Genomic DNA, 114,660 nt, shown 5'->3' with positions numbered 1-114,660 from the left:
CGGCGCAGGCCGAACAGCTGCGGGCGTTTGGCCCGGCCGCAGTGCTGGTCAAGGGCGGCCATCTCGATAGCGACGAAAGTCCTGACGTCCTTGCCACCGCCGCTGGCCTGCACTGGTTCGAAGCCATGCGCGTGCCGACCAAGAACACGCACGGCACCGGCTGCACGCTCTCCAGCGCGCTGGCCGCCGAACTTGCCAAGGGCGCCTCGGCGCGGGAGGCGGTCGCCATCGCAAAGCAATATCTCGCCGGCGCGGTCGCGGCAGCCGGAAGCCTCACCGTCGGCTCCGGCCACGGCCCGGTGCAGCATTTTCATGCGCTGTGGAAAGACGGCGAATAAGCGCTCGCTCGGCATAGATGCAGCCAATCGAAACGGCCCGGCCCTCCCGGCCGTTTTTTCGTTCGGCAGCTACTTTGCGTTGAAACCGCAGTTGCAGTGCGGGCAGTCCCTTTGACCTTCTGAAAAACCTTGTTGACAAGCCCGGTCAGATGGCCAAATCTATAACACTAAAAGGGGATACATTCCGCAATAACGGAATAACTGGAGGAGTGACAGGTGCCAGACCTGCTTGTGAGCTTGTATTCCGCTGAGCTCGCCGACCTGAAACGGAAAGCCGATGATGTCGGCATCTCCATCCGTCCGGCCCTCCCCCCGGAACTGCATCTCATCGCCACTTGGGTTCGCGAACAGTTCACCGAGAACTGGGCAAGCGAAGTCACCGTCGCCTTCTCCCGCCAGCCGGTTGCCTGCCTGATCGCCGTCGACGACGGCAAGCTGCTGGGCTTTGCCTGCTACGACACGACGGCGCGCGGCTTCTTCGGCCCGACCGGCGTCGACCCGGAAGCGCGCGGCAAAGGTATCGGGCTCGCCCTCTTCTCCGCCTGCCTGCAGACGATGAAGACGCTCGGCCACGCCTATGCCTTCATCGGCGATGCCGGGCCGGTCGATTTCTACGCCAAGACCGCAGGCGCAACCATCATCCCCGCCCCCGACAAGGGCATCTACGAAGGCATGCTGAGAAGCACGCCGAAATGACCATCTGATCCCGGAGCTACAGAATTGTCCTCGACCCCGCTCGCCCTTTTCGTCGGCCTTCCCACTCCCACGATTTCGGATGATGAATTCGCCCTTTTTCGCGACACCAATCCGCTCGGCCTGTTCGTCGGCCGGCGCAATCAGCGCGAGCCGGAGCAGACCAAGCGGCTGATCGCCCGCTTCCGCGAAGCCGTCGGCCGCGACGACGCACCTGTCTTCACCGACCAGGAAGGCGGCCGCGTTCAGCATCTCGATGCCGGCCCCTGGCCGCTCTTCCGCAGCTTCGGCCAGTTTGCCGAACTTGCGCGCCGCGATTTCGATCTCGGCAAAAAAGCACTGCGCCTTTCCTCCCAGGCCATGGGCGCGATGATGACGGAACTCGGCCTTTCCAGCGGCTGCTCGCCCGTTCTCGACCTCGTCTTCGAGACGACGAGCGCGGTCATCGGCGCCCGCTCCTTCGGCCCTGATCCCGATTTCATCGCTGCCCTCGGCCGCGAGGTGGTCGATGGCCTGCTCGAGACCGGCAACATGCCCGTCATCAAGCACATTCCCGGCCATGGCCGTGCGACACTCGACTCCCACAAGGAGCGTCCGGTGGTCGACGCCAGCCGCGAGACGCTCACCGCGACCGATTTCAAACCCTTCGTCGCGCTGAAGGATACGCCTTGGGCGATGGTCGCCCATGTCGTCTACTCGGCCTATGACGCGGAGCTGCCGGCGTCCGTCTCGCCCATCATGCACGACGTGATCCGCAAGGACATGGGCTATGAGGGCGTGCTGATATCAGACTGCATCTTCATGGAGTCGCTCTCCGGTACCTTGCCGGAACGCGTCAAACAGGTGCTCGACGCAGGCTTCGACATCGCGCTCCACAGCCACGGCGACATTCCGGAAAGCGAAGCTGCCGCCAAGGCCGCCCGTCCGCTGACGGAAGCCGCCCTCAAGCGGATCGTCGCCGGCAAGGCGCGCCTCGGCAATCTCAAAGTCGATGTCCGCGCCGCCCACGCAGAAGTCGAAGACATGTTTGCCAGCGCGCTGGTCTCCTGACCGGCCCGTCAACTCTCACCGCATAAGAAAAGGGGAATAAAACATGAAAAAATATCTTCTTGCCGCCGCCGCGCTGACGCTGCTTTCGGGATCGGCCATGGCGCAGACGATTCTGACGGCGAATATCGAACCTGCGACGACCTGGGTTCGCAACTTCAACCCGTTCAACCAGACCTCATCGCGCCAGTCGACGCTCGACTTCATCTACGAGCCGCTGGTTATTTTCAACCGCTTCGACAGCAACAAGCCGGTCTATCGTCTAGCCGAAAGCTTCAAGCTCTCCGACGATCTGAAGAGCATCGAGTTCAAGCTGCGCCCGAACCTGAAATGGTCTGACGGTAAGCCGCTGACCGCAGCCGACGTCAAGTTCACCTATGATTACCTGAAGAAGTTCCCGGCGCTCGACTTCGTCAGCATCTGGACCTTCATCACCGATGTGCAGGCGGTCGACGCCCAGACGGTGCGCTTCACGCTCGCCAATCCGAGCTCGCTCGCCGCCGAGCAGATCTCGCAATTGCCGATCGTCCCGGAACATGTCTGGAAGGATGTCGCCGATCCCGTCACCTTCGCCAACGAAACCCCGGTCGGCAGTGGCCCGCTGACGGAAGTGCCGCGCTTTACCGGCCAGACCTACGACCAGTGCCGCAACCCAAACTACTGGGACAACGAGCACCTGAAGGTCGATTGCATGCGCTTCCCGCAGCTTGCCGACAACAACCAGATGCTGACCGCGACAGCCGACGGCACGCTTGACTGGGGTGTCTCCTTCATTCCCGATATCGACAATGTCTATGTATCCAAGGATCCGGCGCATTTCCACTATTGGTATTCGCCGAGCAGCATGGTCGCCTTCCTCTTCAACTTGGAAACGGCGAACGAGAACAACAAGAAGGCCTTCAACGATCTGAAGTTCCGCCGGGCTGTCAGCATGGCGCTCGACCGCAAGACGATGATCGACGTCGCCGGCTACGGCTATCCGACGCTGAACGAAGATCCTGGCTTGATGGGCGAGCTTTACAAGAGCTGGGCGGACCCGTCCGTCAAGGCCGACTTCGGCAAGTTCGCAACCTATGATGCCGATGCCGCCAAGGCCCTGCTCGACGAGGCGGGCTACAAGGATAAGGACGGCGACGGTTTCCGCGACAATCCCGACGGCACGAAGATTTCCTTCTCGATCATCGTCCCCAGCGCCTGGACCGACTGGATCGACACCGTCAACCTCGCCGTCGAGGGCATGCAGGCGGTCGGCATCGACGCCAAGATCGAAACGCCTGAGGAAGCCGTCTGGACCGGCAACCTCATCAACGGCACCTTCGATGCGGCGATCAACAGCCTGCCGGCATCGGCCTCGCCCTACTATCCTTACAAGCGTGCCTTCAGCGCTTCGGACAAGGGCAAGACCCGCTTCACCGCGCAGCGCTGGTTCAATCCGGAGGTCGAGAAACTCGTCACCGAGTTCACCCAGACCGCCGACCTTGCCAAGCAGAAGGAAGCGATGAACAAGGCGCAGCGCATCGTCGCCGAAAACATGCCGATGATTCCGGTGTTCAACAATCCGAACTGGTATCAGTACAACACCAAGCGCTTCACCGGGTGGTCGACCAAGGAAAACCCCTTCGTCAATCCGTCGATCTCGCGGACCAATCCGGCACGCCTCTTGAACCTGCTCGCTCTCGAGCCGGTCAAGTAAGCATCATGATCTCCGGAAGCGGCGTAGAAAACGCCGCTTCCGCGACGACGGAGTTCCCATGGCTTTCCTGCTTCGCCGCCTCGTCTTCTACATGGCAGCCTTCATCGCGGCAGCGACGATCAATTTCTTCCTGCCCCGGCTGATGCCGGGCGATCCCGTGCAGATCATGTTCTCGAGCGCCGGTACCGAATTGCCGCCGGAAAGCCTGCAGGCGCTGAAGCTCACTTTCGGCTTCGTCGACGGTCCGCTCTGGCAGCAGTACCTCACCTATCTCGGCAGCATCTTCACCGGCGATCTCGGCCGTTCGATCAAATATTTCCCGCTGCCGGTGACGTCGGTGCTCGGCCATGCCCTCCTCTGGACCGTCGGCCTGATGGGAACGGCGACGATTTTCAGCTTCGCGCTCGGCACCTTGCTCGGCATCGTCGCCGCCTGGCGGCGCGGCAGCAGGTTCGATGTCGTCGTCTCGGTAGGCGCGATCTTCGCCACCTCGGTACCGGCCGTCGTCACCTCGCTGATCGTGCTCTTCATTTTCGGCTTCACGCTCGGCTGGTTTCCGAACGGTTATGCCGCCGATCCCTCGCTCGATCCGGCCTTCAGCTTGCAATATATCGGCAGCGTCGCCTATCACGGCATCCTGCCGATGGTGACGCTCTGCACCGTGCTGATCGGCGGCTTCACCGTCACCATGCGCAACAACATGATCAACCTGCTCGGTGAGGACTATATCGTCATGGCCCGCGCCAAGGGTCTTTCCGACCGGCATGTGATGCTCTGGTACGCGGCGCGCAACGCCCTGCTGCCGACCGTCTCCAGCCTTGCCATCGCGATCGGCACCATCCTCGGCGGCTCGCTGGTAACGGAGGTCGTCTACAACTATCCCGGCCTCGGCAACATTCTCTACCAGGCGATCCTCGCCCGCGATTATCCCGTCATCCAGGGCCAGCTTCTGATCATGACCGCGACCATGCTGATTGCCAATTTCATCGTCGACGTCAGCTATATCTTGCTCGACCCGCGGCTAAAGGGAGCGTGAGATGAAGACCCTGCTTCGAAACCGCAAGGCGCTGGTTGGCCTCGTCATCATCTCCCTCATCGTCATCGTCGCGATCGCCGCGCCCCTGCTCACGCAATACGATCCGGCCGCACGCACCGGCCGGCCGCATCAGCCGCCGTCGCTCGACCACATCCTCGGCACGACCCGCATCGGCCAGGATGTCTTCGCCCGGCTGATCTACGGCGCCCGCACCTCGCTTGCCGTCGGCTTCGGCGCCGGCCTGCTGATCACCCTCGTCGGCACCGCGCTCGGCATCATCTCCGGCTATCGCGGCGGCAGGACCGACGAGATCATCAGCTTCTTCACCAACATGGTGCTGGTCGTTCCCAACCTACCGCTGCTCTTGGTGCTCGCCGCCTTCATCGGCCAGGCAAGCCCCCTCGTCATCGCCCTCATCCTCGGCGCCACCTCCTGGGCCTGGGGAGCCCGCGTCACCCGCGCCGAAACGCTCTCCGTCAAGCAGAAGGATTTCGTCAAATCGGCCGAGATGATGGGTGAGCCGCAATGGCGCATCATGACATTCGAGATCTTCCCCAACGTGATTTCAATCGTCGGCATCAATTTCATCGGCAGCGTCATCTTCGCAATCATCACCGAGGCGACACTGGAGTTCCTCGGCCTCGGCGATCCCCGAGCCATCTCCTGGGGCACCATGCTCTATAATGCGCAGAAGGCTTCAGCCCTTTCGGTCGGCGCCTGGTGGGATATTCTCACCCCCTGCTTCGCGCTCGCCTTCCTTGGCATCGGCATGTCGCTGTTGAACTTCGCCGTCGACGAGATCGCCAATCCGCGACTACGCACCGGCAATCACCTGAAGCGCTGGTCCCTGCTCGTTCGTTCCGGGGAGGGCCGCCTGTGACGCAGCCGCTGCTTTCGGTGAGGAACCTCACCATCGACTATATCGGCGAGGAGAAGGATTTCCGCGCCGTCAATGATGTCAGCTTCGACGTCGCGCCCGGCGAGGTCTTCGGCCTTGCCGGCGAATCCGGCTGCGGCAAGAGCACCATCGCTTTTGCCATCAGCCGCCTGCACAAGCCGCCGGCGCTGATCCGCAAGGAAAGCCGCATCCTGCTTGACGGCCGCGATGTGCTCGGCCTCGACCGGCAGGCGCTCAGCGCCTTCCGCTGGCGCGATGTCGCCATGGTCTTCCAGAGCGCCATGAACTCGCTGAACCCGGTGCTGCGCATCGAGGCGCAGTTCTACGACATGCTGCGCACCCACAAAGGCATGAGCCGTGCAGCGGCCCGCGAGCGTACCGCCGAGATGCTGACGCTCGTCGACATCGCGCCGGACCGCATGCGCGACTATCCGCACCAATTCTCCGGCGGCATGCGCCAGCGCATCGTCATCGCCATCTGCATGGCGCTCGATCCGAAACTCGTCGTCATGGACGAGCCGACGACGGCGCTCGACGTCGTCGTCCAACGCGAAATCCTGCAGCGCATCAACGAACTGCGCCGTCGCTTCGGTTTTTCCGTGCTGTTCATCACCCACGATCTCGGGCTGATGGTGCAGTTCTGCGACCGCATCGGCATCATGCTGTCAGGCCGGCTGGTGGAGCAGAACACGGCCGAGGCGATCTACAGGACGCCCAGGCATGACTACACGAAAAAGCTCTGGGCCTCCTTCCCGTCGCTGCATGGAGGAGTGCTGCTATGACAGACGCCATTCTCGCACTCGATCAGGTGAGCAAGACCTTCGGCCATGGCTCCGGGGCCGTGCATGCGGCACGCGCCATCTCGTTTTCCCTGCATGCCGGCCGCGCATTGGCACTCGTCGGCGAATCCGGCAGCGGCAAGACCACCTGCGCCCGCATGGCGATGCGCGAATATCTGCCGACATCCGGCCGGATCCTCTACAAGGGCCGGCCGGTCGAGGCGGCGAAATCCGCCGAGATCGCCCGCTACCGCCGTTCGGTGCAGATGATCTTCCAGGACCCCTTCGCCTCGCTGAACCCAGCCCATACCATCGCGCATCATCTCCGGCGGCCGCTGAAGCTGCATCGTCCTGACATCAAGGGAACTGAGATCGACGCGACAGTCCGCGAGTTGCTGCAGCGCGTCAGGCTCGATCCCGATCTCGTCGCGCCGAAATATCCGCACGAGCTTTCCGGCGGCCAGCGCCAGCGGGTCAACATCGCCCGCGCGCTCGCCGTCAAGCCGGAGGTCATCGTCGCCGACGAGCCGACCTCGATGCTCGACGTCTCCGTGCGCCTCGGCGTGCTGAACCTGTTGAACGAGATGAAGCAGGAGATGAAACTCGGCCTGCTCTACATCACCCATGATATCGCCACCGCCCGTTATGTCGCCGAGGACATCGCCGTAATGTATGCCGGCCAGATCGTCGAATGGGGCAGCGTCGCCAAGGTGATCGACAATCCGCTGCATCCCTATACGCGGCTGCTGCTCTCGGCCGTGCCCGATCCCGACGTCCGCTTCGAGGACCCGAAAGCCCGGCTGAGGCCCGACGAAGTGGAGGATATCCGCCGCCGTTCGGCCGTGCCGCAGGACGAGACCGTCGAAGTGGAGCAGGGACATTTCATGCGGATGATCTAAGGCCAGCTTGCTGGCCTCACTCCTCGGCCTATGCTAGGGGGACGGTTCCTTTCATATGAGGCGAAGCCGTCATGCTGCCCTGGATCCAGCTCGATTCCGCGACCATTCCCGGCGAAGGCGGGGAACTCAGGCTGAAACAGCGCGGCAGCGAGTTCTCGATCATGCTCGGCGCCAACGAGCTGATGAACAGCCGCCTCAGCGGCTCGGAGGAAGCGCTGGCAACGCTTTCCTGGGAACGGATCAAGACGCACCCGAAGCCGAGGATTTTGATCGGCGGGCTCGGCATGGGTTTCACCCTGCGCGCCGCCCTCGCCGTCCTGCCTGAAGATGCCGGTGTCACCGTCGCCGAACTGGTACCGGCCGTCGTCGCCTGGGCACGCGGGCCGATGGCGGAGGTCTTCCAGGGCTGCCTCGACGATCCGCGCGTCGACATCCATCGGGGCGATGTCGGCGAGGCGATCCGCGCCGGCAAGGCTGCCTATGATGGGATCCTGCTCGATGTCGACAACGGCCCCGATGGCCTGACCCGCAAATCCAACGACCGGCTCTATGATTTCCCCGGCCTTCGCGCCGCCCGCGATGCGCTTCGCCCCGGCGGCGTGCTCGCCGTCTGGTCGTCCGGCCCCGACCCGGATTTCACGCGGCGTCTCAAGGACAGCGGTTTTTCCGTCGATGCGGTCAGCACCCGCGCCAACGGCAAACGCGGCGGCGCCCGCCACGTCATCTGGCTGGCCGTCAAGCCGGCAAAATGACGCTCAAGCAGAAGCAATCCGGCGGGCGGCATTGATGGCCCGGCGGGCGCCGGAGCGCAATTGCGTGGTCTCCGCACCGGCAATGACCAGATCGAAGCCGAATTTCAGGAGTTCGCCGGCTCGTTCGCCGTCGCCGGCATAGGCGCAGGCGAATTTGCCGTGAGCGCGGCAGCGCGAAACCGCATGCTGCATGGCGCTGTCGATCTCGGCGGCGTTCGGCGCCACCTGGTCGCCATTCGACAGTGCGATCGAAAGATCGGACGGACCGACGAAAATGCCGTCGATGCCGGCAACACCCAGGATACCGTCGATCGCGTCGAGCGCCGCCCGGGTCTCGACCATGGCGATGGCGACGGTGAGCGCGTTGGCGTTCTTCAGATAATCATCACCCGACAGGCCGGTATAATTCAGCGCCAGCGACGGTCCCCAGCTGCGTTCGCCGGCGGGCGGGTATTTCGTGGTCCGCACCAGGGCTTGCGCGTCTTCGACCGAATTGATCATCGGCGCGATGATGCCGGAGGCGCCGGCATCGAGCAGGCGCGAGGCGGAAGCAAAATCGCCGACCGGAATGCGCGCCAGCGCCGGCTTGCCGGCAAGCCGCACCTGACCGACGGCGTTCGCCGCCGATGGCATGTCCCACATGCCATGCTGCATATCCAGCACGACGGCATCGAAGGCCTCCTGCGCCAGATGATTGACGAGCGTGGCGTCGGGAATGCCGACCCAGGCGGAGATCATGCCGCCCCGGTGGCTCCTGATCCGCTCCGCAAAGCCGTCGATTTCAGCTGCGCTCATGCCATCCTCCTTACTTCGACAGGCCGTCAGCGGCCAGATATTTCACCTCGAGGAGCTCTTCGGTGTCGAATTTCCTCGAAGCCATGCATGTTCTGCCGGCTCATCCTCTCCGGCGCAGCCGTGAAACGATGATTGTCACGGCAAGCCCAGCTGCAGCCGTGATGCTTCCCCAGAGAATCCAGATGCTCTGGTTGATCATGAAGCTGGATGACGGATAGGGAAAATAGCCGCTTCCCTGGGCGACCCAGATCAGCCCCGAGAGGATCATCAGCAATCCCACGACATATCCGATTGTGCGCCACATGCTTCGGCAACCCTTCTTATGAATCAGTGTCACAATGTCGACCGGCATCGTTGATGACAAGGCTTCTCTCCCAAACGCGACGATATTCCCGAATGTCATGTCCTGCCGACTTCATCCACCAGCCAGGTGCTGAGCCTTTCGCTATGAATATTTGCCGATTGCGGCGGTATCAGCCAGTAACCGCGGTCGGGCGCCTCGAGCGGCGGCCCGGCTTCCACCAGCATATGCGCGGAGAGAAGCGTGTCGACCAGCCCCATCCAGCCGATCGCCACGCCCTGCTCGCTGAGAGCAGCCTGGACGACCAGCGAATAGGTGTTGAAGCTGATATCCCCGCGGCCGGCATGGAGATCGCGCGTGACGGAGAATTCGGCAAGATAGCTTCGCCAATCGAACCAGGGTGGCGGCATCGGCGAATCGAGGTGGATCAGGATCGTCCTGGCAAGCTGCTGCGGATCGTCGAACGGGCCGTTGCGATCGAGAAATCCTCGTGTGCAGACGGGCACGACCTTTTCCTGCAACAGCAGCGATCCGAAGGCGCCGAATTCCGCCCGCGTCCCGAAAACCACCACTACATCTGCGTCGTCACGAAAGCCGGGCTCGAGCCGCTGGGTCGCGACGATCTGTATATCCGTTTCCGGATGAAGCTGGCGAAAGCCATGCATGCGCGGGATCAGCCAAAGGGCTGAAAAAGCATAGTCTGTTCTCAGCCTGACGACCGGTCTTTGAGCCTCGGTGCGGAAGCTGCGCGCCAGCGCATCGATGTCACCGACGGTCTTGGCAGCGACCTGGAAAAGCCGCTCGCCCTCCGCGGTCAGCTCGACGCCGCGATGCTGGCGGCGCAACAGGCCGACCCTGAATTGCTCTTCCAGCCGCCGCATCTGATAGCTGACGGCCGGTTGCGTGAGCCCGAGACGTGCTGCCGCCGACGAAAAGCTCCCGAGTGTCGCGACCTCGACGAAGATGCGCATCCAGCCAAGCTCGGGCGGGCGGTCTGACATAAAAAATCCTTTAGTCACCCATCGAAAAAAGCTGTCTTTACAGCCGCAACAATAAGCGATTAAATAAATTTCTCAAATAGCAAAAGAGGAATTCCATGCCGCGTCCGAATATCCTCATCCTGATGGTGGACCAGCTGAACGGGACCTTCTTTCCGGATGGCCCCGCGGATTTCCTTCATGCGCCGCATCTGAGATCATTGGCAGAGCGCTCCGTGCGTTTCACCAACACCTATACGGCAAGCCCGCTCTGCGCGCCGGCGCGAGCCTCCTTCATGTCCGGACAATTGCCGAGCCGGACGCGCGTCTATGACAATGCGGCGGAATTCGCCTCCGACATCCCGACTTACGCGCATCATCTGCGCGCTGCCGGATACCAGACGGCGCTATCAGGCAAGATGCATTTCGTCGGCCCCGACCAGCTGCATGGCTTCGAGGAGCGCCTGACGACGGACATCTACCCGGCCGATTTCGGCTGGACACCCGACTATAGCAAGCCCGGCGAACGCATAGACTGGTGGTATCATAATCTCGGTTCGGTGACCGGCGCCGGTGTTGCCGAAATCACCAACCAGATGGAGTATGACGACGAGGTCGCCTACCATGCCGCCCGCAAGCTGTTCGATCTCTCGCGTGGCCACGACGGACGCCCCTGGTGCCTGACCGTCAGCTTCACCCATCCGCACGACCCGTACGTCGCGCGCCGCAAATTCTGGGACCTTTATGAGGATTGCCCGGCCCTTGATCCGGCAGTTGCGCCGATTGCCTTCGAGCGGCAAGACCCGCATTCGCAGCGCCTGATGAAAGCCTGTGACCACGATGCCTTCGACATCAGCGATGAGCAAATCAGGCGGGCAAGGCGGGGCTACTTCGCCAATGTCTCCTATGTCGATGACAAGATCGGCGAGATTCTCGGCGTCCTGGAACGGACGCGCATGGCGGAAAATACGATCATTCTCTTCGCCTCGGACCATGGCGACATGCTCGGCGATCGCGGCCTCTGGTTCAAGATGAACTTCTTCGAAGGATCGGCCCGCGTTCCGCTGATGATCGCAGTCCCCGGCTGGAAGCCCAAACGCATCGATCAGCCCGTCTCCACGCTCGACGTGACGCCGACGCTCGCCGGTCTCGCCGGGATCGATATCGCTTCGTTGAAACCATGGACCGAGGGCGAGGATCTGGCATTGCTTGCCGAAGGCACCGGCAATCGCAGCCCGGTGCCGATGGAATATGCCGCGGAGGGTTCCGAAGCACCGCTCGTCTGCATTCGGGACGGACGGTACAAGCTCTCGCTCTGCGAGAAGGACCCGCCGATGCTGTTTGACCTCGAGGCCGATCCCCAAGAACTCGACAATCTGGCGGCCGACCCGGCGCACGCCGACATCTTGGCAAGGCTTGCCGAACAGGCCGGGCGCCGATGGAATCTTGCCGCTTTCGACGCAGCCGTGCGCGAAAGCCAGGCGCGCCGCTGGGTGGTCTATGCAGCGCTGCGCAACGGCGCCTATTATCCATGGGACTACCAGCCGCTGCAGAAAGCCTCGGAGCGCTATATGCGCAACCACATGGATCTCAACGTGCTGGAGGAAAACCAGAGGTTCCCGCGCCAGGAATGAGCGAAACGCGTCTGATTAAGCCGTCCTGCGCGCCGGCACCTCGCGCAGGAAATCCTCGATGAACGCCTTTTGCAGCAGAATGCCGTCCCATTCATCGGGGAAGAAGGGCGAGTCGTAGATCAGCGTGAAGGGACCGTCATAGCCGGCCCGCTCGCACATCTCCAGGCACTTGCGATAATCGTCGGCATCGAGGCCGGTGACGCCATAATCGGCCTTGGCGTGGCAAATTTCCGCCCGGCCCATGATGTCGGCCAGGCCTTCATATTTCGCCGGCGCCGCCCAGTTGCCGAGGTCGCCGTTGAGGCCGACCTTGCCGTCCAGCCGGTCCAGCAGCCAGTTCATCTCGATGGGCGACGGCAGCAGGTCGAACCAATTCTCGACGACGACGCGCACGCCGCTGCCTTCTGCCTTTCCGCCCAGCCAGCTCAGATGACGGGCGGCGCGGGCAAGGTTTTCCTCCGTCGGTTTCTGCTTGCCGGCGATGACGCGCATCCTTTGCGCTCCAAGGGCAGCGGCGATATCGATCCACTCCGCCATCCATTTGACGTCGCGTTCGGCCGTCTCGGGATGGCTCGGATCGCCGTCCTCGACGAGCAGCGTCTGGAACAACACGTTCGAGACCGCCATCGCATCGCGCAACTCGCTTATATAGGCAGCATCGAGGCTCGGCAGATGGAAGGAGCAGATCTCCAGCCGGTTGATGCCGCGCGCCGAGAGTGCCGCCGGCACGTCGATCAGCGCTGCGGCGCCGGGGCCATAGGGTTCCTTCGGCGCGGCACTTTTATCAGGATCGGGGCTATAGGCATACACGGCGCCGAGCAGCCGATGCAGCGACCATGTCGAAACCGCGAAACGTCCGTTTTGCAAAACCTGCACGTGTCTTCCTCCAGGATCTCCCCCTGCCATCAATGGCAATAAAAGCCCGGCGGTTCAATTGCAATTCAGGCGAAATCGCCGCGGATGACCGCCTCGGCGGCAAGGGCAATCCCCAGCAGCGCCTCATCGCGATGGCCGGTCGCCGACAGCAGCAGGCCGACCGGCATACCGGCCTCTCCCGTGCCGCAGGGAACGGAAACGCCGCACCAGTCGAGGAAATTGCCGAGTGCGGTGTTGCGCAGCGTCTTGTTGTTCGTTGCGAAGAACAGCTCGTCGTCCTGCTCCAGCGGTCCGATCGGCGGCGCGACATGGGCAACGGTGGGAAAGGCGATCAGCCGGTCGCCGACAAGGCGCTCGACATCGGCGATCAGGCGGCTGCGCGCCTCGAGAATTCTGAGGTAATCGGGCAGCGTCGTCGTGCTTCCGAGCCGCGTTCGCATGACGACACGGTGATCCATCCTGTCCGCATCCGGCCCGGCCAAGCGTTCGCGGTGAAGTGCAAAAGCCTCCGCCGTCACCAGCGGACCGTATCTCGTCATCAGATCGAAGATCTCGTTGAAGGCGGGGATGACAGTGCGGGCGACATGGGCGCCGGCCTTTTGGAGACGTTCCAGAGCCGCCTCGAACGCAGCGACGACGCCGGGTTCGGCTCCGTCGAAGACGACGTTTTCGGGCACGATCAGTTCCAGCCCCTGCAAGGGGCGTTCAATGACCGCCGGCGCCGTCAATCCACGCATCGCCGCATCGATCCAGACCGCATCCCTGACGCTGCGGCAGAGCGGCCCCAGCGAATCCAGGCTCTTTGCCAGCGGATAGACGCCTGCCATCGCATGGCGGCCGCGTGTCGCCTTGTAGCCGACGATACCGTTGAAGGCGGCGGGGATGCGCACCGAGCCGCCGGTATCGGTGCCCATGGCGACCGGCACCAACCCGGCCGCGACGGCGACGCCGGCGCCGGAGGAGGAGCCGCCGGGAATGCGCGGGAGATCGGTGCCACGCGGATTAACCGGCGTGCCGTAATGCGGATTGATTCCGAGGCCGGAAAAGGCAAATTCGCTCATATTGGTGCGCCCAACGGCGACCATGCCCGCGTGCCTGAGCAAACCGACGACGGCCGCATCGCGCTTGGCGGGCGCGTCCGCCGCCAGGACGACGGAACCGGCTGTCGTCGGCAGTCCCTCCATGTCGAAAAGATCTTTCCAGGCGATCGGAATGCCGTCCAGCAATCCCAGCGAGCGCCCTTCCCGCAGACGCTTCGAGGCGGCGCGCGCCTCCTCCATCGCCCGGCTTTCGGTAAGTGCAGTGAAGACAGCCTTGTCGGCATAATGCGCGATGGAATCGAAGACCGTCTCGGCCACTTCAAGCGGATCGGCCGCACCGCCTTGAATGAGGAGAGAAAGCTGGGCGACCGACATCGCGCCGAAGGATTTGCTCATGAGACGATCCAGAAAAAAGATGATCCTCTGACCTACCCCGGATCATTCCGACGGGCCAGAGCTTCACGATATTTTGCGTTTATTAGTGCGATTTTTTGAACACTGAGTTTGCATATCGCCCCTTCAATTGCCACGATCGAAGACACACATGCTGCACGCATGCGAAGCCGCTTCGGCATGAGGGTGCGAGCTTACTCTTGAGAGGCCGGCTCCGCATGTGTTGCAGGAGTAATTAAAATGACAGATTGTGAAACTTTGAGCCGTCGCCAGGATATGGTGACCCTCCATGCGAAAGAGGATGAAACCACCGGCTTGGGCGAGCGCGACTATGTAGACCATGTCAGCGCCCAGAAACTTTCGCCCTTCGAGCGCATCGTCGTGGTCGGAGCCTTGGTTCTCTTGAGCTTTGCGGGCTTCGCCGCATATTCTTCCGGTGGTACGGACCCGATGACGACATCGGCCATTGCCGCCACATCAGATGATAACACGCCGCATCATCCGGCTTACGGCCATTGCCGTGACAGCAGCCCCTACGCTGAAAGGGTCTGCTAACAGGAAAGCTAGCTCGCCGGGCATGGAGACCTTGGCCCAGGCTGCGTTGACAGCAGGAAAAGGGACCATGGCCGGTGACATCGACTACGACTTCGACCGCTTCATCGATGCCCAGAACGGCGTCTATGAACAGGCGCTGTCGGAACTGAAGGCCGGGCGCAAGACCTCCCATTGGATGTGGTTTATTTTTCCGCAGATCGCCGGTCTTGGCACCTCTGCAATGGCCGAAAAATATGCGATCCGTTCGGCTGAGGAAGCCGCCGCCTATCTCGCCGATCCCATTCTCTCAAGCCGGCTGTTGCGCTGTGTCGAGGCGATCTTGTCGGTTGACGGCCGATCAGCGCATGAAATCCTGGGCTCGCCGGACGACCTCAAGCTCCGCTCCTCGATGACCTTGTTTGCCGCCATCAGCGACCATGGGTCGCCCTTCCACCGGGTGATCGAGCATTTCTATCAGGGAAAATTCGACGAGCGGACGACGGAGATCCTTGGCGCGGATTAGCCGCCCGGCCTGCTCTCCAGCGTCGCAATTTCCTCGGAGATCTCGCTCAACCGCTGACGCAGATCGCTGTCGGTGCCATCATCGACTTCTTCCTCGCCGAAACAATAGCGCGCATCATGAAGCTCCAGCTTGGCTTCGAGCTCGGCGCGTTTGGCATATAGGCGCTTGAGATAGACGTAGTTCATCTCCCTGCCTCCACATTGCCCTCCGGTGATGGAAAAACGACACGGAAGCGGTAAGGTTCCCCGACTGCATGGTTCAAAATGCTACGGTGCCCTTCGCGCGTCTGAAAAGACGCGCGGCGCTTTAGAGTGGCGGTCAGGCGAAAGAGGCAATCGCTGCGTTGCAGGCCTTGGCGAAATGACCGCAGCAGTTGGCAGTGCCCATGGCTTGGCGCGTGACGCGCGCACCCTCGAGCAGCAGTGTCAACGTATCGGCAAGAAGCTCGGGTTCGCGCGCACCGGCCGCCGAACAGAGCGCGGCCAGGCGATCACGCTGTTCGGCCTTGTGCCGCTCGATCATCTCGTGGGCGGGATGGCCCTCGCCCTTCAACTCGATGGCAGCATTGGCGAGATCGCAGCCGGCAGGCTCGCCGTTCAGACATTGCGCCCGCGTCTCCACCCAGGCGTAGAGCTGGGCGCGCGGATTGCCGGGATAGGCCACTTCCAGATCGTGCCAGATGGCGCCGGCCTTTTCGGAGGCGCGGCGCAGCGTTTCGCAGACGAGCTCGTCCTTTGAGCCGAAATGCCGGTAGAGCGTCATCTTGTTGGTGAGCGCCGCGTCGGCGATGGCATCGACGCCGATGCCGCGAATGCCGCGTTCGCGGAAAAGCTCCGAGGCGGTCGAGACGATTCGCTCCCGCGGCGGGATGCGATCTTCTGAAACGACTACGGAGATTTCATTCGAAGTTTCTGATTTTTTTGCGGACGTAGTCCTTGACATCAATGTGACCGATCGGTAACAAATGCATTGTTACTTACCGGTAACACCACGAACTGCGAAAGTCAATGCCGAGGGTATGGCAGCGGCAAGTGGAACACGGGCGACCGCCCACGAAAGGAGGACAACCATGAGAAAGACCAGAGACGACCTGACGATATCCGAAGCTCTTCGCGACCCCCTGATCGCCATGGTGTTGCGCGCCGACGGCGTGAAGCTTGAAGACTTCAAGCAGCTCCTGGAGACGGCCGCCGGCAAACGCGAACCGCGGCCGACCTCGGTGGGCAACGTGATCGGAGCGCTTGCAAGCCGCGCCAATCTGCCGGCAATGCCCTGCTTCGGCTGAACACGCCGCCTGAAATTTCGGGGGATCTCTCCCTGCCCCCGTCAAGGGCTGCCGTCAGAAAGAGGCGGCGGCCCTTGCCGCTTGATCGTAATGGCCCGACAGCGCCCGGAGCGTGGCGGCCACCGCCGATGTCGCTGCGGCATCGAGGCCGAGCCCCTTGACCGATTCCACCAGCAGCGCCTCCCGCACTGCCCGGTATTTCAGGCAGGTTTCAACGCCCTTTCCGGTAGCGGCAACCAGCTTCTCCTTGCCCGCCCGGGTGCTTGTCACCAGGCCGCGCTTTTCCAGCTTCTTGATTGCATAAATCACCAGATGCGTATCCTCGACACCGAGCACGCTGCAGAGATCGCCGAGCCGCTTCGGCCGTTGCCGGTGAGCCACCGAATGCAGCACCAGCACGTCGATCGCGGCGCATCCGGGCTCGCCCGCGGCCGTCATGCAGCGTACCATCCAGCGGTCGAAGGCGTTGCCGGCGAGGATAAGGCCGAACTCGAGCTCCGAAAGGGCCGGAAGCGCGCCATCGGCGAGATGGGCTGAGGAGACGATCGGTCCGATTTCCTGTCGTCCGCGTCCATCCGACATGCGCATCCCTCCATGATCCAAGAGGGAGAACGTTGACATTTTATCGATAAATCGTCAATAAAATTTCAGTTTAACAGGAGACCGGACGATGGGCAGGCAATGGGATTTCTGGGTCGATCGCGGCGGCACGTTCACCGATATCGTCGCACGCCGTCCGGACGGTTCGCTCATCGCCCACAAGCTGCTCTCAGAAAATCCGGAAGCCTATCGCGACCCGGCCGTGCACGGCATCCGTGAATTGCTTGGCCTTGAGCCGGGCGAACCGATCCCTTCCGACCTCATCGGCGCGGTGAAGATGGGAACGACGGTCGCCACCAATGCCCTCCTGGAACGCAAGGGCGATCCAACCCTCTTGGTGACGACGAAGGGGTTCCGCGATGCGCTGGAGATCGGCTACCAGGCCCGCGCCGATATCTTCGCCAAGAAGATCGTCAAGCCGGAACTGCTTTATGCCGATGTCATCGAGGCCGACGAGCGGGTGTTGGCGGACGGCACAGTGGAACGTGCCCTTAACGAGCATGACCTGCGACAAGCGCTTGAAGCCGCCTATGCCAGCGGCCTGCGCGCCGTCGCCATCGTCTTCATGCATGCCTACCGCTATCCCGAGCATGAGCAGCAGGCCGCCGCCATCGCCAGCGCAATCGGTTTCACGCAGATCTCGCCCTCGCATGTCGTTTCACCGCTGATCAAGCTTGTCGGGCGCGGCGACACCGCCGTCGTCGATGCCTATCTGTCTCCGGTTCTCCGGCGTTATGTTGATCAGGTTGCCGCCGAGCTCGGCACCGGCGACGCAGAGGGCCCGAAGCTGATGTTCATGCAGTCTTCCGGCGGGCTGACCGACGCGCACCTCTTCCAGGGCAAGGATGCGATCCTGTCCGGCCCCGCCGGCGGCGTGGTCGGCGCGGTCGAGGTCTCGCGCATCGCCGGCTTTGACCGAATGATCGGCTTCGACATGGGCGGCACTTCGACTGATGTCTCGCATTACGACGGCGAACTGGAACGCGCTTTCGAGACTGAGGTCGCCGGTGTGCGCATGCGCGCGCCGATGATGAAAATCCACACCGTTGCTGCCGGCGGCGGCTCGATCCTGAGTTATGACGGTTCGCGCTTCCGCGTCGGTCCCGATTCAGCCGGGGCGACGCCCGGTCCGAAATCCTACCGCCGCGGCGGTCCGCTTGCCGTCACCGACGCCAACATCATGACCGGCAAGCTGCTGCCGGATTTCTTCCCTGAAATCTTCGGGCCGGGGCAGGACCAGCCGCTCGATGCCGAGGCGGTGCGCAGCGCCTTTGCCGAGATGGCGCAGACGATCGGCAGAGGGCGGACGGCGGAAGACGTCGCCGACGGTTTTCTCGCCATCGCCGTCGAGAACATGGCCAATGCCATCAAGAAAATCTCCGTGCAGCGCGGCTATGACATTTCGGACTATGCGCTCACCTGCTTCGGCGGCGCCGGCGGCCAGCATGCCTGCCTCGTGGCCGACAGCCTCGGCATGAAGACCGTGCTGATCCACCCCTTCTCCGGCATCCTTTCGGCCTATGGCATGGGTCTTGCCGATATCCGCGCCACGCGCCAGCGCGCCGTCCTGACCGAACTCGACACGGCCTTGACGACGATCGGCGCCGTCAGGGCCGAGCTGGAAGAGGAGGTGCGTGGGGAAATGACGCTGCAAGGCGTCGAGGCGGCCGATCTGGAGATCGTCACCCGACTGCACCTGCAATATAAGGGCACCGACACGGCCCTGCCCGTTGCCTTCGGGCAGCAGGAGGAGATGGCGCAAGCCTTTGCCGTCGCCCACAAGAAGCAGTTCGGCTTCATCTTCGACGACCGGCCTGTTGTCGTCGATTCCATCGAAGTCGAGGGCATCGGCGGCGGCGCCGACATCGAGGAGGCGGACATTCAGGCGGACGCCTCGGCGCCGGAAGCGCTGCGCACCACCCGCTTCTATTCCGGTGGAACATGGCACGAGGCCGGCATCTTCAAGCGCGAGGCGCTAAAGCCGGGCGCCGTCCTCAAAGGCCCCGCGCTGATCATCGAACCGCATCAGACGATCGTCGTCGAGGCGGGCTGGCAGGCAAGGCTCACCGGCCGCAACCATATCGTCCTCATCCGCGAGATCCCGCTGTCGCGCAATGCGGCGATCGGCACCAGCGCCGACCCCGTGATGCTCGAAGTCTTCAACAACCTGTTCATGGCGATCGCCGAGCAGATGGGCGTGACGCTGCAGAACACGGCCCATTCGGTCAATATCAAGGAGCGGCTCGATTTCTCCTGCGCCGTCTTCGACCGCACCGGCGCACTCGTCGCCAACGCGCCGCACATGCCGGTGCATCTGGGCTCCATGGACCGTTCGGTCGAAACGATCATCCGCCTCAACCAAGGTAACATCCGCCCGGGCGACGTCTTCGCGCTCAACGCACCGTATAATGGCGGCACGCATCTGCCCGACATCACCGTCGTCACGCCTGTTTTCGACGATGCCGGAGAGGTCATCCTCTTCTATGTCGCCTCGCGCGGCCATCATGCCGATATCGGCGGCAAGGCGCCGGGCTCGATGACCCCGCGGGCGACGAAGGTCGATGAGGAAGGCGTGCTGATCGACAATTTCCTGCTGGTCGATAAGGGGCGTTTTCGTGAGGCCGACTTCGCGGCGATGTTGACGGACCACCCCTACCCCGCCCGCAATCCTGCCCAGAATGTCGCCGACGTGAAGGCGCAGATCGCCGCCAACGAAAAGGGCGTGCACGAATTGCGCAAGATGGTCGCCCATTTCGGGCTCGACGTCGTCGAAGCCTATATGGGCTATGTCCAGGACAATGCCGAAGAAAGCGTGCGCCGGGTCATCGCCCGGCTGAGCGACAGCGAATTCACCTACCCCACCGACCAGGGCGCCGTTATCAAGGTGAAGATCACCGTCGACAGGAAAGCGCGCGAGGCAACGGTCGACTTCACCGGCACGAGCGCACAGCAGCCGACCAATTTCAATGCGCCGGAACCGGTGACACGCGCCGCCGTGCTCTATGTCTTCCGTGTCATGGTCGAGCAGCCGATCCCGATGAATGCCGGTTGCCTCCGGCCGATCCGCATCATCGTGCCCGACGGCTCGATGCTGCGCCCGACCTATCCGGCTGCCGTCGTCGCCGGCAATGTCGAAACCAGCCAGCATGTGACCAATGCGCTGTTCGGAGCGCTCGGAACACTGGCGGCAGCCCAGGGCTCGATGAACAACCTGACTTTCGGCAACGCCACCTATCAATATTACGAGACGATCTGCGCCGGCGGCCCCGCCGGCGTGCTCAATGACGGCACCGGCTTCAGCGGTGCCGATGGCGTGCACAGCCACATGACCAATTCGCGGCTGACCGATCCGGAGGTGCTGGAATTCCGTTTTCCCGTCGTGCTGGAAGATTTCCACATCCGCCGCGGTTCCGGCGGCAAGGGGCAATATAGTTCCGGCGGCGGTACCGAGCGCACCATCCGCTTCCTGGAGACGATGGATTGCAGCATCCTCTCCTCGCACCGTACGATCCGGCCTTTCGGCCTGTTCGGCGGGGAAGACGGGCAGTTGGGGAAAACCGAGATCCGCCGCGGCGACGGCCAAGTCGAAAAGCTGGAAGGCTGCGATCAGGCGATACTCGCAGCCGGTGACGCCGTGATCATCACGACGCCGACCGGCGGTGGCTACGGCAAGCCGGTTTAGCTCCTATCCAGGAACCGCTGAACACTTCCGGGCGACATGCATTAGAGAATGGGCTTGCCGCCGGTGACCGCGATTGTCGCGCCGGAGACATAGCTCGACAAGGGATCGGCCAGCATCACATAGGCTGTGGCAAGCTCGGCCGGCTGGCCCGGCCTCTTCATCGGCACCTGCTTGCCGAAATTGCTGACGCTTTCTTCCGGCAGCGTCGAAGGGATGAGCGGCGTCCAGATCGGGCCCGGCGCCACCGCATTGGCGCGAATGCCTTTTTCGGCCAGAAGCTGGGCAAGGCCGGCAGTGAAATTCTGGATCGCGCCCTTGGTCGTCGCATAGGCAAGCAGTGTCGGGTTCGGATTGTCCGAATTGATCGAGGCCGTATTGATGATGGCACTGCCGGGCTTCATATGGGCGACGGCTGCCTTGGTCAGGTAGAACATCGCATGGATGTTGACCTTGAAAGTCAGTTCCCACTCCTCGTCGCTGATCTCGTCGATACTCTTGAAGCTCGCCTGATGCGCGGCGTTGTTGACGAGAATGTCGATACCGCCCAGTTCCTTGACCGCCGTCTCGACGATCTGCCTGCAGTGGGCGGGATCCTGGATGTCGCCGCTGACGAGCACAGCCTTGCGCCCGGCCTGCTCGACGAGCCGTTTCGTCTCGTCGGCATCCTCATCCTCGTCGAGATAGGAGATCAGCAGATCGACGCCTTCACGGGCATAGGCAATCGCCACGGCCCGACCGATGCCGCTATCGCCGCCGGTGATGATCGCCCGCTTGCCCTTGAGCCGTTCGGATCCGCGATAGCTTTTTTCGCCATGGTCGGGAATCGGTTCCATCTGCGCGGTAAAACCCGGCATCGGCTGTTTCTGGGATGGGAAGGGTGGTGTTGGATAATTCGTCATGATGACCTCCTGGGTTGAGGGGCAAACTCAGGCTGCGGCTGGTTGTTCCAACGTCATTCCACCGCCATCACATCCGCCCAGACGATCAACCTACAAGATGTTGCGATTTGCCACGGCGACAGCTATGCCATAGTAATGTAACATAATCGCAGTTTTCATGAGGTGCGTGGAATTGGACGGAAAGACATCACCCGCAGTTTATTCCGAAGATGAGAGCGTTGCCGGCGAGGCCGGTGGCAAGGGTGCTCGCCGCGCGCGTGTTAGCGGTATCGACCGTGCGCTGCAGGTGATCGATCATCTCTATGAGACCGGATCGCCCGCCGGCGTCTACGCTATCGCCAAGGCGGTCAAGGCGCCGCTGTCGACCGTTTACGTCATCGTCGACGATCTCGTCGAGAAGAACATGCTGACGCGCCAGGCGGACGGCTCGATCTGGCTCGGTGCGCGGCTCTATCATTACGGCCTTGCCTATGCGCGATCGCTGGATTTCATGAGCATCGCCACCCATGAAATGCACGATCTCTGCCGCCAGGCCGGCGAAACCGTGCAGGTCTGCGGCCGCGACGGCGATTATATGCTGGTGCTGGCCATGGCCGACGGCCCGAGCCATTTCCAGGTGGCGTCGCGCGTCGGCACCCGCGTGCCGCTGAACTGGACGGCCTCCGGCCGCCTGCTCGTCGGCCACCTGCCCGAGGAGGAGCGCATCGAACTGTTCAAGCGCTGCGCCCGCTCCTCACCGACCGGCCGCGCCGAGATCGACCCGGGCACACTGTCGGAAGCCGCCGGCAAGGCCTTCGAGTCGCGCCTGTCGATCCAGGCGGGGGAATCGGATTATGCGGTTGCCTGCATCGCCTCGCCGATCTGCGATCGCGACGGCCAGTGCGTCGCCACCATTTCCATCGTGCTGCCGGAGCAGAAGGCCTTTTCCGACGAGAACCACTACACCGCGCATGTGCGCAGTTCGGCGGAACGGATCGAAAAGCTGATGGGCTGGCGTAACCGCTGATCCTCGCCCTCTTCAGCCAATCCTACCTGTAGGAATAGCCGTGGCTGTGGCGCACCAGCTTGCGTGCCCGCGGCACGTAGCGGCTGGCGGCGAAGGCATCGGCGCCCATCACTGCGTAGCGCGGCTCGAACAGCTTGTTGAGAACCGAGACGTCGCCATTGGAATCCGTCGCTTCGAGGTCGGAATCGACCAGGTCGAAAATCGTGAATTCGGCTTGAGAGCCGACCGAAAGCCGGTTCTCCATCGACAGCTTGATGACGGATGCCGGCGCATGGGTGACGGCTTCCACCACCTTGTCGAAGGGCATGCCGACGCTCAGCAGCTTCGACATCGTCGTCGCCAGGTCCCAGACCGGGAAGTTCATCGAATGGCCGTGCAGGTCGGTCGAGATCGAGAACGGCAGCAGCCCGCGCGCAATCGCCGCTTCGGCGACCTTGAAGGAGAAGGAGGCGCCGCCATGGCCGATGTCGAGACGGATGCCCTCGGAGGCGCAGCGCTCGGCAAGGCTGAAGAGGTCCTCGTCCTCCATGATGCTCGAACCGGCCTTGCCGTTGAAGCAATGGGTGACGACGTCGCCGGGGCCGAGGATCTCCAGCACCTCATCATAGAGCGCCGGCGGTTCGCCGACATGCACCATCATCGGCACTTTCAAAATCTTGGCGATCTTCTTGCCGAGCTTGACCGGCGTGACGCCCCAAGAGCCGGTGATGACATGGCTGGCGCGCACCTTGATGCCGACGATATGCTCGCTGTTTTCGGCATAGACTTCGAGGATGCGGTCGAGATCGATATCTCTTATATCCCTGAGTTCGGCGACGCGATTGCAGGCGACGAGGCCGATCGAGCCCAGATTCAGGAAGGCCTTGATGCGCTCGCGCGAGGGCTCGATGATATATTCGCGGAAGCCATGGAAATTCGCCTCACCGGCCGAACCGGCATCGACCAGCGTGGTGACACCGCGCTCGACACCGCACTCGGAGGGACGGATAGAAATGTCGGTGCCGCCGTGCCAGATATGCACGTGCAGGTCGACCCAGCCGGGTGAGATGAAGGCGCCTTTGCCGTCGATGCGCGCTACATCCTGCGAGACCACAAGCGACGGACCGATCTCGGCGATCCTGCCGTCGGCATTGACGAGAATGTCGACCCCCCCCTCGGACGTGCCCGCAGCGAAAGCCATCGGTTTGACATTGGTGAGGAGGAGCGGCTTCTTCGCCTGATCGCCGGACATGATATGCATTCCTTTCGAAGTCTCGGACCGGGATCACTCTCGGTCATCTCTTGTCATCATGGAAAAGGTGGGGGAAGCTGGAGATGATGCCGCAGCGCATATCCATCAAATTCCATAATTATGCTATATAAATCTTTATAATAGAATAAGGCCGGACACACCGCTGTCAAGGAAAATGACACGGCCCTCGCCACTGAGGAAACGCCAGCGGGCACGCTCCTTTCGAAGCGCGCCTGTTTCGAAGATCCGGAAAATTGACGTTTGTTTTCAATCTCGAAGGATCGAATAGTCGAGCCGTTCCAGGTGATCCGGATCGGCGATGGCGTCGATCGCGGCGATCCTGCCATCGTCGATCGTCAGCGCCACCACGACGCGCAGCTGGCCCGCGATCTGCACGACGAATCCGAGCTCGCCACCGACGATGGCGATTTCGGCTGCCTGGGCCCGGCCCTTGAAGGCTTCGGCCACCTGAGCTGCGCCGCGCATCTCGCCAATGGTGCCGAAGCGGGCGGCCGTCGCATCCGGCCGGAAGACGACGTCAGGAGCAAGCACCGCGATCAAGCCTTCCAGATCGCCGTTCCGCGACGCGGTCAGAAAGGCCTCGGCGATCGTCCGCTTGCGCCCGAGATCGACATCAGGCGCTTCGTCCAAGCCCTGCACCCGGCGGCGGGCGCGGCTTGCGAGCTGGCGGGTGGCGGCCGACGAACGGCCGATGATCGGGGCGATCTCGTCGAAGGGCAGATCGAACATGTCGTGCAGCACGAAGGCGACACGTTCGGCGGGCGCCAATGTCTGCAGCACCACGAGCAGTGCCATACCGACCGAGTCGGCAAAGGCGGCCTCACGCTCCGGATCGTTCGCCGGATCGGCGATCCCGGCGTGGAGCGGCGCCTCCAGCGGCTCCTCGCGCCGGGTCTTGCGGGCGCGCAGCATGTCGAGGCAGATGCGCGCCACCACCGTCGTCAGCCAGCCGCCGAGATTGCCGACCCCTGTCGTGTCCGTGCGGTGGAGCCGCAGCCAGGCCTCCTGAACGGCATCATCTGCCTCGCTGCGCGAGCCGAGCATGCGATAAGCGGCAGCCCTCAGGTGCGCCCTGTTCGCCTCGAATTCATCGGCCAGCCATTTTTTCTCGTCCATGTGTCACATTCCTCCGCTGCGTTCCGTCAGAGCCATGACGCATGAAACCCGGCCGATGTGACAGCGCCGGCGGATCGTCAAACGACAAACGCATCAAGGAGACATATCATGCAGGAAAAATTGGTCATGCAGGAGAGAATGGGAAATCCAGCCCTCGTCCTTCCCGCGGCCATGCAGGCGCTCAATGCGCTCAGCAAGGTGCCGACAGAAACCGGTCTTTCGCCAAAGCTGCTCGAACTGGTCAATCTGCGCGCCAGCCAGATCAACGGCTGCAGCGTCTGCATCGATGGTCATTGGCGCATTGCCCGCAAACACGGCGAGACCGACGAGCGGCTCTTTGCCGTCGCCGGCTGGCGCGACGCCCCCTATTATAGCAATGCCGAACGCGCCGCGCTTGCGCTCACCGAGGCGATCACCCGCCTCAGCGATCGGGCGGATCCGGTGCCGGATGATATCTGGGATGAAGCGACCCGGCACTACGATGGCAAGAGCCTTGCGGCCCTCGTCGTCGCCATCGCCAATATCAATATCTGGAACCGGCTGAACGTCGCCACCCGACAGGTCGCGGGGCAATGGAAGCCGTAAACGGCGATTGTCGGCAGCGCTTCACCCCGCGCTGCCGGCAGTCATATCTATTCGGCTTGGCGGCTCAGATGATACCGCCGCCGCCGGCAGCGGAAGCCGGACGCTCGGCCGCCACTTGTCTGCGGTAACCGCTGGCGCGGTAGACAGCGATCGGGTCGATCGCGCCGCCGGCCCTGCGGCGCGCTTCGGCGAGGATCGGCTCGACATCGGCGCGATAGGCGCGCTTCAGCGTTTCTGACGCCATCAGCGCATCATTGTCGTCCTGATAACCGGAGAGTGCCTTGCGGTCGACGATCAGGGCCTGCGCATAGGCGCGGCGGATTTCGTTGGCGCTGTTGATCAGGCTTTCGATCGGATCGGTGACATTGTGCGACTGGTCGATCATATGGGCCGGGTTGAAATCGTTGACGCCGCGCTGCTCGGCATCGACCAGCTCGTTGAACACCAGGAACAGCCGGTAAGGATCGATCGCGCCGGCATCGAGATCGTCGTCGCCATATTTCGAATCGTTGAAGTGGAAACCGCCGAGCTTGCCGAACTGGATCAGGCGGGCGACGATCATCTCGATATTGGTGTTCGGCGCATGGTGGCCGAGGTCGACGAGGCAATAGGCCTTGGGGCCTAGCGTCTGGGCGATCAGGTAGTTGGTGCCCCAATCCTGCACGATCGTGGAATAGAAGGCCGGCTCGTACATCTTGTGTTCGGAGAACAGCTTCCAATCGTCGGGCAGCGCCTTGTAAATGTCAGCCATCGAGGCGAGGTAACGCTCGAAAGCCTTGGTGAAATGGCTCTGGCCGGGGAAGTTCGAGCCGTCGCCGATCCAGACCGTCAATGCCTTGGAGCCGAGCGCCTTGCCGATCTCGATGCATTCGAGATTGTGCTCGACCGCCTGCGCCCGCGTTGCCGCGTCGGTGTGGCTGAGCGAACCGTATTTGTAGGAATGGGCCTGGCCGGGCGCATCGGAAAAGGTGTTGGAATTCATCGCATCGAAGCCGAGGCCGAGCGCGTCGCCCTTGGCCTTCAACTCCCGTGCATCCGCCTTGTCCCAGGGAATATGCAGGGAGACATTCGGCGTCGCCTGCGTCAGCTGATTGATGACGGCGCAATCGTCGAGCTTGTCGAAAATCCCGCGCGGCTCGCCGGTGCCGGGGAAACGGGCAAACCGCGTGCCGCCGGTGCCCACACCCCAGGAGGGAACGGCGACGAAGAATTCGGCAACCCTGCGGGTGACCGCCTCGATATCGACGCCGCGGCGGGCAAGCGCTGCGCCCAGCGCCTCGTAATCGGCTTTCAGCGCGGTTGCCCGCTTGTCGTTATCCGTTGCGACCAGATCCTGCGCGATCCTGAATTCGGCCATGTCTTCCTCCCGGCTATGCATTTTAAACATTGGGACTTTGCCGTAGCGGCAGCCCCTCATCCGCCTGCTGGCACCTTCTCCCCGTTCAGACGGGGAGAAGGGAATTTGCCGCGCCGTCTCCGTCCCGCTCCAACGTTTCGTCAGGCAAGTCCCCTCTCCCCGTCATGACGGGCAGAGGGTTAGGGTGAGGGGCCGACGCATCCGCCGTCAATCAAAATCAGCGCGTAAAGCTCTGCACGTTGCCGGCATCGACGTTGATGATGTTGCCGGTCGATTTTGCCGAGAGGTCCGAAGCGAGGAAATAGATCGCCTCGGCGATATCTTCCGGAAACACGTTGAGTTTCAGCATCGAACGCTTGCGGTAATGTTCCTCGAGATCGTCCACCTCGATCTTCGACGAGGCGGCGCGCTGCTCGCGCCATTCGCCGCTCCAGATCTTCGAGCCGCGCAGGACGGCATCCGGGTTGACCGTGTTGACGCGGATGCCGGCATCGGCACCTTCCAGCGCCAGGCATCGGGCGAGATGGATTTCGGCAGCCTTGGCGGTGCAATAGGCAGACGCGTTCGGCGAGGCGGCAAGACCGTTTTTCGAGGCGACGAAGATGACGTTGCCGCCGAGCGCCTGACGGCGGAACAGGCGGAACGCTTCACGCGAGACGAGGAAATAACCGGTCGCCAGAATATCGATATTGCGGTTCCAGGTCGACAGCTCGGTTGTTTCGATCGGCGCGGAGGAGGCAATGCCGGCATTCGAGACGAGAATATCGACGCCGCCGAATTCGACGCAGGCTTCCACGAAGGCGGCGATCACCGCATGTTCCTGGGTGACGTCGAGCCGGACGCTGCGGACGGCGTCGGCGCCATATTTCTTGACGAAATCAGCTTCGGTGCCCTCGAGCGCCGCCTGGTCGATATCGGCAAGCACCACGCAGGCGCCCTCGCCGACGAGGCGCGCCGCCGTCGCCCGGCCGATGCCGCCGGCGCCGCCGGTGACGAAGGCGACGCGGCCGGCGAGGCTCTTCGGCTTCGGCATGCGCTGGAGCTTGGCCTCTTCAAGCAGCCAGTATTCGATATCAAAGGCTTCCTGCTCCGGCAGGCCCTGATATTCCGAGACCGTCGACGCCCCGCGCATGACATTGATGGCGTTGACGTAGAATTCGCTGGCGATGCGGGCCGTCGCCTTGTCGCGAGCAAAGGACAGCATGCCGACGCCGGGGACGAGGAAGATGACCGGATTGGCGTCGCGCATGGCCGGCGAATTGTCATGCTTGCAGTCGTTGTAATAGCGGGCGTAATCGGCGCGGTAGTCCTTCAGCGCCTGGTCGAGACCGGCGACGATCGCGTCGACATCCGGCTTGGCCGGATCGAAATCGACGATCAGCGGGCGAATCTTGGTGCGCAGGAAATGATCCGGGCAGCTAGTGCCGAGCGCGCCGAGCGGGCGCAAATCCTTGGAATTGACGAATTCGAGCACGGCGTCCTGATCGTCGAAATGGCCGAGCTTGCGCTCCTGCTTGCCGATGCGGCCGCGGATTTCCGGCATCAGCCGGGCAGCGATGGCGCGGCGCTCGGCAACGGCCAGGCTCTGCGTGACGGCGCCGCCGAAAATCGTCTTTCCCTCGGTCTTTCCGGCAAACCAGACGATCGCCTTGTTGATGATATCGAGCGTCAGCTCATAGCAAGCCTTGGCGTCGTCAGCCCAGGTGAAGAGGCCATGGCTTTCGAGCACGACGCCCTTGGCATTCGGATTGGCGGCGACGAAAGCGCCGAGGTCGAGGCCGAGCTGGAAGCCCGGGCGACGCCAGGGCAGCCAGCCGATCTCGTCGCCGAAGATCTGCTGCGTCAGCTCCCTGGAATTCTTCGATGCGGCAATCGCGATGATCGCATCGGGGTGCATGTGGTCGACATGGGTGAAAGGCACGAAACCGTGCAGCGGCGTATCGATCGAGGCGGCGCGGGCGTTCAGGTTGAAGGTGCAGTGCGGCAGGAAGCCAACCATGCGGTCCTCATCCTCGACGCCCTTGTAGATGCCTTTCAGCGATTCCAGCTTGTCCTGGTAGAGTGTCGCGAAACCGTCGAGCTTGATCGTGCCGACATCGCCGCCCGAACCCTTGACCCAGAGCACCTTGACTTTGCCGCCGGTCAACGGATCGGTTTCCATTACCTTCGCCGAGGTGTTGCCGCCGCCGTAATTGGTGATGCGCTTGTCGGCGCCGAGCAGGTTGGAGCGATAAAGCAGCTTGCCGGGCTCGTCGAGACCTGCCGCGTAACCATCATCCCACCGGTTTTCCAGAAGCCGGACGTTCGCCGCCATGTCATCCTCCCATATGAAATCGTCATCGGGGCGCGAGGGTTCGCGCCCCTTTTCGTTGACGGTATCGCTCATCAAAACGCAGCTTGTCAATCGAAAACGATCAAATTCGATTATTGTGCAGCGCAATATGAAAATTTATGATCGTTTTTGATTGACACATTGTCATATGTGGGAAATAAACGATTGAAGGAGGAGCCCCATGCACGAACGCGAACGCCATCGCATTATTCTGAGCGCCGTTCAGGAAAAGTCCGTCGTGACGGTTCAGGATATTTCCGAACTGACCGAGGCTTCCGAGGCGACGATCCGGCGCGACATCGCGGCTCTTCATGTCCAGGGCAAGATCCGGCGTGTGCGCGGCGGCGCCGAGGCGGTGCATCCGCCGCAGCTCGGCAATCTTGCCGGGCGCCCTTTCCGTGTTTCGGAATCGGTCAACATCGACAAGAAGCGCGCAATCGCCCGCCAGGCGGTCGAGCTTTGCGATCCGGGTGACGCGATCATCATCAATGGCGGCACGACCACCTTCCAGATGGTGCATTTCATGGCGGCGCACCGCCTGCAGGTGATGACCAATTCCTTCGCGATCGCCGAACATCTGGTCAAGCATTCGAAGAACACGGTGACAGTGCCGGGCGGCGCGATCTATCGCGAACAGAGCCTGATCCTCTCCCCCTTCGACAATGACGCGATCCGCAATTTCTACGCCCGCCGTTTCTTCATCGGCGCGCAGGGTATCGGCCCGCTCGGCATCATGGAAGCCGACGCGCTGATCATCCAGAGCGAACAGAAGCTGATGCATCAGGCCGACGAATTGGTCGTCATGGCCGATTCCAGCAAGTTCCATCGCCGCTCGAGCCTCATTCTGTGCCCGCTCGAGCGCGTGTCGACTGTGATCACCGATGACGGCATTCCGGAGGAAGCCGCCAGGATGATCGAAAATGCCGGCATCAGGCTCATTGTCGCGAGCCCGGTCGCACAGGCAATCAAGGAGGATTCCTCGTCGGTCGCATGAGGCGCCGGCCAGGTGTGAAGAGTGTCAATCAAGTGGGAGGATGAAAGCATGAAACTCGCAAAGAAACTCGCAATCGGCGTGGCATTTGCCGTCGCCATGATGGCGGGAACGGCCAGCGCCGCCGACATCAAGATCGGCCTCGTCGTCAAGTCGCTCGGCAACGGCTTCTTCGATGCCGCCAACAAGGGCGCGCAGGAAGCCGCCAAGGAACTCGGCGGTGTCGAGGTCATCTATACCGGTCCGACGTCGACGACGGCCGAAGGCCAGATCGAAGTCATCAATTCGCTGATCGCCCAGGGCGTCAACGCCATCGCCGTTTCGGCCAATGATCCTGACGCGCTCGTTCCGGCGCTGAAGAAGGCGGCGCAACGCGGCATCAAGGTGATCTCCTGGGATTCGGGCGTCGCGCCTGAAGGCCGTATCCTGCAGCTCAACCCGTCGTCCAACGAGCTGATCGGCAAGATGTGCCTGACGCTCGCCAAGGACCATCTCGACGGCGGCAAGGGCGACTTCGCCATCCTGTCGGCAACGACCACCTCGACCAACCAGAACATCTGGATCGACCAGATGAAGAAGCAGCTCAAGGATTTCCCGGGCCTCAACCTCGTCACGACAGTTTATGGCGACGACCTCTCGGACAAGTCCTATCGTGAAGCCGAAGGCCTGTTGAAGTCGAACCCGAACGTCAAGGTCATCGTCGCTCCGACGACGGTCGGCGTTCTCGCTGCTTCGAAGGTCGTCGAAGACAAGGGCCTTGTCGGCAAGGTCTACGTCACCGGCCTCGGTCTGCCTTCCGAAATGGCCGGCGCGATCAAGTCGGGCGCCACGAAGGAATTCGCCATCTGGAACCCGATCGACCTCGGCTACTCCGCAACGCAGATCGCCTATCGCCTCGTCAAGGGCGAAACCGACGGCAAGCCGGGCAGCGAGATCGAAGTCGGCCGCATGGGCAAGATCAAGGTCGGCGACAACGGCGAAGCCGCCATGGCCGATCCCTTCGTCTACAATGCTTCGAACATCGACCAGTTCTCCAAGGTCTTCTGATCCGGAGCGACGCATAAAAGCCCGGCGGCTCGACGGCCGCCGGGATTCTCATTCGACACTGGTAGAAGCTTGATGAACGCCGCCTTTCAACAAACCGCCACGGACAGCAAAACCGGTGATGCGCCAGCCATTCTGGAAATGCGCGGCATCTCCCAGATCTTCCCGGGCGTGAAGGCGCTCGACAATGTCAGCATCGCGCTGCATCCCGGCACGGTGACGGCGCTGATCGGCGAAAACGGTGCCGGCAAATCGACGCTCGTCAAGATCCTGACCGGAATCTACCGGCCGAATGAAGGCGAGATCCTCGTCGACGGCCGGCCGGTAACCTTCGCCAGCGCCCAGGCCGCGATCGATGCCGGCGTCACCGCCATCCATCAGGAAACCGTGCTGTTCGACGAGCTGACGGTTGCCGAAAACATCTTCCTCGGCCATGCGCCGCGCACACGTTGGCGCACCATCGATTGGCAGACGATGAACAGCCGCGCCAAGGCGCTGCTGACCGCGCTCGAAAGCAATATCGATCCGACGATCCGGCTGAAGGACCTCTCGATCGCGCAGCGCCATCTGGTGGCGATTGCGCGCGCACTCTCGATCGAGGCCCGCATCGTCATCATGGACGAACCGACGGCAGCCCTTTCCCGCAAGGAGATCGACGATCTCTTCCGCATCGTCCGGGGCCTGAAGGAACAGGGCAAGGCGATCCTGTTCATCAGCCACAAGTTCGACGAGGTTTACGAGATCGCCGACGACTTCGTCGTCTTCCGCGACGGCCGCGCCGTCGGCCAGGGCCGGCTCAAGGAGACGCCGCAGGACGAGATCGTCCGCATGATGGTCGGCCGCGACGTCGAAAACGCCTTTCCGAAGATCGATGTCGCCATTGGCGGCCCGGTTCTCGAGATCAGTCATTACAGCCATCGCACCGAGTTCCGCGACATCTCCTTCACCCTGCGCCAGGGCGAGATTCTCGGCATATACGGCCTGATCGGCGCCGGCCGCTCGGAACTGTCGCAATCGCTCTTCGGCATCACCAGGCCGCTCTCCGGCAAGATGATGCTCGAAGGCCGCGAGATCACCATCCATTCGCCGCAGGATGCGATCCGCGCCGGCATCGTTTACGTGCCGGAGGAACGCGGCCGCCATGGACTGGCGCTGCCGATGCCGATCTTCCAGAACATGACACTGCCGTCACTGGCCCGCACCTCGCGCCGGGGTTTCCTCAGGGCGGCCGAAGAATTCGCGCTCGCCCGCAAATATGCCGAGCGGCTGGATTTGCGCGCCGCGGCCCTTTCCGTGCCGGTCGGCACGCTGTCGGGCGGCAACCAGCAGAAGGTCGTCATCGGCAAATGGCTGGCGACCGCGCCGAAGGTCATCATCCTCGACGAACCCACCAAGGGCATCGATATCGGCTCGAAGGCGGCCGTGCACGGCTTCATCAGCGAACTCGCCGCCGAGGGCCTGTCGATCATCATGGTCTCATCCGAACTGCCCGAAATCATCGGCATGTCGGACCGCGTGCTGGTGATGAAGGAAGGCCTGTCTGCCGGAATTTTCGAACGCGCCGAACTGTCACCGGAAGCGCTGGTGCGCGCCGCCACCGGCAATGCATGAGGTAGACACATGGCAAGACTGATCAGAAAACGCGAAACCCTGCTCTTCGCCATCATCGTCGTGATGATCGCGATCTTTTCGACGCGCGCTGCCGATTTCGCAACGCCGGAGAATCTCGCCGGCATTTTCAACGATACCTCCATCCTGATCATCCTGGCGCTGGCGCAGATGACGGTCATCCTGACAAAATCGATCGACCTGTCGGTTGCCGCCAACCTCGCCTTCACCGGCATGGCGATCGCGATGATGAATGCCGCCTATCCCGACCTGCCGCTCGTCCTGCTCATCCTTGCCGCGATCGTCATTGGCGCCTGCCTCGGCGCCATCAACGGCTTTCTTGTCTGGGCGCTCGAAATTCCGCCGATCGTCGTCACGCTTGGCACGCTCACCATCTATCGCGGCATGGCCTTCGTGCTGTCGGGTGGGGCTTGGGTCAACGCCCATCAGATGACGCCGGTCTTCCTGTCGGTGCCGCGCACGCCGATCCTCGGCCTGCCCGTCCTCGGCTGGGTGGGGATCGTTATCGTGCTCCTGATGTATGTCCTGCTCCGATATACCCAGTTTGGCCGCTCGGCCTATGCGACCGGCGGCAATCCGACCGCGGCCGTCTATGCCGGCATCGATACGGGCTGGACGAAATTCCTCGCCTTCGTCCTGTCGGGCGCGCTCGCCGGCCTGGCGAGCTATCTCTGGGTATCGCGTTACGCCGTCGCCTATGTCGATATCGCCAACGGCTTCGAACTCGACAGCGTCGCGGCCTGCGTCATCGGCGGCATCTCGATTGCCGGCGGTGTCGGGTCGGTCGCCGGCACCGTGCTCGGCGCACTTTTCCTCGGCGTCATCAAGAATGCGCTGCCGGTGATCGGCATTTCACCCTTCACGCAGATGGCGATCTCCGGAACCGTCATCATTCTCGCCGTCGCCTTCAATGCTCGGCGCGAGCGCAACCGCGGCCGCATCATCCTGCGCGACCGCGCGGCAGCCGAGGTCAGAACGGAGGCAGCAGCATGAGCACCGTGTCCACACATGAAAAGCGGGTCATTCCCGACCGCCTCGGCACACCCTTCCGCCGCATCCTTGCAAGCTGGGAAGTGCTGCTCTTTGCGGTCGCCGTCCTGATCTTCATCTTCAATTCCTTGGCCTCGCCCTATTTCCTCGATGCCTGGAACCTTTCGGACGCCACCTTCAACTTTACCGAAAAGGCGATGATCGCCTTCGCCATGGCACTGCTGGTCATCGCTGGCGAAATCGACCTCTCGGTCGCCGCGATCATCGCGCTCGCCTCGACGGCGATGGGCGCGGCGGCGCAAGTCGGGATCGGCACGCCGGGCCTGGTCGCGATTGGCATCGGCACCGGTCTTGCCTGCGGCACCTTCAACGGCGTGCTGGTCTCGGTGCTGAAACTGCCGTCGATCGTCGTCACCATCGGCACGATGAGCCTGTTCCGCGGCATTTCCTATATCGTGCTCGGCGACCAGGCCTATGGCAAATACCCGGCCGATTTTGCCTATTTCGGCCAGGGTTATGTCGTCTGGGTGTTCTCCTTCGAATTCGTGCTCTTCATCGTGCTGGCGATCCTCTTCGCCATCCTCTTGCATGCGACGAATTTCGGCCGGCAGGTCTATGCGATCGGCAATAACGACTTCGCCGCCCGCTTCTCCGGCATCCCGGTCGAGCGCGTCAAATTCATCCTCTTCCTGCTGACCGGCGTCATGAGCGGCGTCGCCGCCGTCTGCCTGACCTCGCGCCTCGGCTCGACCCGGCCGTCGATCGCCCAGGGCTGGGAACTCGAAGTCGTCACCATGGTCGTGCTCGGCGGTATCTCGATCCTCGGTGGCTCCGGCACGATCGGTGGCGTCGTCATCGCCGCCTTCGTCATGGGCCTCGTCACCTTCGGCCTCGGCCTCTTGAACGTGCCCGGCATCGTCATGTCGATCTTCATCGGCCTGCTTCTGATCATCACCATCGCCATCCCGATCATCGCCCGCCGCGTCAAGCTCATGAGTTCCCGATGACAGCAGAAAAACACGCCTTCAAGATGCAGCTCCATCCCGGCATGGAAGCCGAATACCGCAGGCGGCATGACGAGATCTGGCCGGAACTGGTCGATCTCCTGCACAAGTCCGGCGCCAGCGACTATTCCATCCATCTCGACCGCGAGACCAACACGCTGTTCGGCGTGCTGACGCGGCCGGCCGACCATACGATGGCGAGCCTGCCGGACCACCCTGTGATGAAGAAATGGTGGGCCCATATGGCCGATATCATGGCGACGAATCCGGATAATTCGCCCGTGCAAAGCGACCTCGTCACCCTCTTCCATATGCCATGAACGCCCCCTCCTATCACCGCATCGCCGTCCTCGACATCGGCAAGACCAATGCCAAGGTCGTCGTGCTCGACAGCGAGACCGGCGCCGAAATCGCCGTGCTGAAGCGGCCGAACATCGCGATCAAAACCGGTCTCTATCCGCACTACGATATAGAGGCGCTCTGGTCCTTCGCCCTCGATGCGCTGAAGAGCCTTGCGCGTGAGCCGGGCTTCGACGCCATTTCGATCACCACCCATGGTGCTTCCGCAGCACTCCTTGCCCGGGACGGCGCGCTTGCCATGCCTGTTATCGACTACGAGCACGAATATCCGCAGGAGATCCGCGATGCCTATACGGCGTTGCGTCCCTCCTTCGACGAAACCTTCTCGCCGCGCCTTGCGATGGGCCTCAATGTCGGCGCGCAGCTGCACTACCAGAAGACCGCCTTTCCCGAGGAATTCGCTAAAGCTGCGACCATCCTCACCTATGCGCAATATTGGACGGCGCGGTTGACGGGTGTTGCCGCCAATGAGCTGACCTCGCTCGGCTGCCATACCGATCTGTGGAACCCGAGAGTCGGCAGCTATTCCTCACTCGTCGACAGGCTCGGGATCCGCGACCTGATGGCGCCGATCCGCTCCGCCTTCGATGCGCTCGGCCCGGTCCTGCCCGAGATCGCCGCAGAACTCGGCCTTGCCGCACCCGTGCCGGTCTATTGCGGCATTCACGATTCAAATGCCTCGCTGCTGCCGCATCTGGTCCATCGGGAGGCGCCCTTCGCCGTCGTCTCCACCGGCACATGGGTGATCAATTTCGGCGTCGGCGGCGATCTCGACCATCTCGACCCCAACCGCGATGCGCTCGCCAATGTCGATGCCTATGGCCGGGCCGTCCCCTCGTCGCGTTTCATGGGCGGCCGGGAATTCGAGATCCTTTCTGCCGAAATCGGCCCAGTCGACGAAAAGGCCGTCCAGGCCGCAATCGGCCCGGTCATCGACAAGGGCATGATGCTCTTGCCGAATATCGCCGCCGGTTCCGGGCCTTTTCCGGGAAAGGCAAGCCGCTGGATCGGCGCCGAAGAGGCAAGCCGCGAGCAGCGCTATGCAACTGCCTGCCTCTATCTCGCTTTGATGACCGATGCCTGCCTCGGTCTGATCGGCGCCAAAGGCCCGGTTATCGTCGAAGGGCCTTTTGCCCTGAATGGCACCTATCTCAAGCTGCTCGCCGCCCTAACCGGTCGTGAAGTCATGGCCCTTCCGGGCTCGACCGGCACCAGCCAGGGGGCGGCCCTTCTGACCGGCATCCGGCCGGCGTCGGGTGCCGAAACGCATATTCCGCCGACCGATATCCCGGGTCTGGCCGCCTATCGCACCCACTGGTACGCGGCGACGGAATAGGAGCTTTTCCAAGAACGGACCTTGTTCATCCCTGTCTTGTGGTTAGTGTGCACCTCGAAAATCAGGTCGAGGAGATAGCATGACAGAGACATTCGATCCGCGCGCCCTTGCAGCCAGGCTTCACGGCCTGCACCAGGCCGGTCACCAGGAGGCAACGAGCACTTTCGCGCTGCCAGCCGATCTGCATCAGGCGATGGAGGTGCAGAATTTGCTGGCCGCCGCAGACGGCGTTTCCAGCAATGCCTGGAAGGTGACGGTCTCGCCGCAGGGCCAAGCGGTCGCTGCTCCGCTGCATCCCTATGCCGAAGCCGTTTCGGGCGCTGATATTCCCTGGTATCCGGGCCTGAAATTCGAGACCGAGATCGCGGTGCGCCTCGGCAGCGACCTGCCGATCCGCGCGGGCACAGCCTACAGCCGCACCGAAGTGGTCGGGGCGATCTCCGCTGTCCATCTCGGCGCCGAGCTGCTGGTCAGCGCCGTCAGCGAGAGCGGCAGCGTTTCGTTTCTGCTGTTCGTCGCCGACCGCCTCGGCAATAGCGGCTATGTGCTCGGTCCGACGCTCGAAAAAAGCGTCGTCGACACCGTCGGCGGAACGCCGCTCAAGGTCACCCATGCCGGCCGCACGATCTATGATGGCCCGGCGCAGCATCCGAAGGGCGACGTTCTCACCTGGCTGATCGATTACGCCAATGACGGTTTGCGCCCCGAGACATCGCTGAAGGCAGGCGCGCTCATCACGACGGGCACGTTGAGCGGCGCGATCGAACTGACCGAACCCGGCGACATCGACATCCTGCTCGGTGACGCCAGGCTCAGCTTCTCGGTGTCGAAGGATTGATTGACCGCGGTGCCTAAGCCTTCTCGCGAAACATCTCAATGATCGCGGAAAAATCCTTTCCGCCATTGCCCAGCTTCTCGAAGAGCGCAAAAAGCTGTGCTGCTTCCGCGCCGAGTGGCGTGGAAGCGCCGCTCGTCAGCGCCGCTTCCTGGGAGAGTCTCAGATCCTTCAGCATCAAAGCCGCGGCAAAGCCCGGCTTATAACCGTTGTTCGCGGGCGAGGTCGGCACCGGCCCCGGAACCGGGCAATAGGTATTGAGCGACCAGCATTGGCCCGACGAGGTCGAGGCGACGTCGAACAGTGCCTGATGCGAAAGCCCGAGCTTCTCGGCAAGCACGAAACCCTCGCAGACGCCGATCATCGAAATGCCGAGGATCATGTTGTTGCAGATCTTCGCCGCCTGGCCGGCGCCGGCCTCACCGCAATGGACGATCTTCTTTCCCATCGCCTCCAGGATCGGCTTTGCCTTGGTGAAGGCCTCTTCCGCGCCGCCGGCCATGAAGGTCAGCGTGCCGGCGGTCGCCCCGCCGGTACCGCCGGAGACGGGGGCGTCGAGCGACAGGCAGCTGGCGGCCTTGGCCATCTCATGCGCCTTGCGGCTGCTTTCGACATCGATTGTGGAGCAATCGATGACCAGCGTGCCTTGCGCAGCCGACTGCAGGATATCGGCCCAGGCCGTCAGCACATGTTTGCCCTGTGGCAGCATGGTGATGACGATGTCGGCGTCCTTGACCGCCTGGCTGGCATGGCTAGCCGGCTTGACCCCGCTCTCCTCGGCCGCCTTCAGCACCGACGCCGCGAGATCGAAGCCGAGGACCTCGTGACCTGATTTGACCAGATTGGCCGCCATCGGCCCGCCCATGTTGCCAAGCCCGATGAATGCGATCCTTGCCATGGTCTTCTCCTATCGATTGTCTTCGAGGATCATCGCTGCCGCCTTTTCGGCGATCATGATCGTCGGCGAATTGGTGTTGCCCGAGGTGATCGACGGCATCACCGAGGCGTCGGCGATCCTGAGCTTTCCGAGCGCCCGGAATTTCAGCCTGGGATCGACGACGCTGTCCCTGTCGGCGCCCATCCGGCAGGTGCCGACGGGATGGAAGATCGTCGTCCCGATATCGCCCGCCGCCCGCTCCAGATCGGCCTCCGTCTGATAGCTCGGCCCCGGCTTGAATTCTTCCGGCCTGAAACGGGCAAAGGAAGGCTGCGCGACGATCTTGCGCGTCAACCGTATAGAACGGACAGCTATGTCACGATCGCGCTGCGTCGAGAGGTATTTCGGACTGATCGTCGGCTGGGCGGCAAAATCCGGGCTCGACAGATGCACCGAACCCCGGCTTTCCGGCCGGAGATTACAGACGCTCGCGGTGATCGCCGGGAAAGGATGGACGGGATCGCCGAACTTATCCAGCGAGACCGGCTGCACGTGATATTGCAGATCCGGCGTTTCCCGGTCCGGGCCGGAGCGGGTGAAGATGCCGAGCTGGCTCGGCGCCATCGCCATCGGCCCGGAGCGGCGCACGAGATATTCAAGCCCGATCGCCGCCTTGCCGATCAGCTTCGTCGCCTTCTCGTTCAGCGTCGGAACACCCGTCACCCTATAGGCGAGACGCAGCTGCAGATGATCCTGCAGGTTCTCGCCGACACCCTTCACTTCCGCGACGACATCGACGCCGGCTTGGCTGAGAACCTCGCCCCTGCCGATACCGGACAGTTCCAGGATATGCGGCGAGCCGATCGAACCGGCTGAAAGGACGGTTTCTTTGGCGGCATAGGCGCGCTTCGCCTCACCGCGATGCTGGAATTCGACGCCGGCAACGGCGCCTTCCTCCACCAGCAGCCGCCGGACCTGCGCCTTGGTGAGCACCGTCAGGTTGGAGCGCTTCATCGCCGGGCGCAGGAAGGCCTTCGAGGTGTTCCAACGAATGCCGGAACGCTGATTGACGTCGAAATAGCCGGACCCTTCGTTGCTGCCGCGGTTGAAATCCGCGATCTCCGGGATGCCCGCTTCCCTGGCCGCCTGTTGGAAGGCATCGAGCACGGCCCAGCGCACACGCGCCTTCTCGATGCGCCATTCGCCGCCGGCGCCATGCATCTCGTCTTCGCCGCGATAAAAATCCTCGGACTTGCGGAAGAAGGGCAGCACATCGTCCCAGCCCCAGCCGCTGCAGCCCATCTGCCGCCAGAGGTCGTAGTCGCGCGCCTGACCGCGCATGTAGATCATGCCGTTGATCGACGAACAGCCGCCGAGCACCTTGCCACGCGGATAGTTCAGCGCCCGGCCATTCAGACCGGCTTCCGGCGCAGTGGTGAAGCACCAGTCGGTGCGCGGATTGTTGATGCAATAGAGATAACCGACCGGAATATGGATCCAGTGGTAGTTGTCGCTGCCGCCGGCTTCGAGCAGCAGCACCCGGCTCCTGTTATCGGCGGACAGCCGGTTTGCGAGCACGCAGCCGGCGCTGCCTGCCCCGATGATGATGTAGTCGTAACGATCCATGTGCCCTGCACGAAACTCCAGATGCTTGCCGCTTCCCCCTCCCCGCAGCGCGGGGAGAGGAAGAGTCGCAGCGCCGCCGCCCGTCTCCTTTCCCGGGAAAGAGGGATTCTTTCCTGGAAAAAGAGAGGTCCGCCCGTTCAGCGGCGATAGACGAAGCCCAGTTTCCGCCCCAGCCGCGAGGCGTAGAATTCACCGATGATGCCGCGGCGGAAGATCAACACGCAGACCATGAAGACGATGCCGGTGATGATCGTCACCGGGAATTCCGAGGTGGCCAGGTAGTTTTCCAGCGCCACCACCAACCCGGCGCCGAAGAGCGGGCCGATCAGCGTGCCGATGCCGCCGAGCAGCGTCATCAGGATCACCTCGCCCGACATCTGCCAGGCAACGTCGGTCAGCGTTGCGAACTGGAAGACAATCGATTTGACAGCACCCGCGAGCCCCGCAAGCGCTGCCGACATGACGAAGGCGCCGAGCTTGTAGCGCGCCACGGAATAACCGAGCGAGATCGCCCGCTGCTCGTTTTCACGGATCGATTTCAAGATCATGCCGAAGGGTGAGTTGATGAAACGCCAGATGATCAAGACGCCAATGATGAAAACAGCCAGCACGAAATAATACATGTTGGTCGAGCTGTTCAGATCGATGAAACCGAAGAGATGGCCCCGCGGCACGGACTGGATGCCGTCCTCGCCCTCGGTGAACTCCGCCTGCAGGCAGAAGAAGAAGAACATCTGCGACAGCGCCAGCGTGATCATCGCAAAATAGATGCCCTGGCGGCGGATGGCGAAGAAGCCCATGACCAGGCCGAGAAACGCCGCACCCACCACCCCGATCAGAATGCCGAGTTCCGGCGGCAGGCCCCATGTCTTCACCGTGTAGGCGGTGAAATAGGCCGCTCCCCCGAAGAAGGTGGCATGGCCGAAGGAAAGCAGGCCGGTATAGCCGAGCAGCAGGTTGAAGGCGCAGGCAAAGAGGGCGAAGCAGAGCAGCTTCATCAGGAAGATCGGATAGAAGAAGAACGGCGCCAAGAGCAGGAGCAGCAGCCCCGCCAGCAGGAAACCCGCCTGCACCGACAGAGCGGTTCGGTTTTTTTCCGTTCGGATGGTTTCGGTGATGTCAGCCATGTCAAGCATCCCGTCCGAAGAGGCCCGCGGGCCTGATGAGAAGCACGATCGCCATGATGACGAAGATCACGATGTTGGAAGCCTCGGGATAGAAGACCTTGGTCAGACCCTCGGCGATGCCGAGCACATAGCCGGTGATGATCGCGCCCATGATCGATCCCATGCCGCCGACGACGACCACGGCGAAGACGACGATGATCATGTTCGATCCCATCAGCGGCGAGACCTGGTAGATCGGCGCCGCCAGCACGCCGGCAAAGGCGGCAAGACCGGCGCCGAGCGCGTAGGTGAGCGTCAAGAGCACCGGCACGTTGACGCCGAACACCTGCACCAGCACGGCGTTTTCCGTGGCGGCCCTGAGATAGGCGCCGAGCTTGGTCTTCTCGATCAGCAGCCAGGTGCCGAGGCAGACGACGAGCGAGACGACGACCACCCAGCCGCGATAGATCGGCAGGAACATGAAGCCGAGATTGGCCCCGCCGGCAAGCGCTGCCGGCGTCGCATAGGGCTGGCCGGAAGAGCCGTAGAGATAGCGGAAGGTGCCCTCGACCGCGAGCGCCAGCCCGAAGGTGAAGAGCAGGCCGTAGAGCGGATCGAGATCATAGAGCCGGCGCAGGAACAGCCGCTCGATGATGGCACCGGCAAGGCCGACGATGACGGGCGCCACGATCAATGACGGCCAGTAGCCGATGCCGGCATAGGTCAGCAAGAGGTAGGCGACGAAGGCGCCGAGCATATATTGCGCACCATGGGCGAAGTTGATCACCCGTAGCAGGCCGAAGATGATGGCGAGGCCGAGGCTGAGCAGCGCATAGAACGAACCGTTGATCAGGCCGATCAGCAGCTGGCCGAACAGCGCCTGCAGGGGAATGCCGAAGATCATCATCATCTGGTCACACTCCCAGAACCTTGTGCAGCGTGTCCATGCGCTGCGGCAGTTCACCGACCGGGAATTCCGACACCATCTGCCCATGATCCATCAGATAGAAGCGATCGGCAATACGGCTGGCGAAACGGAAATTCTGCTCGACGAGCAGGATCGTCATGCCGCGCTCCTTCAACGTCTTCAGCACCTCACCGATGCGCTGGACGATGACGGGGGCAAGCCCTTCCGTCGGCTCATCGAGAATGAGCAGCTTGACGCCGGTACGCAGGATGCGGGCGATCGCCAGCATCTGCTGCTCGCCGCCGGAAAGCTTGGTGCCCGGGCTGCCGCGGCGCTCGTAGAGATTGGGGAAGAGTTCGTAGATTTCGTCGAGCGTCATGCCGCCCTCTGCCACGACAGGCGGCAGCAGCAGGTTTTCCGAAACGGTGAGCGTCGAGAAGATGCCGCGCTCCTCCGGCACGAAACCGATGCCTCGATGCGCCGTCTTGTGCAGCGGCACCTGCATCATATCGCTGCCCGCAAAACTGATCTTGCCCTTGCGGGCGCGGACGATGCCGGTGATGGTGCGCAGCGTCGTCGTCTTGCCGACGCCGTTGCGGCCGAGAATGGTGATCGTCTCGCCTTCGGCCACCCGCATGTCGACGCCGTGCAGGACGTGACTTTCGCCGTACCAGGCATTGAGCCCCTGGACTTCGAGGAGAGCGGCCATCAATGCTCCTCCGTGCCCATATAAGCCACGCGGACGCGCTCGTCCTGGCTGACGGTGGCATAGTCGCCCTCGGCGAGGATTTCGCCGCGCTGCAGCACGGTGACGTGCTGGCAGATATTGGCGACGACGGAGAGATTGTGCTCGACCATCAGCACCGCGCGCTCGCGGGCAACCTCGCGGATGATGGATGAAACGACGCCGACATCCTCCAGCCCCATGCCGGCCATCGGCTCGTCGAGCAACAGCACTTTGGGATCGAGCGCCAGCGTGGTGGCGATCTCCAGCACGCGCTTGCGGCCATAGGAAAGATCGGCGGCGATATGATCGCGCTCCTTGGAGAGCCCGACGCTGGCGAGCAGTTGCTCGGCGCACTCGTTCAGCCGGTCGAGCGCCGACAGAGGCCGCCAGAACTGCGTGGAGAGATTGTTCGGCCGCTGCAGCGCCACCCGCACATTGTCGAGAACGGTGAGGTGTGGAAAGACCGCCGAGATCTGGAAGGAGCGCACCAGTCCCATCCGCGCCACCTTGTCGGGCGGCGTCCCGGTGATGTCGGTGCCCATCAGCGTGATCGTGCCCGATGTCGGCTGCAGGAACTTGGTCAGCAGGTTGAAGACCGTGGTCTTGCCGGCGCCGTTCGGGCCGATGAGTGCATGCACGCTGGCGTCATGCACGTCGAGATCGACATTCTTGACGGCCGTGAAGCCGCCGAAATCGCGGCGCAGGCCGCGGGCGGAGAGTACCACCCGCGGCTTTACCTGAGTTTCTATTGCGGAAACCGCCATCGTGCTTACTTCACCAGATCGCAGCCGCTCTTGGCGGGATCGATATAGGCTTCCTTGCCGGGAATGGTGGCGAGCACGTTGAAATAATCCCACGGCTCCTTGCTTTCGGACGGCTTCTTGACCTGCAGCAGGTACATGTCGTGGATCATGCGGCCGTTGGCGCCGACCGTGCCGCCACGGCCGAAGACGTCATCGACCGGCATTTCATGCAGTTGCTTGGCGACGGCTTCCGTTTCGTCGGTGCCAGCCTTCTGCACCGCCTTCAGATATTGCGTCACCGCCGAATAGGTGCCGGCATGGATCATGTTCGGCATCTTGCCGGTGCGGGCGAAGAACTTCTTGGCGAAGGCGCGGCTCTCGTCGTCGCGGTTCCAGTAATAACCTTCCGTCAGCGTCAGCCCCTGCGCCGCCTCGAGCCCGAGGCCGTGCACTTCGGCGAGCGTGAACAGCAACGCCGCCAGATGCTGGCCACCCTGGGTGATGCCGAATTCGGCCGCCTGCTTGATGGCATTCGAGGTGTCGAGGCCGGCATTGGCAAGGCCGATCACCTTGGCGCCGGATGATTGCGCCTGCAGCAGGAAGGACGAGAAGTCCTGGCTCGACAGCGGATGCCGGACGGCGCCGACGACCTTGCCGCCGCTCGCCTTGACGTAATCGCTGGTCTGCTGCTCGAGCGAATAGCCGAAAGCATAGTCGGCGGTCAGGAAGAACCAGCTGTCGCCGCCCTGCTTGACGAGTGCGCCGCCGGTGCCGACGGCGAGCGCATGGGTGTCGTAGGCCCAATGGAAGCCGTAAGGCGAGCAGGCCTTGCCGGTGAGATCGGTCGTCGCCGCACCGGTGACGATATCGATCTTCTTCTTCTCCTTGCCGATCGCCTGCACGGCGAGCGCCACCGACGAAGTCGTCAGTTCCATGATCGCATCCACCTGCTCGGTGTCGTACCACTGGCGGGCGATGTTGGAGGCGATATCCGGCTTGTTCTGGTGGTCGGCATCGACGATCTCAACCGGCACATCGAGCACCTTGCCGCCGAAATCCTCGACCGCCATCTTGGCGGCTTCGACGGAGGACTTGCCGCCGAAATCGGCATAGACACCCGACTGGTCGTTCAGGATGCCGATCTTGACCTTGCCGTCGGTCGCGCTCTGCGCGAGCACTGCGGTGCTGCTCGCAAGCAGAAATGCAACTGATGCAATAAGATTCTTACGCATTTTCTCTCCTCCCAGAGATTGGCCAGATTGCGGATCTGTTCAAATTTGGCCAGCCGCACTCCTCAGAACGACGGACCCTCACCTTACGATCACGGAAATTCCGCCCTGAGGCAACGGGTGGTTTACAACTAATTCCAAACAGTATCTGTTCATTTTTGAACAGAGGGGATCGCGATGAACAATCCACCGCAGTTTACTTGGGACGATCTGCAGTTTTTTCTAGCCGTCGCCCGCACCGGACAGCTGTCGACGGCGGCGCGCCAGCTGCGCTCCAGCCATGCCACCGTCTCGCGCCGCATCGACCGGCTGGAGTTCACCCTCAAGGTCAAGCTGTTCGAGCGCAATCCGCGCGGCTATGTGCTGACCGCCATGGGCACGCGCTTCGTCGAGACGGCCGAAAGGATGGAGCAGGAGACCGAACGGCTGCGCGCCGACCTTGCCGACGGCTCGATGGCGCAGCGCGGCCTGGTGCGCCTCAGCGCGCCAGAAGGTTTTGCCAATTTCTTCTTCGCGACCGTGCTGCCGCAGTTTGCCGCCCAGCATCCGCATCTGTCGCTGGAACTGGTGACGATCCAGCAGATCATGTCGCTGTCGCGCAAGGAGGCCGATCTTTCCGTCGTGCTCGACGAGCCGAAGGGTGGGCCTTATTTCGCCGAGAAACTGACCGACTACCATCTGCAGATCTACGGCTCGCGCGACTATCTGGCGAAGGCGCCTGCGATCACCTGCCGCGAAGACCTGCTTGAGCATCCCTTCGTCAGCTATATCGAGGAAATGATCTTCGCGCCGGGCCTGGACTATCTCGGCGACGTGCATCCGCGCATCAAGCCGCAATTCCAGAGCTCCAGCATCTTCGCGCAGCTCACCGCCACGAGAAACGGTCTCGGCCTCTGCATCCTGCCCTATTTCTTCGCCAGCCGTTATCCCGAACTGGTGCGCGTGCTGCCCGAGGAAATCGACCTCAAGCGCCATTACTGGATTACCTGCCACCGCGACCTGAAACAGGCGCCGCGCGTGCGCGCCGTCATCGATTTCCTGCGCGAGGCGGTGCGCGGCGAGGATACGCGCTTCGTGCCGCCCTATGTCACCGCCGCCGGCCCGGCGCGCCGGGCAAGGGAAAGCTGATTATTTCAGGAATTCAGCCCGGTGCGGGGTGAACGTATCGATCAGCCGGCCCTTTTCCAGGGCCTTGACGCCGTGGACGAGATTGGGAGGCACGATGAAGCTGCCACCCTGCTGCAGGACTTCGGTCCGGCCATCGATCGTCACCTCGAAACTGCCTTCGGCGACATAGCTTGCCTGGATATGCGGATGCGAATGGGCAGCCCCGACGGCGCCGCTTTCGAAGGCCACTTCCACCATCATCATCTCGGGCAGATAGGTCATAATGCGCCTCACGACGCCGGGCTCCGGGTTGACCCATTCGGCGCCTTCGGCCGATACGAACAGATCGCTTGACGACATTTCCGCCTCCTCGTTGCAGAATCGATCGCGGGCAAAGTGGAGCATGCCGAGACTTTTGAAAAGATGGCGCGGCCCGTCTTTTCGAGACTGCCGCCTTCTGTTGACGCGGTCGGCTGGCGGGTCTATGGCCACTTAAGCGAGGCAAGCCAGAACCGGGATGAGGAGACGCGGCCATGCAGCATACGCGCGAAGTTTTCGACTGGGCCGATCCATTCCGGCTGGTGGAGCAACTGACCAGTGAAGAGCGCATGGTGCAGGACACCGCCCACGCCTATGCGCAGGAAAAGCTGGCGCCCCGGGTTCTCGACGCCTTCCGCCATGAAAAGACCGATCCCGAAATCTTCCGCGAAATGGGCGAACTCGGCCTGCTCGGCCCGACGATCTCTCCCGACTACGGCGGCGCCGGCCTCGGTTACGTCGCCTACGGCCTGATCGCCCGCGAGGTCGAACGGGTCGATAGCGGTTACCGCTCGATGATGAGCGTCCAGTCCTCACTCGTGATGGTGCCGATCGAAACCTTCGGGTCGCAGGCGCAGAAGCTGAAATACCTGCCGAAACTCGCCGCCGGCGAATGGATCGGCTGCTTCGGCCTGACCGAGCCCGATCACGGCTCCGACCCCGGCTCGATGGCGACGCGCGCCAGAAAGGTCGACGGCGGTTACAGCCTCACCGGCTCGAAGACCTGGATCTCCAACGCGCCGATCGCCGATGTCTTCGTCGTCTGGGCAAAGACCGAGGATGGGCTCATCCGCGGCTTCATCCTCGAAAAGGGCTGGAAAGGGCTTTCGGCGCCCGCCATCCACGGCAAGGTCGGCCTACGCGCGTCGATAACAGGCGAAGTGGTGATGGACAGTGTCTTCGTGCCCGCGGAAAACCTTTTGCCTGGCGTCACCGGCCTCAAGGGACCGTTCACTTGCCTGAACTCGGCCCGCTTCGGCATCGCCTGGGGCGCGCTCGGCGCGGCCGAGGATTGTTATGCGAGAGCACGGCAATATACGCTGGAGCGCAAGCAGTTCAGCCGGCCGCTTGCCGCCAACCAGCTGATCCAGAAGAAGCTCGCCGACATGGCCGCTGAGATCTCGCTCGGCCTTCAGGGCTGCCTGCGGCTCGGCCGCATGAAGGAGGAAGGCCATCCGCCGGTGGAACTGACCTCGATCCTCAAGCGCAACAGCTGCGGCAAGGCGCTGGAGATCGCGCGAGCAGCCCGCGACATGCTCGGCGGCAACGGCATCTCCGACGAATTCGGCATCGCCCGTCATCTCGTCAACCTCGAAGTGGTCAACACCTACGAGGGCACACACGACATCCACGCACTGATCATCGGCCGGGCAATCACCGGCATCGCCGCCTTTGCGAACTAGGCCGGGAAGGCGAATTGCCACGCGCCTGACAATGTGCAACTTTCCTTAATTGCGGCAAGCGCCGGCAAAAAGGGGGTCATGCATGTTTCTGCTTCTTGCATTGCTGATCGGTGTCATATCGGGCCTTCGCACCATGACCGCACCGGCCGCCGTCGCCTGGGGCGCAGCACTCGGCTGGTTCGACGTGTCGCAGACGCCGCTTGCCTTCATGGGGTACCGATGGACGCCGTGGATCTTCACGGTTCTCGCCATCGTCGAACTGATCGCCGACCAGCTGCCGTCCACGCCGTCGCGCAAGGTGCCGATGCAGTTCGGCGCCCGCATCGTTTCAGGCGCCTTGGCAGGGGCGACGATCGGCGCCGCCAGTAGCCTGCTCTTCGGCGGGCTGATCGCCGGGGTGATCGGCGCCGTCATCGGCACATATGGCGGCGCTGCCGCCCGTAGCCGGCTTGCCGCCTCGTTTGGCAAGGACCTGCCGGCGGCTCTCATCGAAGACGCCGTCGCCGTCATCGGCGCGGTACTGATCGTGGCGGCCGTGCCATGAAGAGCTTCGACGCCATCGTTATCGGCGCCGGCCAGGCCGGTCCATCGCTTGCCGCCCGCATGGTCGAAAAGGGCATGAAGGTGGCGTTGATCGAGCGCAAATTCCTCGGCGGCACCTGCGTCAATGCCGGCTGCATGCCGACGAAGACGCTGGTCGCCAGCGCCCGCGCCGCCCATGTCGCAAGAACCGGTGCCGCCTATGGCGTCAATATCCCGGGCGAGATCGCCATCGACATGAAGGTGGTCAGGGCTCGCGCCGAAACGGTGACGATGAATGCCCGCAACGGCCTGATCGGCTGGCTCGCCGGCATGGACGGCATGACGGTGGTCTACGGCCACGCCTGTTTCGAAGGCCCGAAGACCGTCAGCGTCAACGGCGACACACTGACGGCACCGCGCATCTTCCTCAACGTCGGGGCGCGGCCGGTCATCCCCGCGCTGCCGGGCATCGACGACATCGACTACCTCACCAGCACCTCGATCATCCAGCTCGACACGGTGCCGCGGCATCTCACCATCATCGGCGGCAGTTATATCGGGCTGGAATTCGCGCAGATGTATCGCCGCTTCGGCGCCGAGGTCAGCGTCATCGAGCATGGCCCGAAGCTCGCGTCGCGCGAGGACGAGGATATATCCGACGCGATCGCCGATGTGCTGCGCTCGGAGGGCATCGACATTCATACCGGCGTCAGCGACATCGCCTTCGCCAGGAGCAGCGACGGGATAACGGTCGCCACCGATTCAGCGAGGATCGATGCGAGCCATGTGCTGATCGCCACCGGCCGTAAGCCGAATACCGACGATCTCGGCCTCGATGCCGCCGGCGTCATTACCGATCAACGCGGTTTCATCACCGTCGACGACAGGCTCGCCACCAATGTCGAGGGCATCTGGGCGCTCGGCGATTGCAACGGCCACGGCGCCTTCACCCACACCTCCTACAATGATTTCGAGATTGCCGCCGCCAACCTGCTCGATGGCGACGACCGCAAGCTCTCGAGCCGCATCCCGGCCTATGCGCTCTACATCGACCCGCCGCTCGGCCGCGTCGGCATGACGGAAAAACAGGCGCGCGCTTCCGGACGCAAGATCATGGTATCGACCCGGCCGATGAGCCGAGTCGGCCGCGCCAATGAACGCGGCGAGACCAAGGGTTTCATGAAGGTGGTTGCCGATGCCGAGACAAAGGAAATCCTCGGCGCGGCGATCCTCGGCATCGAGGGCGACGAGGTGATCCACGGCCTCATCGATGCGATGAATGCGGGAACGACCTATCCCGCATTGCAATGGTCGGTGCCGATCCATCCGACGGTGTCGGAGCTGATCCCGACCCTGCTTGGGGATTTGAAGCCGGTTTAGCGGTAGAAACCCAGGGGCAAGGACGGCTGGAGGCGGACTGCGTGTCTATCGAACTGCTGATCGAGAATTACGGTCTGCTGGCCATCTTCCTGGGCGCCGCCTTCGAAGGCGAAACAGCCGCGTTTCTCGGAGGCGTGATTTCCCATCGCGGGCTGCTGACTTATGGGGCGGCGTCGCTTGCGGCAACGGCGGGCTCCTTCGCCGGCGATCAACTATGGTTCTTCGTCGGTCGTTACGCCGCGCAATGGGGCTTTGTCCGCCGGCTGATGGAAAAGCCGGCCCTGGCGCGCGCAACCGGGCTTCTGGAAAGATATCCCACCGGCTTCATCTTTGCGTTTCGTTTTCTGGTGGGGTTGCGGACAATCAGTCCGATCGTCATCGGCACGACGCGGATTCCGACCGGAAAATTCGTCGTCATGAATGCCGCAGCCGCGTTGGTGTGGGGGCAGCTGTTCACGGGGCTCGGTTATCTCTTCGGGCATGGCGTCCAACAGACATTGGGCCACCTTCCGCTTCACCGCCACCTGCTGATCGCAGTCGGAGCCGCGGCTGTCGTCGCAGCCGCGGCGCTTGCCTTTCGCAAGATGAAACTGAGTGCCAGGCACTCATAGGAGCAGACTGGGGAGCAGACTGGCTCTATTCCATCACGATCTGCAGCTTCACATCGCTTGGCCGCGCCTCGACGGCGCGATCGAACGCCTTGATCGAATCTTCGAATTTGAAGGTCTCTGATATCAGCGGCTTCAGGTCGACGCGGCCCGAGCCAAGCAGCGCGATCGACCGCTCATACTGATGCGCGTAGCGGAACACCGTCTCGATGCGGATTTCCTTGGTGGATGCCGTCGAGACGTCGAAGCCGATCGGGTTGACCGGCAGGCCGACGACGACGATGACGCCGCCCGGGCGCGGCAGCGCCATGATCGTCTCCCAAGCCTTCGGCGAACCGGAGCATTCGAAGACGACATCGGCGCCCCAGCCGTCGGTCAACCGGCCGACCTCTTCGCTCAGGTTCTGCTCGCGGATATTGACCGGAATGACGCCCTGGTATTGTGCGGCGATATCGAGCTTCGGCTGGGCGAGATCGGCAACGATCGCCCGGGCGCAGCCGCCGGCAAGCGCGGCGATCGCCACCATCGTGCCGATCGGTCCGGCGCCGAGAACGACGGCAGTATCACCAGGCGTTATCTTCGCCTTGGCTGCCGCCTGCATGCCGACGGCGAAGGGCTCGACCATGGCGCCTTCGGCAAAGCTGACATTGTCGGGCAGCTTGAAGGTGTAATTGGCGGGATGCACGACCTCCGGCGTCAGCACGCCGTGGATCGGCGGGGTCGCCCAGAAGGTCACGGCCGGGTCGATATTGTACAGGCCGAGCCGGCTTGCCTTGGAATTCGGATCGGGAATGCCGGGCTCCATGCAGACGCGGTCGCCGACTTTCAGATGCGTGACGCCGGCCCCAACCTCGACCACCGTGCCCGCCGCTTCATGGCCGAGCACCATCGGCGCGTTGACGATAAAGGGACCGATCTTGCCGTGCGTATAATAATGCACGTCCGAACCGCAGACACCAACGGTGTGGATCCGGATCTTCACCTCGCCGGGGCCGGTTTCGAGCGGCAGATCGATATCGCGAAGCGCAAGCTCATGCTGGCGCTCGAGGACAAGCGCGCGGACTTTGGTCATCGTCGGTTTCCTTCCCTAGTGGCTTGCCCATGACTCCATCGGGCAGCGTCGAAGCTGACTATAAGGCCCGAAGCCGTCCCAATTCAACCGGATTGCGAAGGCTTTTGCTCAACAAATGAAAAAATGCTCACAGCAAAGATCCAGAGCCGAGGATCGGCTCGCCCGCTGGTCCGATGGCGGTCGGCCTCGCAAGGGCATTTATAAGATTTTTATATTGACGGTCCGTCGCCCGTCTCGAACCTTTATGCCGTTCGGCTCCATATTGATGTCCGAGAGATCGAAAAGATCATCTCCACGCCAGAAAGCATGAAAGGCGACGTCCCTGGATCCGGCCTGAATCCGGATAGCGCCCTTTGTCTTGTCTGACTCCAAGAAGAACAACAGGAGTCACGATCATGATGGATATCATTCTACTCGCCACGCCGATCATATTCTTCGCGCTGTGCTTTGCCTATACCAGAGCCTGCGACAGGCTTTGACAGGAGAACCGACGATGATCCTCGACTATGTCTTGAGCGGTGCCGTAACCGTGTTTCTCACCATTTACCTCACCTACGCTCTCCTTCGCCCAGAACGCTTTTGAAGAGAACCGGCGCTTCTCGGTCGCGCATGCGCGACCTCAGATGCAGCCGGGTATTGAAAGTTTACCCCATGACCCTCAACGGATGGCTTCAGATCCTGCTTTACTGCGGGATCGTTCTTGTGCTCGTCAAACCGCTCGGCGGCTATATGACGCGTGTCTTCAACGGCGAGCGCACCCTCCTCTCACCCGTCCTCGTTCCGATCGAACGGGGACTTTACCGCATTGCCGGCACCCGCGAAGGCGAGGAGCAGCATTGGACCTCCTATGCCTTCGCCATGCTGATGTTCAACCTTCTGGGCGTCATCGTGCTTTACGCGCTGCAACGCCTGCAAGCCGGCCTTCCCTATAATCCGGCCGGCATGGCAGCCGTCCCGCCGGAGCTTTCCTTCAACACCGCCGTCAGCTTCGTCAGCAACACCAACTGGCAGAATTACGGCGGCGAAAGCACCATGTCCTATCTGACGCAGATGGCCGGCTTCACCGTCCAGAACTTCGTCTCCGCGGCGACCGGCATTGCCATTGCGCTTGCCTTCATCCGCGCCTTCTCGCGCGCCTCGGGCAAGGCCATCGGCAATTTCTGGGTCGATATGACGAGGGCCACCTTCTATGTGCTGTTGCCGATCTGCATCGTGCTGACGCTGGTCTATGTCTATCTCGGCGTGCCGCAGACGCTTGGCCCCTACGTCAATGCGACGACGCTTGAAGGCGCGCAGCAGACGATCGCCGTCGGGCCTGTCGCCTCGCAGCTTGCCATCAAGATGCTCGGCACCAATGGCGGCGGCTTCTTCAACGCCAATTCGGCCCATCCGTTCGAAAACCCCGATGCGATCTCCAACCTCATCCAGATGGTGTCGATCTTCGCGATCGGCGCGGCTTTGACCAACGTCTTCGGCCGCATGGTCGGCAATCAGCGCCAGGGCTGGGCGATCCTCGCCACGATGGGCGTCCTGTTCGTCGCCGGCGTCATCGTCACCTATTGGGCGGAAGCCGCCGGCAATCCGCTGATGCATGCCTTTGGCCTTGGCGGCGGCAATATGGAAGGCAAGGAAGTCCGCTTCGGCATCGCCCTATCCTCGCTGTTTGCGGTCATCACAACGGCCGCCTCCTGCGGCGCGGTCAACGCCATGCACGGCAGCTTCACCGCCCTTGGCGGCCTCATCCCGCTGATCAACATGCAGCTCGGCGAAGTCATTGTCGGCGGCGTCGGTGCCGGTTTTTACGGCATTCTGCTCTTCATCATCGTCGCCGTCTTCGTCGCCGGCCTGATGGTCGGCCGCACCCCGGAATATCTCGGCAAGAAGATCGAGGCGAAGGAAATGAAGATGGCCGTTCTCGCCATCCTCTGCCTGCCGCTCGCCATGCTGGTCTTCACCGCGATCGCAAGCGTCCTTCCGAGCGCAGTGGCATCGGTCGGGACTTCCGGTCCGCACGGCTTCTCCGAAATCCTCTATGCCTATACGTCGGCTGCGGCCAACAACGGCTCGGCTTTCGGCGGCCTGACCGGCAATACGCCCTGGTACAACATCACCCTTGGCCTCGGCATGCTGATGGGCCGCTTCCTGGTCATCATCCCGGCTCTTGCCATTGCCGGTTCGCTGATCGCCAAGAAGTCGGTTCCGGCCTCGGCGGGCACCTTCCCCACGGATGGTCCGCTCTTCGTCGGCCTGCTCGTCGGCACGATCCTGATCGTCGGCGGCCTGACCTTCTTCCCGGCCTTGGCCCTTGGCCCCATCGTCGAGCACCTGGTCATGATCGCCAGTCAGACCTTCTGAGGTGATGCCATGATCCTCCGTCACAGGCTTCGCAATGCCTTCCACCCACGTCCCGGTGCGCCGGGACGTGGGAATGGTCCGGGGCCCCAGGCCTCCGACATCATCCTGGTGATGATGGCAGGCCTCCTCGTTATCGCCGCCATCTTCAAAATCCTACAGGGCTGACCGGCTTCCGGTTCGCCATCCTCGTTTCAAAGCTGGAGTCTCTTATGAGCCAGGCAAAATCCGCGAGCATCATGGATTCTCGCATCCTCATTCCGGCCGTGAGCGCCGCTTTCAAAAAGCTCAACCCCCGGGCGCTTGCCAGAAATCCGGTCATGTTTGTCGTCGCCACGGTTTCGGTGCTGACAACCGTGCTTTTCCTGCGCGATCTTGTGGCCGGCAACGGCAATCTCGGCTTCTCGTTCCAGATCAATCTCTGGCTCTGGTTCACCGTGCTGTTTGCCAATTTCGCCGAAGCCGTCGCCGAAGGCCGCGGCAAGGCGCAGGCGGATTCGCTGCGCAAGGCGCGCACCGAAACCCAGGCCAAGCTGCTGACCGCCAATAATGGCAGCGGCTACCGCATGGTGCCGGGCACCAGCCTCAAGGTCGGCGACGTCGTGCTGGTCGAGGCCGGCGACATCATCCCGTCTGACGGCGAGGTTATCGAAGGCGTGGCCTCCGTCAACGAAGCGGCGATAACAGGCGAATCCGCCCCGGTTATTCGCGAATCGGGCGGCGATCGCTCGGCGGTCACAGGCGGTACGCAGGTGCTGTCCGATTGGATCCGCGTGCGCATCACCGCCGCGGCCGGTTCGACCTTCCTCGACCGGATGATCGCCCTGGTCGAAGGTGCCGAGCGTCAGAAGACCCCGAACGAGATCGCGCTCAACATCCTGCTCGCCGGCATGACGCTGATCTTCGTGCTTGCGACGGCGACGATCCCGAGCTTTGCCATCTATGCCGGCGGCTCAATCCCGATCATCGTGCTGGTCGCCCTCTTCGTGACGCTGATCCCGACGACGATCGGCGCACTGTTGTCGGCGATCGGCATTGCCGGCATGGACCGCCTCGTCCGTTTCAACGTGCTCGCCATGTCCGGCCGTGCCGTCGAAGCCGCCGGCGACGTCGACACGCTGCTGCTCGACAAGACCGGCACGATCACGCTCGGCAATCGCCAGGCGACGACCTTCCGCCCGGTTCGCGGCGTTTCCGAACAGGATCTCGCCGATGCCGCCCAGCTCGCCTCGCTTGCCGACGAAACGCCGGAAGGCCGCTCCATCGTCGTGCTCGCCAAGGAAAAATACGCGATCCGCGGCCGCGACATGGCAAGCCTGAAGGCCACCTTCGTACCCTTCACCGCCCAGACCAGGATGAGCGGCGTCGATCTCGAAGGCTCTTCGATCCGCAAGGGCGCCGTCGATGCCCTGCTCGCCTATGTCAACGGCGACGCACCTTCGAAGAACGGCAGCGAAGTCATGCGCGAATTGCAATCGATATCAGACGAGGTCGCCAAATCAGGCGGCACGCCGCTGGCAGTCGCCCGCGACGGCCGGCTGCTCGGCGTCATCCAGCTGAAGGATATCGTCAAGGGCGGCATCCGCGAGCGCTTCACGGAACTCCGCCGCATGGGCATCCGCACCGTGATGATCACCGGCGACAACCCGCTGACGGCAGCCGCCATCGCCGCCGAAGCCGGTGTCGACGACTTCCTTGCCCAGGCAACGCCCGAGATGAAGCTGGCGCTGATGCGCGAGGAACAGTCGAAGGGCAAGCTCGTCGCCATGTGCGGCGACGGCACCAACGATGCGCCGGCCCTTGCCCAGGCCGACGTCGGCGTCGCCATGAACACCGGCACGGTTGCCGCCCGCGAGGCCGGCAACATGGTCGATCTCGACTCGGACCCGACGAAGCTCATCGAGATCGTCGAGATCGGCAAACAGCTGCTGATGACGCGCGGCGCGCTGACGACGTTTTCGATCGCCAACGACATCGCCAAGTACTTCGCCATCATCCCGGCGATGTTCCTGACCTTCTACCCGCAGCTCGGCATCCTGAACGTCATGGGACTTTCGACGCCGCAAAGCGCCATCCTCTCGGCGATCATCTTCAATGCGCTGATCATCATTGCCTTGATCCCGCTGTCGCTGAAGGGTGTTCGCTACCGTCCGATCGGCGCCGGCGCGCTGCTGTCGCGCAACCTGCTGATCTACGGCCTCGGCGGCATCATCGTCCCCTTCATCGGCATCAAGGCGATCGACATGGCCGTCGCAGCCCTCGGCCTGGCCTAACAAAATTGGCCTGAAACAATCCAAGGAGTCAGAACAATGTTGAAAGAACTTCGTCCGGCGGTCGTCATGATTGTCGCCACCACCGCCATAACAGGCCTTCTCTATCCGCTCGCCATGACTGGCGCCGTCCAGGCCCTCTTCCCAACCCAGGCAAACGGCAGCTTGGTCGAGAAGAACGGCCAGGTGATCGGCTCGACGCTGATAGGCCAGGCCTTCACCAGCGACAAGTATTTCCACGGTCGCCCGTCGGCCGCCGGCGACGGCTACAATGCCGCCGCCTCCAGCGGCTCGAACCTCGGCCCGACCAGCCAGAAGCTGATCGACCGCGTCAAGAGCGATTATGAGGCCGCCAAGGCGGCAAACCCGAGCGCGGCGGTACCGGCCGACCTCGTCACCGCTTCGGGCAGCGGCCTCGATCCCCATATTTCGCCGGAGGCCGCCTATTTCCAGGTGCCGCGCGTCGCCAAAGCGCGAAGCCTGGATGAGGCCAGGGTCAAGGCGTTGGTCGATGGCGCCGTTCAAGGCCGCGAGCTCGGCCTTCTCGGCGAACCCACTGTCAATGTTCTGGCGTTGAACCAGAGCCTTGATGCTTCTATGACTGAGTGAGGGTTGGCAGGTTCAGTGCCGGTTTGGCAACAAGGTCAACCCCATCCTCCGTCATCCTCGGGCTCGACCCGAGGATCCATGCCGCAGCTAACGGTGGATGCGGCTGTGGATGCTCGGCTCAAGACCGAGCATGACGGAGGATGGGGCGGGCGTAACGCACCACTTACGGCGCAGACATTTGTGTCAGGAATGCCATCCGCCAGCTGAGCCAAACCATGCCGGCACCTCGGCTAAACTGAGTTGACGAGGGATACGGAGACGTAACGCATTCTCGGTGGCCATCTGCAGAAAGACCGAACTACATGCCAGACGACAATCGCGACCAGGCCGGCAGGCCCTCGCCCGATGCGCTTCTCGAAAAAGCCAGGGCGGAGTCGCGTGGCCGTCTGAAGATTTTTCTGGGTGCCGCGCCCGGCGTCGGCAAGACTTACGAGATGCTGATCTCGGGCCGGGCCAAGATCGCCGACGGTCTCGATGTCGTCATCGGTGTCGTCGAGACCCACGGCCGCAAGGAGACCGAAGCCCTCGTCGCCGGTTTTGAGATCGTTCCCCGCGTCGAAATCAGCTACAAGGGCCGGCCGCTTGAGGAAATGGATCTCGACGGTATCCTCGCCCGCCGGCCCAATCTCGTATTGGTCGACGAACTCGCCCATACTAATGCCGAGGGCAGCCGCCATCCAAAGCGTTACCTCGACGTCAAGGAACTGCTCGATCGCGGCATCGACGTCTATACGACGCTGAACATCCAGCATGTCGAGAGCCTGAACGACGTCGTCTCGCAGATCACCCGCATACGCGTGCGCGAGACGGTGCCGGACTCGATCATCGACCTTGCCGACGACGTCGAGATCATCGACCTGACGCCGGATGATCTGATCAAGCGCCTGCAGGACGGCAAGGTTTATGTGCCACGCACCGCCGAGCGGGCGCTGACCAATTATTTCACGCCGGGCAATCTGACGGCGCTCAGGGAACTGGCGCTGCGCAAAACCGCCCAGCGCGTCGACGACCAGTTGCTCACGCACATGCAGGCCCATGCCATATCGGGCCCCTGGGCGGCGGGCGAACGCGTTCTCGTCTCGGTCGACCACCATCCGCGCTCCGCCTCGCTGGTGCGCTACGCCGCCCGCATGGCCTCGCGGCTGCGCGCGCCCTGGGCCGCCGTCTATATCGAGACCAACCGCTCGATCAATCTCACCGAGGCCGAGCGCGATACCGTTGCATCCACGCTGCGTCTTGCCGAGCAGCTCGGCGGTGAAGCGATCACCCTTCCCGGCCGCGAGGTGGCCGAAGAACTCGTCCGCCACGCCACCGCCAACAACGTCACCCATATCGTCATCGGCGCCCCTAAGAAGCCGACATGGCGCGACTGGTGGCATCGCTCGATCACCGACGAACTGATCCGCAAGACCGGCGAGATCAGCGTCCATGTCATTTCAGGCAATGAGAAGGACGGCACCACCGCGCGCGGCGTCAGGGCGGCCGCCACGGCGCCGGAACTGGATTTCAAGGCCTACCTGCTGGCGACCGGTTATGTCGCCATCGCGCTCGGCGTCAGCGTCGTGCTCGACCAGGTACTCGACGTGCGCAACCTCGCCCTCGTCTTCCTGATGGCGGTGCTGACCTCCGCCGTCCTCCATGGACTGCGGCCGGCGCTTTACAGCTGCATCCTCAGCGCTCTATCCTTCAACTTCTTCTTTCTGCCGCCGCGCTACACGCTGACGATCAGTGATCCGGAAAGCGTGCTGGCCCTGTTCTTCTTCCTGGGCGTCGCCATCATCGCCAGCAATCTGACCGCCACCGTGCAGCGCCAGGCGGCGTCCGCGCGCCAGCGGGCGCGCACGACGGAGGATCTCTATCTCTTCTCCAAGAAACTCGCCGGCACCGGCACGCTCGACGATGTGCTCTGGGCGACCGCCTTCCAGCTTGCCTCGATGCTGAAGGTCCGCGTCGTGCTGCTGCTGCCGGAAGACGGCACGATCGCCGTCAAGGCCGGTTATCCGCCCGACGACACGCTCGACGATGCCGACATCGCCGCCGCCCGCTGGGCCTGGGAGCACAATCACGCTGCCGGCCGCGGCGCCGATACCCTGCCCGGCGCCAAACGCCTCTACGTGCCGCTCCGAACCGGGCGCGCCGCCGTCGGCGTCATCGGCCTCGACAGCGACCGCCGCGACGGTCCGCTGCTGACGCCGGAGCAGCAGCGGCTGCTCGATGCGCTGGCCGACCAGGCAGCCCTTGCCATCGAACGCGTCCAGCTCGTCGCCGATGTCGACCGGGCAAGACTTGCGGCCGAAGCCGACCGGCTGCGCTCGGCTCTGCTGACCTCGATCTCGCACGATCTGAAGACACCGCTTGCCGCCATCCTCGGCGCCGCCGGCACGCTGCGTGACTATTTCGACTCGATGCCGGTGGAGGACCGCAGCGACCTGCTGTCGACCGTCGTCGACGAATCCGAGCGCCTCAACCGCTTCATCGCCAACCTGCTCGACATGACCAAGATCGAATCCGGCGCGATGGAGCCGAACCATGCGCTGCATTATGCCGGCGATATCATCGGCAGCGCGCTGCGCCGTGCCGCCAAGATCCTCGACGGCCACAAGACCGAGATGAGCATTCCCGCCAACCTCCCGATGGTGCGCGTCGATCCCGTCCTGTTCGAGCAGGTGATCTTCAACCTGCTCGACAATGCCGCGAAATACGCGCCCGAGGGATCGGTGATCCATATCGAGGGCTGGGCCGATGCCGACAACGTCGTCATCCAGGTTTCGGACGAGGGCCCGGGCATCCCACCGGCCGATCTCACCCGAGTCTTCGATACCTTCTACCGCGTGCGCAAGGGCGATCAGGTGCGCGCCGGCACCGGGCTTGGCCTTTCCATCTGCCGCGGCTTCATCGAGGCGATGGGCGGCACGATCACCGCCGGCAACCGGACGGGCCGTCCGGGCGCCGTCTTCACCATCCGCCTGCCGAAACCCAACGACATTCCGAAACTGGACGAACTCAGATGACCGGTTCAGCCGTCAAAATCCTCGTCGTCGACGACGAGCCTCCGATCCGCAAGCTGCTCCGCGTCGGCCTGACCGCGCAGGGTTACGAGGTGCACGAAGCCCCGAACGCCAGCGCCGCCCGGCAGTCGGTCGCCGACGACATGCCCGACCTTATCGTGCTCGACCTCGGCCTGCCCGACAAATCAGGCCACGACCTCTTACAGGACTGGCGCGACGAAGGGCTTTCCATGCCCGTCGTGATCCTGTCCAGCCGCACCGACGAGGCCGGCATCGTCAAGGCGCTGGAAAGCGGCGCCGACGATTACGTCACCAAGCCCTTCGGCATCAACGAGCTCGGCGCCCGCATCCGCGTGGCGTTGCGCCATCGCCTGCAGCAGCAAGGCGAAAAGGCGATCTTCCAGACCGGCGGCCTGTCGATCGATCTCGTCAAGCGCATCGTCAAGGTCGACGGCAACGAAATAAAATTGTCGCCGAAGGAATACGACATCCTGCGCGTGCTCGCCCAGCACGCCGGCAAGGTGCTGACACACCAGTTTCTTCTGAAGCAGGTATGGGGGCCGGCGGCGGATGTGCAGTATCTGCGCGTCTACGTCCGGCAGCTGCGGCAAAAGGTCGAGCAGATTCCCGACCAGCCGCACTATATCACCACCGAGACCGGCGTCGGCTACCGGCTCAGGGAACCGGATTGACCTCCCCTGCCTCCCGCTGCCCGAACAGTATTGAGCCGAACAGCATTGAGAATGACATGAATCTTCCCAACATCATCCGGCCGGAACACACCTTCATCGGGGTGTCGGCGCCGACCAAATGGCGCGCGCTGCAGACCATTGCGGACAAGGCGGCCAAGGCTTTTTCCGTCGACGGCCAGACCATCCTGAAGGCGCTCGAAGCGCGTGAAAAGCTCGGCTCCACCGGCATCGGCAACGGCATCGCCATTCCCCATGCGGCAATCGACGGCATGACCAGCCCGCGCGGCCTTCTCCTCCGCTTCGCCCAGCCGCTGGATTTCGAAGCGATCGACGATATTGCGACGGACATCGCCGTCGTGCTGCTCTTCGGGGAAAACAATCGCGGCGAATATCTGAACGTGCTGTCCGCCATCGCCAGGCGGCTGCAATCGGACGGCGTGCTTGCCGCCATGCGCAAGGCAAGAACGGTCGACGAATTCTATTCCGATTTCATCGCCGATTCCCGGGTGTGAAAAAGGCGCGACCTTCGGGCCGCGCCCCATTTGTCTGCAATCAGACGATCTTAGAAATCGCGCTGGAAGCGCAGGAAGCCGAACACTTCGTCGTCGCCTTCGTCCTCATCGTGATATTGTACGCTGAGCTTCGAACGCAGGTCTTCGACGATCTGATAGTCGATCGTGACACCTGTGGTGTAGGCGCTGCCGCCGGTGAAGCCATTGCCGTCAGCTTCGAGAGCGATGTTTTCGAAGTACTGGAAGCCGGGGGTGACCGACCACTTGTCGTTGATCTTCAGGGCGTATTCTGCTGCGATCGTCCATTCGGACTCTTCGTAGTAGTAGTTGGCGCCGCTCGCCCATACGCCGGCAATGCCGAGCGTGCCAGGGCCGATATCGGCATAGACGATGCCGCGGACAGCGACTTCGCTGGTGTCGGTGTCATAACCGGCAAGCAGGTAGGCGCTGATGGCGCCGGCCTTGTAGGAGACCTGGCCTGCGACACCGAAGTTGTTCGGGCCTTCGCCCGGCTTGGTGGCGTAGTCGTCTTCCAGCTCGTCGACCGAAATGCCGGCCGCGAAAGCGCCGGACTCATACTGATAACGGATCGAGTTATGGGTCGTCTCGTTGCTGGCGAGCGTATCGGTCTCGCCGCTCATGTCGTCATCCCACCAGCTGTACAGCTTACCGACGCGGAAGCCGGCGATGTCGAGATAGCCTTCGTCAAGCAAGGCTTCCTGGTCGGAGGCATTGTCGACATTGTAACGCAGGGTGATGACGCCGGTGAGCGTACCGTACTCGGTGTCGTTCTTGGCCTGGAAGGTGACCTGACCGCGAGTCCAGAAGTTTACGTCGGAATCGCCAGCTATGTCGTCACCGAAACGCACTTCGGTACGGATGTAACCGCCGATCGAAAGGCATGTTTCCGTCCCCGGAATATAAAAATAGCCGGTCCCGTAGGCGTCGCAAACGCGAACATATTCCACGGGCTCGGGTTCCGCCGCCACGATGGCGTCGGCTGCGCGGGCTCCGGAGGCCGCGGCAAGGGCGGCAACGGAGGCAAAAAGCATAGTTCTGATATTCATTTTGAATGGCCCTAACAGGTTTGGAATGCGAGGCGCACTTCAAGGGTTGCCCCCGCGTAGCGGCCGGTGAATACGACCGCACGGAGGCCATATAGGAATCCGCAAGTGTCATCGCGGCAAAATCCAGGCAAAAATCTGCCGGACCATGTCGTTTTCGTGGAGGAACTGTGGCGAAAAAAACACGGTCCTGCCGCGCGGCCGTAGCTGACCCCATTGGCCGCGGCCAACTTCGGCACGTCCATTTCCAAATTGCCCCTTAAATGGAATGACATTCTAACGGCAGTGCCGGAACCGGAAGAACCTTCGTTTCATTATACGACTGACTTGATAGTGTTTAGGCACAAACACGGAGGGTTCCCCAATGCAGACACAACGGCTCACCCGGCTCATCGCAGCCGCGGTCATGGCAGGCAGCTTCGCAATCGGGAGCATCGCTCCTGCATTCGCGGATCAGACGCTTCTTAACGTTTCCTACGATCCGACCCGCGAATTGTATAAGGATTTCAACGCCGCCTTTGCCGCCAAGTGGCAGAAGGACACCGGTGAAACCGTGACGATCCAGGCATCGCATGGCGGCTCCGGCGCGCAGGCCCGCTCCGTCATCGACGGCCTCGACGCCGATGTCGTCACCCTGGCTCTCGAAGGCGATATCGACGCCATCGCAAAGAAGACCGGCAAGATCCCGGCCGACTGGAAGTCCAAACTGCCCAACAATTCAACGCCCTATACGTCGACGATCGTCTTCCTGGTCCGCAAAGGCAACCCGAAGGGCATCAAGGATTGGGGCGACCTGATCAAGGACGACGTGCAGGTCATCACCCCGAACCCGAAGACCTCGGGCGGCGCCCGCTGGAACTTCCTGGCCGCCTGGGCATGGGCCAAGCAGGCGAATGGCGGCGACGACGCCAAGGCGCAGGAATATGTGACGAAACTGCTGCAGCACGTTCCGGTTCTCGATACCGGCGCCCGCGGCGCGACGACCACCTTCGTCCAGCGCGGCCTCGGCGACGTGCTGCTCGCCTGGGAAAACGAAGCCTATCTTTCGCTTGAAGAGCTCGGTCCCGACCAGTTCGAGATCGTAACGCCGGCCTTCTCCATCCGCGCCGACCCGCCGGTCGCCGTCGTCGACGGCAATGTCGACAAGAAGGGCACGCGCAAGGTCGCCGAAGCCTATCTCAACTACCTCTATTCGGACGAGGGCCAGAAGATCGCCGCCAAGCACTTCTACCGGCCGATCAAGCCTGAGGCCGCCGATCCGGCCGACATTGCCCGCTTTCCGAAGCTGACGCTGGCGACCATCGACGACTTCGGCGGCTGGAAGGACGCACAGCCGAAATTCTTCGGCGATGGCGGCGTATTTGACCAAATCTACAAGCCGGCCCAATAATAGACTTCATGAAAGCACATAGCCCCACGCGGTGGCGGTTCAAGCGGCCGAGTGTCATTCCGGGTTTCGGAATGGCGCTCGGCCTTACCTTGACCTGGCTCACCCTTCTGATCCTCATCCCGCTCTCGGGCCTTGCCGTCCGCTCGAGCGCGCTCGGCTGGGAGCAATTCTGGTCGATCGCGTTCGATCAGCGCATATTGAACGCGCTGCGCATCAGCTTCGGCAGCGCCTTCATTGCCGCGACCATCAACGCCATCTTTGGCATCATCCTTGCCTGGGTGCTGGTGCGCTACCGTTTCCCCGGCAAGCGCGTCATCGATGCCATGGTCGACCTGCCCTTCGCGCTGCCGACCGCCGTCGCCGGCATCGCATTGGCGGCGCTCTATGCGCCGAATGGCTGGGTCGGCCAGTTTCTGACGCCGCTCGGTATCAAGATCGCCTTTACGCCGGCCGGCATCGTCGTGGCGCTGATCTTCGTCGGCCTGCCCTTCGTGGTGCGCACCGTGCAGCCGGTCATGGAGGAAATCGACAAGGAAGTGGAGGAAGCCGCAGCAACGCTCGGCGCCAACCGCTTCCAGACGATTTTCCGCGTGTTGCTGCCGGGGCTGGCGCCTGCCGTGCTCACCGGCTTCGCGCTCGCCTTTGCCCGCGGCGTCGGCGAATACGGCTCGGTGATCTTCATCGCCGGCAACCTGCCGTTCAAATCGGAGATCGCGCCGCTGCTGATCATCATCAAACTCGAAGAGTATAATTACGCGGCAGCGACCGGCATTGCGGCAATCATGCTGGTGATCTCGTTCGCCATGCTGCTCGTCATCAACCTCATCCAGAGCTGGAGCAGGCGGAGGTACGGCTATGGCGCTTGATGCGACCGTTCAACCCGCGAAGCTGCGTTCGGTGACCACCGAAAACAGGATCGCGCGCTTCACCCTGATCGCCATCTCGTTGATCTTCCTGCTGCTGATCCTGCTTCTGCCGCTTGCAGCCGTCTTCGTCGAGGCCTTCCGCAAGGGGCCTGCCCCCTTCTTCCAGGCGCTCGCCGATACCGAGACCTTCTCGGCGATTCGCCTGACGCTGATCGTTGCCGGCGTCAGCGTGCCGCTCAACCTCATCTTCGGGGTTGCCGCCGCCTGGGCGATCGCCAAGTTCGAGTTCAAGGGCAAGGCCTTCCTGACGACGCTGATCGACCTGCCCTTCTCGGTCTCGCCCGTCATATCCGGTCTGGTCTTCGTTCTGCTGTTCGGCTCCAGCACCTGGCTCGGCCAGTGGTTCAGCGCGCACGACATCAAGATCCTGTTTGCGGTGCCGGGATTGATCCTCGCGACGATGTTCGTCACCTTCCCCTTCGTCGCCCGCGAACTGATCCCGCTGATGCAGGAACAGGGAACGGCCGACGAGGAGGCAGCCCTTTCGCTCGGCGCCAGCGGCTGGCAGACCTTCTGGTACGTGACGCTGCCGAATATCAAATGGGGCCTGCTCTACGGCGTGCTGCTCTGCAACGCCCGCGCCATGGGCGAATTCGGCGCCGTCTCGGTGGTGTCGGGCCACATCCGCGGCCAGACGAATACCATGCCGCTGCAGGTGGAGATTCTCTACAACGAGTATAATTTCACCGGTGCTTTTGCCGTCGCCACGCTTTTGGCCTTGCTCGCGCTCTTGACTCTTGTTTTGAAGACGCTGCTGGAAATGCGCTATAGCGCTGAAATCGCCGCCAGCCGGCGGCACTGAAGGATTTGGAATGGAAGTACGCGTTCAAAACATTCGCAAGGAATTCGATCGCTTTCCGGCGCTGCACGATGTCTCGCTCGACATCCGCTCCGGCGAGCTGATCGCACTGCTCGGCCCTTCGGGCTCCGGCAAGACGACATTGCTGCGCCTGATCGCCGGCCTGGAAAGCCCGACCGAGGGACTGATCTTCTTCGGTGACGAGGATGCCTCGAAGAAATCGGTGCAGCAGCGCAATATCGGCTTCGTCTTCCAGCATTATGCTCTGTTCCGCTACATGACGGTGCTCGAAAACGTCTCCTTCGGTTTGAAGGTCAGAAGCGGTGCGCGGCGGCCGCCTAAGGCCGACATTCGCCGGCGGGCACTGGAACTGCTCGAACTCGTCCAGCTTTCCGGCCTTGAGAAACGTTATCCGGCGCAGCTTTCCGGCGGCCAGCGCCAGCGCGTGGCGCTCGCCCGCGCCATGGCCGTCGAGCCGAACGTGCTGCTGCTCGACGAACCCTTCGGCGCGCTCGATGCCCAGGTGCGCAAGGACTTGCGCAAGTGGCTGCGCGAGATCCACGACCGCACCGGACACACCACCGTCTTCGTCACCCACGACCAGGACGAGGCGCTGGAGCTTGCCGACCGCGTCGTCGTCATGAGCCAGGGGGCGATCGAACAGGTCGGCACGCCGGACCAGGTCTACGACAATCCGAATTCTCCCTTCGTCTTCGGCTTCATCGGCCAGTCGAACTGTCTGCAGGTCGAGATATCGGACGGCGACATCCGCTTCGACGGCCGCTCGCTCGGCCTCAATGCCGAGGGCGAACCGGATGGCGCGGCGCAGCTCTACTTCCGCCCGCATGACGTCAGGCTCTGCGAATCAGCTGAAAACTGCATCGCCGGCCAGCCGGTCTCCAGCCGCCGCGTGGCGGGCACCCGCCATATCGAACTCGATATCGGCAACGACCGCCCGCATATCGAGATCGAGCTGCCGCCGAGCGAGGCGGAAAGACTCGACCGCAACCGCGTGGCCTTCAAGCCGACCCGCTGGAAGCTGTTCCGCAGTTGATGGAGATTATTCCGCGCGTCTTTTTAGGCCGCGCAAACGGCGCTGTAACCTTTTGAGTTGCTGCATAATTCCTTAATTTTCAGGAATTATGCAGCAGGCGGCATCGGGGCTTATCGCCGAAGTCGCACATGGCGAGAGTCCTTCAGGCTTTTTGTGATCTAAGGTTGTTTGTATTTCAGTCATATGACGAGTAAAAGATTTTGCGCGTTAATCATAAAGGGCTGGACTAATCCCGATAGGAGGCACCTGGCGTTGAGGGCGGAGATTTCCTTTGGAAAATCCCTGATCGGGATTTTGTTCGTAGGACTGGCAGCCGCAGGCTGCACGACGACATCGAAACCGGCGGCAACGGCGGCGAAGACCACGACGAAGCAGGTTCAAACCGCAAAGGTCACCTTCAATTATACGGCCAAGGATCGCGAGTGCCTGCAGCGCGCCATGTATTTCGAATCGCAGCATTCGGATGAGGACGGCTACATGGCTGTCGGGACCGTTGTCATGAACAGGCTCACCTCAGGCGCCTATCCCACGTCCATCTGCGGTATCGTGGCCCAGAAAAGGCAGTTCGCGCCCGGCGTGATGACTCGCGAAGTCAAGCCGCAAGCGGAAACGGAGCTTGCCAGCGCGGCGGATGCGATCCTTATCAAGGGCGCGCGCCATCCGGCGGTGAAGGATGCGATGTTCTTCCACACCGAAGGGCTGAAATTCCCCTACGACAACATGCATTATGTGACGGTCGCCGGCGGCAACGCCTTCTACGAGAAGCGCGATTCCAACGGCATGCTTGAAACGCCGCCGCCGCTGCCCTCCTACGAGGTGGCAATGAATTATGTGCCTGGCGAAAGCATGCTGCCGCCGCAATTCGAGGCGCTGATCCCTTCGGCCGTTCCCGTTCCTCTGCCAGCTCCCGACCCCATGGCCACGGCGAGCACGGCGTCGATGCAGATCACGGCGCCGGTGACTTCTCCGGGGCCGGCACCGTCAATCGAGCCCGAGCCGGGAATGCCGATTGCAATCCCCATTCCCCGCCCGGCCTATGACAGCGTGATGCTGCGCGAAAGCCTGCCGGCGAATGTCGCTAAACCCGCCATTTGAGAACTGCCCATAGCGCCGTGCGTCCTTTCGGACGCACAAAGGACGCACTGACACTTTCACCGCTCGCATCGTGCTTTCAAAAATCGATTCCGATTTTCGCGCCGATGCGCTGGAGGCAAGAAGCTTTAGGCGCGCTCTTCCCAGACCTTCGCCAGTTCCACGATCGTCTTAACGGCCTTTTCCATGTCCTGCCGGCTCACCCATTCGAGCGGCGAGTGAAAAGCATGGCCGCCGGCGAAGATGTTCGGGCACGGCAATCCCATGAAGGAAAGGCGCGAGCCATCCGTGCCGCCGCGGATGCTGCCGCGCACCGGCGTCATGCCCGCCCGGCGCACCGCCTCGACAGCGTTGTCGACGATCTCCGGGTGACGGTCGAGCACCACCTTCATGTTGCGATACTGCTCCTTCACCTCGAACCGATAGGTCGAGCCCGGATAGGCTGACATCACGTCCTTGACGATGGCTTCGAGCATGGTTTCCTTTTCCACCAGCCCCTTGTCGGTGAAGTCGCGGATGATCAGACTGAGCATCGCCTTCTCCATCGAGCCGGTCACACCTGTGGGATGAATGAAGCCCTGCTTTCCCTCGGTGGTCTCAGGCGCGACATCCCTAGGCAGCCGGTCGATGATGGCGCCGGCGATCTTGATGGCGTTTTCCATGCGGTCCTTGGCGAAACCGGGATGGATCGCCACACCTGATATGCTGATCTCGACGCCGTCGGCCGAGAAGGTCTCGTCCTCGATATGGCCTGATGTCTCGCCGTCCATCGTATAGGCGAAGTCGGCGCCGAGCTTCTTCAGGTCGACCTTGTTGACGCCGCGCCCGACTTCCTCGTCTGGTGTGAACAGGATCTTGATCGTCCCGTGCCTGATATCGGGATTGTCGACGAGGATCTGGGCGGCGGCCATGATCTCCGCCAGTCCGGCCTTGTCGTCGGCGCCGAGCAATGTCGTGCCATCGGTGGTGACGATGTCGTTGCCGATCTGGTTTTTCAGTTCGGGATGATCGCTGACGCGGATCACCCGGCTGGTGTCGCCGGCAAGCTCGATATCGCCGCCGGCATAATTCCTGACGATCTGCGGCTTGACGCCAGTGCCGCTGAAATCGGGCGCCGTATCCATGTGCGAGCAGAAACAGATGACCGGCACCGTCTTGTCGCTATTGGCCGGAATGGTCGCATAGACATAGCCGTGTTCGTCGAGATGTGCGTCCGCAAGACCTATCTTCAGCAGTTCCTCGACCAGAACCCGGCCGAGATCCTTCTGCTTGCCGGTGGTCGGCTGCGTCGACGAGGAAGGATCGGATTGCGTGTCGATGACGACATAGCGGAGAAAGCGGTCGAGAACAGTGTCGGTCATAGCATCCATTCCAGCAAGAGCACGCGAAGGATATAGCCCTCATGGGCGATGCGGCAAAAGATTTTTCCGCGCGGCACGTGAGGAATGACCATGCAATCCTTTCATACGCCCATGTCGGATGCCGGAACCGAGACCACGTGCGAAACCAACCTGCCGTCGCTGACCTCATGCATGAGAAAGGACGGAGCGTCGATCACCGAAAGATCGGGCCGGCCTTCCAGCAGAAGCGGATTGGGCGGGCAGAGGGAGCCGCAGGTCTGGACAGGGATCGATCCCAAAAGACCAAACGCGGGGCGGTGGACATGGCCGCAGAGAATCGCCAGCGGCAGCTTGTGCATCGTCTCGAGGCAGCCGAGAAGCGCACTGCCGTTCCTGCATCCGACCTGGTCCAGCGCCTCGATGCCAATCCTAAATGGCGGCTGATGCATGAACAGAAGGGAGGGCATCGTCACGTCGGCAAACACGCTCATCAGCCACGGCAGATGCGGCAGGACGTCGCCGTAGCTCTGACCGGCGACGGTCAGATCGACCCCGAAGAGAGTCAGGCCATCGACGGCTGTCCGGAAGTGCATCGGGCCCGTCGCGTTGATCCACGTGCCAACGGCGGCAAGTTCGGACCGCATCAATCGCACATCGTCACCGTTGCCCGGCAACAGGTGGACAGGGCAGTCCAGCGACCGCAGGCATTCGGCGACCAGGCGATAGCCTTGCCGCCATCCGTCGTCCACCAGATCTCCGGTGACAACAAGCGCATCCGGGCGGAACATTCTCAGCCAGCCGATTGCTCGCTCCAGCGTCTGGAGCGACGAAAGGTCCGGCCTGGCATGGATATCGGATATCTGCGCGACGAGCATATCGTGCCTCCCATCTCTGCCGGAGACAGTATGCCGAAACCGACAGCATCGGGCTACCGGCCTTAACCTTTCAATCGACGCGTTTTCCCTCGTCGTCGAACACATGCAGATATTGCGCCGGGAAGGCGACGTTGACCTTCGGGCCGGCCTTCAGCGCTTCGCGGTTCAGCGTGAAGATCTTGAACGGCAGGCCATGCAGGGAAAGGTGCAGGATGATGCCGAAGCCTGTGGGTTCGACGAGTTCCACATCCGTGGCAAGGCCCGCGCCGCCGTTGCTCATCACTACATGCTCCGGCCGGATGCCGAGCGTCACCTTTGCCCCGTCGGCAAGCGGCAAAGGCTTTGCAAGCGGCACGATCGTGCCGTCCTTCAGCCTCACGCCGCCGGCATCATAGGTGGCCTCGAGGAAGTTCATCCCCGGCGATCCGATGAAGCCGGCAACGAAGAGATTGGCGGGGCGGTCGTAGAGTTCGAGCGGACTGCCAACCTGCTGGACCACCCCGCCATGCATGGCGACGATCCGGTCCGCCAGGGTCATTGCCTCGATCTGGTCGTGGGTCACGTAGATCGAGGTTGCCTTCAGGTCGCCATGCAGTTTCTTGATCTCGGCGCGCATCTGTTCGCGCAGGCGGGCATCGAGATTGGACAGCGGTTCGTCGAACAGGAAGGCCTTCGGCTGACGCACGATCGCGCGACCCATGGCGACGCGCTGGCGCTGGCCGCCCGAAAGCGCCTTCGGCCTTCGTTCGAGCAGCGGATCGAGGCCGAGCTTGGCGGCCGCCGCGGCCACCGCGCTGGTGATTTTCTCCTTCGCCACCTTCCGGAGCTTGAGGCTATAGCTCATATTGCCGGCGACGTTCATATGCGGATAAAGCGCATAGGACTGGAACACCATGGCGATGTCGCGATCCTTGGGATGCAGCTCGTTCACCCTGGTGCCGGCGATGCGGATCTCGCCTGATGTGACATCCTCCAGCCCGGCGATCATGCGCAGCAGCGTGGACTTGCCGCAGCCGGACGGGCCGACGAGCACGACGAATTCGCCATCCTGGATTTCGAGCTCGACGCCGTGCAGCACCTGCACGTGGCCATAGGCTTTGCGGATATTCCGGATATCGATCGATGCCATTTTGTTTAACCCTTGACCGCGCCGGCCGTCAGGCCCTGGACGAGATAGCGCTGGATGAGCAGGAAGAAGAGGCCGGCCGGAATGAGCGCCATGATGCCCGCCGCCATCATCTGCCCGAAATCCACCGAGAATTTCGAAACGAAGGTGAGCAGGCCGACGGGGAAGGTCGCCGCGTCATTGCCGTTGATCAGCATCAGCGCGAAGAGCAGTTCGCTCCAGGCGGCGGTGAAGACGAAGCCGAGCGTGGCGGCGATGCCCGGCAGCGTCAGCGGCAGGATGATCTGACGAAACGCCGTGAACTGCGTCGCCCCGTCGATCATCGCCGCCTCTTCGAGATCTCTCGGAATGCCGTCGAAGAAGGACTGCATCAGGAAGGTGGCGAAAGGCACGTTGAAGGCAGTGTAGACGATGACGAGCCCGGTCAGACTGTTGGTCAGATGCAAGGGCGACAGGATCTTGAAGATCGGCGCCACCAGCATGACCAGCGGGAACATCTGGGTCAGCAGCATCAGGGCGACGATCCAGTATTTTGCCCGGAAATTGAAGCGCGACAGCGCGTAGCCGGACAGCGAGGCGCAGATCGTCACGGTCACCGCCGTCGCGGTCGAGACGATCAGGCTGTTCTTGAAGAAGGTCGGAAAGGCGCTGTGCTCCAGCACGAAGGCATAGTGATCCCATGTCGTGCGCGACGGCCACATGCGCACACCTTCGGTATAGAGCAGGTCGTTCGGCGTCACCGAAACCTTGAGCAGCCAGAACAATGGAAAGAGCGCGAAGGCGATGTAGCAGAGGATCGCCAGGCGGTGTGCGATGGTGGGAATGACGGATCGTCTCATGATCTCAATCCTTGTTCAGCAGCGTCTGCCGGAGCAGGATGATCAGCATCGAATAGGCAAGCAGCAGCACGAGCAGCACCAGCGCGATCGCCGAGGCATAACCGAAATCGAGCCGCCGGAAGGCCGTGGTGAAGATGTAGCTCGCAACGATCTGCGTGCGGTCCGCCGGCCCGCCATTGGTCATGACGACGATGAGATCGGCGAAATTGGAAATCCAGACGGTGCGCAGCAGCACGGTGATGGCGATCGTCGGAGCCAGAAACGGCAGGGTGATCGAGCGGAAGCGCTGGAACCAGCCGGCGCCGTCGATCGACGCCGCCTCATAGAGATCGCGCGGGATCGCCTGCAGGGCGGCAAGCAGCGTGATGGCGAAGAAGGGAATGCCCCACCAGACATTGGCGGCAATCGGCCCCCACATCGCATAATTGGGATCGGAGAGGATATTGCCCGGCTCATGCATCAGCCCAAGGGCGAAGAGCCAGTGCGGGATCGGCCCGATGACGGGATTGAACAGCCAGGCCCAGTTGAGGCCGGCGAGGAAGGACGGCACGGCCCAGGGCAGGAAGACCAATGCCTGCGCGATTGCCCGGCCCTTAAACGGCTTGTCGAGCAGCAGCGCGAGGATCAGCCCGAAGACGAACTGCAGGACGACGGAGGCGCCGGTCCACCAGAGCGTGTTCCGCAACGCCCCATAGAAGGCGGCATCCCCGGCAAGCTCGCGGAAATGATCGAGCCCGACGAAGCCGCCGGAAAACGGATTGAGCAGCTGGATATCGCGGAAGGCATAGGAAACGCCGACCGTCAGCGGCACCAGCATCACCGCGATGATCAGGATCAGCGACGGCGCGCTGTAGAGATAGGGCTCCGAAGCATCGGCAACGCGACGCAGCCATGGCCTGCGGTCGCGACGCATGTCGAGCGTATCGGCGGAAATGGTCATCGGATTGCGGTTTCCATTGTCTTACCCGGTTGGGAATTTGTGGGTGGGTGATACTTTGGAACGGGGAGGTCGGAGCCCCCTCATCCGCCTGCCGGCACCTTCTCCCCGCAGGGGAGAAGGGAATATGCCGCAACGTCTCCGTTCCCTTCTCCCCTCGGGGAGAAGGTGGCCCGTAGGGTCGGATGAGGGGGCTTCGATCTCAAAGCCTTCTACCCCTTACTTCTTAGCCAGGAACTTCTGCTGCGCCTTGGTCAGATATTCCGCCCACTGGTCAGCCAGGGCCTTCGCCGAGATATCGCCGAGCAAGGCCTGCTGCGAGGTCTTGATCGCCAGCGAATCCTTGAAGAAGGCGAATTCCTCGAGGTAGGTCGGCATGACGGTCGGTACGGTGTTCGGGTCCGCCAGTTCCTCGAACCAGCCCTTGAACTGGTCACCGGCATAGAAGGGATCCTTCTCGGCCGCTGTATAGGCCGGCAGGGCGCCGATGCGCTTGTTCCACTCGATATTGCCTTCCGGCCCTTCGAGGGTGGCGATCAGCTTCCAGGAGAGATCCTTGTTGCCGCTGGTCGAAAACATCGACCAGCCGCCATAGCCGATCGTCGGGAAGGACTTGCCGTCGGGACCCTTCGGCAGCGGCATGACGCCGAAATCTTCTTTTTTCATGCGTTCGGCAATGGCGATCAGCGCATCCGGATCCTGATCGAGGAACGCGCAGGTGCCGGAATAGAAACCGGCGACGACTTCGTTGAAGCCCCAGTTGACGCTATCCTTCGGCGCATAGCCCTTCTTGTAGAGATCGACCATCCATTCGATGCCCTTTGCCCAGCCGGGGCTGTTCATCGTCGAGGTGCCGTCGTCGTTGAAGTACTTGTTCGAACCAGCCATGGTGGCGGCGAAGATCATCCAGCCGTTGAGGCCGCCCGGTCCGCCGCGCATGCAGTAGCCGTATTTGCCGGAGAGTTTGGAGACCTTTTCCGAAGCGGCGGTGAATTCTTCCAGCGTCTTCGGCGGCTGGGCCACACCGGCTTCCGAAAGCAGCTTCTTGTTGTAGAACATCGCCCTGAGATAGAAGCCGTAGGGCAGCATATAGGCGGTGTTCTTGACGTCGCGGCCGAGTTCGAGCGCGCGCGGCGTCAGCTCCTTGGTGTGCTCCCACTTTTCGAGGTAGGGCTCCAGGCTCTCGAGCATGCCGTTGTTGGCATAGAGCGACAGCCAGGTGTCGGGCATTTCCATCACATCGGGCACGTCGCCGGCCGATACCATGGTCGCGAACTTCTGGAAGGCTTCGTTCCAGGGCAGCGAGATGATGTCGACCTTGGTGCCGGGATTGGCGGCTTCGAACTTGCCGACGATCGATTTCAGCGTTTCGGTGCGCTCCGGGCTGGTGATGACTTCGACAAGCTTCAGCGTCGTATCGGCAAAGGCCGTGCCCGCCATCATCGAAGCAAAGAGCGTTGAGATTATTAGTTTTTTCATGGCTCAGTTCCCCCTTGTTAGGTTTCTCTCAGGTTTCAGGATTGTGAGGCGGCGGCGAGCGCCTCCTCGATGTCCCTCCACAGAGCCTCGGTTCCTTCGAGGCCGACATGGAGGCGTACGGATCGCGCATGGATGCCGAAGGCATGTGCGGAATTCGGCTGTGCCTTCTGCTGAAGCACCACCTCGCCCGGTACGATCAGGCTTTCATGTCCACCCCAGCTCACACCCAGTTTGAAGAGCTTGAGGTGATCGGCGAAGGCGCGGATATCGACGCCTTCGCGGAAGATGAACGAAAACAGGCCCGAGGTGCCGTTGAGGCCGGCGGGCAGACGGTTGGCGAGCCCGGGATGGCAGACCGTCTCCACCACATCGAGCTTCTGCAGGCGCCTGGCGATTTCAAGCGCCGATGCCTCATGGGCTCGCATGCGCAGCGGCAGCGTGCGCAGGCCGCGGATCAGCAGCCAGGCGTCGAACGGCGAAAGCTTGCCGCCGAGATAAGGATAGGCCTCGGCCTTGACGCGCGCAATCATCGCCTTCGAGCCGGCGATGACGCCCGCCACCACATCGCTGTGGCCGCCGAGATATTTGGAAGCCGAATGGATGACCAGATCGACGCCGAGCGTCAGCGGCCGCTGGAAGAACGGGCTCGCCCAGCTGTTATCGATCATCGAGACGACGCCGTGTTGCCTGGCGAGCGCGGCAAGCGCGCCGACATCATGCGCCTCCATCACCCAACTCGTCGGGCTTTCCAGATACAGGACCTTGGCGCCGGGCAGCGCCCTGGCGACGGCTTCCTCGTCGCGGCCGTCGACATAGGTCACCTCGATCTTCATCCGCTTCAGGATGGTGCCGAACAGACGGAAGGCATCGGGATAGACATGCTTGACGGCGACGATGCGGTCGCCCGGCTCGACGAAGCTCAGCACCGCCGACGAGATCGCCGCCATGCCGCTGGCAAAACCCAGCGCATCTTCCGCTCCTTCGAGCTTGGCCAGCATTTCCTCGAAAGCGCGCACCGTCGGATTCAGCCCGCGCGTATAGATCGGCCGCACCTTCTCGCCGCGATAGGAGGCGATCATCTCGTCATAATCGGCAAAGGTGAAAAGCGAGGTCTGGAAAATCGGCGGCACGACGGCTTCGGCGAAATTGCCTTCGTCGTGCGCCGTAATGAGGGAGGCAAGGTCGAACGGTTCTGCGCCGTTGCTCATTTGGACATTTCCTTGATGTCTTCTTCGACGATGTCGAGAATTTTCAATGTTTCCAGACGCGCCGCCTCGGGATCCCCGGCAGCGATCGCGTTGAAAAGCGTGCGGTGAAAGGGAAAGGACCGGCGGGCGAAATCCTGCCGGTCGAACGGATGTTCCCAGAAGCGCTCGAAGGTCTCGCGCATCTGCTCGAGCAGCTGGCGAAACAGCGGATTGTGGGTGGCGTCGTAAACGGCGAGGTGGAAGGCCAAGTCCTCCGGCCCGGAGGTGCCTTTCTCCAAATGCACCCGCTCCATTTCATCGAGCTTTTCCTCGATGACGACGAGATCCCTTGCTGTGCGCCGCCGCGCGGCGACCATGCCCGCCTCGCATTCGATGCCGCGGCGGACCTCCAGCGTCTGCAGCAGCGCGTCGCGCAAATGCACCGCGTCGAACGACAGCGGCATGTGGATCGTCGCCCGGGAAACCGGTTTCAACAGATAGGTGCCACTGCCCTTGCGCGTCTCGATGACGCCGAGCGCCTGGAAATGGCGGATCGCCTCGCGAATGGTCGAACGGCCGACGGCAAGGGCTGCCATCAGCTCCCGCTCGGCCGGCAGACGGTCACCCGCCTGCAATCGCGCCTCCTCGACATAATCCGCCAGCGCATCAGTCACCTGACGCGCGCGGTCCATGACCGGAAGCCGCCGGATCACCGGCCTGTCGCTACGATTTGCCTTCATGGTTCCCCATTTTCTTATCAGGCAGTCACCGCGTGAAATTGGTCTGACATCTTAGCATTTCTCAAAGAGCGAAAGACGTCAAGCCGTGATTTTCGGCAAAGAAGAACTGTCCAACTCTCCCGTGTGATCCCTCTTCAACAACCATCTGACATGGCCCTGACAATCGTCCGCTCTGACCTAGTTAGTCACCGACGGCCGGGGACGGCGGCCGTCGGGCTTTTGAAACTTCGAAATCAACGACAAGAGGAAAAGTTGATGAAAAGCATATTGTTACCTCGTTATGCTGTGCTGTTTGCGCTGTCGGCGATGACAGCTCCCATTGTCGGCGCGCCGGCTCTCGCCGAAGAGTTTGTTGCTTCGCAGAGCAAGACGGTCGTCGAAACCAACAAGGGCAATCTCGTCGGCGCACTCGACGATGGAATTTACAGTTATCTCGGCGTCCCCTATGCACGTGCCGACCGCTTCATGCCGGCCGAAGAGGTGGCACCCTGGAAAGGCATCCGTCCGGCCGTCACCTACGGCGAGAACTGCTTCATCCCCCGAATGAAGGAAGTGGCGGGCGACGAGCTCTTCAATCCGCACCGCTATCTGCCGATGAGCGAAGCCTGCCAGTTCCTGAACATCTGGACGCCAGCGATCAAGGACGGCAAAAAACGGCCGGTCATGGTCTGGATTCATGGAGGCGGATTCACCAACGGCTCCGGTATCGAGCTGACCTCGTATGACGGCCACAATCTGAGCAAGGACGGCGATGTTGTCGTCGTCACCCTCAACCACCGGCTCAACGCGCTCGGCTTCCTCGATCTTTCCGCCTATGGCGAGAAGTACAAACGGTCGGGCAATGCCAGCATCACCGATCTCGTCGCTGCGCTGAAATGGGTCCACGACAATGCCGAAGCCTTTGGCGGCGATCCCGGCAATGTGACGATTTTCGGCCAGTCCGGCGGCGGCTACAAGGTGCGCGCCCTGATGGGGACGCCTTCGGCGAAGGGCCTCTTTCAGAAGGCGATCGTCCAGAGCGGCTCGCGGACCGATTCGGTCGTCGATCAGGCGTCCTCGCGGAAGGTGGCCGAACTGACGCTCGCCAACCTCGGTCTCAAGGCTGAGGAAATCGACAAGCTTGCCGACGTCGATTACTACGATCTCCTTGCCGCAGCCGACAAGGCCATCAAGGACGCGACCGCCCAGGGCGCGAAGGACGCCCGCTATGCGCCCGTTCAGGACGGCGACTACATTCCAGCGAATCCTGTCGGAACAGAGTGGGTCGATGAGGCCAAGGACATTCCGCTGATGGTCGGCAACACCCTCAATGAATTCGAGACGGTCATCACTCATAAGGCGGGCGAGCTGCTTGCCGACAATAAGAACGGCTGGGACGATGCGAAGTCTGAGGCCAAGCTGAAGGAGCGCTTCGCCGATAAGGCCGAGGCGATCGGCAAGGCATTCATGGCCGCCTACCCCGAAAAGAAGATCGCCGACGCCTATTTCCTGGATCTGCGCTTCCGGCCGGGCGCCATCCGTGATCTCGACCTGAAGGCAAAGCAGAACGGGGCTCCGGTCTACTCCTACATGTTCGCCTACGAGTCACCAGTCCTGGATGGGATTGCCATGGCCTGGCATTGTGCGGAACTGCCCTACGTGTTTGCCAACGCCGCCCTGGTCAAGACGTCGACCGGCGGTGGCAGCGACGCCCTCGCGCTGTCCAGGAAGGTGAGCCAGGCCTGGGTGAATTTCGCCCGCAACGGCAAGCCGAGCGCCGATGGTCTGCCCGACTGGCCGGCCTACACAACCGACAAGCCGGCGACCATGGTTCTCGATAAGGAGTCCCGCGTGGCAGTCGATCTCGATCGCAAGCTGCTGCAGGCGGCGGGCGCTCTCTAGCGCCAATTGCACGACAGGACATACGGCGCCGGCTGACATCGACCGGCCGGCGCCAGCTCGCAACAAATGCGTCTTCGCCAACATCAGCCGTCTTCAGGCCGCCGATCCGGGACCTGACCCAGCGACCTCCCAGCCGCGGCCGATCGAAAATCGCAGACGCCATCCCTTTCGGTTCTGAATATTTTCAGATACGCGCGCTGACAAACACTTGCGACGACACAAGCGTCCGTTGTGCCTTCGAGCATGCCGTGAGATGCTCCAGCGCGAGGCATACCCCTGGGACAAAGGCATGCGTGACTACCTGAAAAGCAGAGATTTTCACCGACATATGCGCTCGCTGCTGGCTCCGAGATTTCGGGAGTTCGGCTGGGAATCCGAGAACTCGGGCAGGTGCAGCTTTGCCCGGGACGGAAGGGTTTGCTGGCTGCAGGTATCCCAATATTCGAACAGCATTATGGGCGCCAAATTTACGATCAACATGACAGAGGGCTCCGGCCCAGCCGGAGACACAAGAATACTTGGTCGCCTCGACGAGGCGGATCGAAGAATTGGAAAAGCTCTGGAAGAAAGCATCATCGCGCGTCTTCCCAGGCCCGATCCCGACCCGGAGATCGAAGTCGTCGGAGACAACGGCCAAATGATATTGGTCAAGCTCGGCGATCTGGCTCGAGCAAATCCACGACAATGGGAGGCCCCCTCCGACGTCTGGCTGCCTTATTTCAGCAAAAGCGATCTTGACGATTGGGCTGCGTTTCTCTTGCCTCGCATTGAGCGATTGACCGCACCATCCTCATCGGAAAAGATCGAACCGCAATTGTGGGCTCAGCGGTTTCGCCGTCTCACGCGGCTGTTCCGCCCGAAGTGAGAGCACTCGGCGATCCATCGAGCCGCTCCGATGACGTCTCAGTCGATGGAGTTTTTAACCGCCCACCGGCTCCAGATCGATCAGCGCCTTGATCGGCAGGTGGTCGGAGGCGATGCGCGCCAGCGGCGTATCATGCGCTTCCACCTCTGAAATAATCCCCTTGCGGTTGGCGATGATGCGGTCGAGCGCCAGAAGCGGCAGACCGGCGGGAAAGCTCGGTACGGCCGGCGGCAGCTCTCCGAAGGCGGATTGGAAGGTGTTGAGCGAGGAGCGGTCGCCCAGTCGCCATTCGTTGAGGTCGCCGAGCAGGATGGTCGGCATTTCGTGCCTGTCATTGATAAGCTCGACCAGTGTGCGGGCCTGCTGGGCTCTGTTATGACGCAGCAGGCCGAAATGCGCGGCGATGATGCGCAGCACCCCGCCCTGCTCCAGCTCGATTTCGGCAACGAGGGCACCGCGCGGCTCCAGCCCCGGCAGTTTGACCTGGTGCACGTCGTGCACCAGCCCCTTCTTGAAGAGCACGACATTGCCGTGCCAGCCATGCGCCTTGGCCATGCCGGCAACCGGCACCGGGATCAGTCCCGTCTCCCGCTCCAGCCGGCCGAGATCGAGAAGGCCGGTGCGCTCGCCGAAGCGCGTATCGGCCTCCTGCAGCGCGATCACGTCGGCGCCGATTTCATGGATCACCCGGCTGGTGCGCTCCGGATCGAAGCGCCGGTCGGTCCCGACGCATTTATGCACGTTATAGGAGGCGATCAGCGTTCCCGCACTGCGCGGCCTTGCCTCCGTCTGGGCTGCGTCGAGCCGCTTTTTCCTGCTCCTGATCGAGGCGAGAATGCTGGCGGGAAGGCTATCTTTTCTGGCGTGCATCGGCAGGCGCACTTGTTCCGTTGATCAAAAGGCTACTCACTCCGCAGTATAGGCGGCCGAGCGGAACTTGCCATGTCCGATGACAAAAAAGGCGCGTTGCGTCGACGATAATTCATGCGACGCGCCAGATTTTGGTTTTATGCAGGTCGTCCTCCCAAAGCCGCCGCACAGTTTTGAGCGACATGCATTAGAGATAGGGCGAACCCAGCCAGAGCACCTTTTCGAGCAGCCGCACCGCAAAGGGCCGCGCCTGCAGCCCCTCAAGCGTCACCAGCGTCGCCGATTTCAAGGTTTCCTCGATATGCTCATCGACCTCGGCGGCGAAGCCTTCGTTCAGCACTTCGAGATCGACCTCGAAATTCAGCCGCAGCGAGCGCGGGTCGAGATTGGAAGAGCCGACATAGGCCCAGGTGCCGTCGATCGTCAGCAGCTTCGAATGGCTGAAGCTGCCGGTCGAGCGCCAGATTCGGCAATAATTCTTGAGGATCTGATCGAATTGCGCCGTCATCGCCCGGTCGACCAGCACGAGATTGTTGACCGCAGGCACGATGATATCGACTTCGACGCCGCGCCGCGCCGCCGTCACCAGCGCGCTGATGAGTTCGCGGTCCGGCAGGAAATAGGGCGACATGATGCGGATCGACTGGCGCGCCACCGAAAATGCGCCGGTCAGCATCTTGTGGTTGGTCTCGACGCTGCGGTCCGGGCCGGAGGCGACGACGCGCATCAGGATGGGATCGCCGGGACTGCGCTCTGGCGGCTCGATGCGCCAGGGCTCGTCGTTCAACAGCTCCTGAGTCGAGAAGCGCCAGTCTTCGGCGGCGAGGTCGAAAAGGTCGGCGACAACAGGGCCGGTGACGCTGAAATGCGTATCGTGGGCGAAGCTCTCTCCCGTCGCCTCCTCGCTGAAACCCGCTCGGATGTTCATCCCGCCTGTCAGCGCAATTTTCCCGTCGACGATGAGGATCTTGCGGTGGGTGCGCAGATTGGCATAGGGCAGCCGCAAACCCATGATGACGTTGCCGTTGAAGACGGCGACGGTGACGCCGCCCTCGCGGAGATGGCCGAGAATGCTCGGCACCGAATACCGCGCACCGACCGCGTCGATCAGCACCCGGACCTCCACGCCGCGCCTGACCGCTGCAATCAGCGCGTCGGCGATCCGAAGGCCGATCACGTCGCGGTCGAAGATATAGGTTTCGAGCAGGATGCTGCGCGTCGCCTCGTCGATGCTGGTCTTCATCGCCGCATAGGCCTCGTCACCGGTCTCCAGCATGTCGATCGTATTGCCGGAGGTCAGCGGATTGCGCGTCACCCGGTCGCCGAGCCTCTGAAGCGCCGCGAAGCGGCGCCCGAACTGGCTGATCACCGTCTCGGCCTCGGCATCGAATGTCTCCAGCTCATCGAATTCGGCCGCAAGCAGCAGCGCGTCGCGGCGGATGCTCAGCGATTTGCGGCGGATGCGGTTGATGCCGGCAATCGCGTAGAGCAGCGCACCGATGATCGGAGACAGGATGATGACGCCGACCCAGCCGATCGCGGCGCGCACTTCCTCCTTGGTCATGGCGGCATGGATCGCCGCCGCGGCCCCCATGGCGATCGAAACGACAAAGAGGATATGCGGCCAGTAGGTCGACAGGAGATAGAACATCGCTGGCAAATATAGCCGCGAAACGGCGACGTTCAATCGCAGGGCAGCTCTCCCATGACGCGAAATTTTTCGCCGTGATCGTTTGCCGGCCGGGAACCGATCGCGAAAGTCCCGGAATGGGTCAGCAGATTTCGAAAGCCCGCTGCCAATTCCCGAACGGGAACAATACCGGCACAGATCGATTGATCTCGTCGAGATGAGGATCGCCATCATGAACATAGTTGCAAGCGTCGGTCCCGCCCTGACGCTCGAAGTCGCGGAGGCGACAAGCATTGCCGAACTCCGGCATCAGGCCGAAGGCTGCACCCGTTGTGATCTCTACAGGAATGCCACGCAAATCGTCTTCGGCGAAGGCCCCGGCAAAGCCGAGATCGTCCTGGTCGGCGAGCAGCCGGGCGATCAGGAGGATCTGACCGGCAGGCCCTTTGTCGGTCCCGCCGGCCGGCTGCTCGATCGCTGTCTTGATGAGGCCGGTCTCGACCGCCGGCGCTGCTATGTCACCAATGCCGTCAAGCACTTCAAGTTCACGCCGCGCGGCAAGCGGCGGCTGCATGCAAAACCGAATGCCGGCGAGATCAGGCGTTGCGCATGGTGGGTCGGCGCAGAGATCAACATCCTGCAGCCGAAGCTCGTCGTGACGCTCGGCGCGAGCGCGCTTTATGCGCTGCTCGGGCCGAAGGTGAAGCTGACACCGCAGCGCGGCCATATTCTGCAGCCGACAAACCGTCCGCCCGTTCTGGTCACCATCCACCCTTCCTATCTGTTGCGCATCCGCGACGAGGCGGACCAGCGCCGGCAGCACCTGGATTTCGTGTCAGATCTGCACAAGGCGGTGGAGTTTCAGTCCTCGTGAAGGCCGATTCTCAACCCTAATATGCTGCAACGCGAAATATTCCAGCGTGCAGAGCGATTTCGCTTGAAAGAGTTCCCCTCCTCTGGAACCATCTCAGCAGTATCGCGTTCGAACGACGGCATCATGTGACTGGAGATCAGCGATGGCAGAAACTCGAGAAGAGTGGATCAAGAAACGTGCATACGCCCTCTGGGAAGAAGAGGGTTATCCGACAGGGCGAGATTCCATCCATTGGGAACAGGCACGCTACGAGCGCGAAGCGCTCGAGGGTTCTGCGGCGTCTTCCGACGGCAAGGAAGTCAAGCCCAAAGCGAAGCGCACGGTGGCGGGCAGCAAGACGAACGGCGTCGTGACACCGGCACCAAAACGGACTGCGAGCCGCAAGACGGCGTCCTGACCACTGGAATACCGAACATGTCGATTAGGAAAGGGCGTCGTCACGACGCCCTTCGACCCCTTTTGTCATATGCCTGAATTAGTTGTGCTTTATCGAATTTTAAAGGTGGCTTCCATGCGGGGGTGAACAGAGGCCGGATGACGTTGCAAGCTTTGAGGCTTTCAAGAAAATTGAGCGCTGGCCCCGATAATCGGGAACAACAACATAGAATGGCTGTTTATGGCGGGACTGGGGAAGTTGCCATGAATAACGGCCATATCGAAATCCTTTCCGTCCCGCTCTTGGCGGCCGCCACCCGCGCTTTTACCGCGACCGTGTGAGGGATGGAGATGTCGCTCCTCGTCATCGCCGCGCTGCTCTATCTCGGTGTCGCGCTGGGTTTCATCCTCGTCGTCGACAATCTCGTCGGACTGGTTTTCCGTGATCCGCGCGCGCCGGTGCAACTGGTCTCCGTCTATATCGGCCGCGCCTTCGCTGCATCGCAAAAACTCTACCGAAAATAACCGCTTGCAGGCCATGTCCGCAGACCGCTTCCACTGTTGAACGCCCTGGCGTATCGCCCTTTGCGCGTCCGAAAGGACGCACGAAGCTCTGGGTTAAGGATATTTCGACCGCGCCCTTTCCCTCCTATCGCAAGCCTCTATGTTGAGGGTTTGGCAGGCTGAACCCCGAGGTGGCCAATCACTCCGGCGCAGCGGATGACAAGGAAACGATTTTGAATGGGAAGCGTCGGGAACGGCTGGCCGAGAGGCGGCGGCGAAATCGGCGAATTGTTGCGGCATCCAACCTTCCACGCCGTCGGTCTCGGTTCGGTCGAAAGCTGGCCTGCTTCTCTCAAACATATCGCCGAAATGGTGCTGAATTCCCGCCAGCCCAAATTCGTCGCCTGGGGTCCGGACCTCGCCTTTCTCTACAATGACGCCTATGTGCCGGTTTTCCCGGAGCGGCATCCCGATGCACTTGGGAGGCCCTTCCGCGAAGTCTGGGCGGATATCTGGGAACAATTCGCCCCGATCGTCGCCAGCACGCTGGAAGGCGGTTCGCAGCTCTTCAAGGAGTTGCTCATCCCGATGCGCCGGGACGGACGCACCGAGGACACCTGGTTCACCTTCTCCTACACGCCGCTGCGCGACGATGACGGCACGGTCGCCGGCATCCTCTGTGCGGCGCTTGATGTCACCGACCAGGTGGCGGCCAAGCGCGGCGAAGAGATGGCGCTGGAAGAGCTGCGTGCCAAGTCGGAGGCGCTTGCGGTCGTCAACCAGGCGGGTGCAGCGATTACCGCCGAGCCCAGTGTCGAACGCCTCACCCAGATCGTCGTCGATGCCGGCGTGACGCTGACCGGCGCGGAATTCGGCGCTTTCTTCTACAATGTCGACGATGGCGAGGGCGGCAGCTACATGCTCTATGCCCTCTCCGGTGTCGACCGGAAGAACTTCGAGAAATTCCCGATGCCGCGCAATACCAAGGTCTTCGCGCCGACCTTCGAAGGCGAAGGCATCGTGCGCTCCGACAACATCCTGCTCGACCCGCGCTACGGGCAGAATGCGCCGCATGCGGGCATGCCGAAGGGACATCTGCCGGTCAGGAGCTATCTCGCCGTGCCGGTGAAATCACGGGACGGCAGCGTCATCGGCGGCTTGTTCTTCGGCCACGGCCAGCCCGGCCGTTTTTCCCAGGCGGCCGAGGCAAGCCTCGTCAGCCTGGCCGGCCAATCAGCCGTCGCGATCGACAATATCCGGCTCTTCCGTGCCGCCAAAGTCGAAATCGACCAGCGCCGCGACATGGAAGATCAGCTGCGCAAACTCAATGAAATGCTCGAGGTCCGCGTCGCCGCCGAGATCGCCGAGCGCCAGCAGGCCGAAGCCGCACTCCAGCAGTCGCAGAAGATGGAATCGATCGGCAAGCTCACCGGCGGCGTTGCCCATGACTTCAACAATCTGCTGCAGGTGATCTCCGGCAATCTGCAGCTTCTCGGCAAGGACGTGGCCGAGAACGGCCGGGCCAAGGAGCGCATTTCCAACGCGCTCGCCGCCGTCGAACGCGGCTCGCGGCTGGCAAGCCAGTTGCTCGCCTTCGGCCGCCGCCAACCGCTGGAACCGAAGGTCGTCAATATCGGCCGCCTCGTCACCGGCATGGACGACATGTTGCGCCGCGCGCTCGGCGAGGAGATCGAAGTCGAGACCATGGTCTCCGGCGGCCTCTGGAACACCTTCGCCGATCCGATCCAGATCGAGAACGCATTGCTCAACCTTGCGATCAACTCCCGGGACGCGATGGACGGCGCCGGTAAGCTGACGATCGAGGTCGGCAACGCCTTCCTCGACGATTCCTACAGCCGCATCCATCCCGAAGTCACCGCCGGCCAATATGTCGTGCTCGCCGTCACCGATACCGGCTCCGGCATGACGCAAGAGATCATGCAGCAGGCCTTCGAGCCCTTCTTCTCGACGAAACCGGAAGGCAAAGGCACCGGTCTCGGCCTGTCGATGGTCTATGGCTTCGCCAAGCAATCCGGCGGCCACGTGAAGATCTACAGCGAGATCGGCGAAGGCACGACCCTCAAGCTCTACCTACCCCGCTCGCTCCAGAGCGAAGATCGCGTCACCACCACCGACGCCGTGCCGGCAACCGGAGGCACGGAAACCATCCTCGTCGCCGAGGATGACGAGGGCGTTCGCGCCACCGTCATCGAAATGCTGTCGGATCTCGGCTATCACGTGCTGAAGGCCAAGGATGCACAAAGCGCGCTCACCGTTATCGAAAGCGGCGCCCATATCGACCTGCTCTTTACCGATGTCGTCATGCCCGGCCCATTGAGGAGCCCGGAGCTGGCGCGTATGGCGCGCGAGCGTCTGCCTGATATCGCCGTGCTCTATACATCGGGCTACACCGAAAATTCGATCGTCCATGGCGGCAGGCTTGATCCCGGTCTCGAACTGCTCTCCAAGCCCTATACGCGCGAGGAACTCGCCCGCAAGATCCGCCAAGTGCTTGCCAACCGGCCGCAACGCCGCCAGGGGGCGGCAGATGCCGCGGTGCCTGTTGCCAAACATTCCGAGATCGCAGCTGAAAAGCTGAAGTTGCTGCTCGTGGAGGACGACGCCTTCATCCGCATGGACACGGCCGAGATCCTGCAGGATCTCGGCTATGAGGTCATCGAGGCCGATAGTGGCGAACGGGGCGTGGAAATCCTCGGACACACCATTGTCGACATCATCGTCGCCGATATCGGCCTGCCCGGCATGTCGGGCCTGGTCTTCGCCGCCAGGGCGCGCGAGGCCTTTCCGTCGATCGGCCTGGTCTTTGCCACCGGCAATAGCAGCTTGCCGATTGCCAACCGCTTCTCCGGCTCGGTGCTGCTGGCGAAACCTTTCAGCAGCACCGCGCTCGAGCGGGCGGTCAAGACCGCCGTCCAGCAGCGGCCCGTCGGCTAGCCCGCGACGCCCTTTGCTGATTATTTACCCGGCGCCGTTGAACTCGGGATATTTGCGCATCAAATCCACCTCGCTGGTGCAGCTGTCGTCGCGCGCCGTCAGTTCGATCGAGATCGTGTCGGCAAGGTCGAGACGGCCGTTGCCGTGATGATTGCCATTGTCATGACGATTACCATCGTCATGACGGCTGGCGCCATCGTGATAAATGGGAATGCGCGCGCCGCTCTGGCTGACCAGCACGGCATCCCGCTCGAAACCTCGCTGCACCAGCCAGTCACGCGGCGCCATCAAGCGGATGTCGACCTAGTAGGAATGCCCCTTCCCTTGCTTGAGACTGACGGTATAGGTGACCGGCGATACCTGGCCGTTCACGTCGCGCCGTTTCCATCGGCTTTGACGATGTGTTTTTCCATGTTCTCGGCTCCTTCTTTGTGCGGGCCTGTGTCCAGGCTTTTCCCATCGGAAACCTGATAAAATCGGCTTTTGTTCCCGAAACCGGCCGTTGCAGACCATGGCGGGCGCCGGAACTTTTGGGCTCCGTACCGGTTCAATTCCTTTGAAAACCAGCAGGGCAAAACCAGAGGAGGTTGAGATGCCGAGAGGTGATAAATCCGACTATACCGACAAGCAGAAGCGCAAGGCCGAGCATATCGAGGAGAGCTACGAGGAGCGCGGCGTCTCCGATAAGGAGGCCGAACGGCGTGCCTGGGCAACCGTCAACAAGGAAAGCGGCGGCGGCAACAAATCCGGTTCCGGCCGCGGCAAGAAGGATACGCATGAATCTTCCGAAAAGGGCGGCCGCATCGGCGGCGCGGCATCCGCCGCACGCTCGAAGGAGGAGCGGTCCGCTTCTGCGAAGAAGGCCGCTGCGACACGCAAGCGCAATGAACATCACAGCCCCCACTAATGAGGGACAGGATGAGCGGTGGCTTGCCGCTGCCTGCATCCTGCACCCGCACCTGGTAAAGGATTTTCGCTATGGCCAAAGTGCAGAAGAAATGGTCGCAGGACGTCACCGAACACAGCGATGCGATGGACCTGAAGGAAGGCGTGTTCAAATCGGACGATCCGAAGAAGATTGCCCGCTCCGTCAAGCGCTCCGCCGAGAAGAGCGATCGCCGCAAGGCTAGCCCCTTCCGCGCGGCCATGTCGATGCTGACCTTCTACATCAACCGTGCCGGCGACCACCTGACGAAAAAGCGGCGCGGCACCCTTGAAAAAGCCAAGGACGAATTGCGAAAAGACTTCGGTCGCCAACCGAAGGATTGAGCAGTCATGGCATACGAGCTTTATTACTGGGACGGCATTCAAGGCCGCGGCGAATTTGTGCGGTTGGCGTTGGAGGAAGCCGGCGCCGACTATATCGACATCACCCGCCAATCCGGCCGCGGGCGCGGGACCGGCGCCATGTTCGAGATCATGGAGAGCCAAAGCGAAGCGCATATTCCCTTCGCGCCGCCCTTCCTGAAGGATGGCGACCTCATCATCCCGCATGTCGCCAACATCCTGTTTTACCTCGGCCCGAAGCTCGGCCTCGCGCCCGAGGACGAAGGCCTTCGCCATGTCGTCAACGGCCTGCAGCTGACCGTCACCGATTTCGTCGCCGAAGTGCACGATACGCATCACCCGATCGACACGTCGCTCTACTACGAGGACCAGAAGCCGGAAGCCAAAGCCCGCTCAGCCGCCTTCATCCGCGAGCGCATTCCGAAATTCCTCGGCTATTTCGAGCGTGTGCTGCGGCAGAACCCAAAAGGCTCGGGCCATATGGTCGGCGATACGCTGACCTATGTCGACCTCTCGCTCTTCCAGGTGATCGAGGGCCTCTCCTATGCCTTCCCGAAAGCCATGGCGAGCCGCAAGGCTGATTACCCCGGCCTGCTGGCGCTGCACGACGCGGTGGCGAAGCGTCCGAATATCGCCCGCTATCTCGCCTCTCCCCGTCGCCTCGCCTTCAACGAGGAAGGGATTTTTCGGCACTATCCCGAGCTCGACAGCGCGGGATGAGGCAAGAGCCGTTTAGGCGAGCGGCACGGCCGCAGCGAAGAAATTTTCCCAAGGATCCTTCGGCCGGGTCTCCAGTTGCTGCGGTACGTTGCCGAGCGTGAAAGCGGCCGGACCGCTCACCACGTTCAAATCCGGCCAATCGATCGGCATCGAAACCGGCGCGCCTACTCGTGCTCGCGTCGAATAGGCCGCGACCGCCGTATTGCCGCGGCCGTTGCGGAGATAATCGATGTAGATATGCCCGCCGCGTTTCGCCTTCGTCGCGGTTGCCAGATACTTCTCCGGCGCGTCGGCCGACATGCTTTCGGCAAGCGAATGGGCGAAATCCTTCACCTCGGCCCAGCCGGCCTTCGGCGCAAGCGGCGTCACCACATGCAGCCCCTTGCCACCCGATGTCTTGACGAAGGCGGCTAGGCCACGCGCCTCCAGCCGTGTCTTCAATTCTAGCGCTGCTGTGATGACCGCGCACCAGGCCACGTCCTCGCCGGGGTCGAGGTCCATGGTGATCATGTCGGGTTTTTCCCAATTGTCGGTGGTGACGCCCCAGGGATGAATTTCGAGCACGGCCGATTGCACCAGCGCCACCAGACCGTTGAAATCGCCGATGCGCAGCAGCTTTTCGCCGTCCGGATCCTCCGGGTCGGCGATCTCCTCGATATGCGGATTCATGCCTTTCCAGGCATGTTTCTGGAAAAATCGTTGGTGGCTTTTTATCCCATCCGGCAAACGCAGCAGCGCCAGTGGCCGGTTGACGACATAGGGCGCCATGAACGGCCAGACCGCCGCGTAATAATCCGCGAGCGCCTGCTTCGTCACGCCCTCATCCGGCCAGTAGAGCCGGTCGGGATGGGTCAGCGAGACGTCAGATGCTGGCGGATGTCTGGGGTTCATTCTTCGATCTCGCGTGTGAGGAAATCAAGTAGCCTGTTTTCCTCGGCCCGCAAGCCCCGCAGCTGCTCGTTACCGCTCTCGACCAGAGGATGGTCGTTGCCGGCGAGTGCGATGATCGCCGGATGGATATAACTGGAACGCGAGATCGCCGGCGTGTTGTGCAGTGCCTCGGCCGCGGCTTCCGACATCTGCTTGACCGTCGGCCGGCCGCCTCCGGTAATCGCCTCGCGCGCCGCGCCGAAAGCCGCCAGCGAGCCGGCCCAGGTGCGAAAGGTTTTCGCCGAGATGGGAATGCCCGATATCTCGGCGAGATAGGCGTTCAACCGGCCGGAATCGATCGGCTTCAGCGCCCCGCTTTCATCCTTCCAGACGAAGAGCTGGCGCCCGGGCAGGTCGGCTATTTCCTCCAGGATCTTCTGCAGCCTGGGATGTTTGAGACTGCGCTGGACGCGCTTGCCGCCCTTGGCGCGGAATTTCAATTCGATCCGCCCGTCGACGATCTTCAGGTGGCGCTTCAGCAGCGTCGTTGCGCCATAGGTGCCGTTCTCCCTGACATACGCCTGGTTGCCGACGCGCAAATGCGCCTCGTCGAGCAGGGTCGTCAAAGCCGCAAGCACACCGTTGACGTCCTCCGCGCCGGTGTCGAGATGGCGCAGCACGGTGCGGCGTATCTTCGGCAGCGCCCGGCCGAATTCGATCAGCTGATGGAATTTTCCCGCACTGCGGAAGGATTGCCATTCCTTGTGGTAACGGTATTGCTTGCGCCCGCGCGCATCGATGCCAGTCGCCTGCAGATGGCCGTTATCATAGAGGCAGATCCACACATTCTCATAGGCCGGCGGCAGACCGAGCGCACCGATGCGTGCCCGCTGTAATTCGTCAGCGAGCGTCGTGCCGTCGGGCATCACATAGCTGAAGCCCTTGCCTTTCCTGCGTCTTCGGATGCCTGGTTCGGTATCGCTGACATAGACGAGACCAAGTTCGGTGATGGCTTCGGCATTCATCTTCGCTGCGACCTGTTACCCGCTCCTGCGGCCGAACTGGAACCACCGCCGACGCTCGGCTTTTGTCGCATCCTTCGGCGGCTCGGTCTGGCCCTTCGGCGCGAAGACCGCCACGCTCTGGGCATAGACGATGACCGGATTCTGCGGCTCGTGCACCTTGAAGGCGTCCGTCTCCGCGCCCGTGTCGAGAACCCTCGACCACTGTTTCAGCCCATTCACGACAGGCAGGTGAACCTCGCAATCGCCACCGGCATTGAAGATGAGGAAGAGGTCGTCCATCGTCTCGGTGTCTGGCGCATTCACGCTCCTCGAGACATAGACCCCGAACACCTGCAATCCGTCGTCGTTCCAAGCCCCATCGTCCATGAAGTTGCCGTCCGGCTTGTACCAGGCGATCTCGATGCGGCCATCCTCGGCGGTCTCGCCGGTCAGGAACCGCTCCTGCCGCAAGACGGGATGGGCCTTGCGGAAGGCGACGGCCTGCCGGCAGAAATCGAGGAAAGGCTCGTCGAGCCCCGCCCAATCCGTCCAGCCGATCTCGTTGTCCTGGCAATAGGCGTTGTTATTGCCGCCCTGGCTGTTGCCCACCTCATCGCCGGCAAGGATCATCGGAACGCCCTGGGAGAGCATCAGCGTCGCCATCATGTTGCGGCGCCGCCGCGTCCGAAGGCTGTTGATGTCGTCGTTATCCGTCACTCCTTCGGCACCCATATTGTCCGAATGATTGTCCGAATGTCCGTCCCTGTTATCCTCGCCGTTCGCGTCATTGTGCTTGTCGTTGAAGGAAACAGTATCCATCAGCGTGAAGCCGTCATGGGCTGACAGCAGATTGATCGATGATGTCGCACCGCGATCCGAGTGGTTGAACTGTACCGCCGAGCCGGTGATGCGCTGCGAGATCTCCGACACCATGCCGCCGTCGCCCTTCCAAAAGCGGCGCACGTCGTCACGAAACTTGTCGTTCCACTCACGGAAGGGGTGCGGGAAGCCGCCGACCTGATAGCCGCCGTCGCCCACGTCCCAGGGCTCGGCGATCAGCTTGACACCGGCGAGGATCGGATCCTGGCGGATGGCTCCGAAAAACAGGCCCTGCCTGTCGAATTCCATATCCTGGCGGCCGAGCGTGCTGGCAAGGTCGAAGCGGAACCCGTCGATATGCATGACGCCGACCCAATAGCGCAGACTGTCGAGCACCATGCGCATCACCATAGGATTGGCGGCATTCAGGGTGTTGCCGGTCCCTGTTGTATCGAAGGTGTGGCGAGGATCGTCGGGTGAGAGGGTATAATAGCTGGCATTATCGAGCCCGCGGAAGGAGAGCGTCGGGCCTTTCTCGCTGCCTTCAGCAGTGTGATTGTAGACGACGTCCATGATGACTTCGATGCCGGCGGCATGGAACTTCTTCACCATGGTCTTGATCTCGGTGATCTTGTCGCCGGACATGTAGCGCGATTGCGGCGCGAAGAAGCCGAGCGTCTGGTAGCCCCAATAATTGCGCAGGTTGTTTTCCAGGAGATAACGATCGTCGAGGAAATACTGGATCGGCAAGAGCTCGATCGCCGAGATGCCGAGCTTGACGAGATGGTCGATGATCGGATCGCTGCACATGCCGAGAAAGGTGCCGCGCAGCCTGTCGGGAACCTTCGGATGGGTCATCGTCAGGCCGCGCACATGCGCCTCGTAAATGATCGTATCAGGCCAGGGACGGCGGATCGCCTCTTCACCCGCCCAGTCGAAATCCGGATCCTGCACCACGCCCTTGACCATGAAGGGGGCGCTATCACGTTCGTCGAAGGAAAGATCGTCCTTGCCGATCTGGTAGCCAAACAGCGCGTCGTCCCATTTCAACTCGCCCGTCACCTGCTTCGCATAGGGGTCGAGCAGGAGCTTGTTCGGATTGAAGCGGTGACCAGCTTTCGGATCGTATGGACCATGGGCCCGATAACCGTAGACGGTTCCCGGTCCGACGCCGGCGATATAGCCCGACCAGATATCGCCTTCACGCTTGGGCAGCGGCAATCGCGCGACCTCCTTCTTGCCGTCCGGCGAAAAGAGGCAGAGCTCAACCTGTTCTGCATGCGCTGAGAATACCGCGAAATGGGTGCCCGAACCCGTATATTCCGCCCCGAGCTCCGGCTTGAGGAAGTCGAGTTCTGAAAATGAATAGCTCATAATGCCCCGCTCGATAAAAAGACCATGCGGGAAACGTAACGGCGGCTCGAAAGTTCCCTTGGCTTGCAAGGGAAGATCTCTCGAGGAGGCGGAAACTAAGGCATCAACTGTCCGCCGTTGACCTCAATAATCTGTCCGGTGATGTAGCCGGACAGCGTCGGCGATGCGAGGAAGAGATAGGCTCCAACGCAATCCTCGGAAGTGCCGACGAAGCCCATCGGGATCGACTTGCGCTGCAGCTCCATCTGCTCGTCATTGGTATAACGTTCGTGGAAGGGCGTGGCGATGACACCCGGCGCCACCGCATTGACGCGGATCCTGTCGGCGACGAATTCCTTGGCATGGCCGCGGGTGATCGTCGAGACGAAACCTTTGGACGCCGCATAGAGGATCGCGCCATTGCCGCCGCCATTGCGCGCGGCAATCGAGGTGGTGTTGATGATGAAGCCGCCCTGCTTCTTCAGCCAGGGATGCGCCGCACGCGTTGCCGCCAGCACCGAGCGGGCGTTGAGGTCCATGACCGCGGCATAATGCGCGTCGGTATATTCCGAGGTCGGCTTGCGCCCCAGCATGCCGCCGGCATTGTTGATGAGCCCGTCGAGATGACCGAAGGTCTTCGCCGTCTCCTCGACGACACGCTCGGTCTCGCCCTCCCTCGACACGTCGCCCTGGATCAGATGCACGGTGCCGCCGGCAGCCCGGATCTCCTCGGCAAGTTTTTCCGCCGGTTCGCGGCTGGCGTTGTAGTGCACACCGACCTTGGCTCCTTGAGCCGCGAAGGCACGGGCGAGTGCCGCGCCGATGCCGGTCGAGGCGCCGGTGATCAGCACGGCTTTGCCGGACAGGTCCGGCAGCTTGATGGATGCGAGCGATTGCGCAAGTTCGACCATGGCGACGAATGCCTCCCGAAAAACCAAGGACATAGGTGATGAAACGAATAGGAGAAGTCTTATCTAGGGGAAATCGACGAAGGGCAATGCACGAAAGGGCGAGATTTGCGTGAGAGGCCGAGGCTGACGAGCGGCGATGTGCTCGGTCGCCGGGAAAATCAGTCGGTCTGATGTCCGCGATTTTTCGTGACCGTCGGCATGCCTGCCGGCCTCAGATGTTTCCTCAGCGCCGCGATCCTGAAGATGGCGTTGGCAGCACCATAACCACGATAACCGCGCCGCTCGACGATCTCGAAGAACAGGCCTTCGCCATAGGTCGGGCTATAGAGCTGGAAATATTCGCCGTGCTCATCGCGATCATAGAGGATGTTGCCCGCCTTGAGGCGCTCGGCAAATTCGGCGTCGAGGCCGAAGCGGGCTTCGAGATCGTCATAATAGTTCGGCGAAATCGCCAGCGAGACGAAACCGTTTGCGGCAAGGGCTGCTGCAGTGGCAAAGATGTCGTCCGTCCTGAAGGCCAGATGCTGGATGCCGGAGCCGAAGGTTTCGGCGATGAAACGGCCGGCGAGCGTGTTGCGGTTCTCGGCGCCGTTCATGGTGATGCGCAGCGAGCCTTCCGCATTCTCGACCACCTGGCTCCTGACGATGCCCGAGGGATCGACGATATCGACCATCGGCGTCTTCTGCACGTCGATCAGCGACGTATAAAACAACAGCCAGGTCAAAAGCTCCTCATATTTCATCGTCTGCGCCATATGGTCGATCGACTGCAGCCCGGCCGGCTGAAGAGGGATATGGTCCTCGATCGCGTCGAATTCGATCTCCCAGATGCGACCGAGTTCGGTCTTGCGGTCGAGGAAATAGAGGATGCCGCCGCCGACGCCACGCACCGCCGGCACCTCGATTTCGCCGGCATCGAGCGATTGCTCGAACCGTTGGGCGCCGAGCGCAACGGCGCGTCGCAACGCTGCCGTTGCATCATCGACCATCAGGCCGGCGGCATAGGCCGAGGTGCCGTGGACGGAATAGGAGGCGCTGGCAAAGCCCTTCTGCTCGGTATTGACGACGAGGTTGATGGCGCCCTGGCGATAGACGGTCACGCGCTTGCTCTTGTGTCTGGCCGCTCTTCTAAAGCCGAGGCTTGCAAACAGCGCCTCGAGCTCAGGCGCCTCGTCTTCAGCGGCGGTGAACTCGACGAAGGAGATGCCCTCGACGGCTGCGCGGGGCGGCATTGGAGGCACCGGCAGCGCACTCTGCGGCTGCTGCCGCTTGACCTGGTCGCCGAGATAGATCAACGAGCGGCGGCCGTCGACGGCGATTGCGCTCGCAGACCCGCCGCGGAATTGATCGTTGAAGATCTCCAGCGACAGATATCCGTCATACCCCGTTGCGGCGACAGCCTTCATGAAGTCGAGCACAGGCAGATCGCCTTCGCCGGGCATGTTGCGGAAGTGCCGGCTCCAATAGAGCAGATCCATGTCGATCAGCGGCGCGTCGGCAAGCTGGATGATGAAGATCTTCTCCTTCGGGATCGAGCGGATCGAGTTGACGTCGATCTTGCGCGACAGCGTATGAAAGCTGTCGAGGACCAGGCCGATATTTGGATGATCGGCCCGCCGGACGATCTCCCAAGCGTCGCGGTGATCATGGATGTGGCGGCCCCAGGCGAGCGCCTCGTAGCCGACGCGCAGACCGCGCCCGGCGGCCCGCTCGCCGAGTTCATGAAAATCTGCCGCCGCCCGGTCGAGACCGCCGAGCGACGCCGGCGAAACGTTCGAGCAGACGAGCACGAGATCGGTGCCCATTTCCTGCATGACGTCGAACTTGCGCTCTGCCCGGTCGAAGGTGCGGCTGCGCAGCGGTTCCGGCATGCCTTCGAAATCGCGAAACGGCTGAAACAGCGTGATCTCCATGCCGAGATCGCGCACCATCCGGCCGACCTCCTTGGGGCTGGCGTCGTAGATCAAAAAGTCGTTCTCGAAAATCTCCACCCCGTCGAAGCCGGCCCTGGCGATCGCCTCCAGCTTGTCGCGCAGGTCGCCGCCTAATGAAACGGTCGCTATCGATGTCTTCATCGCAGGAGTCCTTTCGCGACAGTGATCGGGATGGGAGCGCCCTATGCCGCCTTTGTCTTGGCGACGAGCCGTGACGCCGCCTCGAGTGCGAACTCATAGCCATCCGGCCCGAGGCCGCAGATCACGCCGGTCGCAGCAAGCGAGATGTAGGAGTGGTGGCGAACGGTTTCGCGGCGATGCACATTGGTGATGTGCAGTTCGATGATCGGGCCTTCGAAGGTCCTCAGCGCATCATGGATGGCGAGCGAGGTATGGGTATAGGCACCGGCATTGATGACGATCGCGTCGGCCGCATGGCGGGCTTCGTGGATCCAGTCGATCAGTTCGCCCTCGTGGTTGGATTGCCGGAAGTCGACACCATGCTTTCGGCCCGCCGGGCTCGCATGGCACATGGTTTCGATGTCAGCGAGTGTCGTGCTGCCGTAGATATGCGGCTCGCGTTGGCCAAGCAGATTGAGGTTGGAACCGTTGAGAACGAAGATCGGCTTCATGTCAGAATGCTTTCCTTGGATTTGTAGCTTGCAATGTCGGTGAGAATTTTCCGGCTGCGAGCGCCTCGTAACGATCGTGGAGATCGATCCGGCTTCCCGATGCGGCAGCCTCCGCCACGGCAAGCGTCGCGATCAGCGTACGGGCGCCATCCTCAACGGTGAGCAGCGACTCCGCCTCGCCGCGGACGACATCGCGGAAATGGTCGAGCTGGGCGTGGTAGGGATCGATGAAGCTTGCAAGCAGCCGCTGGGACCGGATCGGCTCGTTCCAGTTCTGGTTACCCTCTGCCTGCGCCCAATGGACCAGGGTCGGAAATTCCAGAGAACCGCGGCTGCCGACGAAGCGATAGTTGCTCTCTCCGCTGAACGGAAACTCGACTGCTTCGCCGGCCCCCTGCTCCGTCGTCCAGGGGGAAACCGCGCTGTCGCTCGCAAAGAAGGTGCCGATGCAGCCGCTATCGAATTGAAGCAAGGCGCCGGTGGTATCTTCAACCGGGAACTGCCGCTGCCGGTTTGAGGAGATGGCGCTGACACCAAGGATCTCGCCTGCCGTGTAACGCAGGAAATCGATCTCGTGAATGAGGTTGATCAGGATCGGTCCGCCACCCGGCTGCGTGCGCCAGGGGGCGATGCGGAAATACTCATCCGGCTTGTAGGCCGCCCAGATGGCGGAGACGCCGACAAGATTGCCAATCAACCCTTCACGCAGCAAGCGTCTCAGCGTCTTGACCTGGTCATGATGGCGGCGATGATGACCGACGAGCGTCCGGACATTGTTTGCGCGCACTTCCAGGAGCAGATCGGCGGCGCTTTCGAGCGTATCGGTCACCGGCTTTTCGATCAGCATATCGATCCCGAGGCGCGCGCATTCGATACCGATTTCGGCATGGCTCTGGTTGGGCGAGGCAATGATGACGGCCTGCGGCCGTGCTTCATCGAGCAGCGACTTGTAATCCTTGAAGACCGCAATACCCGGATATTGCGCCGAGATGCTGTCGCGGTTGACGTCAGCGATACCGGCAAGGTCGAAATCGGGATGATCGATGATCTTCTTGATGTGTTTGCGGCCGATCAGGCCTGCGCCGATGACGCCGATGGAGATATTTGCCATGCTTTCAACCATTCCGTTCCAGTCACAAGAGGGTTTGCAGGCGGGTGCGAGAAGCAACCGCATCCGCCAATGGATTTTCCGAGATGATTTCGATGACCACGTCGCCGTCGAAGCGACGATCTTCGATGGTCTTCAGGATCGGCCGGAAGTCGATCTGTCCCGAGCCGATCGGCGCGTGCTGCCATTTGCCGTCGTCGGCATCCGAGAGGTGGATGACGCGAACCCTGTCCTTCAACATTTCCAGGCCGACGGACGGATCCTCGCCGATCGCCCGGGCATTGGCGACGTCATAGACGACGTCGATATTGTCCCGGCCGCAGCGGTCGAGCATCGATCGGATCGAGGCCGCATCCGGGAAGACACCGATCGGGTGGTTTTCGAAGAGAAGTCGGATTCCGCAGGCGGCGGCGTGGTCCGCCAGCCGGACGAGGCAGTCAGCGACGATATCTTCCAGCACGCCCGGTGTCGCGGCGATGAGCGCGTGTTTACGCCCTGAACTCACCGTGACATAGCGGCTGCCGAGAAAGGCGGCCGCTTCGATTGCTCTGCCATAGGCGCCGACAGCAAACTCCGTCACATCGGGCATAGGGCTGGCGAGATTATAGTCGCCAACCGGCAGGTCGAGCGCGACCAGCTTTCCGCCAGCAGCGGCGATGCCGTTCCTGAGCGCGATCCAGTCCGTCGAACCGTGATCACGGATATTGAAATGCGGATCACTGGCAAGCAGCTGGAATTTCCTAAAACCCTGATCCGCCAGCCTGGCGATGGCCTCGGCCGCCGTCGCGTTCCAGACGAAGCCGAACGTATGAACACCGTAATCGAGTGGCATTATTCTCTTCCCGCTCTCAGTGCCCGAGAATCTGTCCGAGAAAAGCGCGCGTGCGCTCGTTCCGGGGCGCGGTGAAGAATTCCTCGGGCGACGCCTCCTCGATGATCTCGCCATTCGCCATGAAGATCACACGATCGGCCACGGCGCGGGCAAAACCCATCTCATGGGTCACGCAGATCATCGTTCGCCCTTCGCCGGCGAGCGAGACCATTGTGTCGAGCACTTCCTTGACCATCTCGGGATCGAGCGCCGAGGTCGGCTCATCAAAGAGCATCACCTTTGGATCCATGCAGAGCGCGCGGGCAATCGCCACACGCTGCTGCTGACCGCCGGAAAGCTGCGCCGGATATTTGTGCATCTGATCGGAGATGCGCACGCGCTCCAGATAGGCTCGCGCAACCTCTTCCGCCTGTGCTGCCTTCATTCCGCGCACCTTCATCGGTGCAAGCATGCAGTTTCTCAGAACCGTCATATGCGGGAAGAGATTGAACTGCTGGAAGACCATGCCAACCTCACGACGGATGGCGTCAATCGAGGCGCCTGTCTTCAACTCGATACCGTCGACCACGACCCGGCCGCTGGCGAAATTCTCGAGATAGTTGATGCAGCGGATGAGGGTCGATTTCCCCGAGCCGGAAGGCCCGCAGAGAACGACCTTCTCCCCCTGCTTCACCGTCAGGTTGATGCTCTTGAGAGCGTGGAAGGCGCCGTAATATTTGTCCACGGCTTCCATGACGATCATCGGATCGACAGCGGCATTGTCCGCAATTGTCACCATCGCATTCACGGCGTCTTCCTCATCTGCTTTGTTATTGAACGGTGAAGGGGATATTAGGCAGCGAGTCCGGGAAGTCGGGCGCGTCCTGGCCAAGCCATTTCTGGTAGATCTTCTCGAGGCGGCCGTCGGCGCGCGTCTTGTCGATGAAGGCGTTCAGCTCCTCGACAAACTGCTTTTGACCGGGACGCACGGAGATGCCGTTATATTGGCGGTTGAACTGCAGTTTCTTTTCGAATTTGAAGTCCGGCGCGATCTTGGCGATGCTGAGGAAATAGGTGTTGTTGGCGCCGAGCGCGTCGACCTGACCGGAAAGGAAGGCCTGGATGGCGGTAGCATCGTCATCGAAACGCTGGATCGTCGCGCCTTCCGGAGCGTTCTGCGTCACCTGCGTATCCTGCGCCGAGGAGCGCGCAACGGCAATTCGCAGGCCCTTGAGATCGGCCGGCGCCTTGATATTTGTCTCCGGCTTGGCGAGCAGCATGATGTCGATCGCCGAATAGGGCTTGGTAAACTGCACCACCTTGGCGCGGTCGGGATACATGCCCATCACTGCAATCAGTGCATCGACTTTGTTGGTCATCAAGGTCGGGATACGATTGGCGACGGCAACGCGGTTGAACTCGACCGGCACGCCGATTTCCTCACCGAGAAGCTTGGCGAAATCGGCATCGAAGCCGGCGCTCTGATTGTTTTCGTCGACGAACCCCCATGGTGGATTCTCGCCCTGGATACCGATCACGATCTTGCCGCTGGCCTTCAGCTCCGCAAAGCTCTGCGCATCGGCCTTGCCGGCGCCGAAAGCGACGACAAGGCCAAAACCGATCGCGCCGACTGCCCCCCAGGCCTTCCTCAACATATTGGTATTCTTCATCATTAGGCTTCCTCCTTGCCCTTAGCGTTATTCCCTGCGCGCGCTAGCGGGCGCTCGCAAAGCGTTTTTCCAGTTGGAAACTGAAGTGCGACAGCGGCCAGCAGAGCGCGAAGTAGAGCGCGCCGACGAGGCCGAAGACGATGAGCGGTTGATAGGTCGCGTTGGAGACGATCTGCCCGGCCCGCGTCAGCTCGGTGAAGCCGATAATGGCGGCAAGCGACGTACCCTTGACCAGTTGCACCAGGAAACCGACGGTGCTTGGCAGCGAAATCCGCAGCGCCTGCGGCAGGATGACGTCGACGATACGGGTCCGGTATCCGAGGCCGAGCGCCTTGGCCGCTTCTTCCTGCCCCTTCGGCAGCGCCATGATGGTGCTGCGCCAGATCTCGCCGAGATAGGCGCTCGCATGCAGCGTGAGCCCGGCGGCAACGGCGACCCAGGCGTTGACCGTGATGCCGATCAGCGGCAGGCCGTAATAGATGACGAAGAGCTGCATCAACAGCGGCGTGCCCTGAAAGACGATGATGAATGCGGTCGCCATGGCTCGCAGCGCCTGGAACGGCGCCGTGCGGATCAGGGCGATGCAGAGCCCTCCACCGGCACCGCAGACGAAGGCGATCGCCGCGAGCAGGATCGTCCAGCGGAACGCTTCGAGCAGGATGACGATCTGATTGAGGCCGAGTGTCTGAACCATCGCCGTCACCGCGTCGGATAGGAGAGAAGGCCGCGCTCGATCAGGGAGAAAAGCCCCGTGAGCATGGCGGACATTCCGAGGTAGAGACCGGTCAGGGTCAGGTAGACCTCGAAACTGCGAAAGGTCGTCGATTCCAGCTGCTGGCCAATGCTGGCTAGCTCCATCGCCGATATCGAGGCGACAACGCTGGAGGTCAGCATCAACAGAATGAACTGGCTTGCGAGTGCAGGAAAGCTGACGCGCAGCGCCGGCCGCAGGATGATATAGCGGAACACCTGGAAGCCGCTGAGGCCGAGCGCGCGGCCTGCCTCGACCTGGCCCTTCTGGATCGATTCCACCCCGCCACGGATGATCTCGGCGGCATAGGCGCCGCCGTTGAGACCAAGCGCGACGATGGCGGCGGTATCTGGCGCGAGCCTGATCCCGATCGACGGCAGGCCGAGATAGATGAAGAAGGCCTGAACCGGAAAGGGAGTGTTGCGGATGATCTCGACGAAACACTTCACCAGCCAGACGAACGGCCCGATCCCGGTCCGGCGCAAGGCCACGCAGAGAAGGCCGATGGCAAAGCCCATCGCCATCGCCTTGGTCGAAATCGCAAGCGTCAGCCAGCACCCATAGAGAAGCCGGGGCCAGGCGGCAAAAATAACGCTGAAATCAAATTGATAGCTCACGGTGAGCTCCTCCCGTCGCTGCAAGCGCCTTCTCCGTCCCCGGCACTCACACGCAAAATGTTCGCTTTCGTACATAAGTAGCCAGATGATGAAATATCTGTCAACTCCCTGGGAGGATTAATGCCGATCTGAAATATTTCTTTTTCTTTCAATTATTTAGTATAACAACCTGATCTACTTTGAAGATTCAATCTGACATTTTTTCTTGAATATTCACCGATGCCAGCCTCAAAAAATTGTTCGCAATGGTTCAAAATTCATTCCTCGCTATGCAAGTAAAAGCCATCTCACGTGGGGATCGGCTCAACTGTCGGTTTTTGGAATGTTCGAGGGCGGCCATGCTTGCAAAGCGAGGCAAAGGCCGCGATAAGGGCGATTGCATTGGCTGGTCAGCGAGGAACCATGGCTGAGAGTGCGGTTAAACCCGGCAAGTCGCAGGCGACGCAAAAATATCAGCGTCAGCAGCGGACGAATGATCCCGATCAGACCCGCGCAGACATCCTCGAAGCGGCCGAGGGTGAGTTCGCCCGGCATGGCTACGCCGGCACGACAATCGACAGCATTGCCCAGAAGACCCGCCGCAGCAAGCGGATGATCTATTACTACTTCAACTCGAAGGCGAAGCTCTACGTCGCCGTGCTCGAAAACGCCTATGCGCGCATCCGCGTCGCGGAAGCGAAGGTAGACCTCGGTGAGGAAGATCCACGCCAGTCGCTAAAGAACCTCGTGGACTTCTGCTTCGACTTTCACTTCGATCATCCGACGTTCGTCAAATTGATCATGAGCGAGAATCTCAACGACGCAAAATACCTGCCGGCCTCATCCCTGATCGGCGAATTGCACCGGCCGATCCTGCAACGCATCGATCAATGCCTGCGTCTCGGATACCAAAAGGAACTATTCCATCAGGCCGTTACGCCAATAGAGATCCATATGACGCTGAGCGGTCTCTGCTTCTTCAATGTTTCAAACCGTGCCACCTTCTCGGCGATCTTCGATGTCGATATGACATCGGCGGCAGCGCGGCGAGCCCGCAAGCAGCAGATCCTGCTGACGATCCTTGGGCGGCTGAACACGACGATGGAAGGCTTCGTTTCGGATTTCTCGTAAAGATCGGTCCTTCGCAACCGCCGCACCACAGAACAGCCCGGCGTCGTCTCATGGAGCCACGCCAAAGGCCGGCTGCGGTTTTTGGCGGGCGAGTGGCGGGAATGCGAGGGCGATCGCCGCCGCCCCCAGACCGACCATTGCGGAGCCGATGAACAGCCAGGAATAATTGGCGAAGGTGTCGAAGATCCAGCCTCCGACGAGAGGGCCGAAGGCCATGCCGAGGCTGGAGAGCATCGTCGCCGCACCAAAGACCGTGCCGATAATGCGCGGCCCGAAATATTCCCGCGCCAGCACCGCATAAAGCGGCATCACACCGCCATAGGCGCTGCCGAAAATGATGGCGAGCGCATAGAATTCGCCGAGCCGGCTGACCAAGAGATAGGTCGCGAGTGCGGCCGCCTGCACCAGCAGGCCGGCGACCAGCACCGGCTTTACCCCTATCCTATCGGCAAGGCTGCCATAGAGCAGCCGACCACCCAGTCCGGCCAGACCTTCGACGCTGTAGATGCTGACGGCTGCCATCGGTGCGACGCCGCAGATCGTCGCATAATTCACCATATGGAAGATCGGTCCGGAATGTGCCGCGCAGCAGGCAAAGAAGGTCAGGCCGAGCACGATGAATTGCGGCGACCGAAAGACTTTCGACAGCGGGGGCCTGGCGCCGTCGGCTGCGAACTCGGTTCCGGTTTCAGCGGTTTCGGCCGGTGGACGCCTGACCAGCAGAGCGGCCGGCACCAACAGCAGCCAGGCGCCGATACCGATCATCAGCATGGCGGGCCGCCATTCATAGGCCGAGATCAGCCAACGCGCGAAGGGCGAGATCGTCATCGGCGCAACGCCCATGCCGGCGGAGACGAGCGACACTGCAAGGCCGCGGTTTTCGTCGAACCACGCCGTCGTCGCCGCGATCATCGGCGCGAAGAAGGTGCTGGCGGCGAGCCCGACGAGGATGCCGTAGGTCAGTTGGAACTGCAGCAGCGTCTCGGCCCGGCTCGCCAGCACAAGCGCCAGGCCGAGCAGCACCGACCCGATCATCACGACGACGCGCGGGCCGAAGCGGTCGCTTGCCGCGCCCCAGAAGAAGCCGCCGAAGCCCATGACGATGAAATTCAGCGTCATCGCGCTGGCGATGCCGACATGCGACCAGCCGGTCGCCGTTGCGATCGGCCCCTGGAAAATCGCCAGCGAAAACATCGCGCCAAGCGCAACGCAGGTCATCAATGCGCCCGCAGCGACGATGACCCAACGATAGGAAACACTCATGGCTTCATAACCTCCTTGCCGACAGAGTGATCGCGACGCATGCGGCAAGCCTACCGCACTCCGCGCCTGCAATCCAAAGACGTTTGAACCGCTGCGATTTCGACAGCGCGCTCACATCTTTTTCGTCGCACTTAGAGAGTACGAAACATCACCAATGCATCGACATAGCCCTGCGTCGGATGAAGAAACACACCGGGAAGACGACCGACGATTTCGAAACCGAGCGATTGCCACAGCGCGACGGCGCGTTCATTGCTGCAGACGACGAAATTGAACTGCATCGCCCGAAAGCCCCTGGCGCGGGCATGCTGCAGGGAATGGTCATGCATCCGGCGAGCGACGCCACTGCCGCTCGCGGCGGCGTCGGTCATGTAACCGCAGTTGCAGACATGCCGGCCGCCGCCGGCCTGATTGGCCTTGATGTAATAGGTGCCGAGGACCACACCATCCTCTTCCGCGACGAAAGTCTCGCGGTCCGGTCCCATCCAATAGGCGAGCGCATCGGCTTCAGAGAGATCACGATCAAGCGCATAGGTTTCGCCGGCGCGGATCGTCGGACCGATGATCCTCCAGATCGCGTCTTGATCGTTCTTATCTGCGGGGCGGATCAGCATGCCCGATGTCTACAGAAGCCTGATATGGCTTGCAACGGATGGGCGGCCTCCGGCCAATGCCGGAAGCGCCTTCCTTTCGAACGACATCAAACCCTTTCGAGCGCGATCGCGATGCCCTGCCCGACGCCGATGCACATGGTCGACAGCGAATATTTTCCGCCGGTCTCATGAAGCTCCAGCGCCGCCGTGCCGGTGATGCGTGCACCCGACATGCCAAGCGGATGGCCGAGCGCAATCGCGCCGCCATTGCGGTTCACCCGCGCATCATCATCGGCAATGCCGAGCGCGCGCAACACCGCCAGCCCCTGGCTGGCAAAGGCCTCGTTGAGTTCGATCACGTCGAACTGTTCGGCGCTCATGCCGAGCCGCGCCATCAGCTTGCGCGAGGCCGGGATCGGCCCGACACCCATCACCCTTGGCGGAACGGCGGCGGCAGCACCACCGAGAATGCGGGCGATCGGCGTCAGGCCATATTTCCGGGCCGCCGCTTCCGAAGCGACGATCAGCGCCGCCGCCCCGTCATTGACGCCGGAGGCATTGCCGGCCGTCACCGTGCCGCCCTCCTTCTTGAAAGGCGTGGCGAGTTTCGCCAGCGTCTCGATCGTCGTCGCCCGCGGATGTTCGTCTTTTTCGACGATGACGGGATCACCCTTACGCTGCGGAATGATCACCGGGGTGATTTCCTTCGCCAGCCGTCCGTTCGCCTGGGCGGCCGCCGCCTTCGCCTGGCTTCGCACCGCGAAGGCATCCTGGTCCTCACGGCTGACATGATAGTCCTCGGCAACGTTCTCACCGGTCTCCGGCATGGAATCGACGCCATATTGCTTCTTCATCAGCGGATTGACGAAGCGCCAGCCGATCGTCGTGTCGTGGATTTCGGCGGCCCGGGAAAAGGCCGTCTCGGCCTTCGGCATGACGAAGGGCGCGCGCGACATGCTTTCGACGCCGCCGGCGACCATCAGCTCGGCCTCGCCGGAGCGGATGGCCCGCGCCGCGGTGATCACCGCGTCCATGCCGGAGCCGCAAAGCCGGTTGATCGTCGTGCCCGGAACTGAGATCGGCAGGCCGGCCAGCAGCGCCGACATGCGCGCGACATTGCGATTATCCTCGCCCGCCTGGTTGGCGCAGCCGAAGATCACGTCATCGACGGCTTCCCAATCGACGGCGGCATTTCGTTGCATCAGCGCTTTCAGCGGAATGGCGCCGAGATCGTCGGCGCGCACCTGGGACAGCGAACCGGCGAAGCGGCCGATCGGCGTTCTGACATAGTCGCAGATAAAGGCTTCGGTCATGGCTTTTCCTCAGAGTTGCGGGACGACGAGGTCGCCAACCGGCCCTTCGACGGTGAGCGGCGCGCCGGTCATCGCCTGCAATTCCTCTTGCGACATCGCGGCGAGCTTTTCGCGCAGGACGAAGCGTCCCTTGACGATGTCGATGACGGCGTGGCTCGTATAGACGCGGGTGATGCAGGCTACGCCGGTCAGCGGGAAGGTGCATTTCTCCACAAGCTTCGGCTCGCCCGTCTTGGTGACGTGTTCGGTGATGACGCAGACTTGCTTGGCGCCGTGCACCAGGTCCATGGCGCCGCCGACGGCCGGCACGCCTTTGCTGCCCACCCGCCAGTTGGCGAGGTCACCGCTCTGAGCCACCTGATAGGCGCCGAGGATTGCGACGTCGAGGTGGCCGCCGCGCACCATGGCGAAGCTGTCGGCATGATGGAAGAAGGCGGCACCCGGCTTCAGCGTCACCGCCTTCTTGCCGGCATTGATCAGGTCCCAGTCCTCTTCGCCCGCCGCCGGCGGCTCGCCGAAATTCAGGATGCCGTTTTCCGTGTGGAAGATCGCCTGACGGCCGGGCGGCTGATATCGGGCGACCATTTCGGGAAAGCCGATGCCGAGGTTGACATAGGCGCCGTCCGCAATGTCCTGCGCGGCGCGCCAGGCGATCTGCGCGTTGGAAAGCTTGATGTCTTCACGAGTGTCGATGGTCATACGTAGGCCACTCCGGCTCGAATGAGCTCTTCTTCCTGTTGGGGATTGGGAACGGCGACAACGCGGTCGACGAAGATGCCGGGTGTCACCACGTGTTCGGGATCGATGCCGCCGGCCGGCACGATCGACGAGACCTGGACGATCGTCTTTTCCGCCGCCATGCACATCAGCGGATTGAAGTTGCGGCCGGCCTTGTTGTAGGTGAGGTTGCCCTGGATATCGCCGATTTCAGCCTTCACGATCGCAAAGTCGGCCTTCAGCCAGCGCTCCTGCACATAGTGGCGGCCATCGAACTCGGCGATGACCTTGCCGTTGGCCAGTTCGGTGCCGTAAGCCGTCGGCGTGTAAAAAGCCGGAATGCCGGCTCCGCCGGCGCGGATGCGCTCGGCAAGCGTTCCCTGCGGCACCAGCTCGAGCTCGATCTCGCCGGCCAGATATTTATCCGTGAAGGCGCGCGGATCCGACGACCGCGGAAAGGAACAGATCATTTTCCGGACCAAGCCGGCATCGATCATCGCGGCGATGCCGATGCGCCCGTTGCCGGCATTGTTGTTGATCACGGTCAGGTTCTTCGAGCCCTTGTCGATCAGGGCATGAATGAGCTCGATCGGCGCGCCCGAGCCACCGAAACCACCGATCATGACGGTCGCGCCGTCACCGATCTCAGAGACGGCTTCCGCCGTGCTCCCGACTGTCTTGTCCATGCGGGATCTCTCCTTGGCTATGCGATCGGGAACTGGTTCCCGTCCTTCGAGCGTCAGGGATAAAGCGCAGCGGGCCGGACGGCAAGAAATTTGTGCGATATTTGACATTTGTTCGTATATCGCACAATAAGGAGTGGTCGGGCGCAGCCCGAGCAATCGATCCAGCGAATCGATTGCAGCGACGAATGCCCGAAGCGCAAGCGAAGGGCGAAGCACGATAGAACGCGGTCCGACAGGCAACCTCAAGACAGGAGCCCACCATGCGCGAAACGGATTTCGTCAGCGGTTTTGCCCGCGGCCTGAAAGTCATCGAAGCCTTCGGTGAGACGCGGCAGCGGCTTTCCATTGCCGAGGCGTCGAAACTGACGGCGCTCGATCGCGCCGCCGTGCGCCGCTCGCTGCTGACGCTCGCCGAACTCGGTTATGCCGATTACGACGGCAAGTTCTTCACCCTAACACCGAAGATCCTGCGGCTTGGCCATGCCTATCTCGCGGCGACGCCTCTGCCGGCGCTGCTGCAACCGCATCTCGATCTTCTCTCCGAAAAGGCCGGCCAGAGTGCCTCGGCCTCGGTGCTCGACGGCACCGAAATCGTCTATGTCGCCCGCGCCTCGCAGCGCCGCGTCATGTCGATCAATTTGACTCCCGGAAGCCGCCTGCCCGCTTACTGCGCCTCGATGGGCCGGGTGCTGCTTGCGGCTCTCCCCGAGAGCGAAGCGCGCGCCATCCTTGCCCGCAGCGAGCTGAAGAAGAACACTGTGAATACCAGAACCGATCCGGAGGAGCTCATCACAGAATTCCGCCGTGTGCGCGCCGAGGGTTACGCCATCATCGATCAGGAGCTGGAGATCGGTCTCTGCTCCATTGCCGTGCCCATCGACAACGACCGCGGCGAAACCGTCGCGGCGATCAATATCGGGGCGCCGGCCGCTCTCGTGCCGGCCGCGGAGATGAAGGAGCGGTATCTGCCGCTGCTGAAGGAAACGCAGACCGCATTGCGACCATTACTGCGGCGGTGACGGCAAGCAGTGCCAGCAAAAGTCCGCAGCGGTTTTGCGTCCGGAATACGTAAAGAAACAGATGGAGCGGCCCCGAACAGGGGCCGCTCGCAATCGTCAATGCGTCAGGTCGAGCGCGGCTGTGAGGTCGCCCATCGGCGGCCGATCATTGTTGCGCAGCGCCTTGTCGCGGGCGAGGATGCCGGGCAGCACCGGCAAATCATAGCGCGCGGTGATGAAGCGGATGATCGAGGTCGTGTCGTACTGGGTGTGATCGACCATGCCGCTCTTGGCGAAGGGCGAGATGATGAAGGCCGGAATGCGGTTGCCCGGGCCCCAGCGATCGGCCTTCGGCGGCGCGACGTGATCCCAGAAGCCGCCATTCTCGTCATAGGTGACGATGACGAGCATATGGCCCCATTGCGGGCTCTTCTCGAGGTGGGAGACGATATCGGCAAGATGCTGGTCGCCGCTCGACACGTCGGCATAACCGCCATGTTCGTTGAGGTTGCCTTGCGGCTTGTAGAAGGAGACCGCGGGCAGCTTGCCATCGTCGATATCCCTGAGGAAGGCTTCGCCGCCAAGACCGCCATCCCTCAGATGTTCGGCGCGCGCCGGCGTGCCTGGCGCGAAATTGGCGAAATAGTTGAACGGCTGGTGGTGGAACTGGAAGTTCGGCACCGGCGTGGCGTTCTTGCCGTCGAGGGCTGCCTGCCAGGCGCCGCTATACCATGCCCAGCTGACACCCTTCAGCGACAGCAGGTCGCCGATGGTGATTTCATGCTGCGGCGGCAGCGTCGTTGCGGCGGTGGGATCGGCATAGGCCGGATCGCCGTCCTTGGCCGGCGGATTGGCGCTCGGCTGGTAGGGCGGCTGCATGGTGTTGACGGCATAGAAGTCAGGGGTCAGCGTGCCGTCGGAGACGAATTTCGGGGCGCCCTCCAGCGCCGACTTCGGGGCGTTTTCCGCCACAACAAGCGACGTGCCGTCCGCATCGACCTTGGCAATGGTCGGCTTTGCCGGGCTCTTGTCGGCGTCGGGATAATAGGGCGTGCAGGCGCAGACGAGTGCGAAGTGATTGAGGAAGGAACCGCCGAAAGCGCCCTGGAAGAAGTTGTCGGCAATGACGTATTTCTTGGCGACCTGCCACATCGGCAGGATGGAGCCGTCGTAGTGCCCCATGACGAGGCTGCCGGAATCGGCCCAGGCCACGAACTTGTCGTTCTTGCCGCCGTCGATCTGCATCTGCTCCTGGTAAAAGCGATGCCAGAGATCGCGGGTGATGACCGAAGGCGCCTGCGCAAAACCCTTGGGATCGTCGATCGCAAAGGTGGCGTTGGCAAGATGGGCCGACTGCGCCTCGGTGACGGCAGGCGTAACACCCTTGGCGGTGAGGCCGCCCCAGGCGGGCGGCAGTTCGGATAGCAGCTGGCCGTCGCGGTCGAGCTGGCGGGCGTGATCGGCGGTCGCGTTCGAGAGCCCGTCGACGCCGGGAAAGCTGCCGTAGAGATTATCGAAGCTGCGGTTTTCGGCATAGATGACGACGACATTGTCGATCTTGTCGTAGCCGGCGGGCGCCGCATGGGCTGCCGTTGTGATCGCAAACGGCACGATGGCCGATCCGGCGAGACAGATGGAATGGAGGGTCTTCAGTCTTTTCACGTCAGTTCCTCATGGCTAGGGGGCGTTGGCTAGAGGGAGCGGAGAACGCTCGGGGGCGTCCAAACGCTATTCCGGCCGTCTATCAACTTTGTGACATCGGGGGTTGGCGTGATGCCGCAGGCGATAGCCGTCATCAATTTGTTGCAACAAGGTTCGATCATGGAGCAAACCAGTCTTAAGCTATTGGAATCCTTATCATGGCAATCAAGACCATCTGGCTTGTGCGGTCCGGCCTGGCGGTGAGCATGGGTGCTGTGGCGCTCTGTCTTGCCAGTCTTCCGCTGCGGCAAAGCAGCGCGGCGACCACGGCCGGCCTGCATCCCGGCCCGATGTCGCGCGCCGAGGCCTTTGCCCGAGCCGAAACGCTCACCGCGCTCGGCCGCAAGATATTCTCGGATGCCTCGCTGTCGGCCTCGGGGCTCCAGGCCTGCGCGTCCTGCCATGATCCGGCTCACGCCTTCGGCCCGGCATCGGCGACGCCGGTCGAAATCGGCGGCCAGCATATGGACCGGCCGGGGCTGCGCGCCGTGCCGACGCTGCGCTACCTCCAGGCGGTACCCGCCTTCACCGAGCATTATTACGATTCCGAGGACGAGGGCGACGAAAGCGTCGACAATGGCCCGACCGGCGGCCTGACCTGGGACGGCCGTGTCGACCACGGCGCCGATCAGGCAAAGATCCCGTTGCTTTCGCCCTTCGAGATGGGAAACAAGGATGCGGCCGAAGTGGTGGCAAAGCTGCAGAAGGCAGCCTATGCCGGTGACATCGAGGCGGCCTTCGGCGCGACGGTGTTCGACAACCCCGACGACGCCTTCGACGCCGCCGCCGAGGCGCTCGCCACCTTCGAACAGAGTGGCCCGGATTTTTATCCCTATTCCAGCCGCTACGACGCCTTTCTCGCCGGCAAGGCGACGCTGACGGCGCAGGAATTGCACGGGCGACAGCTGTTCGAGGATCCGGCCAAGGGCAACTGTTCGAGCTGTCATCTGAGCGAGCCCGCCAATGACGGCGAACCGCCGCAATTTTCCGATTTCGGCTTCCTCGGACTCGCCGCTCCCCGCAATATGGCAATCCCGGCCAATAGCGATCCGAACTATCACGATCTCGGCCTCTGCGGCCCTCAGCGCACCGACTTTGCCGGACGCAGCGACTATTGCGGCCTGTTCCGCACCCCGACGCTGCGCAATGTCGCTCTGAATAAGAGCTTCTTCCACAACGGCTATTTCCACTCGCTGCGCGACGTCGTCTCCTTCTATGCGACCCGCGACAGCGATCCCGGCCGGTGGTATCCGAAAAATTCAGATGGCACGGTCCGTAGATATGACGACCTGCCGCAAGCCTATTGGGACAATCTCAACCAGGACCCACCCTTCGGCCGGAAGTCCGGCGATGCGCCTGCCCTCACCGACCTCGAGATCGACGACATCGTCGCCTTCCTGGGAACGCTGACGGATGCCGATCTGCAATCTGATGCGATCGGGCATTGACCCGGGGCCGGCGGACCACTCTTGTTATGGACTTGCTAGGCTAAGGACGGAAACGCATCTCGCGACCGTTGCTTGAGAATATGCAATCAATGATTTATATGCTGTCATTGATGAATGGAGGCAATGATGGCCAGCATGACGATCCGCAATCTCGATGATGGATTGAAGCAGCGGCTGCGCGTTCGCGCCGCCACGCATGGGCGATCAATGGAAGACGAAGCACGCGATATTCTGCGTACGGCACTTGCGACCACCGAGCCGGTGGCGCGCAATCTCGCCGATACCATTCGCGCCCGCTTGCAATCGGTCGGAGGGGTTGAGCTCGAAATTCCGCCCCGGCAGCCGATCCGGGACGCGCCGGACTTTGACGCGTGATCGTTCTCGATACCAACGTCATTTCGGAACTGCTCACGCCGGCGCCGAATGCGGCTGTAATCGAATGGCTCGGGGCACAACATCCACTATCCGTATTCACGACCGCGATCACCGAAGCGGAAATTTTGTATGGCTTGCGTCTCCTTCCTCCCGGCCGGCGTCGGCGTGATCTCGAGGCAGCCATCCTGCCGATATTCAATGAGGACATGAGTGGCCGTATCCTGCCATTCGATCGTGACGCGGCAGATGTCTATGCCATCATTGCCACCGATCGCCGCAAGGCTGGCAGGCCGATCAGCCAGTTCGATGCGCAGATCGCAGCCATCGCCATCTCGCGCGGCGCTTCACTCGCAACGCGAAATGTGTCCGATTTCGACGGAATCGGCTTGCAGATCATCAATCCGTGGAAGGATCTCTAAGTCCCTCGCATCGTAGAATTCTAAACCATCTAAGTCAGCCAAGGTCGACCTAAGCATTCCCACTTGATGTATCATAATTTCCGATATACATCATTTTACTGGAAATGATGGGGGAATGATGGAACGCTCGTTTTTGACGATTGCCGCCGGCGAGAATAACGATGCGATCCGCGCCCTTTCGGCGCCGGCGCGAATTGAGATTCTCAAGCTGCTCTGTGCCAAAGGGCCGATGAATATCAACGACATCGCGCGCGCACTTTCCCTCCCCCAATCCACCGTCGCAACCGGCATCCAGATTTTGGAAGACGCCCGGCTTGTCGATTCCCAGCTGGCGAAAGCCCGCAAGGGAAATCAGAAGATCTGCTCGGCGATCTACAGCGAAATTCTGATCAGCTTCGAGGAAAGTGCGGCCCAAAGGGCCAACAATATCATCGAAGTCGAGATGCCTGTGGGGCTCTACACCAGTTGCGATGTCCATGCGCCCTGCGGTCTTTGCTCTACCGAGAGCGTCATCGGTCCCCTCGATGTGCCGGACTATTTCCTCGATCCGCAGCGCATGCAGGCCGGGCTCGTCTGGTTCGGCCGAGGCTACGTGGAATATAAATTCCCCAATAACGCCAAGGTGTTGAACAAGGGTATCCGCGCCATCGAGTTTTCGCTGGAGCTGTCGTCCGAGGTGCCCGGCACCAATCCGGACTGGCCCTCCGATATCACGCTCTGGGTCAACGGCATGGCGATCGGCACCTGGACATCGCCCGGTGATTACGGCGACAAGCGCGGCGCCTTCACGCCGGCATGGTGGAAGCTCGAGGGCTCACAATATGGGATGATGAAGACCTGGCGCATCTCGACGCGCGGAACCTTCATCGACGGCATCGCCGCATCGAATGTCACGCTCAGCGATCTGGCGCTTGCCCAGCACTCCTCGATCCGGCTTAGGGTCGGCATCGCCGAGAATGCCGGCCATACCGGCGGCGTGAATATTTTCGGCCGCGGCTTCGGAAATCATGGACGCGATATCATCATGCGGCTACATGTCTGAATTATAAATATCTGAAATCTTGATTTAAATATCACGCTTCTTTCCAGATCTGACAACCAAAAATACACCACAACACGCTGTAATAAAACAATTATTTCCGAAAATTGAATTAGTATGATTAAAACCGCAACTCGGTTGACAGAACGACATTCCTGATATCAAGTTAGAGGCAAGAAAACAAAAATTCTGATATATAATCGGGAGGATCCGTTGAAGACGAATGTCGTTGCCCACCGCGATTTCCGCGTCGCGACCATTGACGCCAGGCTCTACAGTTCATTTCTCGAACATCTCGGCAGAGCGATTTACGGCGGCATCTATGAGCCCGGACATCCCACAGCCGACGAGGACGGATTTCGCCGCGACGTGCTCGATCTTGTGCGTGAGCTCGACACGCCATATTGCCGTTATCCCGGCGGCAATTTCGTCTCGGCCTATAATTGGGAAGACGGTGTCGGCCCGCGTTCGGAGCGCCCGGTTCGCCTCGATCTTGCCTGGCGCACCCGCGAAGCCAACCAGATCGGCGTCAATGAATTCGTCGATTGGTGCAAGAAGGCCAACACCAAGCCGATGCTCGCCGTCAATCTCGGATCACGCGGCCTCGATGCCGCCCGCAATTTCCTGGAATATTGCAATCATCCCGGCGGCACCTACTGGTCGGACCTGCGCCGCAAGCACGGCTGGTCCAATCCGCACGATGTCAAATTGTGGTGCCTCGGCAACGAGATGGATGGGCCCTGGCAGGTCGGCCACAAGTCGGCCTATGAATATGGCCGGCTGGCGGATGAGACGGCCAAAGCCATGCGCGGCTTCGACAAGTCGCTCGAACTCGTGGTCTGCGGCTCGTCCAATTCCGACATGAAGACCTATCCCGAGTGGGAAGCGCAGGTTCTCGACCAGTGCTATGACAGCGCCGACCATATTTCGCTGCACATGTATTTTGCCAATCGCGAGAAAAATACGCTCAACTATCTCGCCCGCGCGACGAAACTCGACCGCTACATCACCACGATCGGCGGCGTGATCGACTACATCAAGGCGAAAAAACGCTCGAAGAAGACGATCGGCATTTCCTTCGACGAATGGAATGTCTGGTATCATTCCAACCAGCAGGACAAGGATATCCTGGCGCGCGACGAATGGCCGGATGCGCCGCATCTCCTGGAAGATATCTATAATTTCGAAGACGTGCTGCAGGTCGGCGGCATTTTGAACACCTTCATCCGCCGCTCCGACCGGGTGCGCATCGCCTGCATCGCCCAACTCGTCAACGTCATCGCCCCTATTATGACCGAGGACGGCGGTGCGGCCTGGCGCCAGACGATCTATTACCCCTTCTACTACGCTTCCCGATATGGCCGCGGCTCGGCCCTGCAGCTGGTCGTCGACGGCCCGACCTATGACAGCGACGAAGAGAACGACGTCCCCTATCTCGACGTATCGGCCGTGCATTCCGAAGACGGTAGGCAGCTCACCTTCTTTGCCGTCAACCGTCATCCGAACGCGGCGCTCGATCTCGACGTGCGGCTGGAAGGTTTCGGAGCCGCCCGGGTGGTCGAGCAGGTGGAGATGACCCATGGCGACCTGGAAGCCGTCAATACGGCTGCGCGACCGAAGACGGTCGCTCCGGTCAATGTCGAGACTGCGAAGGTCGAGGATGGACGGGTGCGGGCAGCGCTGAAACCGCTGTCCTACAATGTCATCCGGCTGTCGGTGTGACAGCCGCCGCCGGGTAAGCCCGGCTGAAGATATTCGGCTCACTGCGAGGAGGCAGGCGGGTCGGAGGGATGGTTCACTGAGGCTCTGCCTCTGCGAACCGACAACCGCGACGTGCCCATGCGTGCCTTTGCGGCCGCCGTATCGTCGCTTTCTAGGGAGGAGTTCATGCAACAGTGGAAGAGGCTCGCATTTGGCGTCGCGCTGGCCGCACTCGGCCTGACAGCGACGGCCAAGGCCGATGACTACACCTCCTTGCCGCGCAAGGAGACGCTCATCGTCGAAAATCCGGAAGGGACGATCAAAAATCCCGGCTGGTTCAACATCTGGGTCAATGGCGGCGGCGGTGTATCCACAGGCCTGCAGCAGCTGACCATGGATACGCTCTGGTATATCGACCCCGAACAAGGGCTTGGCGGCGCGACCTGGGACAATTCGCTGGCTGCCGACAAGCCGCAATATAATGCCGACTTCACCGAGATGACGGTGAAACTGCGCAAGGGGCTCTTCTGGAGCGACGGCGTGGAGTTCACGGCAGACGACGTGGTCTATACCGTCAAGACGCAGATGGATCACCCCGGCATGGTCTGGAGTGCTGCCTTCTCGGTGCAGGTGGCAAGCGTCGAGGCGACCGACTCCTCGACTGTGGTGTTCAAGCTGAAGAAGCCCAATTCGCGCTTCCACGCCATCTTCACCGTTCGCTGGAACGGCGCCTGGATCATGCCCAAGCATGTCTTCGAGAAAGTCGAAGATCCGCTTCGCTATGATTTCGCCAATCCCGTCTCGCTCGGCGCCTACAAGCTCAAGTCCTACGATCCCCAGGGCAAGTGGTATACTTGGGAGAAGCGTGACGACTGGCAGCGGACATCGCTTGCCCGCTTCGGCGAGCCGGCCCCGAAATACGTGACCTATACCGATCCCGGCCCGCCGGATAAACGCACCATCGCTCAGCTCGAGCACAATCTCGATATCATTCACGACAACACGCCCGAGGGCATGTTCACGCTGAAGGAAAAATCGAAGTCGATCGAGACCTGGTTCCCGGGCTTCCCCTTCGCCCATCCGGATCCGACACTTCCGGCTGTCATTTTCAACACCCAGAATCCGCCCTTCGACAACGCCGATGTACGCTGGGCGCTTGCCCTGCTGATCGACATCAAGGCCGTTGACATGGCGAGCTACCGCGGCGCTGCGACGCTGTCGGCGCTCGGCGTGCCACCGACGGCGGCCACGATGAAGGACTATCAGGCGCCGATGCAGGATTGGCTGAAGGATTTCGAGATCGATACCGGCAAGAGCAAGATCAAGCCTTATGACCCGACGGTCGGGCAACAGATCGCCGATATCCTGCGCAAGCAGCCGAAGTTCAAGGACCAGATCCCGACCGACCCGCAGGCAATCAGCGGCGCCT

Annotated in this window: 109 protein-coding genes and 1 pseudogene (2 of these 110 running past the window's edge); 58 read left to right on the top strand and 52 right to left on the bottom strand. The window is 62.0% G+C overall.

What is annotated here, in order from left to right; all coding sequences use genetic code 11:
* From thiD to FHX10_RS08945, 9 genes are all read left to right on the top strand, one after another.
* A protein-coding gene (thiD, locus tag FHX10_RS08985; protein ID WP_029868277.1) for a bifunctional hydroxymethylpyrimidine kinase/phosphomethylpyrimidine kinase crosses the window boundary here: on the top strand, positions 1-338 show its 3' end. 472 nt of this gene lie to the left of the window's left edge; the window shows 338 of its 810 coding nt (coding positions 473-810); its start codon lies beyond the left edge, outside the window; its stop codon occupies positions 336-338.
* A 216-nt stretch (positions 339-554) separates the two neighbouring features.
* Positions 555-1,034, top strand: a complete 480-nt coding sequence (locus FHX10_RS08980) for a GNAT family N-acetyltransferase (protein ID WP_132573527.1) — start codon at positions 555-557, stop codon at positions 1,032-1,034.
* A gap of 24 nt (positions 1,035-1,058) precedes the next feature.
* Entirely contained in the window at positions 1,059-2,081 is a 1,023-nt protein-coding gene (locus tag FHX10_RS08975; protein WP_029868279.1) for a glycoside hydrolase family 3 N-terminal domain-containing protein, read from the top strand.
* Positions 2,082-2,124: 43 nt separating this feature from the next.
* Complete coding sequence (locus FHX10_RS08970; RefSeq protein WP_063476046.1) at positions 2,125-3,771, top strand: ABC transporter substrate-binding protein; 1,647 nt, start codon at positions 2,125-2,127, stop codon at positions 3,769-3,771.
* A 58-nt stretch (positions 3,772-3,829) separates the two neighbouring features.
* Positions 3,830-4,807 (top strand): ABC transporter permease, encoded by a 978-nt coding sequence (locus tag FHX10_RS08965; protein WP_063476045.1) that lies wholly within the window; start codon positions 3,830-3,832, stop codon positions 4,805-4,807.
* Between the two features lies 1 nt (position 4,808).
* Positions 4,809-5,687, top strand: coding sequence for an ABC transporter permease (locus tag FHX10_RS08960; protein WP_132573529.1), 879 nt, complete (start codon positions 4,809-4,811; stop codon positions 5,685-5,687).
* A complete protein-coding gene (locus FHX10_RS08955; RefSeq protein WP_047614920.1) occupies positions 5,684-6,487 on the top strand; it encodes an ABC transporter ATP-binding protein in 804 nt (267 codons plus the stop codon). Before FHX10_RS08960 ends, FHX10_RS08955 begins: the two co-directional genes overlap by 4 nt.
* Positions 6,484-7,383 carry an ABC transporter ATP-binding protein gene (locus FHX10_RS08950; RefSeq protein ID WP_047614919.1) on the top strand — a complete coding sequence of 300 codons (900 nt, stop codon included), beginning with the start codon at positions 6,484-6,486 and terminating at the stop codon, positions 7,381-7,383. The genes FHX10_RS08955 and FHX10_RS08950 overlap by 4 nt, the downstream gene beginning before the upstream one ends.
* Positions 7,384-7,454: 71 nt before the next feature.
* The gene (locus tag FHX10_RS08945; RefSeq protein WP_063476043.1) at positions 7,455-8,135 is read left to right on the top strand and encodes a spermidine synthase; all 681 of its coding nucleotides are present in this window, start codon (positions 7,455-7,457) and stop codon (positions 8,133-8,135) included.
* 3 nt (positions 8,136-8,138) lie between these two features.
* Here FHX10_RS08945 and FHX10_RS08940 read toward each other — a convergent pair whose 3' ends face one another.
* The 3 genes from FHX10_RS08940 to FHX10_RS08930 form a co-directional block, all read right to left on the bottom strand.
* Complete coding sequence (locus FHX10_RS08940; protein ID WP_047612985.1) at positions 8,139-8,930, bottom strand: HpcH/HpaI aldolase family protein; 792 nt, start codon at positions 8,928-8,930, stop codon at positions 8,139-8,141.
* Positions 8,931-9,030: 100 nt separating this feature from the next.
* Positions 9,031-9,234 carry a hypothetical protein gene (locus FHX10_RS08935; RefSeq protein WP_047613481.1) on the bottom strand — a complete coding sequence of 68 codons (204 nt, stop codon included), beginning with the start codon at positions 9,232-9,234 and terminating at the stop codon, positions 9,031-9,033.
* Between the two features lie 95 nt (positions 9,235-9,329).
* Positions 9,330-10,232, bottom strand: coding sequence for a choline sulfate utilization transcriptional regulator (locus FHX10_RS08930; protein WP_063476042.1), 903 nt, complete (start codon positions 10,230-10,232; stop codon positions 9,330-9,332).
* A 95-nt stretch (positions 10,233-10,327) separates the two neighbouring features.
* On the opposite strand from FHX10_RS08930, the gene betC reads away from it, so the two are divergent.
* Entirely contained in the window at positions 10,328-11,842 is a 1,515-nt protein-coding gene (betC, locus tag FHX10_RS08925; RefSeq protein ID WP_132573535.1) for a choline-sulfatase, read from the top strand.
* 15 nt (positions 11,843-11,857) lie between these two features.
* Here betC and FHX10_RS08920 read toward each other — a convergent pair whose 3' ends face one another.
* Together FHX10_RS08920 and FHX10_RS08915 are read right to left on the bottom strand one after the other, a co-directional pair.
* Positions 11,858-12,718: a TIM barrel protein gene (locus FHX10_RS08920; protein WP_132573537.1), complete on the bottom strand. Its 861-nt coding sequence runs from the start codon at positions 12,716-12,718 to the stop codon at positions 11,858-11,860.
* Positions 12,719-12,783: 65 nt separating this feature from the next.
* The gene (locus FHX10_RS08915; protein WP_132573539.1) at positions 12,784-14,154 is read right to left on the bottom strand and encodes an amidase; all 1,371 of its coding nucleotides are present in this window, start codon (positions 14,152-14,154) and stop codon (positions 12,784-12,786) included.
* Positions 14,155-14,427: 273 nt separating this feature from the next.
* Here FHX10_RS08915 and FHX10_RS08910 point away from each other — a divergent pair, with 273 nt between their 5' ends.
* Both FHX10_RS08910 and FHX10_RS08905 read left to right on the top strand, forming a co-directional pair.
* Positions 14,428-14,706 (top strand): hypothetical protein, encoded by a 279-nt coding sequence (locus FHX10_RS08910; protein WP_052213315.1) that lies wholly within the window; start codon positions 14,428-14,430, stop codon positions 14,704-14,706.
* Positions 14,707-14,773: 67 nt separating this feature from the next.
* Positions 14,774-15,208 (top strand): DUF1810 domain-containing protein, encoded by a 435-nt coding sequence (locus FHX10_RS08905; RefSeq protein ID WP_132573541.1) that lies wholly within the window; start codon positions 14,774-14,776, stop codon positions 15,206-15,208.
* On the opposite strand, the gene FHX10_RS08900 is transcribed toward FHX10_RS08905, so the two are convergent.
* Together FHX10_RS08900 and FHX10_RS08895 are read right to left on the bottom strand one after the other, a co-directional pair.
* Entirely contained in the window at positions 15,205-15,393 is a 189-nt protein-coding gene (locus tag FHX10_RS08900; protein ID WP_047612978.1) for a hypothetical protein, read from the bottom strand. The two genes, FHX10_RS08905 and FHX10_RS08900, sit on opposite strands and share 4 nt — an antisense overlap.
* A 133-nt stretch (positions 15,394-15,526) precedes the next feature.
* Positions 15,527-16,150, bottom strand: coding sequence for a TetR/AcrR family transcriptional regulator (locus FHX10_RS08895; protein WP_097543448.1), 624 nt, complete (start codon positions 16,148-16,150; stop codon positions 15,527-15,529).
* A gap of 127 nt (positions 16,151-16,277) precedes the next feature.
* Between FHX10_RS08895 and FHX10_RS08890 the strand changes: the two genes are divergently transcribed.
* A complete protein-coding gene (locus tag FHX10_RS08890; protein WP_047612976.1) occupies positions 16,278-16,493 on the top strand; it encodes a hypothetical protein in 216 nt (71 codons plus the stop codon).
* 54 nt (positions 16,494-16,547) lie between these two features.
* Here FHX10_RS08890 and FHX10_RS08885 read toward each other — a convergent pair whose 3' ends face one another.
* A complete protein-coding gene (locus tag FHX10_RS08885; RefSeq protein WP_132573543.1) occupies positions 16,548-17,075 on the bottom strand; it encodes a winged helix DNA-binding protein in 528 nt (175 codons plus the stop codon).
* Positions 17,076-17,163: 88 nt separating this feature from the next.
* Between FHX10_RS08885 and FHX10_RS08880 the strand changes: the two genes are divergently transcribed.
* Positions 17,164-20,775, top strand: coding sequence for a hydantoinase B/oxoprolinase family protein (locus FHX10_RS08880; RefSeq protein WP_132573545.1), 3,612 nt, complete (start codon positions 17,164-17,166; stop codon positions 20,773-20,775).
* 41 nt (positions 20,776-20,816) lie between these two features.
* Here the strand turns inward: FHX10_RS08880 and FHX10_RS08875 are convergent, their stop codons facing one another.
* On the bottom strand, positions 20,817-21,674 hold the full coding sequence (locus FHX10_RS08875; RefSeq protein WP_063476261.1) for an SDR family oxidoreductase: 858 nt from the start codon (positions 21,672-21,674) through the stop codon (positions 20,817-20,819).
* Between the two features lie 157 nt (positions 21,675-21,831).
* Between FHX10_RS08875 and FHX10_RS08870 the strand changes: the two genes are divergently transcribed.
* Complete coding sequence (locus FHX10_RS08870; RefSeq protein WP_047612972.1) at positions 21,832-22,680, top strand: IclR family transcriptional regulator; 849 nt, start codon at positions 21,832-21,834, stop codon at positions 22,678-22,680.
* A gap of 22 nt (positions 22,681-22,702) precedes the next feature.
* On the opposite strand, the gene FHX10_RS08865 is transcribed toward FHX10_RS08870, so the two are convergent.
* Both FHX10_RS08865 and FHX10_RS08860 read right to left on the bottom strand, forming a co-directional pair.
* A complete protein-coding gene (locus tag FHX10_RS08865; RefSeq protein WP_028755726.1) occupies positions 22,703-23,911 on the bottom strand; it encodes an amidohydrolase/deacetylase family metallohydrolase in 1,209 nt (402 codons plus the stop codon).
* Positions 23,912-24,178: 267 nt separating this feature from the next.
* Positions 24,179-25,048 (bottom strand): sigma-70 family RNA polymerase sigma factor, encoded by an 870-nt coding sequence (locus tag FHX10_RS08860; protein WP_028755725.1) that lies wholly within the window; start codon positions 25,046-25,048, stop codon positions 24,179-24,181.
* 126 nt (positions 25,049-25,174) lie between these two features.
* Between FHX10_RS08860 and FHX10_RS08855 the strand changes: the two genes are divergently transcribed.
* Positions 25,175-25,633, top strand: a complete 459-nt coding sequence (locus tag FHX10_RS08855) for a carboxymuconolactone decarboxylase family protein (protein ID WP_028755724.1) — start codon at positions 25,175-25,177, stop codon at positions 25,631-25,633.
* A 64-nt stretch (positions 25,634-25,697) separates the two neighbouring features.
* Here the strand turns inward: FHX10_RS08855 and rhaI are convergent, their stop codons facing one another.
* Both rhaI and FHX10_RS08845 read right to left on the bottom strand, forming a co-directional pair.
* The gene (gene rhaI, locus FHX10_RS08850; protein WP_028755723.1) at positions 25,698-26,990 is read right to left on the bottom strand and encodes an L-rhamnose catabolism isomerase; all 1,293 of its coding nucleotides are present in this window, start codon (positions 26,988-26,990) and stop codon (positions 25,698-25,700) included.
* Between the two features lie 217 nt (positions 26,991-27,207).
* Positions 27,208-29,304, bottom strand: a complete 2,097-nt coding sequence (locus FHX10_RS08845) for a bifunctional rhamnulose-1-phosphate aldolase/short-chain dehydrogenase (RefSeq protein WP_028755722.1) — start codon at positions 29,302-29,304, stop codon at positions 27,208-27,210.
* 199 nt (positions 29,305-29,503) lie between these two features.
* Here FHX10_RS08845 and FHX10_RS08840 point away from each other — a divergent pair, with 199 nt between their 5' ends.
* The 8 genes from FHX10_RS08840 (at position 29,504) to FHX10_RS08805 (ending at position 37,514) form a co-directional block, all read left to right on the top strand.
* Complete coding sequence (locus FHX10_RS08840; protein ID WP_028755721.1) at positions 29,504-30,316, top strand: DeoR/GlpR family DNA-binding transcription regulator; 813 nt, start codon at positions 29,504-29,506, stop codon at positions 30,314-30,316.
* A 48-nt stretch (positions 30,317-30,364) separates the two neighbouring features.
* Positions 30,365-31,360: a rhamnose ABC transporter substrate-binding protein gene (gene rhaS, locus FHX10_RS08835; protein WP_028755720.1), complete on the top strand. Its 996-nt coding sequence runs from the start codon at positions 30,365-30,367 to the stop codon at positions 31,358-31,360.
* Positions 31,361-31,432: 72 nt separating this feature from the next.
* A complete protein-coding gene (locus tag FHX10_RS08830; RefSeq protein WP_028755719.1) occupies positions 31,433-32,968 on the top strand; it encodes a sugar ABC transporter ATP-binding protein in 1,536 nt (511 codons plus the stop codon).
* A gap of 9 nt (positions 32,969-32,977) precedes the next feature.
* The gene (locus FHX10_RS08825; protein WP_028755718.1) at positions 32,978-33,979 is read left to right on the top strand and encodes an ABC transporter permease; all 1,002 of its coding nucleotides are present in this window, start codon (positions 32,978-32,980) and stop codon (positions 33,977-33,979) included.
* A complete protein-coding gene (locus tag FHX10_RS08820; protein ID WP_028755717.1) occupies positions 33,976-34,983 on the top strand; it encodes an ABC transporter permease in 1,008 nt (335 codons plus the stop codon). Before FHX10_RS08825 ends, FHX10_RS08820 begins: the two co-directional genes overlap by 4 nt.
* Positions 34,980-35,300: an L-rhamnose mutarotase gene (rhaM, locus tag FHX10_RS08815; RefSeq protein ID WP_028755716.1), complete on the top strand. Its 321-nt coding sequence runs from the start codon at positions 34,980-34,982 to the stop codon at positions 35,298-35,300. Before FHX10_RS08820 ends, rhaM begins: the two co-directional genes overlap by 4 nt.
* Positions 35,297-36,676: an FGGY-family carbohydrate kinase gene (locus FHX10_RS08810; RefSeq protein ID WP_028755715.1), complete on the top strand. Its 1,380-nt coding sequence runs from the start codon at positions 35,297-35,299 to the stop codon at positions 36,674-36,676. Before rhaM ends, FHX10_RS08810 begins: the two co-directional genes overlap by 4 nt.
* 79 nt (positions 36,677-36,755) lie before the next feature.
* Positions 36,756-37,514, top strand: coding sequence for a fumarylacetoacetate hydrolase family protein (locus tag FHX10_RS08805; protein ID WP_028755714.1), 759 nt, complete (start codon positions 36,756-36,758; stop codon positions 37,512-37,514).
* Positions 37,515-37,527: 13 nt separating this feature from the next.
* On the opposite strand, the gene mmsB is transcribed toward FHX10_RS08805, so the two are convergent.
* The 7 genes from mmsB to FHX10_RS08770 form a co-directional block, all read right to left on the bottom strand.
* Entirely contained in the window at positions 37,528-38,409 is an 882-nt protein-coding gene (mmsB, locus tag FHX10_RS08800; RefSeq protein ID WP_028755713.1) for a 3-hydroxyisobutyrate dehydrogenase, read from the bottom strand.
* A 9-nt stretch (positions 38,410-38,418) separates the two neighbouring features.
* A complete protein-coding gene (locus tag FHX10_RS08795) occupies positions 38,419-40,014 on the bottom strand; it encodes a GMC family oxidoreductase (RefSeq protein WP_028755712.1) in 1,596 nt (531 codons plus the stop codon).
* Positions 40,015-40,151: 137 nt separating this feature from the next.
* Positions 40,152-41,141 carry a branched-chain amino acid ABC transporter permease gene (locus tag FHX10_RS08790; RefSeq protein WP_028755711.1) on the bottom strand — a complete coding sequence of 330 codons (990 nt, stop codon included), beginning with the start codon at positions 41,139-41,141 and terminating at the stop codon, positions 40,152-40,154.
* Position 41,142: 1 nt separating this feature from the next.
* Positions 41,143-42,030, bottom strand: coding sequence for a branched-chain amino acid ABC transporter permease (locus tag FHX10_RS08785; RefSeq protein ID WP_028755710.1), 888 nt, complete (start codon positions 42,028-42,030; stop codon positions 41,143-41,145).
* A 4-nt stretch (positions 42,031-42,034) separates the two neighbouring features.
* Entirely contained in the window at positions 42,035-42,736 is a 702-nt protein-coding gene (locus FHX10_RS08780) for an ABC transporter ATP-binding protein (RefSeq protein ID WP_028755709.1), read from the bottom strand.
* Complete coding sequence (locus FHX10_RS08775; protein ID WP_028755708.1) at positions 42,736-43,518, bottom strand: ABC transporter ATP-binding protein; 783 nt, start codon at positions 43,516-43,518, stop codon at positions 42,736-42,738. Before FHX10_RS08775 ends, FHX10_RS08780 begins: the two co-directional genes overlap by 1 nt.
* Positions 43,519-43,523: 5 nt before the next feature.
* Positions 43,524-44,729 carry an ABC transporter substrate-binding protein gene (locus FHX10_RS08770; protein WP_028755707.1) on the bottom strand — a complete coding sequence of 402 codons (1,206 nt, stop codon included), beginning with the start codon at positions 44,727-44,729 and terminating at the stop codon, positions 43,524-43,526.
* A gap of 174 nt (positions 44,730-44,903) precedes the next feature.
* Here FHX10_RS08770 and FHX10_RS08765 point away from each other — a divergent pair, with 174 nt between their 5' ends.
* Entirely contained in the window at positions 44,904-45,854 is a 951-nt protein-coding gene (locus FHX10_RS08765) for a LysR family transcriptional regulator (protein ID WP_047614914.1), read from the top strand.
* Here the strand turns inward: FHX10_RS08765 and FHX10_RS08760 are convergent, their stop codons facing one another.
* Positions 45,855-46,193 (bottom strand): cupin domain-containing protein, encoded by a 339-nt coding sequence (locus tag FHX10_RS08760; RefSeq protein ID WP_028755705.1) that lies wholly within the window; start codon positions 46,191-46,193, stop codon positions 45,855-45,857.
* Between the two features lie 173 nt (positions 46,194-46,366).
* Between FHX10_RS08760 and FHX10_RS08755 the strand changes: the two genes are divergently transcribed.
* The 4 genes from FHX10_RS08755 (at position 46,367) to FHX10_RS08740 (ending at position 50,067) form a co-directional block, all read left to right on the top strand.
* Positions 46,367-47,554 (top strand): acyl-CoA dehydrogenase, encoded by a 1,188-nt coding sequence (locus FHX10_RS08755; RefSeq protein ID WP_028755704.1) that lies wholly within the window; start codon positions 46,367-46,369, stop codon positions 47,552-47,554.
* An 82-nt stretch (positions 47,555-47,636) separates the two neighbouring features.
* On the top strand, positions 47,637-48,098 hold the full coding sequence (locus FHX10_RS08750; protein ID WP_047612945.1) for a DUF4126 family protein: 462 nt from the start codon (positions 47,637-47,639) through the stop codon (positions 48,096-48,098).
* Positions 48,095-49,456, top strand: a complete 1,362-nt coding sequence (locus FHX10_RS08745) for an FAD-containing oxidoreductase (RefSeq protein ID WP_028755702.1) — start codon at positions 48,095-48,097, stop codon at positions 49,454-49,456. The genes FHX10_RS08750 and FHX10_RS08745 overlap by 4 nt, the downstream gene beginning before the upstream one ends.
* A 41-nt stretch (positions 49,457-49,497) precedes the next feature.
* Complete coding sequence (locus tag FHX10_RS08740; protein WP_028755701.1) at positions 49,498-50,067, top strand: DedA family protein; 570 nt, start codon at positions 49,498-49,500, stop codon at positions 50,065-50,067.
* Positions 50,068-50,092: 25 nt separating this feature from the next.
* On the opposite strand, the gene FHX10_RS08735 is transcribed toward FHX10_RS08740, so the two are convergent.
* Positions 50,093-51,136: an NAD(P)-dependent alcohol dehydrogenase gene (locus tag FHX10_RS08735; RefSeq protein WP_028755700.1), complete on the bottom strand. Its 1,044-nt coding sequence runs from the start codon at positions 51,134-51,136 to the stop codon at positions 50,093-50,095.
* Positions 51,137-51,629: 493 nt separating this feature from the next.
* On the opposite strand from FHX10_RS08735, the gene FHX10_RS08730 reads away from it, so the two are divergent.
* The 7 genes from FHX10_RS08730 (at position 51,630) to FHX10_RS08700 (ending at position 60,579) form a co-directional block, all read left to right on the top strand.
* On the top strand, positions 51,630-51,719 hold the full coding sequence (locus FHX10_RS08730; RefSeq protein ID WP_047614909.1) for a K(+)-transporting ATPase subunit F: 90 nt from the start codon (positions 51,630-51,632) through the stop codon (positions 51,717-51,719).
* 68 nt (positions 51,720-51,787) lie between these two features.
* Positions 51,788-53,491: a potassium-transporting ATPase subunit KdpA gene (gene kdpA / locus FHX10_RS08725; protein ID WP_028755699.1), complete on the top strand. Its 1,704-nt coding sequence runs from the start codon at positions 51,788-51,790 to the stop codon at positions 53,489-53,491.
* A 209-nt stretch (positions 53,492-53,700) separates the two neighbouring features.
* A complete protein-coding gene (gene kdpB / locus FHX10_RS08720) occupies positions 53,701-55,761 on the top strand; it encodes a potassium-transporting ATPase subunit KdpB (protein ID WP_028755698.1) in 2,061 nt (686 codons plus the stop codon).
* Between the two features lie 36 nt (positions 55,762-55,797).
* A complete protein-coding gene (gene kdpC / locus FHX10_RS08715; protein WP_028755697.1) occupies positions 55,798-56,367 on the top strand; it encodes a potassium-transporting ATPase subunit KdpC in 570 nt (189 codons plus the stop codon).
* A 302-nt stretch (positions 56,368-56,669) separates the two neighbouring features.
* Positions 56,670-59,378, top strand: a complete 2,709-nt coding sequence (locus FHX10_RS08710; RefSeq protein WP_097594830.1) for a sensor histidine kinase — start codon at positions 56,670-56,672, stop codon at positions 59,376-59,378.
* On the top strand, positions 59,375-60,067 hold the full coding sequence (locus FHX10_RS08705) for a response regulator transcription factor (RefSeq protein ID WP_047612934.1): 693 nt from the start codon (positions 59,375-59,377) through the stop codon (positions 60,065-60,067). The genes FHX10_RS08710 and FHX10_RS08705 overlap by 4 nt, the downstream gene beginning before the upstream one ends.
* Before the next feature lie 56 nt (positions 60,068-60,123).
* Entirely contained in the window at positions 60,124-60,579 is a 456-nt protein-coding gene (locus tag FHX10_RS08700; protein ID WP_028756383.1) for a PTS sugar transporter subunit IIA, read from the top strand.
* Between the two features lie 50 nt (positions 60,580-60,629).
* Here FHX10_RS08700 and FHX10_RS08695 read toward each other — a convergent pair whose 3' ends face one another.
* A complete protein-coding gene (locus FHX10_RS08695; RefSeq protein WP_028756382.1) occupies positions 60,630-61,646 on the bottom strand; it encodes a porin in 1,017 nt (338 codons plus the stop codon).
* 361 nt (positions 61,647-62,007) lie between these two features.
* Between FHX10_RS08695 and FHX10_RS08690 the strand changes: the two genes are divergently transcribed.
* The 5 genes from FHX10_RS08690 (at position 62,008) to FHX10_RS08670 (ending at position 66,907) form a co-directional block, all read left to right on the top strand.
* On the top strand, positions 62,008-63,033 hold the full coding sequence (locus FHX10_RS08690) for a sulfate ABC transporter substrate-binding protein (protein ID WP_047612933.1): 1,026 nt from the start codon (positions 62,008-62,010) through the stop codon (positions 63,031-63,033).
* Positions 63,034-63,041: 8 nt separating this feature from the next.
* Positions 63,042-63,899: a sulfate ABC transporter permease subunit CysT gene (cysT, locus tag FHX10_RS08685; protein ID WP_047612932.1), complete on the top strand. Its 858-nt coding sequence runs from the start codon at positions 63,042-63,044 to the stop codon at positions 63,897-63,899.
* Entirely contained in the window at positions 63,889-64,761 is an 873-nt protein-coding gene (gene cysW, locus FHX10_RS08680; RefSeq protein WP_047614903.1) for a sulfate ABC transporter permease subunit CysW, read from the top strand. The genes cysT and cysW overlap by 11 nt, the downstream gene beginning before the upstream one ends.
* A 10-nt stretch (positions 64,762-64,771) precedes the next feature.
* Complete coding sequence (locus tag FHX10_RS08675; protein WP_047612928.1) at positions 64,772-65,812, top strand: sulfate/molybdate ABC transporter ATP-binding protein; 1,041 nt, start codon at positions 64,772-64,774, stop codon at positions 65,810-65,812.
* 252 nt (positions 65,813-66,064) lie between these two features.
* Entirely contained in the window at positions 66,065-66,907 is an 843-nt protein-coding gene (locus FHX10_RS08670; RefSeq protein ID WP_047614901.1) for a cell wall hydrolase, read from the top strand.
* A gap of 125 nt (positions 66,908-67,032) precedes the next feature.
* Here FHX10_RS08670 and pepT read toward each other — a convergent pair whose 3' ends face one another.
* From pepT to FHX10_RS08630, 8 genes are all read right to left on the bottom strand, one after another.
* Positions 67,033-68,265: a peptidase T gene (gene pepT, locus FHX10_RS08665; protein ID WP_097594831.1), complete on the bottom strand. Its 1,233-nt coding sequence runs from the start codon at positions 68,263-68,265 to the stop codon at positions 67,033-67,035.
* Between the two features lie 101 nt (positions 68,266-68,366).
* A complete protein-coding gene (locus tag FHX10_RS08660; protein WP_097543461.1) occupies positions 68,367-69,119 on the bottom strand; it encodes a metallophosphoesterase in 753 nt (250 codons plus the stop codon).
* Positions 69,120-69,189: 70 nt separating this feature from the next.
* Positions 69,190-70,248, bottom strand: a complete 1,059-nt coding sequence (locus tag FHX10_RS08655; RefSeq protein WP_047612917.1) for an ABC transporter ATP-binding protein — start codon at positions 70,246-70,248, stop codon at positions 69,190-69,192.
* 5 nt (positions 70,249-70,253) lie between these two features.
* On the bottom strand, positions 70,254-71,084 hold the full coding sequence (locus FHX10_RS08650; protein ID WP_047613474.1) for a carbohydrate ABC transporter permease: 831 nt from the start codon (positions 71,082-71,084) through the stop codon (positions 70,254-70,256).
* Between the two features lie 4 nt (positions 71,085-71,088).
* The gene (locus FHX10_RS08645; protein ID WP_097630768.1) at positions 71,089-72,024 is read right to left on the bottom strand and encodes a carbohydrate ABC transporter permease; all 936 of its coding nucleotides are present in this window, start codon (positions 72,022-72,024) and stop codon (positions 71,089-71,091) included.
* 216 nt (positions 72,025-72,240) lie between these two features.
* Positions 72,241-73,500: an ABC transporter substrate-binding protein gene (locus FHX10_RS08640; RefSeq protein ID WP_097594833.1), complete on the bottom strand. Its 1,260-nt coding sequence runs from the start codon at positions 73,498-73,500 to the stop codon at positions 72,241-72,243.
* Positions 73,501-73,535: 35 nt separating this feature from the next.
* Positions 73,536-74,708, bottom strand: a complete 1,173-nt coding sequence (locus tag FHX10_RS08635) for a PLP-dependent transferase (protein WP_097594834.1) — start codon at positions 74,706-74,708, stop codon at positions 73,536-73,538.
* Positions 74,705-75,427, bottom strand: coding sequence for a FadR/GntR family transcriptional regulator (locus FHX10_RS08630; RefSeq protein WP_097594835.1), 723 nt, complete (start codon positions 75,425-75,427; stop codon positions 74,705-74,707). The genes FHX10_RS08635 and FHX10_RS08630 overlap by 4 nt, the downstream gene beginning before the upstream one ends.
* Before the next feature lie 255 nt (positions 75,428-75,682).
* Here FHX10_RS08630 and FHX10_RS08625 point away from each other — a divergent pair, with 255 nt between their 5' ends.
* Positions 75,683-77,308 carry a carboxylesterase/lipase family protein gene (locus tag FHX10_RS08625; protein WP_097630769.1) on the top strand — a complete coding sequence of 542 codons (1,626 nt, stop codon included), beginning with the start codon at positions 75,683-75,685 and terminating at the stop codon, positions 77,306-77,308.
* Between the two features lie 289 nt (positions 77,309-77,597).
* Positions 77,598-78,173: a hypothetical protein gene (locus FHX10_RS08620; protein WP_097630790.1), complete on the top strand. Its 576-nt coding sequence runs from the start codon at positions 77,598-77,600 to the stop codon at positions 78,171-78,173.
* Positions 78,174-78,227: 54 nt separating this feature from the next.
* Here the strand turns inward: FHX10_RS08620 and FHX10_RS08615 are convergent, their stop codons facing one another.
* Positions 78,228-79,043, bottom strand: a complete 816-nt coding sequence (locus tag FHX10_RS08615) for an endonuclease/exonuclease/phosphatase family protein (protein WP_047612893.1) — start codon at positions 79,041-79,043, stop codon at positions 78,228-78,230.
* Positions 79,044-79,230: 187 nt separating this feature from the next.
* Positions 79,231-80,694, bottom strand: coding sequence for a phospholipase D-like domain-containing protein (locus FHX10_RS08610; protein ID WP_047613468.1), 1,464 nt, complete (start codon positions 80,692-80,694; stop codon positions 79,231-79,233).
* A 211-nt stretch (positions 80,695-80,905) separates the two neighbouring features.
* On the opposite strand from FHX10_RS08610, the gene FHX10_RS08605 reads away from it, so the two are divergent.
* From FHX10_RS08605 to FHX10_RS08590, 4 genes are all read left to right on the top strand, one after another.
* Positions 80,906-81,547 (top strand): UdgX family uracil-DNA binding protein, encoded by a 642-nt coding sequence (locus FHX10_RS08605; RefSeq protein WP_097595684.1) that lies wholly within the window; start codon positions 80,906-80,908, stop codon positions 81,545-81,547.
* Between the two features lie 142 nt (positions 81,548-81,689).
* Entirely contained in the window at positions 81,690-81,944 is a 255-nt protein-coding gene (locus FHX10_RS08600) for a DUF2934 domain-containing protein (RefSeq protein ID WP_097543466.1), read from the top strand.
* Between the two features lie 329 nt (positions 81,945-82,273).
* Complete coding sequence (locus FHX10_RS08595) at positions 82,274-82,447, top strand: hypothetical protein (RefSeq protein WP_164735898.1); 174 nt, start codon at positions 82,274-82,276, stop codon at positions 82,445-82,447.
* Positions 82,448-82,663: 216 nt separating this feature from the next.
* A complete protein-coding gene (locus FHX10_RS08590; protein WP_097595671.1) occupies positions 82,664-85,381 on the top strand; it encodes a response regulator in 2,718 nt (905 codons plus the stop codon).
* 24 nt (positions 85,382-85,405) lie between these two features.
* Here the strand turns inward: FHX10_RS08590 and FHX10_RS08585 are convergent.
* Positions 85,406-85,794, bottom strand: a pseudogene (locus tag FHX10_RS08585) (hypothetical protein).
* Between the two features lie 179 nt (positions 85,795-85,973).
* Between FHX10_RS08585 and FHX10_RS08580 the strand changes: the two are divergent.
* From FHX10_RS08580 to FHX10_RS08570, 3 genes are all read left to right on the top strand, one after another.
* Positions 85,974-86,288 carry a hypothetical protein gene (locus FHX10_RS08580; protein WP_047612885.1) on the top strand — a complete coding sequence of 105 codons (315 nt, stop codon included), beginning with the start codon at positions 85,974-85,976 and terminating at the stop codon, positions 86,286-86,288.
* A gap of 71 nt (positions 86,289-86,359) precedes the next feature.
* The gene (locus FHX10_RS08575; protein ID WP_097595670.1) at positions 86,360-86,650 is read left to right on the top strand and encodes a DUF3175 domain-containing protein; all 291 of its coding nucleotides are present in this window, start codon (positions 86,360-86,362) and stop codon (positions 86,648-86,650) included.
* Positions 86,651-86,656: 6 nt separating this feature from the next.
* A complete protein-coding gene (locus tag FHX10_RS08570) occupies positions 86,657-87,388 on the top strand; it encodes a glutathione S-transferase family protein (RefSeq protein ID WP_097595669.1) in 732 nt (243 codons plus the stop codon).
* 12 nt (positions 87,389-87,400) lie between these two features.
* Here the strand turns inward: FHX10_RS08570 and ligD are convergent, their stop codons facing one another.
* The 12 genes from ligD to FHX10_RS08510 all read right to left on the bottom strand — a co-directional run bounded on the left by ligD (position 87,401) and on the right by FHX10_RS08510 (position 99,868).
* On the bottom strand, positions 87,401-88,279 hold the full coding sequence (ligD, locus tag FHX10_RS08565) for a non-homologous end-joining DNA ligase (RefSeq protein ID WP_097595668.1): 879 nt from the start codon (positions 88,277-88,279) through the stop codon (positions 87,401-87,403).
* Positions 88,276-89,283: a DNA topoisomerase IB gene (locus FHX10_RS08560; RefSeq protein ID WP_097595667.1), complete on the bottom strand. Its 1,008-nt coding sequence runs from the start codon at positions 89,281-89,283 to the stop codon at positions 88,276-88,278. Before FHX10_RS08560 ends, ligD begins: the two co-directional genes overlap by 4 nt.
* 15 nt (positions 89,284-89,298) lie before the next feature.
* Entirely contained in the window at positions 89,299-91,455 is a 2,157-nt protein-coding gene (gene glgX, locus FHX10_RS08555; RefSeq protein ID WP_097595666.1) for a glycogen debranching protein GlgX, read from the bottom strand.
* A 95-nt stretch (positions 91,456-91,550) separates the two neighbouring features.
* The gene (locus FHX10_RS08550) at positions 91,551-92,345 is read right to left on the bottom strand and encodes an SDR family NAD(P)-dependent oxidoreductase (RefSeq protein WP_018448491.1); all 795 of its coding nucleotides are present in this window, start codon (positions 92,343-92,345) and stop codon (positions 91,551-91,553) included.
* Positions 92,346-92,503: 158 nt separating this feature from the next.
* The gene (locus FHX10_RS08545; RefSeq protein ID WP_097595665.1) at positions 92,504-94,420 is read right to left on the bottom strand and encodes a bifunctional sugar phosphate isomerase/epimerase/4-hydroxyphenylpyruvate dioxygenase family protein; all 1,917 of its coding nucleotides are present in this window, start codon (positions 94,418-94,420) and stop codon (positions 92,504-92,506) included.
* A gap of 41 nt (positions 94,421-94,461) precedes the next feature.
* Positions 94,462-94,911 (bottom strand): type II 3-dehydroquinate dehydratase, encoded by a 450-nt coding sequence (aroQ, locus tag FHX10_RS08540; RefSeq protein WP_028757578.1) that lies wholly within the window; start codon positions 94,909-94,911, stop codon positions 94,462-94,464.
* Position 94,912: 1 nt separating this feature from the next.
* Positions 94,913-96,022 (bottom strand): Gfo/Idh/MocA family protein, encoded by a 1,110-nt coding sequence (locus FHX10_RS08535; RefSeq protein ID WP_028757577.1) that lies wholly within the window; start codon positions 96,020-96,022, stop codon positions 94,913-94,915.
* 22 nt (positions 96,023-96,044) lie between these two features.
* Positions 96,045-96,851 (bottom strand): sugar phosphate isomerase/epimerase family protein, encoded by an 807-nt coding sequence (locus tag FHX10_RS08530; protein WP_028757576.1) that lies wholly within the window; start codon positions 96,849-96,851, stop codon positions 96,045-96,047.
* Positions 96,852-96,867: 16 nt separating this feature from the next.
* Positions 96,868-97,629 carry an amino acid ABC transporter ATP-binding protein gene (locus FHX10_RS08525; RefSeq protein WP_280178056.1) on the bottom strand — a complete coding sequence of 254 codons (762 nt, stop codon included), beginning with the start codon at positions 97,627-97,629 and terminating at the stop codon, positions 96,868-96,870.
* 31 nt (positions 97,630-97,660) lie between these two features.
* Entirely contained in the window at positions 97,661-98,500 is an 840-nt protein-coding gene (locus tag FHX10_RS08520; protein ID WP_165932222.1) for a transporter substrate-binding domain-containing protein, read from the bottom strand.
* Positions 98,501-98,543: 43 nt separating this feature from the next.
* The gene (locus tag FHX10_RS08515) at positions 98,544-99,194 is read right to left on the bottom strand and encodes an amino acid ABC transporter permease (RefSeq protein ID WP_063476012.1); all 651 of its coding nucleotides are present in this window, start codon (positions 99,192-99,194) and stop codon (positions 98,544-98,546) included.
* A 5-nt stretch (positions 99,195-99,199) separates the two neighbouring features.
* Complete coding sequence (locus tag FHX10_RS08510) at positions 99,200-99,868, bottom strand: amino acid ABC transporter permease (RefSeq protein ID WP_097595683.1); 669 nt, start codon at positions 99,866-99,868, stop codon at positions 99,200-99,202.
* A 402-nt stretch (positions 99,869-100,270) separates the two neighbouring features.
* On the opposite strand from FHX10_RS08510, the gene FHX10_RS08505 reads away from it, so the two are divergent.
* Positions 100,271-100,978, top strand: a complete 708-nt coding sequence (locus FHX10_RS08505; protein WP_052213310.1) for a TetR/AcrR family transcriptional regulator — start codon at positions 100,271-100,273, stop codon at positions 100,976-100,978.
* 48 nt (positions 100,979-101,026) lie between these two features.
* On the opposite strand, the gene FHX10_RS08500 is transcribed toward FHX10_RS08505, so the two are convergent.
* The 5 genes from FHX10_RS08500 to FHX10_RS08480 form a co-directional block, all read right to left on the bottom strand.
* On the bottom strand, positions 101,027-102,241 hold the full coding sequence (locus FHX10_RS08500) for an MFS transporter (RefSeq protein WP_097543475.1): 1,215 nt from the start codon (positions 102,239-102,241) through the stop codon (positions 101,027-101,029).
* Between the two features lie 131 nt (positions 102,242-102,372).
* Positions 102,373-102,855: a GNAT family N-acetyltransferase gene (locus tag FHX10_RS08495; RefSeq protein ID WP_097630771.1), complete on the bottom strand. Its 483-nt coding sequence runs from the start codon at positions 102,853-102,855 to the stop codon at positions 102,373-102,375.
* Positions 102,856-102,941: 86 nt separating this feature from the next.
* Complete coding sequence (gene pcaF / locus FHX10_RS08490; RefSeq protein WP_097595661.1) at positions 102,942-104,147, bottom strand: 3-oxoadipyl-CoA thiolase; 1,206 nt, start codon at positions 104,145-104,147, stop codon at positions 102,942-102,944.
* 9 nt (positions 104,148-104,156) lie between these two features.
* Positions 104,157-104,846: a 3-oxoacid CoA-transferase subunit B gene (locus FHX10_RS08485; protein ID WP_097543478.1), complete on the bottom strand. Its 690-nt coding sequence runs from the start codon at positions 104,844-104,846 to the stop codon at positions 104,157-104,159.
* Positions 104,843-105,550, bottom strand: a complete 708-nt coding sequence (locus FHX10_RS08480; RefSeq protein ID WP_047612854.1) for a 3-oxoacid CoA-transferase subunit A — start codon at positions 105,548-105,550, stop codon at positions 104,843-104,845. Before FHX10_RS08480 ends, FHX10_RS08485 begins: the two co-directional genes overlap by 4 nt.
* 260 nt (positions 105,551-105,810) lie before the next feature.
* Here FHX10_RS08480 and FHX10_RS08475 point away from each other — a divergent pair, with 260 nt between their 5' ends.
* On the top strand, positions 105,811-106,569 hold the full coding sequence (locus FHX10_RS08475; protein WP_063476007.1) for an IclR family transcriptional regulator: 759 nt from the start codon (positions 105,811-105,813) through the stop codon (positions 106,567-106,569).
* Between the two features lie 96 nt (positions 106,570-106,665).
* Here the strand turns inward: FHX10_RS08475 and FHX10_RS08470 are convergent, their stop codons facing one another.
* A complete protein-coding gene (locus FHX10_RS08470; RefSeq protein ID WP_097595659.1) occupies positions 106,666-108,210 on the bottom strand; it encodes an acid phosphatase in 1,545 nt (514 codons plus the stop codon).
* A gap of 197 nt (positions 108,211-108,407) precedes the next feature.
* Here FHX10_RS08470 and FHX10_RS08465 point away from each other — a divergent pair, with 197 nt between their 5' ends.
* The 6 genes from FHX10_RS08465 to FHX10_RS08440 all read left to right on the top strand — a co-directional run.
* The gene (locus FHX10_RS08465) at positions 108,408-109,697 is read left to right on the top strand and encodes a cytochrome-c peroxidase (RefSeq protein WP_097595658.1); all 1,290 of its coding nucleotides are present in this window, start codon (positions 108,408-108,410) and stop codon (positions 109,695-109,697) included.
* A gap of 126 nt (positions 109,698-109,823) precedes the next feature.
* Positions 109,824-110,072 (top strand): FitA-like ribbon-helix-helix domain-containing protein, encoded by a 249-nt coding sequence (locus FHX10_RS08460; RefSeq protein WP_027687869.1) that lies wholly within the window; start codon positions 109,824-109,826, stop codon positions 110,070-110,072.
* Positions 110,069-110,491 (top strand): type II toxin-antitoxin system VapC family toxin, encoded by a 423-nt coding sequence (locus FHX10_RS08455; protein ID WP_097543481.1) that lies wholly within the window; start codon positions 110,069-110,071, stop codon positions 110,489-110,491. The genes FHX10_RS08460 and FHX10_RS08455 overlap by 4 nt, the downstream gene beginning before the upstream one ends.
* A gap of 115 nt (positions 110,492-110,606) precedes the next feature.
* Positions 110,607-111,533 carry an ArsR/SmtB family transcription factor gene (locus tag FHX10_RS08450; RefSeq protein ID WP_179869507.1) on the top strand — a complete coding sequence of 309 codons (927 nt, stop codon included), beginning with the start codon at positions 110,607-110,609 and terminating at the stop codon, positions 111,531-111,533.
* A 210-nt stretch (positions 111,534-111,743) separates the two neighbouring features.
* The gene (locus FHX10_RS08445; RefSeq protein ID WP_097543482.1) at positions 111,744-113,252 is read left to right on the top strand and encodes an alpha-N-arabinofuranosidase; all 1,509 of its coding nucleotides are present in this window, start codon (positions 111,744-111,746) and stop codon (positions 113,250-113,252) included.
* A gap of 165 nt (positions 113,253-113,417) precedes the next feature.
* Positions 113,418-114,660: the 5' portion of an ABC transporter substrate-binding protein gene (locus tag FHX10_RS08440; protein WP_028759135.1), read on the top strand. It continues 662 nt past the right edge of the window; only the first 1,243 of its 1,905 coding nucleotides appear in the window; its start codon is at positions 113,418-113,420; the stop codon falls past the right edge of the window.

Origin of the sequence: Rhizobium sp. BK591, from assembly GCF_014195045.1 — a bacterium.
GTDB lineage: Bacteria > Pseudomonadota > Alphaproteobacteria > Rhizobiales > Rhizobiaceae > Rhizobium > Rhizobium anhuiense.
Note: the sequence above shows the minus strand (reverse complement) of the source record. Positions and strands in the feature narration are given on the sequence as shown.

Coding starts and splice junctions, on each gene's coding strand:
- FHX10_RS08970 (WP_063476046.1), top strand. CDS start 2,125: ATGAAAAAATATCTTCTTGCCGCCGCCGCGCTGACGCTGCTTTCGGGA.
- FHX10_RS08965 (WP_063476045.1), top strand. CDS start 3,830: ATGGCTTTCCTGCTTCGCCGCCTCGTCTTCTACATGGCAGCCTTCATC.
- FHX10_RS08960 (WP_132573529.1), top strand. CDS start 4,809: ATGAAGACCCTGCTTCGAAACCGCAAGGCGCTGGTTGGCCTCGTCATC.
- FHX10_RS08950 (WP_047614919.1), top strand. CDS start 6,484: ATGACAGACGCCATTCTCGCACTCGATCAGGTGAGCAAGACCTTCGGC.
- FHX10_RS08945 (WP_063476043.1), top strand. CDS start 7,455: ATGCTGCCCTGGATCCAGCTCGATTCCGCGACCATTCCCGGCGAAGGC.
- FHX10_RS08940 (WP_047612985.1), bottom strand. CDS start 8,930: ATGAGCGCAGCTGAAATCGACGGCTTTGCGGAGCGGATCAGGAGCCAC.
- FHX10_RS08935 (WP_047613481.1), bottom strand. CDS start 9,234: ATGTGGCGCACAATCGGATATGTCGTGGGATTGCTGATGATCCTCTCG.
- FHX10_RS08930 (WP_063476042.1), bottom strand. CDS start 10,232: ATGTCAGACCGCCCGCCCGAGCTTGGCTGGATGCGCATCTTCGTCGAG.
- betC (WP_132573535.1), top strand. CDS start 10,328: ATGCCGCGTCCGAATATCCTCATCCTGATGGTGGACCAGCTGAACGGG.
- FHX10_RS08915 (WP_132573539.1), bottom strand. CDS start 14,154: ATGAGCAAATCCTTCGGCGCGATGTCGGTCGCCCAGCTTTCTCTCCTC.
- FHX10_RS08910 (WP_052213315.1), top strand. CDS start 14,428: ATGGTGACCCTCCATGCGAAAGAGGATGAAACCACCGGCTTGGGCGAG.
- FHX10_RS08905 (WP_132573541.1), top strand. CDS start 14,774: ATGGCCGGTGACATCGACTACGACTTCGACCGCTTCATCGATGCCCAG.
- FHX10_RS08900 (WP_047612978.1), bottom strand. CDS start 15,393: ATGAACTACGTCTATCTCAAGCGCCTATATGCCAAACGCGCCGAGCTC.
- FHX10_RS08895 (WP_097543448.1), bottom strand. CDS start 16,150: ATGTCAAGGACTACGTCCGCAAAAAAATCAGAAACTTCGAATGAAATC.
- FHX10_RS08890 (WP_047612976.1), top strand. CDS start 16,278: ATGAGAAAGACCAGAGACGACCTGACGATATCCGAAGCTCTTCGCGAC.
- FHX10_RS08885 (WP_132573543.1), bottom strand. CDS start 17,075: ATGTCGGATGGACGCGGACGACAGGAAATCGGACCGATCGTCTCCTCA.
- FHX10_RS08880 (WP_132573545.1), top strand. CDS start 17,164: ATGGGCAGGCAATGGGATTTCTGGGTCGATCGCGGCGGCACGTTCACC.
- FHX10_RS08875 (WP_063476261.1), bottom strand. CDS start 21,674: ATGACGAATTATCCAACACCACCCTTCCCATCCCAGAAACAGCCGATG.
- FHX10_RS08870 (WP_047612972.1), top strand. CDS start 21,832: ATGAGGTGCGTGGAATTGGACGGAAAGACATCACCCGCAGTTTATTCC.
- FHX10_RS08865 (WP_028755726.1), bottom strand. CDS start 23,911: ATGTCCGGCGATCAGGCGAAGAAGCCGCTCCTCCTCACCAATGTCAAA.
- FHX10_RS08860 (WP_028755725.1), bottom strand. CDS start 25,048: ATGGACGAGAAAAAATGGCTGGCCGATGAATTCGAGGCGAACAGGGCG.
- FHX10_RS08855 (WP_028755724.1), top strand. CDS start 25,175: ATGCAGGAGAGAATGGGAAATCCAGCCCTCGTCCTTCCCGCGGCCATG.
- rhaI (WP_028755723.1), bottom strand. CDS start 26,990: ATGGCCGAATTCAGGATCGCGCAGGATCTGGTCGCAACGGATAACGAC.
- FHX10_RS08845 (WP_028755722.1), bottom strand. CDS start 29,304: ATGGCGGCGAACGTCCGGCTTCTGGAAAACCGGTGGGATGATGGTTAC.
- FHX10_RS08840 (WP_028755721.1), top strand. CDS start 29,504: ATGCACGAACGCGAACGCCATCGCATTATTCTGAGCGCCGTTCAGGAA.
- rhaS (WP_028755720.1), top strand. CDS start 30,365: ATGAAACTCGCAAAGAAACTCGCAATCGGCGTGGCATTTGCCGTCGCC.
- FHX10_RS08830 (WP_028755719.1), top strand. CDS start 31,433: ATGAACGCCGCCTTTCAACAAACCGCCACGGACAGCAAAACCGGTGAT.
- FHX10_RS08825 (WP_028755718.1), top strand. CDS start 32,978: ATGGCAAGACTGATCAGAAAACGCGAAACCCTGCTCTTCGCCATCATC.
- FHX10_RS08820 (WP_028755717.1), top strand. CDS start 33,976: ATGAGCACCGTGTCCACACATGAAAAGCGGGTCATTCCCGACCGCCTC.
- rhaM (WP_028755716.1), top strand. CDS start 34,980: ATGACAGCAGAAAAACACGCCTTCAAGATGCAGCTCCATCCCGGCATG.
- FHX10_RS08810 (WP_028755715.1), top strand. CDS start 35,297: ATGAACGCCCCCTCCTATCACCGCATCGCCGTCCTCGACATCGGCAAG.
- FHX10_RS08805 (WP_028755714.1), top strand. CDS start 36,756: ATGACAGAGACATTCGATCCGCGCGCCCTTGCAGCCAGGCTTCACGGC.
- mmsB (WP_028755713.1), bottom strand. CDS start 38,409: ATGGCAAGGATCGCATTCATCGGGCTTGGCAACATGGGCGGGCCGATG.
- FHX10_RS08795 (WP_028755712.1), bottom strand. CDS start 40,014: ATGGATCGTTACGACTACATCATCATCGGGGCAGGCAGCGCCGGCTGC.
- FHX10_RS08790 (WP_028755711.1), bottom strand. CDS start 41,141: ATGGCTGACATCACCGAAACCATCCGAACGGAAAAAAACCGAACCGCT.
- FHX10_RS08785 (WP_028755710.1), bottom strand. CDS start 42,030: ATGATGATGATCTTCGGCATTCCCCTGCAGGCGCTGTTCGGCCAGCTG.
- FHX10_RS08780 (WP_028755709.1), bottom strand. CDS start 42,736: ATGGCCGCTCTCCTCGAAGTCCAGGGGCTCAATGCCTGGTACGGCGAA.
- FHX10_RS08775 (WP_028755708.1), bottom strand. CDS start 43,518: ATGGCGGTTTCCGCAATAGAAACTCAGGTAAAGCCGCGGGTGGTACTC.
- FHX10_RS08770 (WP_028755707.1), bottom strand. CDS start 44,729: ATGCGTAAGAATCTTATTGCATCAGTTGCATTTCTGCTTGCGAGCAGC.
- FHX10_RS08765 (WP_047614914.1), top strand. CDS start 44,904: ATGAACAATCCACCGCAGTTTACTTGGGACGATCTGCAGTTTTTTCTA.
- FHX10_RS08760 (WP_028755705.1), bottom strand. CDS start 46,193: ATGTCGTCAAGCGATCTGTTCGTATCGGCCGAAGGCGCCGAATGGGTC.
- FHX10_RS08755 (WP_028755704.1), top strand. CDS start 46,367: ATGCAGCATACGCGCGAAGTTTTCGACTGGGCCGATCCATTCCGGCTG.
- FHX10_RS08750 (WP_047612945.1), top strand. CDS start 47,637: ATGTTTCTGCTTCTTGCATTGCTGATCGGTGTCATATCGGGCCTTCGC.
- FHX10_RS08745 (WP_028755702.1), top strand. CDS start 48,095: ATGAAGAGCTTCGACGCCATCGTTATCGGCGCCGGCCAGGCCGGTCCA.
- FHX10_RS08735 (WP_028755700.1), bottom strand. CDS start 51,136: ATGACCAAAGTCCGCGCGCTTGTCCTCGAGCGCCAGCATGAGCTTGCG.
- FHX10_RS08730 (WP_047614909.1), top strand. CDS start 51,630: ATGATCCTCGACTATGTCTTGAGCGGTGCCGTAACCGTGTTTCTCACC.
- kdpA (WP_028755699.1), top strand. CDS start 51,788: ATGACCCTCAACGGATGGCTTCAGATCCTGCTTTACTGCGGGATCGTT.
- kdpB (WP_028755698.1), top strand. CDS start 53,701: ATGAGCCAGGCAAAATCCGCGAGCATCATGGATTCTCGCATCCTCATT.
- kdpC (WP_028755697.1), top strand. CDS start 55,798: ATGTTGAAAGAACTTCGTCCGGCGGTCGTCATGATTGTCGCCACCACC.
- FHX10_RS08710 (WP_097594830.1), top strand. CDS start 56,670: ATGCCAGACGACAATCGCGACCAGGCCGGCAGGCCCTCGCCCGATGCG.
- FHX10_RS08705 (WP_047612934.1), top strand. CDS start 59,375: ATGACCGGTTCAGCCGTCAAAATCCTCGTCGTCGACGACGAGCCTCCG.
- FHX10_RS08700 (WP_028756383.1), top strand. CDS start 60,124: ATGAATCTTCCCAACATCATCCGGCCGGAACACACCTTCATCGGGGTG.
- FHX10_RS08695 (WP_028756382.1), bottom strand. CDS start 61,646: ATGAATATCAGAACTATGCTTTTTGCCTCCGTTGCCGCCCTTGCCGCG.
- FHX10_RS08690 (WP_047612933.1), top strand. CDS start 62,008: ATGCAGACACAACGGCTCACCCGGCTCATCGCAGCCGCGGTCATGGCA.
- cysT (WP_047612932.1), top strand. CDS start 63,042: ATGAAAGCACATAGCCCCACGCGGTGGCGGTTCAAGCGGCCGAGTGTC.
- cysW (WP_047614903.1), top strand. CDS start 63,889: ATGGCGCTTGATGCGACCGTTCAACCCGCGAAGCTGCGTTCGGTGACC.
- FHX10_RS08675 (WP_047612928.1), top strand. CDS start 64,772: ATGGAAGTACGCGTTCAAAACATTCGCAAGGAATTCGATCGCTTTCCG.
- pepT (WP_097594831.1), bottom strand. CDS start 68,265: ATGACCGACACTGTTCTCGACCGCTTTCTCCGCTATGTCGTCATCGAC.
- FHX10_RS08660 (WP_097543461.1), bottom strand. CDS start 69,119: ATGCTCGTCGCGCAGATATCCGATATCCATGCCAGGCCGGACCTTTCG.
- FHX10_RS08655 (WP_047612917.1), bottom strand. CDS start 70,248: ATGGCATCGATCGATATCCGGAATATCCGCAAAGCCTATGGCCACGTG.
- FHX10_RS08650 (WP_047613474.1), bottom strand. CDS start 71,084: ATGAGACGATCCGTCATTCCCACCATCGCACACCGCCTGGCGATCCTC.
- FHX10_RS08645 (WP_097630768.1), bottom strand. CDS start 72,024: ATGACCATTTCCGCCGATACGCTCGACATGCGTCGCGACCGCAGGCCA.
- FHX10_RS08640 (WP_097594833.1), bottom strand. CDS start 73,500: ATGAAAAAACTAATAATCTCAACGCTCTTTGCTTCGATGATGGCGGGC.
- FHX10_RS08635 (WP_097594834.1), bottom strand. CDS start 74,708: ATGAGCAACGGCGCAGAACCGTTCGACCTTGCCTCCCTCATTACGGCG.
- FHX10_RS08630 (WP_097594835.1), bottom strand. CDS start 75,427: ATGAAGGCAAATCGTAGCGACAGGCCGGTGATCCGGCGGCTTCCGGTC.
- FHX10_RS08625 (WP_097630769.1), top strand. CDS start 75,683: ATGAAAAGCATATTGTTACCTCGTTATGCTGTGCTGTTTGCGCTGTCG.
- FHX10_RS08620 (WP_097630790.1), top strand. CDS start 77,598: ATGCGTGACTACCTGAAAAGCAGAGATTTTCACCGACATATGCGCTCG.
- FHX10_RS08615 (WP_047612893.1), bottom strand. CDS start 79,043: ATGCACGCCAGAAAAGATAGCCTTCCCGCCAGCATTCTCGCCTCGATC.
- FHX10_RS08610 (WP_047613468.1), bottom strand. CDS start 80,694: ATGTTCTATCTCCTGTCGACCTACTGGCCGCATATCCTCTTTGTCGTT.
- FHX10_RS08605 (WP_097595684.1), top strand. CDS start 80,906: ATGAACATAGTTGCAAGCGTCGGTCCCGCCCTGACGCTCGAAGTCGCG.
- FHX10_RS08600 (WP_097543466.1), top strand. CDS start 81,690: ATGGCAGAAACTCGAGAAGAGTGGATCAAGAAACGTGCATACGCCCTC.
- FHX10_RS08595 (WP_164735898.1), top strand. CDS start 82,274: ATGTCGCTCCTCGTCATCGCCGCGCTGCTCTATCTCGGTGTCGCGCTG.
- FHX10_RS08590 (WP_097595671.1), top strand. CDS start 82,664: ATGGGAAGCGTCGGGAACGGCTGGCCGAGAGGCGGCGGCGAAATCGGC.
- FHX10_RS08580 (WP_047612885.1), top strand. CDS start 85,974: ATGCCGAGAGGTGATAAATCCGACTATACCGACAAGCAGAAGCGCAAG.
- FHX10_RS08575 (WP_097595670.1), top strand. CDS start 86,360: ATGGCCAAAGTGCAGAAGAAATGGTCGCAGGACGTCACCGAACACAGC.
- FHX10_RS08570 (WP_097595669.1), top strand. CDS start 86,657: ATGGCATACGAGCTTTATTACTGGGACGGCATTCAAGGCCGCGGCGAA.
- ligD (WP_097595668.1), bottom strand. CDS start 88,279: ATGAACCCCAGACATCCGCCAGCATCTGACGTCTCGCTGACCCATCCC.
- FHX10_RS08560 (WP_097595667.1), bottom strand. CDS start 89,283: ATGAATGCCGAAGCCATCACCGAACTTGGTCTCGTCTATGTCAGCGAT.
- glgX (WP_097595666.1), bottom strand. CDS start 91,455: ATGAGCTATTCATTTTCAGAACTCGACTTCCTCAAGCCGGAGCTCGGG.
- FHX10_RS08550 (WP_018448491.1), bottom strand. CDS start 92,345: ATGGTCGAACTTGCGCAATCGCTCGCATCCATCAAGCTGCCGGACCTG.
- FHX10_RS08545 (WP_097595665.1), bottom strand. CDS start 94,420: ATGAAGACATCGATAGCGACCGTTTCATTAGGCGGCGACCTGCGCGAC.
- aroQ (WP_028757578.1), bottom strand. CDS start 94,911: ATGAAGCCGATCTTCGTTCTCAACGGTTCCAACCTCAATCTGCTTGGC.
- FHX10_RS08535 (WP_028757577.1), bottom strand. CDS start 96,022: ATGGCAAATATCTCCATCGGCGTCATCGGCGCAGGCCTGATCGGCCGC.
- FHX10_RS08530 (WP_028757576.1), bottom strand. CDS start 96,851: ATGCCACTCGATTACGGTGTTCATACGTTCGGCTTCGTCTGGAACGCG.
- FHX10_RS08525 (WP_280178056.1), bottom strand. CDS start 97,629: ATGGTGACAATTGCGGACAATGCCGCTGTCGATCCGATGATCGTCATG.
- FHX10_RS08520 (WP_165932222.1), bottom strand. CDS start 98,500: ATGAAGAATACCAATATGTTGAGGAAGGCCTGGGGGGCAGTCGGCGCG.
- FHX10_RS08515 (WP_063476012.1), bottom strand. CDS start 99,194: ATGGTTCAGACACTCGGCCTCAATCAGATCGTCATCCTGCTCGAAGCG.
- FHX10_RS08505 (WP_052213310.1), top strand. CDS start 100,271: ATGGCTGAGAGTGCGGTTAAACCCGGCAAGTCGCAGGCGACGCAAAAA.
- FHX10_RS08500 (WP_097543475.1), bottom strand. CDS start 102,241: ATGAGTGTTTCCTATCGTTGGGTCATCGTCGCTGCGGGCGCATTGATG.
- FHX10_RS08495 (WP_097630771.1), bottom strand. CDS start 102,855: ATGCTGATCCGCCCCGCAGATAAGAACGATCAAGACGCGATCTGGAGG.
- pcaF (WP_097595661.1), bottom strand. CDS start 104,147: ATGACCGAAGCCTTTATCTGCGACTATGTCAGAACGCCGATCGGCCGC.
- FHX10_RS08485 (WP_097543478.1), bottom strand. CDS start 104,846: ATGACCATCGACACTCGTGAAGACATCAAGCTTTCCAACGCGCAGATC.
- FHX10_RS08480 (WP_047612854.1), bottom strand. CDS start 105,550: ATGGACAAGACAGTCGGGAGCACGGCGGAAGCCGTCTCTGAGATCGGT.
- FHX10_RS08475 (WP_063476007.1), top strand. CDS start 105,811: ATGCGCGAAACGGATTTCGTCAGCGGTTTTGCCCGCGGCCTGAAAGTC.
- FHX10_RS08465 (WP_097595658.1), top strand. CDS start 108,408: ATGGCAATCAAGACCATCTGGCTTGTGCGGTCCGGCCTGGCGGTGAGC.
- FHX10_RS08460 (WP_027687869.1), top strand. CDS start 109,824: ATGGCCAGCATGACGATCCGCAATCTCGATGATGGATTGAAGCAGCGG.
- FHX10_RS08450 (WP_179869507.1), top strand. CDS start 110,607: ATGATGGAACGCTCGTTTTTGACGATTGCCGCCGGCGAGAATAACGAT.